The organism is Pseudomonas putida (assembly GCF_003228315.1).
Lineage (GTDB): Bacteria > Pseudomonadota > Gammaproteobacteria > Pseudomonadales > Pseudomonadaceae > Aquipseudomonas > Aquipseudomonas putida_S.
The window spans coordinates 3,435,473-3,548,289 of sequence record NZ_CP029693.1; the positions used below are offsets into that span (position 1 = coordinate 3,435,473).

At 61.1% G+C, this 112,817-nt stretch carries 108 protein-coding genes (2 of these 108 running past the window's edge); 49 read left to right on the top strand and 59 right to left on the bottom strand.

Translation table 11 applies throughout. From position 1 onward, the window contains the following. Window positions 1-912 carry the 3' portion of an MFS transporter gene (locus tag DKY63_RS15990; RefSeq protein ID WP_110964980.1) on the top strand. 330 nt of this gene lie to the left of the window's left edge, so 912 of the gene's 1,242 nt are visible here — the last part of the coding sequence; its start codon lies off the left edge, out of view; it ends in the stop codon at window positions 910-912. Between the two features lie 5 nt (window positions 913-917). Here DKY63_RS15990 and DKY63_RS15995 read toward each other — a convergent pair whose 3' ends face one another. Further along, complete coding sequence (locus DKY63_RS15995; RefSeq protein WP_110964981.1) at window positions 918-1,469, bottom strand: DJ-1 family glyoxalase III; 552 nt, start codon at window positions 1,467-1,469, stop codon at window positions 918-920. 67 nt (window positions 1,470-1,536) lie between these two features. Continuing rightward, window positions 1,537-1,974 carry a DUF4879 domain-containing protein gene (locus DKY63_RS16000; protein ID WP_110967933.1) on the bottom strand — a complete coding sequence of 146 codons (438 nt, stop codon included), beginning with the start codon at window positions 1,972-1,974 and terminating at the stop codon, window positions 1,537-1,539. Between the two features lie 221 nt (window positions 1,975-2,195). On the opposite strand from DKY63_RS16000, the gene DKY63_RS16005 reads away from it, so the two are divergent. Continuing rightward, window positions 2,196-3,491 (top strand): NCS2 family permease, encoded by a 1,296-nt coding sequence (locus tag DKY63_RS16005; protein WP_110964982.1) that lies wholly within the window; start codon window positions 2,196-2,198, stop codon window positions 3,489-3,491. Next, the gene (gene trmA, locus DKY63_RS16010) at window positions 3,488-4,567 is read left to right on the top strand and encodes a tRNA (uridine(54)-C5)-methyltransferase TrmA (protein WP_110964983.1); all 1,080 of its coding nucleotides are present in this window, start codon (window positions 3,488-3,490) and stop codon (window positions 4,565-4,567) included. The genes DKY63_RS16005 and trmA overlap by 4 nt, the downstream gene beginning before the upstream one ends. A gap of 54 nt (window positions 4,568-4,621) precedes the next feature. Here trmA and DKY63_RS16015 read toward each other — a convergent pair whose 3' ends face one another. The 3 genes from DKY63_RS16015 to DKY63_RS16025 form a co-directional block, all read right to left on the bottom strand. Beyond that, a complete protein-coding gene (locus DKY63_RS16015) occupies window positions 4,622-5,068 on the bottom strand; it encodes a DUF2442 domain-containing protein (protein ID WP_110964984.1) in 447 nt (148 codons plus the stop codon). Further along, window positions 5,065-5,493, bottom strand: coding sequence for a DUF4160 domain-containing protein (locus DKY63_RS16020; protein WP_110964985.1), 429 nt, complete (start codon window positions 5,491-5,493; stop codon window positions 5,065-5,067). Before DKY63_RS16020 ends, DKY63_RS16015 begins: the two co-directional genes overlap by 4 nt. 214 nt (window positions 5,494-5,707) lie before the next feature. Further along, the gene (locus tag DKY63_RS16025; protein WP_110964986.1) at window positions 5,708-5,914 is read right to left on the bottom strand and encodes a tautomerase family protein; all 207 of its coding nucleotides are present in this window, start codon (window positions 5,912-5,914) and stop codon (window positions 5,708-5,710) included. A gap of 118 nt (window positions 5,915-6,032) precedes the next feature. Between DKY63_RS16025 and DKY63_RS16030 the strand changes: the two genes are divergently transcribed. The 3 genes from DKY63_RS16030 (at window position 6,033) to DKY63_RS16040 (ending at window position 8,450) form a co-directional block, all read left to right on the top strand. Further along, window positions 6,033-6,944, top strand: a complete 912-nt coding sequence (locus DKY63_RS16030; RefSeq protein WP_110964987.1) for a LysR family transcriptional regulator — start codon at window positions 6,033-6,035, stop codon at window positions 6,942-6,944. Window positions 6,945-7,149: 205 nt separating this feature from the next. After that, complete coding sequence (gene aroQ, locus DKY63_RS16035; RefSeq protein WP_110964988.1) at window positions 7,150-7,590, top strand: type II 3-dehydroquinate dehydratase; 441 nt, start codon at window positions 7,150-7,152, stop codon at window positions 7,588-7,590. A gap of 5 nt (window positions 7,591-7,595) precedes the next feature. Further along, window positions 7,596-8,450: a shikimate dehydrogenase gene (locus DKY63_RS16040; protein ID WP_110967934.1), complete on the top strand. Its 855-nt coding sequence runs from the start codon at window positions 7,596-7,598 to the stop codon at window positions 8,448-8,450. Between the two features lie 73 nt (window positions 8,451-8,523). Here the strand turns inward: DKY63_RS16040 and DKY63_RS16045 are convergent, their stop codons facing one another. Together DKY63_RS16045 and quiC are read right to left on the bottom strand one after the other, a co-directional pair. Continuing rightward, a complete protein-coding gene (locus tag DKY63_RS16045; RefSeq protein WP_110964989.1) occupies window positions 8,524-9,201 on the bottom strand; it encodes a TetR/AcrR family transcriptional regulator in 678 nt (225 codons plus the stop codon). 101 nt (window positions 9,202-9,302) lie between these two features. Next, window positions 9,303-11,204: a 3-dehydroshikimate dehydratase QuiC gene (gene quiC, locus DKY63_RS16050; protein WP_110964990.1), complete on the bottom strand. Its 1,902-nt coding sequence runs from the start codon at window positions 11,202-11,204 to the stop codon at window positions 9,303-9,305. Window positions 11,205-11,782: 578 nt separating this feature from the next. On the opposite strand from quiC, the gene DKY63_RS16060 reads away from it, so the two are divergent. Next, entirely contained in the window at window positions 11,783-13,120 is a 1,338-nt protein-coding gene (locus tag DKY63_RS16060) for an MFS transporter (RefSeq protein WP_110964992.1), read from the top strand. A 129-nt stretch (window positions 13,121-13,249) separates the two neighbouring features. Here the strand turns inward: DKY63_RS16060 and DKY63_RS16065 are convergent, their stop codons facing one another. The 4 genes from DKY63_RS16065 to DKY63_RS16080 form a co-directional block, all read right to left on the bottom strand. Continuing rightward, window positions 13,250-14,128 carry a DMT family transporter gene (locus tag DKY63_RS16065; RefSeq protein ID WP_110964993.1) on the bottom strand — a complete coding sequence of 293 codons (879 nt, stop codon included), beginning with the start codon at window positions 14,126-14,128 and terminating at the stop codon, window positions 13,250-13,252. 150 nt (window positions 14,129-14,278) lie between these two features. Continuing rightward, entirely contained in the window at window positions 14,279-15,094 is an 816-nt protein-coding gene (locus DKY63_RS16070) for a sugar phosphate isomerase/epimerase family protein (RefSeq protein WP_110964994.1), read from the bottom strand. Between the two features lie 2 nt (window positions 15,095-15,096). Further along, the gene (locus DKY63_RS16075) at window positions 15,097-16,152 is read right to left on the bottom strand and encodes a Gfo/Idh/MocA family protein (protein ID WP_110964995.1); all 1,056 of its coding nucleotides are present in this window, start codon (window positions 16,150-16,152) and stop codon (window positions 15,097-15,099) included. 216 nt (window positions 16,153-16,368) lie between these two features. Beyond that, window positions 16,369-17,145 (bottom strand): IclR family transcriptional regulator, encoded by a 777-nt coding sequence (locus tag DKY63_RS16080; RefSeq protein ID WP_110964996.1) that lies wholly within the window; start codon window positions 17,143-17,145, stop codon window positions 16,369-16,371. Window positions 17,146-17,322: 177 nt separating this feature from the next. Between DKY63_RS16080 and DKY63_RS16085 the strand changes: the two genes are divergently transcribed. The 5 genes from DKY63_RS16085 (at window position 17,323) to DKY63_RS16105 (ending at window position 22,875) form a co-directional block, all read left to right on the top strand. Then, the gene (locus DKY63_RS16085; RefSeq protein ID WP_110964997.1) at window positions 17,323-19,071 is read left to right on the top strand and encodes an FAD-dependent oxidoreductase; all 1,749 of its coding nucleotides are present in this window, start codon (window positions 17,323-17,325) and stop codon (window positions 19,069-19,071) included. Beyond that, the gene (locus DKY63_RS16090; RefSeq protein WP_110964998.1) at window positions 19,055-19,888 is read left to right on the top strand and encodes an aldo/keto reductase; all 834 of its coding nucleotides are present in this window, start codon (window positions 19,055-19,057) and stop codon (window positions 19,886-19,888) included. Before DKY63_RS16085 ends, DKY63_RS16090 begins: the two co-directional genes overlap by 17 nt. A 139-nt stretch (window positions 19,889-20,027) precedes the next feature. Then, complete coding sequence (gene ypfJ, locus DKY63_RS16095) at window positions 20,028-20,864, top strand: KPN_02809 family neutral zinc metallopeptidase (protein ID WP_110964999.1); 837 nt, start codon at window positions 20,028-20,030, stop codon at window positions 20,862-20,864. A gap of 148 nt (window positions 20,865-21,012) precedes the next feature. After that, window positions 21,013-21,903, top strand: coding sequence for a KPN_02809 family neutral zinc metallopeptidase (gene ypfJ / locus DKY63_RS16100; RefSeq protein ID WP_110965000.1), 891 nt, complete (start codon window positions 21,013-21,015; stop codon window positions 21,901-21,903). Beyond that, window positions 21,904-22,875 carry an alpha/beta fold hydrolase gene (locus DKY63_RS16105; RefSeq protein WP_110965001.1) on the top strand — a complete coding sequence of 324 codons (972 nt, stop codon included), beginning with the start codon at window positions 21,904-21,906 and terminating at the stop codon, window positions 22,873-22,875. A 114-nt stretch (window positions 22,876-22,989) separates the two neighbouring features. On the opposite strand, the gene DKY63_RS16110 is transcribed toward DKY63_RS16105, so the two are convergent. The 3 genes from DKY63_RS16110 to DKY63_RS16120 form a co-directional block, all read right to left on the bottom strand. Further along, a complete protein-coding gene (locus DKY63_RS16110; protein WP_110965002.1) occupies window positions 22,990-23,583 on the bottom strand; it encodes an HAD family hydrolase in 594 nt (197 codons plus the stop codon). Further along, window positions 23,580-24,449, bottom strand: a complete 870-nt coding sequence (tesB, locus tag DKY63_RS16115) for an acyl-CoA thioesterase II (protein WP_110965003.1) — start codon at window positions 24,447-24,449, stop codon at window positions 23,580-23,582. The genes DKY63_RS16110 and tesB overlap by 4 nt, the downstream gene beginning before the upstream one ends. 106 nt (window positions 24,450-24,555) lie before the next feature. Then, window positions 24,556-25,125 carry a GNAT family N-acetyltransferase gene (locus DKY63_RS16120; protein WP_110965004.1) on the bottom strand — a complete coding sequence of 190 codons (570 nt, stop codon included), beginning with the start codon at window positions 25,123-25,125 and terminating at the stop codon, window positions 24,556-24,558. 92 nt (window positions 25,126-25,217) lie between these two features. Between DKY63_RS16120 and DKY63_RS16125 the strand changes: the two genes are divergently transcribed. Together DKY63_RS16125 and DKY63_RS16130 are read left to right on the top strand one after the other, a co-directional pair. Next, the gene (locus tag DKY63_RS16125) at window positions 25,218-26,138 is read left to right on the top strand and encodes a histone deacetylase family protein (RefSeq protein WP_110965005.1); all 921 of its coding nucleotides are present in this window, start codon (window positions 25,218-25,220) and stop codon (window positions 26,136-26,138) included. A 336-nt stretch (window positions 26,139-26,474) separates the two neighbouring features. Continuing rightward, window positions 26,475-27,716, top strand: a complete 1,242-nt coding sequence (locus DKY63_RS16130; RefSeq protein WP_110965006.1) for a TIGR03862 family flavoprotein — start codon at window positions 26,475-26,477, stop codon at window positions 27,714-27,716. 118 nt (window positions 27,717-27,834) lie between these two features. On the opposite strand, the gene DKY63_RS16135 is transcribed toward DKY63_RS16130, so the two are convergent. Further along, a complete protein-coding gene (locus DKY63_RS16135) occupies window positions 27,835-29,172 on the bottom strand; it encodes a DEAD/DEAH box helicase (RefSeq protein WP_110965007.1) in 1,338 nt (445 codons plus the stop codon). Window positions 29,173-29,235: 63 nt separating this feature from the next. Then, window positions 29,236-30,177 (bottom strand): drug/metabolite exporter YedA, encoded by a 942-nt coding sequence (gene yedA / locus DKY63_RS16140; RefSeq protein WP_110965008.1) that lies wholly within the window; start codon window positions 30,175-30,177, stop codon window positions 29,236-29,238. A 165-nt stretch (window positions 30,178-30,342) separates the two neighbouring features. On the opposite strand from yedA, the gene DKY63_RS16145 reads away from it, so the two are divergent. Beyond that, complete coding sequence (locus DKY63_RS16145; protein ID WP_110965009.1) at window positions 30,343-30,792, top strand: Lrp/AsnC family transcriptional regulator; 450 nt, start codon at window positions 30,343-30,345, stop codon at window positions 30,790-30,792. A 90-nt stretch (window positions 30,793-30,882) separates the two neighbouring features. On the opposite strand, the gene DKY63_RS16150 is transcribed toward DKY63_RS16145, so the two are convergent. From DKY63_RS16150 to DKY63_RS16160, 3 genes are all read right to left on the bottom strand, one after another. Next, window positions 30,883-31,497 carry a 3'-5' exonuclease gene (locus DKY63_RS16150; protein WP_110965010.1) on the bottom strand — a complete coding sequence of 205 codons (615 nt, stop codon included), beginning with the start codon at window positions 31,495-31,497 and terminating at the stop codon, window positions 30,883-30,885. Window positions 31,498-31,519: 22 nt separating this feature from the next. After that, on the bottom strand, window positions 31,520-31,999 hold the full coding sequence (locus tag DKY63_RS16155) for an NYN domain-containing protein (protein ID WP_110965011.1): 480 nt from the start codon (window positions 31,997-31,999) through the stop codon (window positions 31,520-31,522). A gap of 129 nt (window positions 32,000-32,128) precedes the next feature. Further along, window positions 32,129-32,899 (bottom strand): DUF2076 domain-containing protein, encoded by a 771-nt coding sequence (locus tag DKY63_RS16160; RefSeq protein ID WP_110965012.1) that lies wholly within the window; start codon window positions 32,897-32,899, stop codon window positions 32,129-32,131. Window positions 32,900-33,078: 179 nt separating this feature from the next. Between DKY63_RS16160 and DKY63_RS16165 the strand changes: the two genes are divergently transcribed. Continuing rightward, entirely contained in the window at window positions 33,079-33,753 is a 675-nt protein-coding gene (locus DKY63_RS16165; RefSeq protein ID WP_110965013.1) for a YciC family protein, read from the top strand. 66 nt (window positions 33,754-33,819) lie between these two features. Continuing rightward, complete coding sequence (locus DKY63_RS16170) at window positions 33,820-34,899, top strand: endonuclease/exonuclease/phosphatase family protein (protein ID WP_110965014.1); 1,080 nt, start codon at window positions 33,820-33,822, stop codon at window positions 34,897-34,899. 89 nt (window positions 34,900-34,988) lie between these two features. Here the strand turns inward: DKY63_RS16170 and DKY63_RS16175 are convergent, their stop codons facing one another. The 4 genes from DKY63_RS16175 to DKY63_RS16190 all read right to left on the bottom strand — a co-directional run bounded on the left by DKY63_RS16175 (window position 34,989) and on the right by DKY63_RS16190 (window position 39,962). Further along, a complete protein-coding gene (locus tag DKY63_RS16175) occupies window positions 34,989-35,423 on the bottom strand; it encodes a RidA family protein (RefSeq protein ID WP_110965015.1) in 435 nt (144 codons plus the stop codon). Between the two features lie 34 nt (window positions 35,424-35,457). Further along, window positions 35,458-36,723 (bottom strand): flavin-containing monooxygenase, encoded by a 1,266-nt coding sequence (locus DKY63_RS16180; protein WP_110965016.1) that lies wholly within the window; start codon window positions 36,721-36,723, stop codon window positions 35,458-35,460. A gap of 290 nt (window positions 36,724-37,013) precedes the next feature. Beyond that, complete coding sequence (locus DKY63_RS16185; RefSeq protein ID WP_110965017.1) at window positions 37,014-38,396, bottom strand: aspartate aminotransferase family protein; 1,383 nt, start codon at window positions 38,394-38,396, stop codon at window positions 37,014-37,016. Between the two features lie 75 nt (window positions 38,397-38,471). Continuing rightward, window positions 38,472-39,962 (bottom strand): aldehyde dehydrogenase, encoded by a 1,491-nt coding sequence (locus tag DKY63_RS16190; RefSeq protein ID WP_110965018.1) that lies wholly within the window; start codon window positions 39,960-39,962, stop codon window positions 38,472-38,474. Window positions 39,963-40,193: 231 nt separating this feature from the next. On the opposite strand from DKY63_RS16190, the gene DKY63_RS16195 reads away from it, so the two are divergent. After that, complete coding sequence (locus DKY63_RS16195) at window positions 40,194-41,123, top strand: LysR family transcriptional regulator (protein ID WP_110967935.1); 930 nt, start codon at window positions 40,194-40,196, stop codon at window positions 41,121-41,123. A 73-nt stretch (window positions 41,124-41,196) separates the two neighbouring features. Here the strand turns inward: DKY63_RS16195 and argE are convergent, their stop codons facing one another. From argE to hrpB, 3 genes are all read right to left on the bottom strand, one after another. Further along, on the bottom strand, window positions 41,197-42,369 hold the full coding sequence (gene argE, locus DKY63_RS16200) for an acetylornithine deacetylase (RefSeq protein ID WP_110965019.1): 1,173 nt from the start codon (window positions 42,367-42,369) through the stop codon (window positions 41,197-41,199). Then, a complete protein-coding gene (locus tag DKY63_RS16205) occupies window positions 42,362-43,039 on the bottom strand; it encodes a DUF1028 domain-containing protein (protein ID WP_110965020.1) in 678 nt (225 codons plus the stop codon). Before DKY63_RS16205 ends, argE begins: the two co-directional genes overlap by 8 nt. A gap of 215 nt (window positions 43,040-43,254) precedes the next feature. After that, entirely contained in the window at window positions 43,255-45,771 is a 2,517-nt protein-coding gene (gene hrpB, locus DKY63_RS16210) for an ATP-dependent helicase HrpB (RefSeq protein ID WP_110965021.1), read from the bottom strand. Window positions 45,772-45,881: 110 nt separating this feature from the next. Here hrpB and DKY63_RS16215 point away from each other — a divergent pair, with 110 nt between their 5' ends. Further along, the gene (locus DKY63_RS16215; RefSeq protein WP_110965022.1) at window positions 45,882-46,301 is read left to right on the top strand and encodes a polyribonucleotide nucleotidyltransferase; all 420 of its coding nucleotides are present in this window, start codon (window positions 45,882-45,884) and stop codon (window positions 46,299-46,301) included. Between the two features lie 29 nt (window positions 46,302-46,330). Beyond that, window positions 46,331-47,239, top strand: a complete 909-nt coding sequence (locus DKY63_RS16220; RefSeq protein ID WP_110965023.1) for a cation diffusion facilitator family transporter — start codon at window positions 46,331-46,333, stop codon at window positions 47,237-47,239. On the opposite strand, the gene DKY63_RS16225 is transcribed toward DKY63_RS16220, so the two are convergent. After that, the gene (locus DKY63_RS16225; protein WP_110965024.1) at window positions 47,221-48,339 is read right to left on the bottom strand and encodes a DUF6515 family protein; all 1,119 of its coding nucleotides are present in this window, start codon (window positions 48,337-48,339) and stop codon (window positions 47,221-47,223) included. The genes DKY63_RS16220 and DKY63_RS16225 overlap by 19 nt on opposite strands. A 568-nt stretch (window positions 48,340-48,907) precedes the next feature. On the opposite strand from DKY63_RS16225, the gene DKY63_RS16230 reads away from it, so the two are divergent. Further along, complete coding sequence (locus DKY63_RS16230) at window positions 48,908-49,387, top strand: Lrp/AsnC family transcriptional regulator (RefSeq protein ID WP_007937367.1); 480 nt, start codon at window positions 48,908-48,910, stop codon at window positions 49,385-49,387. Window positions 49,388-49,585: 198 nt separating this feature from the next. Next, on the top strand, window positions 49,586-49,795 hold the full coding sequence (locus tag DKY63_RS16235) for a DUF2788 domain-containing protein (protein WP_046815823.1): 210 nt from the start codon (window positions 49,586-49,588) through the stop codon (window positions 49,793-49,795). Here DKY63_RS16235 and DKY63_RS16240 read toward each other — a convergent pair. The 4 genes from DKY63_RS16240 to DKY63_RS16255 all read right to left on the bottom strand — a co-directional run bounded on the left by DKY63_RS16240 (window position 49,790) and on the right by DKY63_RS16255 (window position 56,288). Further along, complete coding sequence (locus DKY63_RS16240) at window positions 49,790-50,431, bottom strand: pseudouridine synthase (protein WP_110965025.1); 642 nt, start codon at window positions 50,429-50,431, stop codon at window positions 49,790-49,792. The genes DKY63_RS16235 and DKY63_RS16240 overlap by 6 nt on opposite strands. Before the next feature lie 70 nt (window positions 50,432-50,501). Further along, entirely contained in the window at window positions 50,502-52,001 is a 1,500-nt protein-coding gene (gene amn / locus DKY63_RS16245) for an AMP nucleosidase (RefSeq protein ID WP_204354245.1), read from the bottom strand. 177 nt (window positions 52,002-52,178) lie between these two features. Then, window positions 52,179-53,828 (bottom strand): acyl-CoA dehydrogenase family protein, encoded by a 1,650-nt coding sequence (locus DKY63_RS16250; protein WP_110965026.1) that lies wholly within the window; start codon window positions 53,826-53,828, stop codon window positions 52,179-52,181. Window positions 53,829-53,903: 75 nt separating this feature from the next. Then, window positions 53,904-56,288: a hybrid sensor histidine kinase/response regulator gene (locus DKY63_RS16255; protein ID WP_110965027.1), complete on the bottom strand. Its 2,385-nt coding sequence runs from the start codon at window positions 56,286-56,288 to the stop codon at window positions 53,904-53,906. 387 nt (window positions 56,289-56,675) lie between these two features. On the opposite strand from DKY63_RS16255, the gene DKY63_RS16260 reads away from it, so the two are divergent. From DKY63_RS16260 to DKY63_RS16275, 4 genes are all read left to right on the top strand, one after another. Continuing rightward, window positions 56,676-57,473: a hydroxymethylpyrimidine/phosphomethylpyrimidine kinase gene (locus tag DKY63_RS16260; RefSeq protein ID WP_110965028.1), complete on the top strand. Its 798-nt coding sequence runs from the start codon at window positions 56,676-56,678 to the stop codon at window positions 57,471-57,473. An 18-nt stretch (window positions 57,474-57,491) separates the two neighbouring features. Continuing rightward, window positions 57,492-58,115, top strand: a complete 624-nt coding sequence (thiE, locus tag DKY63_RS16265; protein ID WP_110965029.1) for a thiamine phosphate synthase — start codon at window positions 57,492-57,494, stop codon at window positions 58,113-58,115. A gap of 10 nt (window positions 58,116-58,125) precedes the next feature. Further along, on the top strand, window positions 58,126-59,409 hold the full coding sequence (gene hemL / locus DKY63_RS16270; RefSeq protein ID WP_110965030.1) for a glutamate-1-semialdehyde 2,1-aminomutase: 1,284 nt from the start codon (window positions 58,126-58,128) through the stop codon (window positions 59,407-59,409). Between the two features lie 225 nt (window positions 59,410-59,634). Continuing rightward, window positions 59,635-60,189, top strand: coding sequence for a tetratricopeptide repeat protein (locus tag DKY63_RS16275; RefSeq protein WP_110965031.1), 555 nt, complete (start codon window positions 59,635-59,637; stop codon window positions 60,187-60,189). A 113-nt stretch (window positions 60,190-60,302) separates the two neighbouring features. Here DKY63_RS16275 and DKY63_RS16280 read toward each other — a convergent pair whose 3' ends face one another. Next, window positions 60,303-60,632: a DUF1820 family protein gene (locus DKY63_RS16280; RefSeq protein ID WP_047736335.1), complete on the bottom strand. Its 330-nt coding sequence runs from the start codon at window positions 60,630-60,632 to the stop codon at window positions 60,303-60,305. A gap of 136 nt (window positions 60,633-60,768) precedes the next feature. On the opposite strand from DKY63_RS16280, the gene miaB reads away from it, so the two are divergent. The 5 genes from miaB to lnt all read left to right on the top strand — a co-directional run bounded on the left by miaB (window position 60,769) and on the right by lnt (window position 66,074). Further along, the gene (gene miaB, locus DKY63_RS16285; protein ID WP_110965032.1) at window positions 60,769-62,097 is read left to right on the top strand and encodes a tRNA (N6-isopentenyl adenosine(37)-C2)-methylthiotransferase MiaB; all 1,329 of its coding nucleotides are present in this window, start codon (window positions 60,769-60,771) and stop codon (window positions 62,095-62,097) included. 100 nt (window positions 62,098-62,197) lie between these two features. After that, window positions 62,198-63,205, top strand: a complete 1,008-nt coding sequence (locus DKY63_RS16290) for a PhoH family protein (protein ID WP_110965033.1) — start codon at window positions 62,198-62,200, stop codon at window positions 63,203-63,205. Then, window positions 63,198-63,671: an rRNA maturation RNase YbeY gene (ybeY, locus tag DKY63_RS16295; RefSeq protein ID WP_110965034.1), complete on the top strand. Its 474-nt coding sequence runs from the start codon at window positions 63,198-63,200 to the stop codon at window positions 63,669-63,671. Before DKY63_RS16290 ends, ybeY begins: the two co-directional genes overlap by 8 nt. Before the next feature lie 25 nt (window positions 63,672-63,696). Beyond that, window positions 63,697-64,536, top strand: a complete 840-nt coding sequence (locus DKY63_RS16300) for an HlyC/CorC family transporter (RefSeq protein WP_110965035.1) — start codon at window positions 63,697-63,699, stop codon at window positions 64,534-64,536. A gap of 14 nt (window positions 64,537-64,550) precedes the next feature. Next, window positions 64,551-66,074: an apolipoprotein N-acyltransferase gene (gene lnt / locus DKY63_RS16305; RefSeq protein ID WP_110965036.1), complete on the top strand. Its 1,524-nt coding sequence runs from the start codon at window positions 64,551-64,553 to the stop codon at window positions 66,072-66,074. A gap of 76 nt (window positions 66,075-66,150) precedes the next feature. On the opposite strand, the gene DKY63_RS16310 is transcribed toward lnt, so the two are convergent. Both DKY63_RS16310 and DKY63_RS16315 read right to left on the bottom strand, forming a co-directional pair. After that, on the bottom strand, window positions 66,151-66,912 hold the full coding sequence (locus tag DKY63_RS16310) for a YdcF family protein (protein WP_110965037.1): 762 nt from the start codon (window positions 66,910-66,912) through the stop codon (window positions 66,151-66,153). Window positions 66,913-67,017: 105 nt separating this feature from the next. After that, complete coding sequence (locus tag DKY63_RS16315) at window positions 67,018-67,338, bottom strand: hypothetical protein (RefSeq protein ID WP_110965038.1); 321 nt, start codon at window positions 67,336-67,338, stop codon at window positions 67,018-67,020. 282 nt (window positions 67,339-67,620) lie between these two features. Here DKY63_RS16315 and leuS point away from each other — a divergent pair, with 282 nt between their 5' ends. From leuS to DKY63_RS16340, 5 genes are all read left to right on the top strand, one after another. Then, window positions 67,621-70,227 carry a leucine--tRNA ligase gene (leuS, locus tag DKY63_RS16320; RefSeq protein WP_110965039.1) on the top strand — a complete coding sequence of 869 codons (2,607 nt, stop codon included), beginning with the start codon at window positions 67,621-67,623 and terminating at the stop codon, window positions 70,225-70,227. An 88-nt stretch (window positions 70,228-70,315) separates the two neighbouring features. Then, window positions 70,316-70,921: an LPS assembly lipoprotein LptE gene (lptE, locus tag DKY63_RS16325; protein ID WP_110965040.1), complete on the top strand. Its 606-nt coding sequence runs from the start codon at window positions 70,316-70,318 to the stop codon at window positions 70,919-70,921. A 39-nt stretch (window positions 70,922-70,960) separates the two neighbouring features. Further along, the gene (gene holA / locus DKY63_RS16330; protein ID WP_110965041.1) at window positions 70,961-71,998 is read left to right on the top strand and encodes a DNA polymerase III subunit delta; all 1,038 of its coding nucleotides are present in this window, start codon (window positions 70,961-70,963) and stop codon (window positions 71,996-71,998) included. 176 nt (window positions 71,999-72,174) lie between these two features. Further along, window positions 72,175-72,339, top strand: coding sequence for an alternative ribosome rescue factor ArfA (gene arfA, locus DKY63_RS16335; protein WP_110967937.1), 165 nt, complete (start codon window positions 72,175-72,177; stop codon window positions 72,337-72,339). A gap of 63 nt (window positions 72,340-72,402) precedes the next feature. Further along, a complete protein-coding gene (locus DKY63_RS16340) occupies window positions 72,403-73,725 on the top strand; it encodes a lytic murein transglycosylase (RefSeq protein ID WP_110965042.1) in 1,323 nt (440 codons plus the stop codon). A 93-nt stretch (window positions 73,726-73,818) separates the two neighbouring features. Here DKY63_RS16340 and DKY63_RS16345 read toward each other — a convergent pair whose 3' ends face one another. The 13 genes from DKY63_RS16345 to DKY63_RS16405 form a co-directional block, all read right to left on the bottom strand. After that, the gene (locus DKY63_RS16345) at window positions 73,819-74,769 is read right to left on the bottom strand and encodes a S66 peptidase family protein (RefSeq protein ID WP_110965043.1); all 951 of its coding nucleotides are present in this window, start codon (window positions 74,767-74,769) and stop codon (window positions 73,819-73,821) included. Window positions 74,770-74,921: 152 nt separating this feature from the next. Beyond that, window positions 74,922-75,944 carry a lipoyl synthase gene (lipA, locus tag DKY63_RS16350; protein ID WP_110965044.1) on the bottom strand — a complete coding sequence of 341 codons (1,023 nt, stop codon included), beginning with the start codon at window positions 75,942-75,944 and terminating at the stop codon, window positions 74,922-74,924. A 1-nt stretch (window position 75,945) separates the two neighbouring features. Next, entirely contained in the window at window positions 75,946-76,593 is a 648-nt protein-coding gene (lipB, locus tag DKY63_RS16355; protein ID WP_110965045.1) for a lipoyl(octanoyl) transferase LipB, read from the bottom strand. Continuing rightward, on the bottom strand, window positions 76,593-76,868 hold the full coding sequence (locus tag DKY63_RS16360; protein WP_085726035.1) for a DUF493 domain-containing protein: 276 nt from the start codon (window positions 76,866-76,868) through the stop codon (window positions 76,593-76,595). The genes lipB and DKY63_RS16360 overlap by 1 nt, the downstream gene beginning before the upstream one ends. 87 nt (window positions 76,869-76,955) lie before the next feature. After that, complete coding sequence (locus DKY63_RS16365; RefSeq protein ID WP_110965046.1) at window positions 76,956-78,113, bottom strand: D-alanyl-D-alanine carboxypeptidase family protein; 1,158 nt, start codon at window positions 78,111-78,113, stop codon at window positions 76,956-76,958. 184 nt (window positions 78,114-78,297) lie between these two features. Beyond that, a complete protein-coding gene (locus DKY63_RS16370) occupies window positions 78,298-79,308 on the bottom strand; it encodes a septal ring lytic transglycosylase RlpA family protein (protein WP_110965047.1) in 1,011 nt (336 codons plus the stop codon). Further along, a complete protein-coding gene (gene mltB / locus DKY63_RS16375) occupies window positions 79,308-80,318 on the bottom strand; it encodes a lytic murein transglycosylase B (RefSeq protein ID WP_110965048.1) in 1,011 nt (336 codons plus the stop codon). The genes DKY63_RS16370 and mltB overlap by 1 nt, the downstream gene beginning before the upstream one ends. Before the next feature lie 17 nt (window positions 80,319-80,335). After that, window positions 80,336-81,439 (bottom strand): rod shape-determining protein RodA, encoded by a 1,104-nt coding sequence (gene rodA, locus DKY63_RS16380; protein WP_110967938.1) that lies wholly within the window; start codon window positions 81,437-81,439, stop codon window positions 80,336-80,338. Window positions 81,440-81,470: 31 nt separating this feature from the next. Then, on the bottom strand, window positions 81,471-83,366 hold the full coding sequence (gene mrdA, locus DKY63_RS16385; protein ID WP_110965049.1) for a penicillin-binding protein 2: 1,896 nt from the start codon (window positions 83,364-83,366) through the stop codon (window positions 81,471-81,473). 12 nt (window positions 83,367-83,378) lie between these two features. Next, window positions 83,379-83,846 (bottom strand): 23S rRNA (pseudouridine(1915)-N(3))-methyltransferase RlmH, encoded by a 468-nt coding sequence (rlmH, locus tag DKY63_RS16390; RefSeq protein WP_110965050.1) that lies wholly within the window; start codon window positions 83,844-83,846, stop codon window positions 83,379-83,381. A gap of 10 nt (window positions 83,847-83,856) precedes the next feature. After that, window positions 83,857-84,351 carry a ribosome silencing factor gene (rsfS, locus tag DKY63_RS16395; protein ID WP_110965051.1) on the bottom strand — a complete coding sequence of 165 codons (495 nt, stop codon included), beginning with the start codon at window positions 84,349-84,351 and terminating at the stop codon, window positions 83,857-83,859. Window positions 84,352-84,423: 72 nt separating this feature from the next. Further along, on the bottom strand, window positions 84,424-85,146 hold the full coding sequence (gene nadD / locus DKY63_RS16400) for a nicotinate-nucleotide adenylyltransferase (RefSeq protein WP_110965052.1): 723 nt from the start codon (window positions 85,144-85,146) through the stop codon (window positions 84,424-84,426). Further along, complete coding sequence (locus tag DKY63_RS16405; RefSeq protein ID WP_110965053.1) at window positions 85,115-86,386, bottom strand: glutamate-5-semialdehyde dehydrogenase; 1,272 nt, start codon at window positions 86,384-86,386, stop codon at window positions 85,115-85,117. Before DKY63_RS16405 ends, nadD begins: the two co-directional genes overlap by 32 nt. Before the next feature lie 189 nt (window positions 86,387-86,575). On the opposite strand from DKY63_RS16405, the gene DKY63_RS16410 reads away from it, so the two are divergent. Both DKY63_RS16410 and DKY63_RS16415 read left to right on the top strand, forming a co-directional pair. Beyond that, window positions 86,576-87,274 (top strand): DNA-3-methyladenine glycosylase, encoded by a 699-nt coding sequence (locus DKY63_RS16410; RefSeq protein WP_110965054.1) that lies wholly within the window; start codon window positions 86,576-86,578, stop codon window positions 87,272-87,274. A gap of 148 nt (window positions 87,275-87,422) precedes the next feature. Next, window positions 87,423-88,739, top strand: a complete 1,317-nt coding sequence (locus DKY63_RS16415) for a bifunctional DedA family/phosphatase PAP2 family protein (RefSeq protein ID WP_110965055.1) — start codon at window positions 87,423-87,425, stop codon at window positions 88,737-88,739. Between the two features lie 84 nt (window positions 88,740-88,823). On the opposite strand, the gene DKY63_RS16420 is transcribed toward DKY63_RS16415, so the two are convergent. From DKY63_RS16420 to DKY63_RS16430, 3 genes are read right to left on the bottom strand one after another with little or no spacing between them, the layout of a single operon-like run. Next, window positions 88,824-89,414 (bottom strand): LON peptidase substrate-binding domain-containing protein, encoded by a 591-nt coding sequence (locus DKY63_RS16420; RefSeq protein WP_110965056.1) that lies wholly within the window; start codon window positions 89,412-89,414, stop codon window positions 88,824-88,826. A 10-nt stretch (window positions 89,415-89,424) separates the two neighbouring features. Continuing rightward, window positions 89,425-90,141 carry an LrgB family protein gene (locus tag DKY63_RS16425; protein ID WP_110965057.1) on the bottom strand — a complete coding sequence of 239 codons (717 nt, stop codon included), beginning with the start codon at window positions 90,139-90,141 and terminating at the stop codon, window positions 89,425-89,427. After that, window positions 90,138-90,503, bottom strand: a complete 366-nt coding sequence (locus DKY63_RS16430; protein WP_110965058.1) for a CidA/LrgA family protein — start codon at window positions 90,501-90,503, stop codon at window positions 90,138-90,140. Before DKY63_RS16430 ends, DKY63_RS16425 begins: the two co-directional genes overlap by 4 nt. Window positions 90,504-90,699: 196 nt before the next feature. On the opposite strand from DKY63_RS16430, the gene DKY63_RS16435 reads away from it, so the two are divergent. From DKY63_RS16435 to DKY63_RS16445, 3 genes are all read left to right on the top strand, one after another. After that, the gene (locus tag DKY63_RS16435; RefSeq protein WP_110965059.1) at window positions 90,700-91,155 is read left to right on the top strand and encodes a MaoC family dehydratase; all 456 of its coding nucleotides are present in this window, start codon (window positions 90,700-90,702) and stop codon (window positions 91,153-91,155) included. Between the two features lie 114 nt (window positions 91,156-91,269). After that, complete coding sequence (locus DKY63_RS16440) at window positions 91,270-92,988, top strand: C13 family peptidase (RefSeq protein ID WP_110965060.1); 1,719 nt, start codon at window positions 91,270-91,272, stop codon at window positions 92,986-92,988. Window positions 92,989-93,015: 27 nt separating this feature from the next. Further along, the gene (locus DKY63_RS16445; RefSeq protein WP_110965061.1) at window positions 93,016-93,657 is read left to right on the top strand and encodes an oxidoreductase; all 642 of its coding nucleotides are present in this window, start codon (window positions 93,016-93,018) and stop codon (window positions 93,655-93,657) included. Between the two features lie 40 nt (window positions 93,658-93,697). Here DKY63_RS16445 and DKY63_RS16450 read toward each other — a convergent pair whose 3' ends face one another. From DKY63_RS16450 to DKY63_RS16465, 4 genes are all read right to left on the bottom strand, one after another. Continuing rightward, window positions 93,698-93,982 (bottom strand): YceK/YidQ family lipoprotein, encoded by a 285-nt coding sequence (locus DKY63_RS16450; protein WP_110967939.1) that lies wholly within the window; start codon window positions 93,980-93,982, stop codon window positions 93,698-93,700. Further along, on the bottom strand, window positions 93,975-94,607 hold the full coding sequence (gene ubiX / locus DKY63_RS16455) for a flavin prenyltransferase UbiX (RefSeq protein ID WP_110965062.1): 633 nt from the start codon (window positions 94,605-94,607) through the stop codon (window positions 93,975-93,977). The genes DKY63_RS16450 and ubiX overlap by 8 nt, the downstream gene beginning before the upstream one ends. After that, entirely contained in the window at window positions 94,604-95,953 is a 1,350-nt protein-coding gene (gene mpl, locus DKY63_RS16460; RefSeq protein WP_110965063.1) for a UDP-N-acetylmuramate:L-alanyl-gamma-D-glutamyl-meso-diaminopimelate ligase, read from the bottom strand. The genes ubiX and mpl overlap by 4 nt, the downstream gene beginning before the upstream one ends. 163 nt (window positions 95,954-96,116) lie before the next feature. Then, entirely contained in the window at window positions 96,117-98,027 is a 1,911-nt protein-coding gene (locus tag DKY63_RS16465) for a sigma-54-dependent Fis family transcriptional regulator (RefSeq protein WP_110965064.1), read from the bottom strand. A 285-nt stretch (window positions 98,028-98,312) separates the two neighbouring features. Here DKY63_RS16465 and exaC point away from each other — a divergent pair, with 285 nt between their 5' ends. The 8 genes from exaC (at window position 98,313) to DKY63_RS16505 (ending at window position 106,247) form a co-directional block, all read left to right on the top strand. Next, window positions 98,313-99,833, top strand: coding sequence for an acetaldehyde dehydrogenase ExaC (gene exaC / locus DKY63_RS16470; protein WP_110965065.1), 1,521 nt, complete (start codon window positions 98,313-98,315; stop codon window positions 99,831-99,833). A gap of 226 nt (window positions 99,834-100,059) precedes the next feature. Then, the gene (locus DKY63_RS16475) at window positions 100,060-101,454 is read left to right on the top strand and encodes an ethanolamine ammonia-lyase subunit EutB (protein WP_110965066.1); all 1,395 of its coding nucleotides are present in this window, start codon (window positions 100,060-100,062) and stop codon (window positions 101,452-101,454) included. Window positions 101,455-101,462: 8 nt separating this feature from the next. Further along, on the top strand, window positions 101,463-102,287 hold the full coding sequence (eutC, locus tag DKY63_RS16480) for an ethanolamine ammonia-lyase subunit EutC (RefSeq protein WP_110965067.1): 825 nt from the start codon (window positions 101,463-101,465) through the stop codon (window positions 102,285-102,287). A 114-nt stretch (window positions 102,288-102,401) separates the two neighbouring features. After that, window positions 102,402-102,863 carry a GNAT family N-acetyltransferase gene (locus DKY63_RS16485; RefSeq protein ID WP_110965068.1) on the top strand — a complete coding sequence of 154 codons (462 nt, stop codon included), beginning with the start codon at window positions 102,402-102,404 and terminating at the stop codon, window positions 102,861-102,863. A 317-nt stretch (window positions 102,864-103,180) separates the two neighbouring features. Further along, a complete protein-coding gene (locus DKY63_RS16490; RefSeq protein WP_110965069.1) occupies window positions 103,181-103,837 on the top strand; it encodes a DedA family protein in 657 nt (218 codons plus the stop codon). A 6-nt stretch (window positions 103,838-103,843) separates the two neighbouring features. Continuing rightward, window positions 103,844-104,656, top strand: coding sequence for a zinc-dependent peptidase (locus tag DKY63_RS16495; RefSeq protein WP_110965070.1), 813 nt, complete (start codon window positions 103,844-103,846; stop codon window positions 104,654-104,656). Window positions 104,657-104,744: 88 nt separating this feature from the next. Continuing rightward, entirely contained in the window at window positions 104,745-105,272 is a 528-nt protein-coding gene (ppa, locus tag DKY63_RS16500; protein ID WP_085585933.1) for an inorganic diphosphatase, read from the top strand. A gap of 228 nt (window positions 105,273-105,500) precedes the next feature. Beyond that, window positions 105,501-106,247 carry a LexA family transcriptional regulator gene (locus DKY63_RS16505; RefSeq protein WP_110965071.1) on the top strand — a complete coding sequence of 249 codons (747 nt, stop codon included), beginning with the start codon at window positions 105,501-105,503 and terminating at the stop codon, window positions 106,245-106,247. A gap of 362 nt (window positions 106,248-106,609) precedes the next feature. Here DKY63_RS16505 and DKY63_RS16510 read toward each other — a convergent pair whose 3' ends face one another. The 5 genes from DKY63_RS16510 to DKY63_RS16530 all read right to left on the bottom strand — a co-directional run. Then, entirely contained in the window at window positions 106,610-107,407 is a 798-nt protein-coding gene (locus tag DKY63_RS16510) for a hypothetical protein (protein WP_239499410.1), read from the bottom strand. A 34-nt stretch (window positions 107,408-107,441) separates the two neighbouring features. Further along, a complete protein-coding gene (locus DKY63_RS16515; protein ID WP_110965073.1) occupies window positions 107,442-109,031 on the bottom strand; it encodes a hypothetical protein in 1,590 nt (529 codons plus the stop codon). A gap of 15 nt (window positions 109,032-109,046) precedes the next feature. After that, complete coding sequence (locus DKY63_RS16520; protein WP_110965074.1) at window positions 109,047-110,492, bottom strand: OmpA family protein; 1,446 nt, start codon at window positions 110,490-110,492, stop codon at window positions 109,047-109,049. Between the two features lie 156 nt (window positions 110,493-110,648). Next, a complete protein-coding gene (locus DKY63_RS16525; protein WP_110965075.1) occupies window positions 110,649-111,461 on the bottom strand; it encodes a YfaP family protein in 813 nt (270 codons plus the stop codon). Window positions 111,462-111,464: 3 nt separating this feature from the next. Next, a protein-coding gene (locus DKY63_RS16530; RefSeq protein WP_110965076.1) for a DUF2300 domain-containing protein crosses the window boundary here: on the bottom strand, window positions 111,465-112,817 show its 3' portion. 264 nt of this gene lie beyond the right edge of the window; only the last 1,353 of its 1,617 coding nucleotides appear in the window; its start codon lies beyond the right edge, outside the window; its stop codon occupies window positions 111,465-111,467.

The following is a 112,817-nucleotide window of genomic DNA, read 5'->3' on the forward strand; positions in this document are numbered from 1 at the left end:
ATCCTCGCCTTCCTGCTCGGCGCCGCCCGTTCCTTCGAGATGCCGACCACCCAGGCCCTGTTGCCGAGCATCGTGCCCAGCGGCCTGTTTCCCCGGGCCGTGGCCGCCGCGCAGTCGGCCCAGCAGTCAGCCACCATCGTCGCTCCGGCCCTGGGCGGCTTGCTGTATGCCTTTGGTAGCGTGTGGGTGTATGGCCCGACCGTCCTGCTGTATGTCATCGCCTGCTCGCTCATGCTCAACCTGCCGGCCCGGCAAACGCCGCTGAACAAGGGCAAGGCGACCCTGGATTCGCTGCTGGCGGGGATTCGTTTCATTCGCAGCCGTCCGGACATTCTCGGGGCGATTTCCCTGGATCTGTTCGCGGTCCTGCTTGGCGGCGCCACGGCGCTGTTGCCGGTATTCGCCAAGGACATTCTGCTCACCGGCCCTTGGGGTCTGGGCTTGCTGCGTTCGGCACCGGCGGTGGGCGCGCTGCTGATGTCGCTGTTCCTGGCCAGGTTCGCCGTGGAACGCAATGTCGGTCGGGTGATGTTCACAGCGGTAGGGATTTTCGGCGTGGCGACCATCGCCTTCGGCCTGTCGACCTCGTTCTGGTTCTCGCTGGCGGTGCTGGTGGTACTGGGCGCGGCCGACATGATCAGCATGGTGATCCGCGCGTCTTTCGTGCAACTGGAAACCCCGGATGAAATGCGCGGCCGGGTCAGCGCGGTGAACGGCCTGTTCATCGGTGCTTCAAACCAGTTGGGTGAGTTCGAGTCCGGCCTGACCGCCCACTGGTTCGGCACTGTGCCGGCGGTGGTCATGGGCGGGATCGGAACGCTGGTGGTGACCGGGACCTGGATCAAGCTGTTCCCGACATTGGCCCAACGCGACCGGATGCATGTACCGGCGGAAGAAAAAGCCAGCGCCTGAACGCTTTAAACGACCAACTCCCCCGCCACTGCCGCCCGGGTCGCTTTGCCACATAGTTGCTCCACCAGCGCCAGGGCAAAGGCCAGCGCGGCACCCGAGCCCTGGGCCGTGATGCAGTTGCCATCGACCACCACCGGCTGATCGACGAAGTTGCAGCCTGAAAGTTGATGACTGGCGGAAGGCAGGCAGGTCATGCGCCGCTGACGCAGCACGCCGAAGGTTTGCAGTGCCAGTGCCGGGGCTTCGGCGATGCCTGCGAACAGGCGACCGGCTGCGGCCTGGTCCTTGATCAATTGTTGCAGGGGTTGGTGGGCGGCCAGGTGTTGCGCCCCGACGGCACCGCCCGGCAGGACGATCAGGTCGAAGGGTTGTGCCAGCAGGTCGATCAGCATGGCGTCACTGGTCAGGCGAGTGCCCCGGGCGCAGGTGAGCATGCGCCGTCTTTCGATACTGGCCAACACCACTTCCACCTTGGCGCGGCGTAGCACGTCGACCAGGGTTACGGCTTGCAGGTCATCGATGCCCTCTGCAAGGGTAATCAAAGCTCTAAAGGTCATAGGTGCAATCCACGGAATGATCATTAAAGCTTAGTCAGGTTTCCCTACCCTTGTTCGAGGCTCACCCTCACTTGATATAAAGCTGCGTCGACATCGTGTTGCCCGGCGCATTGATCGAGGTGTTGCTGAAGGTGAAGGTGCCTTCCTGTTTCCCGGCCATATCGAAAATGTACAGATTGCCGACGGTTTTTCGACCGGCGACGCAATCGGTCAGGTTGCCGTTATCGAAGGCACAGACCGGCGTACGGGTGCCGTTCAGTTCGAAGCCGTCCAGCCCGACCTGGGGCTGGTTGCGGCCATAACCCACTTCCAGCACGTAGATCCTGATGTTCGGGCCACTGTGATTGCAGCGGGTCTGCGTCTGGCCTTCTTCAATGGTTTCAAAGCCACAGCCAGCGGATTCAACCTTCAGCACCTTTACCTGGGTCAATGGCGGTGCCGGGGCCGCCAGGGCGGTTTGTGCCCCCAGGAGCATGGCCAGCAGGATCAACAGACGCATTTTCATGAAATACACACCCCCAAAAATCAGGCGCGCAGTATGGCTGACTCAAGCCAAACGCAAAACATCGACGACGATCACTGCCATAGGCAGCCATAACCCTGTGCTACTGGTATGATGCGCGGCTTTTTCCGACCCACAGAAAAATCCCAGGCGCCTCGAGCGGTCTGTGCTTTGCTGTTGAGGTCGATACATTCACGGCGCCGGGCGCGCCACGGGGAGCAGACATGCTGGAAAGGCTGTTTCAACTCAAGGCACACAACACCAACGTACGCACCGAGATTCTGGCGGGCGTCACGACCTTTTTGGCCATGGCCTACATTCTGTTCGTCAATCCGAGCATCCTCGGCGAGACCGGCATGGACAAGGGCGCCGTCTTCGTCGCCACCTGTCTGGCAGCCGCTATCGGCTCGACGGTGATGGGCCTGATCGCCAACTATCCGATTGCCCTGGCACCGGGCATGGGTCTGAACGCCTTCTTCACCTACACCGTGGTCCTGCACATGGGTCACACCTGGCAAGTGGCACTGGGTGCGGTGTTCATCTCGGCCGTGTGCTTTTTCCTGCTGTCGATCTTCAAAATCCGTGAATGGATCATCAACAGCATCCCGCTGCCGCTGCGCTCGGCGATTGCTGCCGGTATCGGCCTGTTCCTGGCCCTGATCGCCCTGCACAACGCCGGCATCGTGGTCAGCAACCCGGCGACCATGGTCGGCCTTGGCGACCTGAAACAACCGGCGCCGATCCTCGCGACCCTCGGCTTCGCCCTGATCGTCGCCCTGGAGGCCCTCGCCGTGCGCGGTGCGGTGCTGATCGGCATTCTGGTGGTCACCATCGTTTCCATCGTCATGGGCTTCACCCCGTTCGGCGGCGTGATGTCGATGCCGCCTTCGCTGGCGCCGACCTTCCTGCAACTGGACATCAAGGGCGCGCTGGACATCGGTCTGGTCAGCGTGATCTTCGCCTTCCTGTTCGTCGACCTGTTCGACAACTCCGGCACCCTGATCGGCGTCGCCAAGCGCGCCGGCCTGATGGGCAAGGACGGCCACATGCCGAAAATGGGCCGCGCCCTGATCGCCGACAGTACGGCGGCGATGGCCGGTTCCCTGCTGGGCACTTCGACCACCACCAGCTACATCGAATCCGCCGCGGGCGTGAGTGCCGGTGGCCGTACCGGCCTGACGGCCATCGTCGTGGCGATCCTGTTCCTGCTGGCACTGTTCTTCTCGCCACTGGCCGCCAGCGTTCCAGCCTTCGCCACCGCCCCGGCGCTGCTGTTCGTCGCCGTGCTGATGACTTCCGGCCTGGCCGAAATAGACTGGGACGACATCACCGTGGCCGCGCCGGTTGTGATTACTTCACTCGCCATGCCGCTCACCTACTCCATCGCCAACGGTATCGCTTTCGGCTTCATTTCCTGGACCGCCATCAAGCTGATGTCCGGTCGCGGTCGTGAGCTGAACCCGGCCCTGGTGATTCTGTCGATTCTGTTCGTGATCAAGCTCGGTTGGTTCAACGCATGACATTTGATACCCAGGCCTACGCCGCTCAACTCGAAGACAAGGTCACGCGATTGCGTGACCTTCTGGCCCCGTTCGATGCGCCAGAGCCAACCGTCTTCGACTCGCCGCTGCAGAACTTCCGCCTGCGCGCCGAATTCCGCCTGTGGCGCGAGGCCGGCGAGCGCCATTACGCGATGTTTTCCCAGGAAGACAAGCGCACGCCGATCCTGATCGAAGAGTTCCCGATTGCCAGCCTGCGCATCAACCAGTTGATGCCGCAGCTCAAGGCCGCGTGGCAGGCCAGCTCGGCCCTGAGCCACAAGCTGTTCCAGGTGGAGTTCCTCACCACCCTGGCCGGCGATGCCATGATCACCCTGTGCTATCACCGCCCGCTGGACGAGCACTGGCACGCGGCGGCTTCGAAACTGGCAGCCGACCTGAATGTCAGCGTCATCGGTCGCTCAAAGGGCAAGCGTGAAGTCATCGGCCACGACTACGTGGTGGAAAAACTGCAAGTCGGTGGGCGCACCTTCAGCTACCGCCAGCCGGAAGGCGCATTCACCCAGCCCAACGGCACGGTGAACCAGAAGATGCTCAACTGGGCATTCGATGCACTGGGAGATCGCAAGGACGACTTGCTGGAGCTGTATTGCGGCAACGGCAACTTCACCCTGCCGCTGGCCACCCGCGTGCGCAAGGTACTGGCCACCGAAATCAGCAAGACCTCGGTTAACGCAGCCTTGAGCAACCTCAGCGAAAACGCTGTGGATAACGTCACGCTGGTGCGCCTGTCCGCCGAAGAACTGACCGAAGCGCTGAACGAGGTCCGCCCGTTCCGTCGCCTGCACGGCATCGACCTGAAGAGCTACGAATTCGGCAGCGTCTTCGTCGACCCGCCCCGCGCCGGCATGGACCCGGATACCTGCGAACTGACCCGGCGTTTCGACAACATCCTGTACATCTCCTGCAACCCGGAAACCCTGGCGGCCAACATCGCCCAACTGCACGACACCCACCGCATCACCCAATGCGCGATGTTCGACCAGTTCCCGTGGACGCATCACATGGAATCGGGCGTGTTGTTGACCCGGCGTTAATGCGTGCCTTCAGATACAAAATAGCCGTCGTGATGACGGCTTTTTTGTGGGCGTTTAAAGCACCACATCGGCCTTGCGTGGCCGCCCGCCTTTCTTGCCATTGGCCCTGGCGGCTTCAGCTTTCGCGGCGCTGCTCTGGCGGCCGTTGCGTGAAGCAATTACCGAGGCGGCCATGGCCATCAATGACTGGCTCGCCGAAATCATGCCTGCGAGGGAGACATCCACGTCCTTGCCTTCATGGCACAGTGCGGTACCGCCGAAACCGATGGTCAGCCCGGCAAAATCCTCGGCCTCGAAATCGTCGAACTCGGGATAATTCGCCACTGGCAGCAGGACACCGCTGCCATCTTCGAAGGTGACGGCCAGGCAAGGGTCAATAAAGTTGACGGCCGTCGCTTGCAGGCTGTTGTTTCTGCGCAACTGCCCACGCTTGATAGCTTCGTCCACACCACTTTCCGTGATCGGTGTGTCTGCCTGGGCCTTAGCCTTTATCGTTCTCATAACTCGATCTCCACACATTCCTGTGCACCTATCAGGGACAGCCGCGTTGTGTTCGTTTCAGGTTCGTAGCGAGCACATCCAATCATGTTGGTCGTGCTGACGACTCTTTTCACTGCGACGACCTCTTTGCTGTGCCAGTCCCACAATTGATTTTCCAGACAGACTGTCTGCAATTTTCGCCACCAGATCCCTCGAGCACGCAGCAAATGGACAGGCTGCTTGAGCGAATGACGCAAACCCTCAAGCACCGCCAAGGGCGGGTGGCGCGAAAGCGGGACCACGTCCCAGAGCTCGACACCGTTGTGCCAGAAGCTGAACCTGAATCTCGCACTCCACGTGCCGGCATCCACATGCGCATGAGGCGGACAATGCTCGTCACGCAACAGGATCACCACCCAAAGCCCTTTGTAGCTGCATACCTTCATGCTAACCCATCCGTTAGGTTAATGAGCCCATGGACTCGAAATTCCTTGGAAAAATCCGATCACCGGTGCTGAATTTCGCACCGAAAATACGCATCTGAGCCTAGCGTTCAGACTGCTGGGCGTTCGCGGGGCAACCTTGAAAAATCGTTAGCAATCCTTTCCCATCGCCCACAAAAAAGCCGTCACAAGGACGGCTGTCTTGCCTTTCTGCACATCACCCCGGCTGATTTTTCCGAAGCTCGGTCGTGGTAACGCCCATGTGCCCCCAGTTATCGGTGTCGATTTCCTCGATCACGATGTGGGTCAGTTCCGGTGGCTTGCCGAGGACGCGTTGCAGGGTCTCGGTGATTTCCGCGATGACCTGGGCTTTCTGTTCCCGTGTCACGCCGTCACGGGTAATACGAACGCTGACGAAAGGCATGCTGCATCTCCTGCTCGGTGGATAAGAAAGCTGACCTGTGGAGCGTCACTGTATCCGTGCGCAGGCATCTGATAAATACTGATTCCCACACTTCATTTGATCCCCGGTGTAATCAATCATGCAGCGACAATTCGACGATCTTCAGTTGGGCAGCATCGAGCTGTTCTGCCTGGCCGCCGAGGCCGGCAGTTTTACTGCCGCGGCGTTGGTGGCAGGGGTTACGCCGGCTGCGGTGAGTCGATCGGTGTCGCGCATGGAAGAACGCCTGGGCGTACGGCTGTTCGCGCGCACCACCCGCAGCGTCAAGTTGACCGACAGTGGTCGGCGCTACTACGAAGAATGCCGCCAGGCACTGGCGCAGCTGGTGGAAGCCCAGCGGGAAGTCATGGGCCAGCAACAGGTCCCGTCCGGCACCTTGCGCATCAGTATCCCGACTACCTACGCCCATCACCGGATCCTGCCGTTGATGCCGGCCTTTCGCGCGCGTTATCCGGCGGTGAAGGTCGAGTCGCACATCAGCAATCGCAACATCGATTTCGTCGGCGAAGGCTATGACATGGCGATTCGTGTGCGGGCGATTCCGGATTCCGGCCTGATTGCACGGCCACTGGAAGACGCCGCGCTGGTGATGATCGCCAGCCCCGAGTACCTCAAGCAGGCCGGCACCCCGCAAACCCTCGATGACTTGCAACGGCACGAATGCATTCAATACGAATTGCCCAGCAGTGGACGGCGCATCGCCTGGCTGTTCAATGACGAGGGTGTGGAGCGTGAGATTCTGGCCGAGGGCAACTTCTGTTGTTCCGACGATGTGCTGGGTGGCGTGACCCTGGCGAAAAACGGCGCGGGCCTGTTCCAGACCTATAAGTTCATCGTCGAAAAGGAACTGGCCGACGGCTCGTTGGTGGAAGTGCTCAAGCCTTACGGCGGACGTTCGCGGCCATTTACCCTGCTCTATCCGCAAAGCCGTCACATGCCGTTGAGGCTTCGGGCAATCATTGATTTTCTTGTCGAACATTTGCCCCGTTAAAAGATCGCAGCCTGCGGCAGCTCCTACATGGGAATTCGTACACCCTGTAGCGGCCGCAGGCTGCGATCTTTTCAAGTGTTCGATCACCGCACACAAATAGCTGACGGACCGCCTCTTCAATTGACCACATTAACTAGTTAGTACAATTTATCTCCACAGGCTGGAATTCTGGCCAATGCCAAAAATAATAAGTGGAGAAAATTCGATGTCCCCCATCATTCTGGTGCTCAACGGCCCCAATCTGAACCTGCTGGGCACCCGTGAACCGGCGACTTACGGCTATGAAACCCTGGCTGACATTTCCAGGCTGTGCGGTCGTGCAGCCGAAGAGTTCGGCCTGGCGGTGGAGTTTCGCCAGACCAACCATGAAGGCGAACTGATCGACTGGATTCACGGCGCTCGCGGCCGCTGCGCCGGGATCGTGATCAACCCGGCGGCCTGGACCCACACTTCGGTGGCCATTCGCGATGCACTGGTCGCCAGCGAATTGCCGGTGATCGAGGTGCACTTGTCCAACGTCCACGCCCGCGAGCCGTTTCGCCACCACTCCTTCGTGTCAGCCATCGCCATCGCGGTCATGGCCGGGTTCGGCAGCCACGGCTATCGCCTGGCGCTGGAGCATTTCAGCCAACGTCTGAAAGGGTGAACATCGTGAACCAGCATCCAACGGTATTGGCCGGCCTGATCGGCGCCGGTATCCAGGCCTCACGTACGCCTGCCCTGCACGAGCACGAAGGCGACGCCCAGGGCATGCGCTACCTGTATCGCCTGATCGACCTCGATCAGCTGCAACTGGACAGCAACGCCCTGCCAGACCTGCTGACAGCCGCCGAGCGCATGAACTTCACCGGCCTGAACATCACCTTCCCGTGCAAGCAGGCGATCATCCCGCTGCTGGACGAACTGTCGCCTGAAGCGCGCGGCATCGGCGCGGTGAACACCGTCGTGCTCAAGGACGGCAAACGCATCGGCCACAACACCGACTGCCTGGGATTTGCCGAGGGTTTTCGCCGTGGCTTGAAGGGCGTTGCCGTTGAACGTGTGGTCCAGATGGGGGCTGGTGGCGCCGGCGCGGCGGTTGCCCACGCGCTGCTGAGCGAAGGCGTACGGCAATTGAGTATTTTCGATGTGGACATCAGCCGCGCCCAGAGCCTGGCGGACAACCTCAACCAGCATTTCGGCAAGGGCCGCGCCGTGGCCGGGCATGACTTGGCTGGTACCTTGATCGAAGCTGACGGCCTGGTGAATACGACGCCGATGGGGATGAAAAAACTGCCGGGCATGCCAGTCCCGGTCGAGCTGCTGCGCACCGAGTTGTGGGTGGCCGAGATTGTCTATTTCCCATTGGAAACCGAGCTGTTGCGCAATGCCCGCGCCCTGGGTTGCCGCACACTGGATGGCGGCAACATGGCGGTGTTCCAGGCCGTGAAGGCGTTTGAATTGTTCAGCGGCGTGGTGCCGGATGCGCAGCGGATGCTGGCGCATTTTCAGAGCATGAATGGCTGAAAAAGCATCGCGGGCAAGCCTTGCTCCTACAAGTCATCATGGACCGTAGGAGCGAGGCTTGCCCGCGAAAGCGTCAGGCCTTCAGATATCGCAGCACAGACTCGCAAATCATCTCCCGATGACGCTGCTTGATGGCTTCATCCGGCAAGTCGATCTGAAAAATCTCACCGAAGGTGTGACGGTTCGATACGCGATAGAAGCAGAACGAACTGATCAGCAAATGCACATCCAGCGGATCAAGACCACCGCGGAACACACCCAGCTCGGCACCGCGACGCAGAATCTCGCCCAATGAATCGAGGATGGTGTTGTTCATCGCCTTGATGGCATCGGACTGTTTCACATACTCGGCGTTGTGAATGTTCTCGATGCTGACGATGCGCACGAAATCGACATTGCGGTCATGGTGATCGAAAGTGAACTCCACCAGCCGCCGAATCGCCTCCACCGGCGCCAGTTCGGTCAGGTGCAGACGGTTTTCGGTGCTGCGAATATCGCCGTAGAGTTTTTCCAGCACCTCGACGTAGAGCTGTTCCTTACTGCCGAAGTAGTAATAGATCATGCGCTTGGACGTATGGATGCGCTCGGCAATGGCATCGACGCGAGCACCGGACAACCCTTGCTGGACGAACTCGACAATCGCCTCTTGCAGGATGTTCTCGCGGGTTTTTTCCGGGTTGTTCTTGCGACTCTTGCGCGGTTCGGCAACGGGTTGCTCGGGCGCTGCGGAGAAGTCTGAAGTCATCGTCATTGCGGGCTCACGGCCATCATGCACAAGCTGGCGATTATGAGCCGCGCCGCACGGTGAAGGAAGCCGTGCGGCAGCGGTTTGTCGAAGCGATTACGATTTTCCTACAACTTTGCCTGACGGACGGCGCCACTTCGTGATTTGGCCATGGCCGCCAGGCGCACCGCCACGTTCGCCGCACCGTAACCGGCATAGCCGTTCTTGCGCTGGATGATCTCAAAGAAGAAGCGCCCTTCGAACGGCTCGGTGTACACGTGAAACAACTCGCCGCCTTGGGCATCACGGTCGTACAACACGTTGTAATAGGCCAGTTCGCTGAGAAACTCGTCGTCGAAATCGAAACGCGCCGCCAGGTCATCGTAGTAGTTGAGCGGGATATCCAGCAGCGGGACCCCCGCTTCTTTCGCCCGGCTGACCTGGGCAAAGATATCGTCGCAATCGAAAGCGATGTGATGCACGCCGGAGCCGCGATAACTCGACAAGGCATGTGAGATCGCGGTGTTGCGGTTCTCGGAAATGTTCAGCGGCAGGCGGATCGAACTGTCCCGGCTGCGCAGGGCCCGACTTTTCACCAGGCCATAGGGGTCGGGCAGCACCACTTCGTCATCGGCCTCGAAATCCAGCAGGCTCTTGTAGAACAGCACCCAGCTGTCGAGGCTGTCGGCGGGCAGCGCCATGGCCATGTGGTCGATACGCTTCAGTCCACCGTTGGTCTGTGCGTCCGGCAGCAGGTTGAAGTCGGTGCCGTAAACGTCGGCGTCCTGGTCCACCAGGTAAATCAGGCTGCCATCCGGCGCACGCACGGCGGCGAGTTCCAGTTCGTTCGGGCCGACCAGCCCGCGATAAGGCTGGCCCTTATAGGCCACGGCCCGGGCCAGGGCGCTGGCACTGTCCTTGACCCGCACGGCGGTGGCGCACAGTGATGGACCGTGGGCCTCGAAGAAACTGTGACCGAACGAATAAGGCTCGGAGTTGAGGATCAGGTTGATATCGCCTTGGCGCAGCAGACTGACGCTCTTGGAGCGATGCTGGCCGGCCTTGGCGAACCCCAGGCGTTCCAGCCAATGGGAGAGTTTGGCGCCCAGAGTTTCGTCCACGGCGAACTCAAGGAACTCGACGCCGTTGTATTCGCTGGCAGTGGGCGTTTCGAACAGGATTTCGCGATTGGCCGGCGGGTTGGCCTCTTGCTCCAGACGCTGGCGGGTTTTTTCCTCCAGGTACAGCAAGGAACGCAAACCGTCGGCGGCGTTGGCCCGTGGCGGCGCGGCGCGGAATCCGTCGTTGAAGATTTCCAGCGACAACGGCCCGGTGTAGCCACTCTTGATGATCGGCGCGAGGAAGCCCGGCAGGTCGAACTCGCCTTGCCCCGGGAAGCAGCGGAAATGCCGGCTCCACTCCAGCACGTCCATGGCCAGGATCGGCGCGTCGGCCATTTGCACGAAGAAGATTTTGTCGCCGGGGATCTCGGCGATGGCACTCGGGTCGCCCTTTAGCGACAGTGTATGAAAGCTGTCCAGCAACACACCCAGGCTCGGATGATCGGCCTGACGGACGATGTTCCACACCTGTTGATACGTGTTCACATGCCGGCCCCAGGCCAGTGCCTCATAGCCGATGCGCAAGCCGCGCGCGCCGGCACGTTCGGCCAGCAGACGCAGATCATCGACTAAAATTTGTTCATCACCCAGCGAGTCCGCCGAGGCGTTGCTGCACACCAGCACCAGGTCGGTGCCCAATTCCTGCATCAGGTCGAACTTGCGCTCGGCGCGCTCCAGATTGCGCGACAGACGGTCGCGACGGCAGCCTTCGAAATCCCGGAACGGTTGAAACAGGGTGATGGCGATCCCGAGATCGGCGCACATCTGTTTGATTTCCCGCGGGCTGCCGTCGTAGTAGAGAAGGTCGTTCTCGAAAATCTCGACGCCATCGAAGCCGGCGGCGGCAATGGCTTCGAGTTTTTCCGGCAGGGTACCGCTCAGGGATACGGTGGCAATGGAACGCTGCATGGTTCGGCTCCCGGTGGTGGAGGCAATCTTGTTAGGGGCATTGCATACAACCCCTGTAGGAGCACGGCTTGCCGGCGATGGCGATCTTGCTGACGCCATCGCCGGCAAGCCGTGCTCCTACAGGGATCGCGTTTATCTGGAATGAATTATTGGCTGCGCGATCGCACACAGCAATTTAAAGTGTACTACCCGGTTAGTTTTGTGTTCGATTATCGAACAAAATGACCCTTGGCGAATTGACGATTTTTTGTTCACTGCGCAACATCAACACCACATTGAGGCCGGTTTCAAACCGCCGACCTCAGGTAACCAGACCCAGAACACCACATAAAAATTTCAAAAAACGGGTAAACACTCATGTGCTCATTCAACGCCTTGTTCACTCGAACCACCGTCATTACGCCCTGCCTGGCGTCCATCCGAACCCTGCACGCCGCCGGCATCACCGTGCCGCTCGCTGAATAACCCGTCAGTCGACGAAACCAGCCGATCAGTCCTGTGCCCACCGCCATCGATTGATCACGTGCCCTTGAAGTCCCGACGAGCTTCGCTTGTCAGTCATTGAACGGATGGCCCAGATGAACCCTACTCAAAGCTCTCGCATGGCCCCGGCCATGAGCGTCGCCACTGGCGGCATCGGTGACAAAATCCGTGGCGCCATGGCCGTCGGCAAAACCCGTTGGGGCATGCTGGCGCTGGTGTTCTTCGCCACCACCCTGAACTACATCGACCGCGCCGCCCTCGGCGTCATGCAGCCGATCCTCGCCAAGGAAATGAGCTGGACGGCGATGGACTACGCCAACATCAATTTCTGGTTCCAGGTCGGCTACGCCATCGGTTTCGTGCTGCAAGGCCGGCTGATCGACCGCGTCGGCGTCAAGCGCGTGTTCTTCTGCGCGGTGCTGCTCTGGAGCCTGGCCACCGGCGCCCACGGTCTGGCCACCTCGGCGGCCGGCTTCATGGTCTGCCGTTTCATCCTCGGCCTGACCGAAGCCGCCAACTATCCGGCCTGTGTGAAAACCACGCGCCTGTGGTTCCCGGCCGGAGAACGCGCCGTGGCCACCGGCATCTTCAACGCCGGGACCAACGTCGGCGCGATGTTCACGCCAATGCTGCTGCCACTGATCCTGCATGCGTGGGGCTGGCAGGCCGCGTTCCTGTGCATGTCGGCACTGGGCGGTATCTGGCTGGTGTGCTGGGCACTGAAGTACTTCAACCCGGAAGACCACCCAAGCGTTAAAAAATCGGAGCTGGACTACATCCAGAACGAAGTCGAACCGGAGCAGGTTCGCGTACCCTTCTCGAAAATCCTGCGCATGCGCGGCACCTGGGCCTTCGCCCTCGCCTATTCGATGACCGCGCCGGTGTTCTGGTTCTACCTGTACTGGCTGCCACCGTTCCTCAATCAGCAATACAGCCTGGGCATCAACGTGACCCAGATGGGCATTCCGCTGATCATCATTTACCTCACCGCCGACTTCGGCAGTGTCGGCGGCGGGATCCTGTCTTCGTTCCTGATTGGCCGCGGCGTCAACCCGATCAAGGCGCGCCTGATGTCCATGCTGCTGTTCGCCTGCTGCATCATCGGCGTGATCATCGCGGCCGGTTCCAGCAACCTGTGGGTGGCGGTGTTCGCGATTTCCCTGGCGATCGGTGCGCACCAGGCCTGGACTGCCAACATCTGGAGCCTGGTGATGGACTACACGCCCAAGCACATGATGAGCACGGTGTTCGGTTTCGGCGGCATGTGCGCCGCGATTGGCGGGATGTTCATGACCCAGTTGGTCGGCCACATCCTGACCGTCACCAACAACAACTACACCGTGCTGTTCACACTGATTCCGGCGATGTACTTCATCGCACTGACCTGGCTGTACTTCATGGCACCGCGCAAGATCCCGAACGTCACCGAATAACGTTCAGCGCAATACCCACTGTAGGAGCGAGCCTGCTCGCGATAGCGGACTGTCATTCAACACTGGTGTTGTCTGACTGATCGCCATCGCGAGCAGGCTCGCTCCTACAGTTGTTTTGCTGGTGCCTCTTTATTTACGGCTCTGCTGCCACGCCGCCGCCAGCCCGCTGCAACAGATCACGGCGATACCGATCACGGTGGTCAGGGTCGGCGTATGGGAAAACAGTAACCAGCCCAGCAGCCCGGCAAACACGATCTGGCAATAACTGAACGGCGCCAGCAAGGCCGGCGCCGCATGGCGGAAGGCCTGGGTCAGGAACAGGTGCGCCGTCATCCCGCAGGCCCCCAGCGCCAGCATCATCGCGCCATGGCCCAGCGTCGGCACCTTCCAGAAGAACGGCACCAGCGCACTCATGACCAGGGTGTTGCACAACCCGGCGAAAAAATTACTGGTGGTCGGGCTGTCGATCTCGCTGAGCTTGCGCGTCAGCAGCTGATAGAAGCAGAAAAACAGCGCCGAGCAGAACGGAAGCAACACCGCCGGGGTGAACAACTCACCACCGGGGTGGACGATGATCAGCACCCCGCTGAAACCGCAAATCACCGCCAGCCATTGCCCCCGCGTCACCCGCTCCTTGAGCAGCGGCACCGATAGCGCGGTGACCAGCACCGGCGCCAGGAAGTTGACCGACGTGGCTTCGGCCAGCGGGATATACATCAGTCCCGTGGTGAAAAACAGGCTGGTACCCAGCAGGCACAGCGCCCGGATCACCTGCAGCAGCGGACGCTTGGTGCGCAGCACCCGCAGCCCGGATTGCGGCAGGAAAATCCCGGCCATCAACAGGGTGTGAACCACGTAGCGCGCCCACACCACCATGACAATCGGATAGAACCCGGACAGGTATTTGGAGAAGGCGTCATGGCTGGAGAACAGGAAGGTTGCGACAACGATCAGCAGAATCCCCTTGAAGGGCTGATTGACGCCGGAAAGCGGGGTGCTGACGGTCATTGGGGTTCCTTTATTTACATCTTGAATCTGTAGGAGCGAGCCTGCTCGCGATGGTCGTCAACGAAAACGCGGGGAATCTGGTTCCCCGCGGTGTTCTTGAGCCCATCGCGAGCAGGCTCGCTCCTACAGGTGAACAGTGCGCAGCACCGATTACAGCCGCGCCAACAAATCCCGGGTCTTGTCCAACGCCATCCGCGCCCGGTCCAACCCACTCACACCCTGCTCCAGCAGTTGCACCGTGGGAATTTCCAGGCTCAGTGGAATGTTAGCCGGCAAACAGCGCAGCAACCCCGGCAAATCACAATCGCCCTCGCCGGGAAAACGTCGCTCGTTGCGCGCCTGACGCAAGATCTCGGCCATGTCCGCAGGCCTTGGCCCCGCGACATCACACAACTGCGCATACCGTAACCGTGACGGGGCGACCCTGGCCAGATCTTCCAGCCGCGAACCTGAGCGGTCGAAGTGAAACGCATCCACCAGCACTGCACCATTTTCGCGCCCGGCGCCCTCGACGATGCGCACGGCTTGCGCAAGATCGCGCGCATCGGTCCAGGGCATGAACTCCAGATGCGGATGCAGTCCATAAGACGCCGCCAGATCACAAAGTTCGCCGAAGTTTTGCGTCATGCGTTGTTCGTCAGAATCGTTACCGGCCACCAGCAATTCACTCGCGCCGAATTCGGCACCGACCGCCAGCACTTTCTCGAAATCGGCGACGACGGTGTCCGGCTTCAGCCGCAGGATTTCCACGTCCAGCACACGGATGCCGGTGTCCCGCAAACGCGCCAGAGTCTGGCGCCGCAAGTCCGCGTCGGCCACCAATGCGAAGTGATGTTCTTCCGGTGTCGCCGGCACCAGTCGCAGGCCGACATGACTGTAACCGGCCCGGGCCGCCACCTCGACCATCTCAGGCGGTGACAACTCCAGCACCGTCAGGCTGGCCAGGGAAAAGATACGTTCGCTCATGCTCAGCCCTCGATCAGCGATGGCGCGCAAGCACGGCCGGTTTCGGCGGCTTCGCGAATGGCTTCGATGAGCGCCAGCGTGCGTGCCGCATCGGCGACGCTCACCAGCGGCTCGACCTCCCGACGCGCAACGCGCACGAAGTGCTGCAACTGCACACGCAGAGCTTCATCGGCAGTGAAGCTTTCCCGGGTCGCCAGCAACGGTTCGTGCCAGCCACCATCGGCTTCGGTGTAGTGCCAACGCTTGAGTTGCGGAATGCTCAGCGCCCCGCCGGTCCCGGCCAACAGATAGCACGGCTGGTCGGCCTGACGCGGATACACCGGGTTCTCCCCCGAATCCAGCTCCCAACTCCAGGGCGCTGCCACCGCATCAGAACCGGTCAGGCTACCCAGCGCGCCATTGTCGAACTGCAACAGCACCGCCGCGCAATCCTCATTGGCAAACCCACGAATCGCGTTGCTGGTGATGGCCTGCACCTGACGCACTTCACCGCACAAATGGCGCAACAGGTCGAGGTCGTGGATGAGGTTGGTCAGCAACATCCCTGCCCCGGTCTCACGACGCCACGGGGTTTCGAAATAACTATCGGGCTTGCGCAACTGCCAGAGCGCCGTGACCGTGGTCAAGCGACCGAGGGCACCGCTGTGCACCAGTTCATGGGCACGGACGATCAGCGGGTTATGCCGACGATGATGACCCACCAGCACAGGCACTCCGGTGTTCTTCACGGCGGCCACCAGTTCACGGACTTCGTCCATGTGTACGCCCACCGGTTTTTCCAGCAACACCGGTATCCCGGCCGCCTGGCAATCGAGCGCGGTGCTGACATGCAGATTGTTCGGATTGGCGACGATGACCGCGTCTGGCCTTGCCTGCTCCAGCATCTGACGGTGATCGGTGAAATGCGCTACACCCCATTGCGCTGCGATGTCCGCCGACTGCGGGCCGGGATCGGCCACCGCGCACAAGGTGGCGTCCTCCAGTGATTTCAGATGCCGATAGTGCTGCTGACCCATGTTGCCAGCGCCGATGAGGGCGATGCGAAGGGGCGAACTCATGAAATGGTCCTCTTGTGCTTGTTGTGGGAAGGATGAATTCCAACAATTTAGAACCGAGTTCCAGATTCTTACACAAGCCAGTCGCAAAAGTGTGCGAACAACGCACACCATCTGTAGGAGCAAAGCTTGCTCGCGATAGCGGCGTGACATTCAACATTGATTTCGACCGTTAAACCGCCATCGCGAGCAAGCTTTGCTCCTACAGGGGAATGAGGATCAGGCGAACAACTCCGACGCCACACTCGCCGCCGACAATTCATCGGTAAACTCCAACAACAACGGCGCCAGCTCATGCAATCGCGCCCCCGGCATCCGCGCACTCGGCCCGGCGATGCTCAGCACGCCGATCACCCGTCCATCTCCCGGATGACGCACCACCGCGGCAATCGCCGAAGTGCCCACCGCCGAACTTTCCTCGACACAGGCGTAGCCCTGCTCGCGCGCCAGGCGCAGGCGTTCGAGCAGTTCGATATTGGAGCGCGGTGCGTTCGGCCCCAGCTCCAGAGGCCGGTCCGTCCCCTGACGCTCCACCAGCGACAACGCCTCGGCATCGCTCATGCACGCCAGCCAAGCGTGGCCGGAAGCGGTATAGAACAGCGGTGCATCGCGCCCCATGTCCGGGTCGTAACGCAGACCGGAACGGGCGCCCTGAGACTTGGCGATCCAGGTCTGTCGCTCGCCCTCAATGACGCCCAGGCGCACCAGTTCCCCGGTTTCCTGGGCCAGACGGTCAAGCACCGGCTGCACGATATCGGCGCCACTGCTGGACAGGTAACGAAAGCCCATCGCCACCAGTTTGGTCGACAGGTGATAGCGCAGGTTCTCCGGATTCTGCCGCACATACCCCAGGCGAATCAGCTCGGCGAGCAGGCGGTGGGTGGCGCTTTTGGGGATGTCCAGTTGCTCGGCCAGGGTCTGCATCGGCAGACCGCGCGGGTCGCTGGTGAGGCTTTCGAGCACACTGAAAACACGTTCGATCTGACTGCCGGCCATGGGCGTCTCCAGGCAAAATTTGCTCGATTCTAGAAGACAACCGACAGAACGCGAAATCTGGAACTGAGCGTCCGATAACCGCCCGCTTTAGCGCTATTGCCCTTGCCCGCGTCAGCACCACTTTCTATATTTTCTGGAATCAAATTCCAAAATAATTAAATCGCTGGAGCCCGGACAATGCCTGCCGAACCGCACTTTCTGCCTGACGTAGACTGCGATGTACTGATCGTCGGCTCCGGCGCGGCCGGCTTGTCGGCGGCGGTGACGGCGGCGTGGCATGGCCTGAAAGTCATCGTCGTCGAGAAAGACCCGGTGTTCGGCGGCGCCACGGCCTGGTCCGGCGGTTGGGCCTGGGTGCCGTGCAATCCACTGGCCCGCCGCGCCGGGATCGTCGAAGACGTGGAGTTGCCACGCACTTACCTGCGGCACGAATTGGGCGAACGCTTCAACGAGCCGATGATCGACGCCTTTCTAGAGGCCGGGCCACGGATGGTGGCCTTCTTCGAACAGCACACCTCGCTGCAGTTCGCCGACGGCAACGCCATTGCCGATATCCATGGCGACACGCCCGGCGCCGGCACCGGTGGACGATCGGTGATCGCCGCGCCCTACGACGCCAGAAACGCCGGCAAGTTGCTCAAGCGCCTGCGCAAAACCATGCGCGAAACCTCGTTCATGGGCATGCCGATCATGGCCGGCGCGGACCTCGGCGCCTTTCTCAACCTGACCCGCTCGCTGTCCGCGGCCTGGCATGTCACCCGGCGCTTTACCCGTCATCTGTTCGACCTCGCCGTCCATCGCCGGGCGATGCAACTGGTCAACGGCGTGGCGCTGGTGGCACGCCTGGCCAAGTCCGCCGAGGATCTGGGCGTGTTGCTCTGGGAATCGGCCCCCGTCACCGATCTGCTGCGCGAAGACGACCGGGTGTGCGGCGCAGTCGTCAGTACCGCCAAGGGCTCGGTGCGGATCAACGCACGCAAGGCCGTAGTGCTGGCGGCCGGTGGCTTCGCCAATGACATCGAGCGGCGCAAGGCCTTGTTCCCGCGCACGCCCACCGGCCATGAACACCTTGCCCTGCCGCCATTGGGCGTGTCCGGCGATGGTCTGCGGCTGGGTGAACGCGTCGGCGCCAAAGTCGATTCCGACATGCAGTCTCCCGTCGCCTGGGCACCGGTTTCCCAAGTACCCCATAGCGACGGCAGCATCGGTCACTTTCCCCACATCATCGAGCGCGGCAAGCCCGGGATTATCGGCGTGTTGAGTAACGGCCAGCGCTTCGTCAATGAAGCCAACGGCTACTACGACTACGTCACCGCCATGGTCGCCGCCGCGCCGGAAGGCGAAGAGGTCGCCTCCTGGCTGATCTGCAACCACGACTTTCAACGGCGTTATGGCCTGGGCATCTCCCGGCCGTTTCCCGTACCGCTGTCATCCTTTATCCGCAGCGGCTATCTGAAAACCGGTAAAACCCTTGAGGAATTGGCGCAGGCGTGCGGTATCGATCCGCTGGGATTGCGCACCACCGTGACGGACTACAACCGCCATGCGCGCCATGGTGAAGATCCGCAATTCGGCCGGGGTTCGACGCCCTACAACCGCAAGCAGGGTGATGCGTTGCAGCAGCCGAACCCCTGCGTGGCCGCCCTCGAAAAAGGCCCGTTCTACGCCGTGAAGGTCCAGCCCGGCTGCTTTGGCACCTTTGCCGGGCTCAAGGTCAATCCACACGCCCAGGTCCTGGAAGACTCAGGCCAGGTCATTAATGGGCTGTACGCCGCCGGCGGCGACATGGCCAGCATCATGGGTGGGCACTACCCGGCCGGCGGCATCAACATCGGCCCGGCGCTGACCTTCGGCTACATCGCCGCCCGCCACATTGCCGGCATTACCGCTTACGAACAGGAGATCGAGCATGCAGCACATCGTTAATGCACAGGGATTGAACATGGCAAAACTCGGCCTCGGCACCTGGCCGATGCTGGGCGAGGAATGCACCCGCGCGGTGGAGCAGGCCCTGGCACTGGGTTATCGACACATCGATACGGCAGCGGCCTACAACAACGAGGACGCGGTCGGTCAGGCGCTGGCGAACAGTCCGACACCAAGGGACCAGATCCATGTGACGACCAAGGTCTGGTGGGACCAGTTGCAACCCGATGCCATGCGCCACTCCATGGATCGCAGCCTCAAGGCATTGCGCAGCGATTACGTCGACCTGTTCATGATCCATTGGCCGACCACCGATTGGGATCTGCCGCGCACGCTGGACACCCTGGTGTCGTTCAAGGAACAGGGTCTTGCGCGTAACATCGGCGTGGCGAATTTTCCGCTGCCGCTGTTGCGCAAAGTCGTCGAGGAATTCGGCATTCCCCTGTCAGCGATCCAGGTCGAGTACCACGTACTGCTCGGACAAAACGCCCTGCTGGACTACGCCCGCCGACACGACATGGCCCTGACGGCCTACACGCCACTGGCACGCAACAAGGTGTCCGAGGTGCCGGTCATTCAACAGATCGCCGCCAAACACGGCGTGCTGCCGGCACAGGTCGCGCTCAAATGGCTGCTGGATCAGGCGAATGTGGCTGCCATTCCCAAGGCGAGCAGTGAGGCCAATCAATTGGCCAATCTCGCGGCGCTCGATGTGCAACTCGATGATGAGGATCGGCGCTTGATCGCAGGAATCTCCAAGCGCGAACGCCAGGTCAGTCCTGATTTCGCGCCCGTGTGGGACGCGTTCGACGAGTAACGGGGAAAAGACCTCGGTCAGCGGCCATGGTGGCCGAGGTCTCACCACTTCTTACACATTTATCCCACCGTGCTTTTTCAGTGCGGTTATTCATGGACCGGGCGATACCCGCCCCATCAACCCATGAAGGACCGCAAACATGCTATGGAACAAAGCCAGACGCAGTAAAAACGTCAATGACAGACGCAAGGGCAAGGATGCCCGCACACTCACAGGGAAAACCTTCGGCGCCAGACTGGCTGCGCTTGCTCTGGCAGGTGCAGGACTTTACTCGACACTGAGTGACATGCCACTCGTCCCCCTCGAAATGCTTGCCCCACCGGCTTCCGAAGATCTGCAACTGAAGTTCGTCCAATCCGTATTGGGTGAGACCGAAGACACCTGGAAGATGCTGTTTCGCCGATTGGGACATGTCTATGCCCCGCCCACACTGACCCTGTTTGAAAACACCGTGAAGTCAGGATGTGGCTTCGCCGGATCCGTCAGCGGACCTTTCTTTTGCCCGGCCAACAAACAGGTTTATCTCGACCTGGAGTTCTTCGCGAGGATGGAGCAGCAGTACGCCGTGGTGGGCGACTTCGCGCGGGCGTACATCATCGCGCATGAGATCGGACATCACGTGCAGCTGGAACTGGGCCTTTCCGAGCTGCTCGAACAAGCCTTGCAGGACAACAAGCCCGTCACCGGTGATGGCGGACTGGAAGTGCGTGGGGAGTTGCAAGCCGATTGCCTGGCCGGCGTCTGGGCGCACCATGCGCAGCAACGCCTGGACTGGCTGGAACCGGGCGATATCGAAGCCGCACTGCATGCCGCCACCACCTTTGGTGACGACAACCTGCAACGTCTGCGAAACGGTTCCGTCAAGCCAGGGACCTTCGCCCACGGCACCTCGGAGCAACGCGTCAGCTGGTTCAAAACCGGTTTTGAGACTGGCCGAACGGATGCATGCGACACCTTCGCCGCCACCGACCTGTAGTACCCGCCCGTCATCGAAACAGCTCATCTCCCACACCCTGCCGAACCTGCGGCGCCCTGGACTGTCTGACGACCGGACTGGCGCCGCTCCTGCTTGGCAGCAACACTCATCGCACCAAGCTTTATCCAGAACAGAAGAGGATTCCCACATGCTATGGAGAAAAGGCCGGCGCAGTGACAACGTGGTCGATGCCCGTGGCGATGACACTGGCGGTGGCGGTGGCGGGATGCGCTTCGGTGGCGGCAAGGGCCTGAGCCTGACAGCCATTCTTCTGATTGTCGGCATCGGCTGGATCACCGGACAGGATCCCCTGCAGATTCTCGGCCAGCTCACCGGGCAAATGCAGCAGACGGCACCGGTCGGCAACCAGACCCGCAAGGCCCCGCCGGCCAACGATGAAGGCGCCGAATTCGTGCGTTCGATCCTGGGCGACACCGAAGACACCTGGCGCGAGATATTCCAGCAGGGCGGCCGGCAATACAAAGACCCGACCCTGGTGCTGTTCAGTAACCGGGTCAACTCGGCCTGTGGCCTGGCCACCTCGGCGACCGGTCCGTTCTATTGCCCGGCGGACCAGAAGGTCTACCTGGACATGGCGTTCTTCCAGGAGATGTCGCAACGCTTTGCCGCTGCCGGCGACTTCGCCCAGGCCTACGTGATCGCTCACGAAGTCGGACACCATGTGCAGACCTTGCTCGGCGTCTCGGCGAAGATTCAGACGGCGCGTCAACAGGGTCGGCAGATGGAGGGTGACGGTGGCTTGCTGGTCCGTCAGGAACTGCAGGCCGACTGTCTGGCCGGGGTCTGGGCCAACCATGCACAGAAGCGTTTGAACTGGATGGAACCGGGCGACATCGAAGAAGCACTGAACGCCGCCAATGCCATTGGCGACGATCGCTTGCAGCAACAGGGTCAGGGCCGCGTGGTGCCGGACTCGTTTACCCATGGTACGTCAGCGCAACGGGTGCGCTGGTTCAAAACCGGATTCGCCCAGGGCCAGGTTGGCCAGTGCGATACCTTTGCGACGAAAAATCTGTAGATGAAAAAATGGTTGTTGGTGTTGCTGTTGATCTGTGCAAACCCTTTCACAAATACCTGGGCTGCCGAGCAGGCGGTGAAGGAAATCAGTCCCGGACGCCTGTTGTTGAAATCGGGCGAGATCGCCGTGGGGATCAGCCCCGCTCCGAGCAAAATCGAACGCGTGCTGATCATCGTCCACGGTCGCCCGCGCAATGCGCAGACCTACCTGCAAAGCGCCGAACACGCGGCCGAACTGGCAGGACAGAGTGCAACCACGCTGGTGATTGCTCCGCAGTTTCTCAATGAAATGGATGTCGCCCAGCATCCCGTGGCCGACACGGTGTTGCGCTGGCAAGGCAACGAGTGGATGGCCGGCGGTGAATCCACTGCTCCGTTTCGTCTTAGCTCCTTTGATGCGCTGGATGAAATCATCGCCCGACTAAGTGATCGCCAGCAGTTTCCGGACGTGAAGCAAATCGTCATCGCCGGTCATTCCGGCGGCGCCCAGGTGGTCCAGCGCTACGCCCTGCTGGGCCATGAGCAACCCGCGCTGGAAGCCGCTGGCGTGCAACTGCGCTACGTGATCGCCAACCCGTCTTCCTACACGTATTTCGATGAACGCCGGCCAGTGGCGTTCAATCACGCCGCCTGCCCGGACTTCAATCGCTGGAAGTACGGCCTGACGGAACTACCCGCCTACGCCGCAGGACAAACCGCCGCACAGCTGCAGGAAAAATACTTCAAGCGCGACATCGTTTATCTACTGGGGCAGCAGGACATCGACCCCAATCACCCGGCGCTGGACAAGAGCTGTGAAGCGAAAGCCCAGGGTCCGTATCGACTCGCGCGCGGGCGTTTTTATTTCGATTACCTGAAGCGGCTGGCGCCGCAAGGGTTGAATCAGCAGCTGATTGAAGTGCCTGGGGTGGGGCATAACGGTGAGGGAATGTTGACCTCGCCTGAGGGGCAGAAGGCTTTATTTGGTCTGTGAGATTTGAGGTGTTTGATCTGACGTCATCGCGAGCAGGCTCGCTCCCACAATGGAATGCGATCAACTGTGGGAGCGAGCCTGCTCGCGAAAGCGGTTAACCAGACAACAATGCCCTCAAGTCGAGAGCATTTTGCGCAACTCAACACAATCCTGTGCATGCCAATCCGTCAATTCCGGCCACGGGTTATCCGGCAAATTGACCAACACCGTCCGCGTCCCCGCCGCCCGCCCGCAATCCAGGTCGAAGCGGTAATCCCCCACCATCACCATCTCGCGGGTTGGCACATTCCAGGCTTCGGCCAGTTTCAACAGACCACCAGGATGCGGCTTGGGCGGCGCTTCATCGCGACCGAGCACGTCCTCCACCGCGAAGCAGTCCGCCAGGCCAATGGCCTCCAGCGTGACATGCGCCAGCTCACGGGCATTGCGCGTGAGAATGCCCAGTCGGTAGCCGCGCGCGGCCAGATCACGCACCAGTTCCACGGCACCCGTCGCCGGTTTTGAGCCTAACGCCAGATCCCGCTCATGCTCCAGCAGCCATGCATGTTTGGCCGCGGCTTCTTCGGCCGGCAGCGCGGCCAGGTGCGTGAGTATGTCGTCTTCGGGCGGGATCGCCAGCGCGACACGAATCGCCGCGAAGTCATGCACGGCGACGGTCAGGGTGCCGTCCATGTCGAACACCCAGTGGCGTACGTCGGCCAGGCTCATGCCCAATCCTTGCGATGGCGAATCAGGCCTTCCTGAGTGACCGAGGCCACCAATTCCCCGGCGCGGTTGAACACGCTGCCACGGGAGAACCCGCGGGAGTTGCCCGCCCACGGGCTGTCCATCGCGTAGAGCAGCCAGTCATCGGCGCGCAGGTCCTTGTGGAACCACAGCGCATGGTCGAGGCTGGCGACCTGCATGTCCTTGTGCCAAACCGATTTGCCATGGGGCTGCATCGAGGTGGTCAGCAGACCGAAGTCCGAGGCATACGCCAGCAGGTATTTATGCAGGGCCGGCGAGTCGGCCAGGGCACCGTCGGCGCGAAACCAGACGTACTTGATCGGATCGGACGGCTGCGGGTTGTAGGGATCTTTCTCGGTGATCGGACGAAACTCGATCGGCTTCGGGCAGAGCAGTTTTTCGCGCATCTTCTCCGGGATCAGGTGCGCGCGTTGCTGGGTGATTTCCAGTTCCGACGGCAGGTTTTCCGGGCCGACCACTTGCGGCATTTGCGACTGGTGCTCAAAGCCCTGTTCGTCGTACTGGAAGGAGGCGCTGCAGGTAAAAATCGGGTGTCCCTTCTGGATCGCCGTCACCCGCCGCGTGCTGAAACTGCCGCCATCGCGAACCCGGTCAACCTGATACACCACCGGCAAGCCGGCATCGCCCGGACGCAGGAAGTAGCCATGCATCGAATGCACATGGCGCGTTTCTTCAACGGTCTGACTGGCCGCCGACAGCGACTGGCCGAGCACCTGACCGCCGAACAACTGACGAAACCCCAGGTCCTGGCTACGGCCACGGAACAGGTTTTCCTCGATCGATTCCAGGGTCAGCAAGTCCACCAGATCTTCCAACACTTGGCTCATTCAGACTCTCCTCACTCAACACAACGCCGCGCAGTCGTGGCTGCGTCGGTCGATTCAAATTCTGGCCCGGGCCAACATGAGGGCCATTGTAAACGTACGTGTCAGCTTATCCATGCAAGGTTTGCAGCCACTGCTCACGATTGATGCGATAGAGCACGTGATGACGCAGGGGATGGCCGACTTCGAGCCTGGGGTGTTCGAAGTCATCGCGCGGGTCGTGATGCATTCCGATGGCCTGCATGACTTTCTGCGACGGCAGGTTGTTGTCGGCGGTGAAGGAGACGATCTCGTTCAGGGGTAACCGGTCAAACCCGCAACGCAGAGCGGTCCAGGCGGCTTCACTGGCATACCCCAGCCCCCAGTGTTCCCGCGCCAGGCGCCAGCCGATCTCGGTGGCTGGAGTAAACGGCGCGTCGAATCCGACCACGGCCAGGCCGGTAAATCCGATGAACTGACCGGTGTCCTTGCGCTCCAGCGCCCAGAGGCCGAAGCCGTGCTCGGCAAAATGGCCCCTGATTCGCCCGATCAATGAAGCGCTTTCCAGCCGGCTCAAGGGCGCCGGGAAATAGCGCATGACCTGTGGGTCGGCACACATCTCGGCAAATTCCGGCAAATCCTGGTCACGCCACTGGCGCATCAGCAGACGCGCGCTTTCGAGTTCCAGTATCGGTTCCATCAGGCCCCTCCCCCATTTCCATGCCGCCAGTCTACAACGCTGGTAGGATCCTTCACTCGTTCCTATCCGCCTTACAGTCAGACATTTCAGCCATGCCCCTGCCGTTGATTTATCACGAAGACTACAGCCCCGAGTTCCCGGCGGATCACCGCTTCCCCATGGACAAGTTCCGCCTGCTGCGCGATCACCTGGTGGAGAGCGGGCTGACCCGTGACGCCGACCTGTTGCGTCCGCCACTGTGCCCGCCGGAGATTCTCGCGCTCGCCCATGACCCTTCGTATATCGAACGCTACATGGGCGGCGAGTTGTCCCGTGAAGATCAACGTCGCCTCGGCCTGCCCTGGAGCGAAGCCCTGGCCCGGCGCACGGTGCGAGCGGTCGGCGGTTCCATTCTGGCGGCCGAGCAAGCCCTGGAGCATGGCCTGGCCTGCCACCTGGCCGGCGGCACCCACCATGCCCATTACGACCATCCGGCCGGATTCTGCATCTTCAATGACCTGGCGGTGATCAGCCATTTCCTCCTGGAATGTGGCCGGGTCAACCGCGTGTTGATCTTTGACTGCGACGTGCACCAGGGCGATGGCACCGCGCGCATCCTGCACAACACCCCGGAGGCGATTACCGTTTCCCTGCATTGCGAAAAGAATTTTCCTGCACGCAAGGCCGAAAGCGATTGGGACATCCCGCTGCCCAATGGCATGGGCGACGAGGATTACCTGAAGGTGGTCAACGATGCGCTCAACTACCTGCTGCCCCTCTATCAGCCCGACCTGGTGCTGTATGACGCCGGTGTCGACGTGCACAAGGACGACGCCCTGGGTTACCTGAAGCTGACCGACCAGGGTGTGGCAGCCCGGGATGAAAGCGTCATGCGCCATTGCCTGGGTCGCGATATTCCGGTGGTCGGGGTGATCGGTGGCGGCTACAGCAAGGACCGCAAGGCCCTGGCACGACGCCATGGCATCCTCCATCACAGCGCGCAGCGGGTCTGGCAGTCATCAGGCTGTCACTGAGCTGTGGATGCTTTACCCACAGTGGCTGTGGAACCGCCTGTGGATAACCTGAGTGAAAGGGACTACAGCCCTTACCGTGCTTGGGTTAGAGGACGGCGATTATTTTTTGACCAGCCTTGGATCCCTGTAGGAGCGAGCCTGCTCGCGATGGTCGCCAACGATAACTCGGGAAACCTGACACCCCGTGCTGTTCTCGGGTCCATCGCGAGCAAGCTCGCTCCTACAGAAACCTGACACCCCGCGCTGTTCTCGGGTCCATCGCGAGCAGGCTCGCTCCTACAGAGGGCGGGGCTGGTAGAATGCCCGGCTTCATTCGCCGAAACCGCAGTGCACGCCATGACCCAGCCTTCAACACCCTCCTCTTCCCAAGTCGCCATCATCGGCGGCGGCCCCGCCGGGCTGATGGCGGCCGAAGTGTTGAGCCAGGCCGGAATCAAGGTCGACCTGTACGACGGCATGCCTTCGGTGGGGCGAAAATTCCTCCTGGCCGGTGTCGGTGGCATGAACATCACCCATTCCGAAAACTATCCGGCCTTTCTTTCCCGCTACGCCGAGCGCGCCCCGCAGATTGCCCCGTTGCTGCGCAGTTTCGGTGCCGATGCGCTGTGCCAGTGGATTCATGAACTGGGCATCGAAACCTTCGTCGGCAGCTCGGGCCGGGTGTTTCCCACCGACATGAAGGCCGCGCCCTTGCTGCGCGCCTGGCTCAAGCGCCTGCGCGACAGCGGCGTAGTTATCCACACCCGTCATCGCTGGCTCGGCTGGAATGAACAGGGCAACTTGCTTATCCACAGCCCCGACGGTGAAAAAACCGTACAAGCAGACGCCACCCTGCTCGCCCTCGGCGGCGGCAGTTGGGCGCGCCTGGGCTCGGATGGTGCGTGGATGTTGCCATTGGAGCAGTGCGGCGTAGGAATGACGCCCCTGCAACCTAGCAATTGCGGCTTCGAAGTGCAGGCCTGGAGCGAATTGATGGTCAGCAAATTCGCCGGCGCCCCGCTGAAAAACGTCGCCATCGGCCTCAACGACGACGTGCCACGGCTGGGTGAATGCGTGATCACCGCCACCGGCATCGAAGGCAGTCTGATCTATGCGCTGTCGGCGCCGATTCGTGAGGCGATCAACCAACACGGTAGCGCTACCGTGCATATCGATCTGCTGCCCGGCCGGCCTGTGGATAAAATCCTCGCCGCGCTGAGCAAGCCCCGTGGTTCACGTTCGATGTCCAAGCACCTGCACAGCCAACTTGGCATCGATGGCGTGAAGGCCGCGCTGTTGCGGGAACTGACCTCGGCTGAAACCTTTGCCGACCTGGCATTGCTGGCCCGGGCGATCAAGGCCCTGCCCCTGACACTGGTCAAGACCCGACCCTTGGACGAAGCCATCAGCAGTGCGGGCGGTGTGCTGTTCGAGTCGATGGATGAGCGCTTGATGCTCAAGCAGATGCCTGGCGTGTTTTGCGCGGGGGAAATGCTCGATTGGGAGGCGCCGACGGGGGGCTATCTGCTGACCGCGTGTTTCGCCAGTGGGCGTGCGGCGGGGTTGGGGATGGTGGAGTGGTTGCGGCGCAAGGGCTGAAGACCGCAGCGCGCCCTTCGCGAGCAGGCTCGCTCCTACAGGGGATTTTGTGAACGACACAGATCCAATGTGGGAGCGAGCCTGCTCGCGATGGCGGCTTAACAAACGCCGCCGATAATCAAGGCTTACGCTTGCGCGGCCCGGTATTGAACACCGGCACCTTGCGCACAGGCTTGACCGACGGTTCCGGCGCAGAAACCTCACCGCTATCAATCCACTTGCCCAGGTTGCGCTTGCCGCCACCCCCGGACGTTTTCGGCTTTTTCGGTTTCTTCGGCTTCTTGATCACCTGACCACTGGCATCAGTGTCCGGCACGCGGTGCTCGGGCTCGAAGTCCGGTTCGTTCTGACGCTTGAGGGTCTGGCGGGTCAGCATCTCGATGGCCGACAGCAGATTCACTTCATCGGCGCACACCAGGGAAATCGCCTCGCCCGTCGCGCCTGCGCGGCCGGTACGACCGATGCGGTGGATGTAGTCCTCGGCCACGATCGGCAGGTCGAAATTGACCACCAGCGGCAAGTCCTCGATGTCCAGGCCACGGGCCGCGACGTCGGTGGCCACGAGGATCTGCACTTCGCCCACCTTGAAGCGATCCAGTGCCCGCTGACGAGTCGCTTGCGGTTTGTCGCCATGGATGCCGTCGGCATTGACGCCCAGGCCCTGGAGTTTTTCCACCAGTGCATCCACGCCGTTACGGGTCTTGGCGAACACCAGCACCTGCTTCCACTTGCCCTTGCGCATCAAGTGCACGAACAGTTCCGGCTTGCGCTTCTTGTCCACCGTCACCACCCACTGCTTGACGGTATTGGCCGCCACATTGCGCGGGCTGACTTCGATGCTCAGCGGATCGTTGAGCATTTGCCTGGCCAGCAGGCGGATGTCATCGGAGAAGGTCGCAGAGAACAGCAGCGTCTGACGTTTCTTCGGCAGGGCGCGGTAAATGTTCGCCAGCTCTTCGGAAAAACCCAGGTCGAGCATGCGGTCGGCTTCGTCCAGTACCAGGGTTTGCAACTGGTTGAACTTCAGCGCGTTCTGGCGGAACAGGTCGAGCAAACGACCCGGGGTCGCGACCAGCAGGTCTACGCCGCCACGCAGCTTCATCATTTGCGGGTTGATGCTGACACCGCCGTACACCGCGTAGGTGCGCAACGGCAGGTTCTCGGCGTATTGGCGCACGGCTTCGTGAACCTGTTCGGCCAGTTCACGGGTCGGCACCAGGATCAGCGCACGCACCGAGTTGGCGGCGACTTTCGGCCCTTCCATGGCCAGCAGTTGGAGGAGCGGCAAGGCGAAGCCGGCGGTCTTGCCGGTGCCGGTCTGGGCGGCGGCCATCAGGTCGCGACCGGCCAGCACCGCCGGAATGGCTTGCGCCTGAACCGGTGTCGGCGTCTGGTAGCCGAGCTTCTCGAGGGAGCGCAGCAAGGGATCGATCAGGCCAAGGGTGGCGAAAGTCATGGGAGTACCGTAGGAAAAATTCAGCGCGGTTGTGCGAAACAATGCAATGCCGCGCAGTTTACCCTAATTCACGCGGGATTCCGCCGACACCACGGGCGGCACGACCTTCGCTACTGGCGACTGCGGCGTACGCCGCCATTGCGGCAGGCCAATCAGGACCACGGCGCTGATGATCACCAGCATGGCCAAGGCTTCCTCGATACCGATGGTCTCGCCGACAAACAAAATCCCCAGCAGCACCGCCACCGCCGGGTTGACGTAGGCATAGCTGGTAGCTGCCGCCGGACGAACGTGTTTCAACAGGTACATGTAGGCATTGAAGGCGATGATCGAGCCGAACACGGTCAGGTACGCCAGCGCGGCCCAGCCTTCGATCGGTGGCATTTTTTCCAGATGTTCGCCGCTGACCACGCTGCCGATCAGCAACACCACACCGCCCACCAGCATCTCCACGGCACTGGCCATGGCGCCCTGGGGCAGCGGCAAGTGTTTGCTCCAGACCGAACCGAAGGCCCAGGTGGCCGCGGCAAAGATCAACAGGGCAGCGCCCAACGGGCTCGATTGCAGGTTGGAGCCCAGATTGAGCATGACGATGCCGATCATGCCGAGCACGACGCCCGCCCATTCGAGACGGGTATTACGCGCGCCCCAGAAATAACCGCAGAGCAAGGTAAACAGTGGCACTGTCGCCACCGCCAACGCTGCGACCCCGGAAGCCACGCCCGTGTGTTCGGCCACGCTCACCGCGCCATTGCCGCACGCCAGCAGCAACACGCCGATGATCCCGGCGGCTTTCCATTGTGCCCAGGTCGGCGCCGGTGCCCCGCGCCAGCGCAGGAAGGCGTACATCAGGGAGCCGGCAATCACGAAACGAATACCCGCGAGCAACAGGGGTGGCCAGGACTCCACACCGATGCGGATCACCAGGTAAGTCGACCCCCAAATCACGTACAAGGCGAAAAAGGCAGCGATCAGGGGCAAGGGAAAGCGACGTAGGCCGGGCATGGGGGCAGCTCACAGGCGGGACAAGTGAACCGCTATTCTAAAAAGGCCGGCGGCGAATAATAAGTTACAAAACTTGTTTAAAGCGCCGGTACACTTTTCAAAACACGGTATTGAAGGCTACAAACCGTGGTTTCGAAAGTCGGTCATTTTTCAGGAGTCACCGCGATGGACAAATACGATCGCATGCTGCTCAGCGCCCTGCTGGAAAACGGTCGCGCGTCCTACGCGGACCTCGCGCGCAAGGTCAACCTGTCCGCCCCGGCTGTGGCCGAACGCGTGGCCAAACTCGAAGCCAGCGGCGTGATCACCGGCTACCAGGCGAAAGTCGACATGGCCAAGCTGGGGCTGCCGATCCAGTGCGTCATCGAATTGCGCTTGAACCAGCACGGCAACCAGAAAGCCTACGACGACCTGATCAAAATCCCGCAACTGACCGAATGCCACCGGGTCACCGGCGATCCGTGCGTGATCATGCAAGCGGCAGTGGGATCGATGCCGGAGCTGGAGGATTTGATCAACCGGATCGCCACGTTCGGGTTCAGCAAGACGTCGATTGTGTTGTCCAGCGCCATCGAGAAGCGGGTGCCGTTGGGGCACATAGAGACCAACCTGTAGGAGCGAGCCTGCTCGCGATGGTCGTGAACGGTAACGCGGGAAACCTGACACCCCGTGTTGTTCTCGGGTTCATCGCGAGCAGGCTCGCTCCTACAGAGGGTTGCAATAGCGCTTGAGATGCTCGCCGACTTTCGCCGCCGGCACTTTCTGCAATTTGCACAGCAGGTCATGGGACAGCTCGCGCACACCGTGTTTGTCCCGCAACTCCCCAGCCAGGTGCGCTGTCAGGTTAGCCGCCATTTCGGCATCGGCCATGGCCCGGTGGGCCTTGCCGGTGTGGGGCAGGTTGGCGAAGGTGGTGAGAGTGCCGAGTTTGTGGTTCGGCGCGGCGGGCATCAGGCGGCGGGCCAGCAGCAACGAGCAGGCGAAATTCTGCAGGCGGGTGCGCTTGATCCGTCCCAGTTCGAAATCCCAGAACTTCTGGTCGAACGCGGCGTTGTGCGCCAGCAGCGGCGTGGTGCCGACAAATTCGTTGACCTCGTTCATCACCTGCTCCGCCGAAGGCGCGGTGCGCAGCATGGCGTTGCTGATGCCGGTGAGTTGTTCGATGAAGGCCGGGACGCGCACGCCGGCATTCATCAGGCTCTGGTAACGCTCGACGATGCGCCCCTGTTCGAGAATGACCACGGCGATTTCCGTGGCCCGGCAGCTGCTGCTCGGGGAGATCCCGGTGGTTTCAAAGTCGATGACTGCAATGCGTTCCAAACCTGTTTCAACTCCGTAAAAATCAATTCTTGAGCAGCAATGCGCCTTCGATCGGCACGTAGCGGCTGGCGGCGCGGATCAACGAATTGGCGGTCAGGCCCGGCACGCCATAGGCCACCGCCTGCACGCCATGCTTGCTGATGATGCGTTCGAGCAGCATGTCGAAATCCCCGTCGCCGGACGCCAGCACGACTTCATCGACATGATCCGCCGCATCCATGACGTCGAGGGTGATGCCCACGTCCCAGTCGCCCTTGGCCGAGCCGTCGCTGCGCTGGATGTAGGGCTTGAGCTTCACGGTGAACCCGAGGTTGCGCAGGATCTGCTGGAACTGCTGCTGTTTGCTGTCGCCGCGATCGATGGCGTAGGCGTAGGCCTCGACGATCTGCCCCTGCTTGCTGATTTCAGCCCACAGGGCGGCATAGTTGAAGTGACACCCGTAAGCCTGACGCACGGTGTAATAGAGGTTCTGGACATCGGCGAACACTGCGATTTTTTTCACCGGACACCTTCATCAGAGCGCAGGCAGGATCAGGCCCCAGGCCCGAAAAGGCGCCCAGTATGCCAGTCTGAAGGAGATTTCCGCGAATAATCGGTCCGAAGCGCCGCAGCGCTCCGGACGAATGGTGTGTCAGACGAAGGAGTCGTCGTCGCCGCCAAAGAACGACGAGCTGTCATCGTTGTAGTCGGTGTCGGCAAAGCCGCCCTGGTCATTGCCCCAGGAATCGTTACCGGCCATGCGCTGGTCGTCGCCCCAGCCGTTGTTGCCGTGGTCGTTCACCTGGGCGGGTTCTTCCTTGATGACTTCGACGATTTCCTGCGGTTGCTGATTGTGGCTGAACAGGCTGCTGATGCCTTGCGCCAGCATCACGCCACCGGCCACGCCGGCTGCGGTTTTCAATGCGCCGCCGAGGAAACTGCTGCCCGCCGACGGAGCCTGTTGTTGCGGTACGTAGTTCTGTTGCGGTGGCGCAGCGTAGTTCTGCTGCGGTGGTTGCGAACCGAACGAGGAACGCCCTGGCTCACGCCAGCCGCCACCGCTCGAAACCGGCGCACTCTGAGTCGGCGCAGGCTGCGAATCGCGGGAACTGCCGCCAAAAATACTCGACAGGAAACCGCCGCTGCTCGGCGCCGGTGCCGCTGTCTGCGCCCGGGCCTGTTGCAGGTCGGCCTGCAACTGCTGGATTTGCTGGTTCAGTTGCTTGTTTTGTTCATCGAGGCGCTTGATCGCCGCCTCTTGCACCAGAATCGCCTGGGTCATGAAATAACCTGCCGCCGGCTGGCGGTTCAGGTGTTCCTTGATCCGCGCCTCAGCCTGGGCGTCGCGCGGGGCTGCCTCCGTTTCGGCCTGTTGCAACCGGGAAAACAGTCCATCGATCAGGGTTTGTTCTTCGCTGTTCATGGCGACCTCGCAGATTGCCGGAGAAATCGTTGACCTTTTCCCCTTGAGGATAAGGTGCCCGACCTTAATGGAGGCTGAAACAAGTTGTTTCAATGGCCTTTACCGAACGTTTACGTTTGCGCCTTCGCGCACATCATCGGTTACAGTGAGTGACTGTTTATGACCTGCGATGTCTACCGATGAACCCGTTCGACGTACTGCGTGACTCCCTGTATTTCTTCAAGCGCAATCTGGGCCAGATCGTGCAGCTGTGCCTGCCGCTGGTGATCATCGAAGCCCTGTTGCAACAAGTGGTCGACCACTCCACCGAGCCGGACAGTTTCCCCGGCATCAGTGTGATCGTCGGCCTGCTGGTGTATCCGCTGTACACCGCCGCGCTGATTCTGTTCCTCGACGCCCGCAGTCGTGGCGAATCGCCGAGCAACCGTGAGTTGCTGTCGCGATCGGCCTACCTGTGGCCGCGCTTCGCCCTGCTGACCGCCCTCAATACCCTGCTGATCCTGCTGGGCCTGTCCCTGTATTTCCTGCCGGGCATCTATCTGATGGTGACCCTGGCCTTCGGCGAATACCTGCTGGTGCTGCGCGGCCTGTCGCCACTGGCGGCGATGAAGGAAAGCCTGCGCCTGACCCGTGGGCACTTCATCCGCATCCTGGTGTGCATTTTGTGTGTGATGGGGCCGTTGTGGCTGCTCAAGGGCGCGACCATGGCGGTCTATCCCGAGCCGCAGAACCCGGTGTTCTCCCTGCTGATCGACAGCGCCCACAGCTTCCTGCAACTGTTCACCAGCGTGGTGCTGTTCCGCCTGTTCATGCTGATTGGCGAAGTACCGGAAAAAATCGACGGGCCACGCTGACCTTGGGCGACCGCTCGTCCGTCAGGTATGCTCGCAAACCATTTTCGTAACGCGATAAGCCGAGCCATGACCCGACTGCTGCGCTACACCTTGCCGGGATTGTTGATTGCGATTGTCCTGATTGGCCTTTCGATTTACAGCCTGACCTGGCGCCCCGGCGCCCGGGAGGTGCTGCCAGTCAGTTGCAGCACCCGGGCACCGACCCTGGCACCCGGCCAGGCGCTGAAGGTCATGACCTGGAACGTCCAGTACCTGGCGGGCAAGCGCTACGTGTTCTGGAATGACCTGGCCAACGGCACCGACGAATCCCCCACACCCGAAGACATGGCCTTCAGCTTCGATGAAGTGGCGCGGGTGATTCGCGACGAGCAGCCAGACATCGTGCTGCTGCAGGAACTCGACGATGGCGCCAAGGCCACCGATTACCAGAACCAGCTCAAACTGCTGCATGAACGGGTCGCCGATCTGTACCCGTGCAGCGTCGCCGCCTATGACTGGAAGGCCGATTTTGTCCCTGACCCGCATATCTTCGGCAGCGTCGGCCGGCAACTGGCGACCCTGAGCCGCTTCCAGATCGATCACGCCCAGCGCCTGCAATTGCCGGTGGCGAAGGCCAACCTGATCAGTCGCCAGTTCCAGCCGAAAAATGCCTTGCTGGCGGCTTACCTGCCGTTGAACGACGGTGGCCAGGTGGCCGTGCTCAACACCCACCTGGACCGCGTGACGCAACCCGACGAAAACTTGCAGGCGCAGGTTTCGGCGGTGGCCAAGGTCCTCGATAAGTTTGAAAGCCGTGGTACCCCGTGGCTGATCGGTGGCGATTTCAACCTGTTGCCGCTGGGGCAGTACCAGCGCCTGCCCGATGAGCAGCGCACGCTCTACTCCGCCGACAGCGCCCTGCATGTGCTGTGGGACAGATACCCGATGATCCCCACCAACAACGAAGCCAGCGGCATCGACCGTGCGCGCTGGCTGACTCACTACCCCAACGATCCTGGCCTGAGCGGGCCGGACCGCACCGTCGATTACCTGTTTTACAGCCCGCGTATCAAGCGGGTCGAAGCGACGGTGAGGCAGGACGACACCTTGCGGATTTCCGATCATTTGCCGGTGATTGCGCGATTCCTCCTGCCGGCTTCACCTTGACCTGTAGGAGCAATGCTTGCTCGCGATGACGGTGTACCTGTTTACCCTAATGTTGGATGTGCCGACGTAATCGCGAGCAAGCTTTGCTCCTACAGGAGTTGCATCGAATTCCAGTCATCGGGAATCACCGCAATCACATCGATCTCCATCAGCCATTGCGGCTGGCCCAGCCCGGAAATCACCAGCCCGGTGGAGATCGGGAACACGCCCTTGAGCCACTTGCCGATCACCTGGTAGACCGGCTCGCGGTAGCGCGGGTCGATGATGTAGGTGGTGGTTTTGACGATGTGCGACAGATCGCTGCCCGCCTCTTCCAGCAGTTGCTTGACGTTCTTCATCGCCTGTTCGGCCTGGGCCGCCGGATCCCCGAGCCCCACCAGGTTGCCTTCGAAATCGGTACCGATCTGGCCGCGAACATACACGGTGTTGCCCGCCCGTACGGCCTGGCAAAGGTCGTTGTCCAGCGCCTGGTTGGGATAGGTGTCTTTGGTGTTGAACATGCGAATTCGAGTGTGAGTAGGCATCAACGGTCTCCCCTGAAAATGAATGGTGATGGCTTTAGCGCTGCGAAGGATCGCGGTACTCAAGATACTGGCGCTGCGTGGCAATGTGACCGGCGACGTGCTTGGCGTCGTGCCAGACACCCCAGATGAAGCTCGACCCGCGACGCGACAGCCACGGCAGCCCGACAAAGTAAACGCCCGGTTCACTCGACACGCCGCGCTGGTGGCGAGGCTTGCCCTTGTCGTCGAAGGCATCAACTTGCAGCCAGTTGTAATCGACGGCGTAGCCGGTCGCCCAGATGATCGAGGTGATACCCGCCTCGGCCAGATCCAGCTCCAGGATCGGGTTCGTAATGCAATCAGGGTCGGGCAGCATGAACCGGGCTTCGGGTTCTTCCGGCAGGTCGAGGCCGTTGCGCGCAACATAGGCATCTGCAGCGTCCAGCAACGACAGGTAGTTCTCATCGCCGGCCGCGATGTTGCGCACCAGATCCTGCTGGAAGGTCACCACGCCGTCGTTGAAGGATCGGGTCAGTCCCACCAGCATGACGCCCTGCCGGGCCAGCGCGCGGAAATCCACGGTGTGGCCGCCCCGCGCGCCGCTGACCGCGATGGTCACGTGCTCGCGACCCGGCTGCATGACCTCGGCATCCCACAGCCCCAGCACCCCCAGCCACCAGCAGAAATCGCGGTTGCGATAGGCACGAGGCGGACGGTCGTGCTGGCCGACCGACAGGTAGACCTGCTTGCCCGCGCGTTGCAGTTCATCGGCGATCTGCACACCGGAAGAGCCGGCACCCACCACCAGCACGCCACCCTCGGGCAACTGCTGCGGATTGAAATACTCGGCCGAGTGAATTTGCTTGATCGAGCCGTCTTTCGGGGCAATCGGCGGGATCACCGGGCGCTGGAACGGGCCGGTTGCCGCCACTACTCGCTGGGCCTCGATCACCCCTTCGGAGGTTTCGATGGTGAAGCCCGGCCGATCGGCGTTGCGTACCACTTTTTTGACTTCGACACCGGTACGGATCGGCGCTTCGAACTTCTCGGCATAGGCTTCGAAATAAGCCGCCACGCGATCCTTGGAGGCGAAGGCATCGGGGCCGAGGTCTTCGAAGGCCAGGCCCGGGAAGCGGTCATGCCAGACCGGACCGTTGGCCACCAGGGAGTCCCAGCGCCCGGTGCGCCAGGCTTCAGCGATGCGGTTGCGCTCCAGTACCAGGTGCGGAACGCCCAGTTTGCTCAAGTGTTCGCTCATGGCGACGCCAGCCTGGCCGGCCCCGACAACAAGCGTATCTATTTCGATCTTATTAGTTGTCATGCTTGTGCCCTTAAGAGAGACGACTATGGCGCGCCAAGTCGCGACGGTTCCGCCGTTTAAATAAACAAGTTCAGAAGTTTTAACTTTGCTGGCGGGTGTTTTTTATTCTGTGCGGTAACTGCAAATAGCGAAATTATGATTTTTGTAGTTGTAACTTATGAAAAAACTACGCAACAACCTGTAGGAGCGAGCCTGCTCGCGATGTTCTCAAGAACACCGCGTTAAACCTGCAAGTACGCGTTATCGTTAACGACCATCGCGAGCAGGCTCGCTCCTACAGTTTTGGCGCTTTAAAGCACGCCAATTTCCTGGGCCGTTCTATCCACGGCAATCTTCGTCTTGGACACCAGCTCGTCGATTTCACCGCGCGTCGCGATCAGTGCCGGGGCCATGATCATGCGGCCCAGGGTCGAGCGAATGATCACGCCCTCCTCGAAACCGATGGTGCGGCAGCGCCAGGCGATATCGCCTTCGTTGTCGAAGCGCTTGCGGGTCGCCTTGTCCTGGGCAAACTGCAACGCCGCCACCAGCCCCGTGCCCTGGATTTCACCCACCAGCGGGTGATTGCCGAACACCTCGCGCAGGCAGTTCTGCAGGTACGGACCGGTGTCGGTTTTCACCTGGGTGACCACGCCCTCATCGCGCAACGCCGTGAGGTTGGCGATCGCGACCGCGGCGGCCACCGGGTGGCCGGAATAGGTCAGGCCGTGGGCAAAGACACCGCCCTGCTCGACCAATACCTCGGCCATGCGCCGGCTCAGGATCAGGCCACCCATGGGGATGTAGCCCGAGGTCAGGCCCTTGGCGATGGACAGGGTGTCCGGCTGGAAATCGAAGTGCTGGTGGGCGAACCACTCGCCGGTACGCCCGAAGCCACCGATCACCTCGTCGGCACACAGCAGCACGTCGTACTGGCGGCAAATGCGCTGGATCTCCGGCCAGTAGCTTTCCGGCGGGAAGATCATGCCGCCGGCGCCCTGGAACGGCTCGGCGACGAACGCCGCCACGTTCTCGGCGCCCAGTTCGAGAATCTTCTCTTCCAGCTGCCGGGCCGCACGCAGGCCGAACTCCGCCGGGGTCAGATTCCCCTCGTGGGCGAACCAGTAAGGCTCATCAATGTGCGCGACATCGGGAATCACCCCGCCCATGTCGTGCATGAACTTCATACCACCCAGCGCCGTGGCCCCCAGTGTCGAGCCGTGATAGCCGTTCCAGCGACCGATCATGATCTTCTTCTGCGGCTTGCCGAGAATCTGCCAGTAACGGCGTACCGTACGGATCAACACCTCGTTGGCTTCGGAGCCGGAGTTGGTGTAGATCGCGTGGCTGTAGTGCTTGGGCAGCAGGCTGAACAGCAACTCGGACAGCTCGACCACCGCCGGGTGGGTGGTGTGGAAGAACATGTTGTAGTACGGCAACTGCTCCAGCTGACGGGTCGCCGCGGCGGCAAGATCCTTGCGCCCGTAGCCGAGGTTGGTGCACCACAGCCCGGACATGCCATCGAGGTAGCGATTGCCGTCGTTGTCCCACAGGTGCAAACGCTCGCCACCGACGATGACGCGCGGGCCTTCGGCGTTCAGCGCTTTCTGGTCGAGGAAGGCGTGAATGTGGTGGGCGGCGTCGCCGGCCTGATAGTCACTGGTTTCGCGCTGGGGTTTGTATTCTGTTGTCATTGTTATTCTCCGTTGCCGATTCGCACACACTTCAAGTGCACGGAAAGTTACTTGAAAAGTTACTTAAGAAGAAACTTAACGCAGCTGAAACCAGGTTGTTTTCAACTGGGTGTATTTATCGAAAGAGTGCAAGGAAAGATCCCGTCCAAAACCCGATTGTTTACCCCCACCGAACGGCACGGTGACATCCAGGGCATCCACGGTATTGACCGAAACAGTACCCGCCTTCAATGCCTTCGCAACTCGGTGGGCGCGATTCAGATCATCACTCCATACCGAGGCGGCCAAACCATAGACGCTGTCGTTGGCCAATTTCACGGCTTGCTCTTCGGTGTCGAAGCTGGAAATCGCCAGCACCGGGCCGAAGACTTCTTCGCGGGACAGGTGCGAGTCCTGGGCAACATTGGCGAAAACAGTCGGTTCGATGAAGTTGTCGGAGCCGTTGAAGCTCAAGCGACGACCGCCGGTGAGCAGCCTGGCGCCGTCTTCATGGGCGCGCTCGATAAAATTCATCACCGAGGCAGCCTGCCTGGAGTCGACGATGGCCCCCGCTCGGCTGGCCGGATCCAGTGGATCGCCCGGCATCCAGCCCTTGGCTTTTTCCAGCACTCGCTCGATGAACTCATCCTGGATCGAACGCTGCACATACAGGCGAGAGTTGGCCGAGCAGACCTCGCCCTGGTTGAAGAAGATGCCGAACGCCGCTTTCTCTGCTGCCAGATCCAGATCACGGCAGTCGTCGAACACCAGGCTCGGGCTCTTGCCGCCGCATTCCAGCCAGACCTGCTTGAGGTTCGACTGAGCGGAGTACTGCATGAAGTATTTGCCGACCTGGGTCGAACCGGTAAACACCAGGCAATCGACATCGGGGTGCAGGCCCAGGGCCTTGCCGGCGGATTCGCCCAGCCCCGGCACCACGTTCAGCACACCCGGTGGCAAACCGGCTTCCAGCGCCAGCTCTGCCAGACGCAGTGCCGAGAACGGTGATTGCTCGGCGGGCTTGAGCACCACGCTGTTGCCGGCCGCCAAGGCGGGCGCGAGTTTCCAGGCCGCCATGTCCAGCGGGAAATTCCACGGCACCACCGCCGAGACGACACCCAAGGCTTCGCGGGTGATGGTCGCCAGTGCTGATGGCGCGGTGGGCGCGACCTGATCGTAGAGTTTGTCCAGCGCCTCGCCATACCAGGCAAACACGTGGGCGGCGCCGGGAACATCGATGTTGAAGGCATCCATCACGGGCTTGCCCATGTCGAGGGAGTCGAGCAAGGCCAGCTCTTCGCGATGGGTCAGCATCAGCTCGGACAGTCGCAGCAGCACGCGCTTGCGCTCAATCGGCGCCATGCGCGCCCAAGGGCCCTCGTCGAAAGCGCGGCGCGCACTGCGCACCGCCAAGTCCACTTCGACATCACCGCAGGCGGCGACCCGGGCCAGCAACTGGTTGGTGGCCGGGTTGATGGAGTCGAACGTCGCGCCCGACACGGCAGAGACCTGTCGGCCATCGATCAAGGCTTTATCGCAGAAGGTTTGCCGGGCAGCTCTTTGCTGCCAGTAGTCGAGGTTGAACACGCTACGCTCCCTTTAAGACCGCCTGGGTGGTCAGTTTGTGATCAGAGGTGGGAGAGATAGTGCGTCAGCGGCGCGTCCACGAAAATTATTAAAAATATGCTCGGGACATAAGAAAAAACTTGGCAAGGCTTTGGCCAGCCCGGACCCGGCTTGAGGTAAGGTTCAGCCAAGCATTCGCGGGACATGGGCCATCCAGGCTTTCACCGCAAACCCGAGAAAAAAGAGGTGCGTGTGGCTTCCTATACCTTGCGACAACTCAAGTACTTCGTCACCACGGTGGAAGCCGGCAGCGTGGCGGAGGCGTCGAGGCAGCTCTATATCGCTCAGCCGTCGGTTTCCACGGCGATCAAGAGCCTGGAGGAGTCGTTCAACGTCCAGCTGTTCATCCGCCACCATGCCCAGGGCGTGTCCCTGACCCCCACCGGCACGCGCTTCTACCACAAGGCCCAGGAGCTGCTGCGCATGGCCCGGGAGTTCGAGCAGAACGCACTGGCGGATAACGACACGGTGTCCGGGCAGATCGACATCGGCTGCTTCGAGACGGTCGCCCCGCTGTACCTGCCACGACTGATCGCCGACTTCCGCAAGCTGTATCCGGGCGTGGACATCCGCATTCGCGACGGCGAGCAGCAGGATCTGGTGCAAGGCCTGACCGCCGGCACCTTCGACGTGGCCTTTCTCTACGATCACGGCCTGGACAGCACCATCGAAACCACGCCTTTGATGCCTCCGCAAAAGCCCTACGTGCTGCTGCCGGAAGGGCACCGTTTTGCCGGCCAGAAAGAGGTGTCGCTGCGGGACCTGTGCGGCGAGCCGATGATTCTGCTCGATGTGCAACCGAGCCGGACCTACTTCGTCAGCCTGTTCCACGAACTGGAACTGACACCGAACATCGTCTTCAGCTCGCCGTCGATCGAGATGGTGCGGGGCATGGTCGGCCAGGGTTTCGGCTTCTCGATCCTGGTGACCCGCCCCCATTCGGAATGCACTTACGATGGGAAAAAGGTGGTCACGGTCGATATCAAGGAACCGGTGACGACCTCTGGCCTGGCGTCCGCGCGTCTAAAGCGCAATCAACTGACCAAGCCTGCGCAGTTGTTCGTGGACTTCTGCCGGGAGCAGTTGAGTTGTAGGAGCGAGCCTGCTCGCGATGGTCGTTAACGATAATGCGGGCTACCTGACTACGCGCGGCGCCTGAACGTCCATCGCGAGCAGGCTCGCTCCTACAGGGGGACTACATCTTTGAGGGATCGGTACACAGGTAGTCAGCCAATCGGAGCAGTATCGCGTCACAGCCCTGCAACTGCGCAAGCTCAATGAACTCATCCGGTTTATGCCCCTGTTCCATGCTGCCGGGGCCGCAGACCACCGTGGGGATACCAGCCTCATCGAACAAACCGCCTTCGGTGCCAAAGGCCACTGTGCCAAAGGCTGAAGACTGGCTCAGGATCGCCAGCAAGCGCGCCGCTTCGCTCTCGGGGGAAGTCGCCAAACCGGGATATGCACTGAGCGGGCGCAACTTGATGTCCGTGTCCGCCTGCACCGCACGCATTTTCGGCAACAGCTGTTCTTCGGCGTAGGCCTGCAACTGGCTGGCCACGTCCTGGGCATCGAAGTTCGGCAACGCCCGCACTTCAAAATCGAACTCGCATTCGGCGGGGACGATGTTCAGCGCCCGGCCACCTTTGATGACGCCCGTTTGCACCGTGGAATACGGCGGATCGAAACGTTCGTCATGGTGATCCGGATGCGCGAGTTGCTCACCGATAGCGCCCAGCCGGCCAATCAGTTTCGCCGCATATTCGATCGCATTGACCCCGTAAGGCGCATACGCTGAATGGCAGGCGGCGCCACGCACTTCACAGCGCATCGCCAGCTTGCCCTTGTGACCAAGCACGGGTTTGAGTTCGGTCGGCTCGCCGATCAGACAGAGCGCGGGTTTGTACGGCCGCTTCTGCAACTCGACGAGCATCGGCCTGACGCCCAGGCACCCCACTTCTTCATCGTAGGAAAACGCCAGGTGCACCGGGACTCGCAATGGACGCTGGACAAAGTTCGGCACCGCCGCGAGCACCGAGGCGATGAAGCCTTTCATGTCCGCCGTGCCGCGCCCGTATAGGCGTCCGTCCTTTTCGCTCAAGTGAAACGGATCGACCGTCCAGGCCTGCCCGTCGACCGGCACCACATCGGTATGCCCTGACAGCACCACCCCGCCTGACTGGAGCGGGCCAATGGTGGCGAACAGATTGGCCTTGGTGCCTTCGTCGTTGAAGAACAACTCACTCTGCACACCGTGTCCGGCCAGATAGGCCTCGATGAAGCGAATCAGTTCAAGGTTGGAATCGCGACTGACGGTGGCGAAGGCAATCAGACGCTCCAGCAGGTCGCGACTGGAGACCTCACTCATCCCCCGGCACTCCATAGCTGGGTGCCGCCGTCGGGTTGAGCGCACGGGTCAGGTAATCCTGCATCTGCGGTCGATAGGCCTGCCAGAGACCGTGCAGTTGGCCGATCGGATCTTCCTCGGCCCAATCGACCCGCAAGTCGATGATCGGCCAGGTGTAGTCGCCCACCACTTTCAGCGCGGCGGAGTGAACCGGCCCGGCCTCGCCACCGGCAGCCATGGCCGCCTGCATCGCCGCCAGCAGGCGATCCGCCAGTTGACCCGGCTCGGCCTCGAACGCCGCGACCATGGCCCCGATCACCCGCACATCGCTGAGCAGATTGCCCGCCGCGACACACTGCTCGCCCTTGACCGCGTTATGCACACCCAGCGACTCCTTGCCGCTGAAACAGGCAATCCGTCCTGACGCATCGATCACCGTGACCTGCCGGTACTGGCTCCAGCCATTGGACGTCAACGCCTTGTCGAGCGCCGCCTCAGGCTCCAGGTGCTGATGCTCCAGAAGGTCCAGAATCTGCGGCCCCAGCGCCGGCAACGTAATGTTCTGCGTGGACACCGCCCCGACCCCCGCCCGCGCCCACGGGCAACGCGCGCCCACCGCAATGCTCGAAGAACTGATGGCAATACCGAGCTGCCCGGTTTCAGGGCAGCGCCCGATAATTGAGAACGTCATGGCTCACTCCTTGGGTTTTCTGTGCAGGTCATTCTGTTCATGCACAGGAAAGGGAGAAAGCAGGTTTTTTGTGGCTTTGGGGTAGGAAAAAACTGGGTATGGATACTGTAGGAGCGAGCATGCTCGCGATGAACCTGAGAACGACGAGGGGTGCCAGGTTTCCAGCGTCATCGTTGACGTCCATCGCGAGCATGCTCGCTCCTACAGGGCCGGCGTTATTTGCGTGGTTTGGCGCGAGCGGTGGCTTCGGCCACCAACGGATCATCCGGCCAATAATGTTTCGGATACCGCCCCTTCAAATCCTTCTTCACCTCGGCATAGGTACTGCGCCAGAAGTTCGCCAGATCCTGGGTCACCTGCACCGGGCGCCGTGCCGGGGACAGCAGGTGCAGCTTGACCACTTGCCGGCCCCCGGCGATGCGCGGGGTGTCGGACAGGCCGAACAGCTCCTGCAAGCGCACCGCCAGAATCGGCGGTTGCTCGCTGTAGTCCAGGCGAATGGACGAGCCCGAGGGCACGCTCAGGTGATGCGGGGCCTGTTCGTCGAGCCGTTGCGGCAGCGGCCAAGGCAACAGGTTGTGGACGATGCTCGAAAGATCGAGGTTGGCGAAGTGACTGAGCCGCGAGACCTTGCCCAGGTACGGCATCAGCCAGTGTTCGAGGCTTTTGAGCAGTGCGGCATCGCTGACGTCCGGCCATTCGCTGTCGCCCTTGCCGTCCAGATCCAGTTGGCGCAACAGCGCGACCCGTGCCTGCCACTGACGCAACTCGGGCGTCCACGGCAGCAGCTCCAGACCCTTGCGCCGCACCAGATTGACCAGTGCCTGGCTGCGGGCGGTTTCGTCGAGGCCGGTCAGCGGTTCGCGACTGAGGATCAGTTCGCCAACCTTGCGCTGGCGCTCGGCACGCAATACGCCTTCGCGCTCGTCCCAATCCAGTTGGTCGACGCAGCGCACCTGTTCGGCGAGGACGGAGTCGAACAACGTCGGATCGAAATCCGTTGCCAGGTAAATGCGCTCTTCGCGCTGGCCCTGACGGCTGCCGAGATCAGCGATCACGATCCACGGTTGTTTCATCAGGCTGTCGGCTTCGGCGAACAGCGCGGCACGGCCATTGGCCAGGCGATATTCAGCGCCGCCGGCACGACGCTGCTGGGCGACACGATCGGGATAGGCCAGCGCCAACAGTGCACCAAGCCAACGCGGATGGTCGGGGTCGCTCACCGGTTCCGAGGCCTTGCCACGCAGATAACCTCGATACTGCCGCGCCAGTTGCCGCGCGCGCTGAACCCCGCCCTGGGCACCACGAGCGGCCCGTTCTTCGCCGGACAACAGCACCAACCGGCTGTGCAGGTCGGCACCGGCACCGCGCAAAATATCGCGCTCGCCGAGCAGCGCCGCGACGTCGCAGGCCATGTCCGCCAGCCCCAGCGCCTGGCCGCGTAACAGCAGATGGGCGATACGCGGATGCGCCGGCAATTCGGCCATGGCCTGCCCGTGGCGAGTCAGGGTTTCGCCCTCCAATGCGCCCAGGCGTTCGAGCAGATCCTGTGCCTGTGCATAAGCGGCGGCCGGTGGCACATCGAGCCAGACCAGTTGCCCGGGCGCCACGCCCCAGCGACCGAGTTGCAAGGCCAGTCCCGCGAGATCCGCCGAAAGAATCTCCGCACTGCCGTAGGCCGCCAGTTGCTCGTGCTGGTCCTGGGACCACAGGCGATAACACACGCCCGGCTCCAGGCGCCCGGCCCGGCCGGCGCGTTGCGTGGCGCTGGCTTTGGAAATGCGCTGGGTGTCGAGGCGGGTCATGCCGCTGCCGGGGTCGAAGCGCGGCACCCGCGCCAGCCCGGCATCGACCACCACGCGCACGCCGTTGATGGTCAGGCTGGTCTCGGCGATGTTGGTGGCCAGCACTACTTTGCGTTTGCCTTCCGGCGCCGGATCGATCGCCGCCCGTTGCGCGGCCAGGTCCAGTTCACCGTGCAGCGGGCAAAGCAGCACTTGAGGGTTATCGCGCAAAGCATCTGCCAGTTGCTGATGCACACGACGGATTTCCGCCTGCCCCGGCAGGAACACCAGCACGCTGCCGGTTTCATCGTTCAGGGCTTCGAGGATGGTTTGCACCAGCCGTGGCTCGATGAATTCACCGGCCTGGAACGGCCGGCCCCAGCGCATCGCCACCGGGTACATGCGGCCTTCGCTGCGCAGGATCGGCGCATCGTCGAGCAAGCCGGCCAGGCGCTCGCCTTCCAGAGTGGCGGACATCAACAGGATTTTCAGCGGCTGATCATCGCGCAACAGCTCCCGGCCATTGAGGCTCAGGGCCAGTGCCAGATCGGCGTCTAGGCTGCGCTCGTGGAATTCATCGAAAATCAGCAGGCCCACGCCTTCCAGCGCCGGGTCGTCCTGCAAGCGCCGGGTGAGAATGCCTTCGGTGACCACTTCGATTCGAGTGTTGGGGCCGACCTTGCTGTCCAGGCGAATGCGATAACCCACGGTTTCGCCGACCTTCTCGCCCAACTCGCTGGCCAGCCGCTCCGCCGCCGCCCGCGCTGCCAGGCGACGCGGTTCGAGCATGAGGATGGTCTGCCCGGCCAGCCATGGCTCATTGAGCAAGGCCAGGGGCACGCGGGTGGTTTTACCGGCACCGGGCGGCGCTTCGAGCACGGCTTCGTGGCGTGTCGCGAGGGCTTCACGCAGGGCGGGTAAAACTTCATCGATCGGCAGAGAAATCATGCTGGCTCCAAAACAGAGGCGCGAGTATAACGGCGAACTGCGGGGCATTCGTCAGGGTCTTAATGCATACCGACGACGTTTCGTTTTGAGATTACCCAAGGAGATTTCATATGCGTGCTCCCTTTCGCCTGATGGGCGGTGTATTGATCGCGACCCTGCTGACCCAGATCACCGCCTGCGGTTCGATCTTCTACCCCGATCGCCGTGGCCAGATCGACGGCAAGATCGACCCGGCCATCGCCGTGCTCGATGCCGTGGGCCTGCTGTTCTACATCATTCCCGGCCTGATCGCGTTTGGCGTGGACTTCGCCACCGGCGCGATTTACTTCGCACCGGGCGAGACCGCCTACGTGGCGCCGGAAAAACTCAAGGAAGCCATCGGCGCCGACGGCAAGGTCGATAACCTCAAGTTGCAGACTATTCTGGAACGTGAAACGGGTCGCAGCGTCCCGCTGGATGACCCTCGCCTGATCCAGCACAAGGGCAGCACCCAGCAACTGGCCATGCTCGGCCTGCAACCTGCCGCGTAATCGGTGCACCTGAAGGAATAACCGCACTCATGATCTCCAGCTCCGAACACGCCCGCCTGCTGCGGCTGGCGACCCGTGCCTCGGTGGCGGTGGCGTGCACACTGGTCATCGCCAAGGCCATCGCCTGGTGGCTGAGCGGCTCGGTGAGCATGCTCGCCGGGCTCACCGACTCGGCCCTCGACGGCGTGACATCGCTGCTCAACCTGCTGGCGGTGCATTACGCCTTGCGGCCGGCCGATGACGATCACCGTTACGGGCATGGCAAGGCCGAATCACTGGCCGGGATGGCGCAGGCGCTTTTCATTGGCGGCAGTGCGGTGCTGATTGCATTGCAGGCGTTCGAGCGGATCAAGCACCCGGAGCCGGTGGGCGCGCCGTGGATCAGCATCGGAGTCATCGTGTTTTCGCTGGCGCTGACTTTGGCGCTGCTGATGTTGCAGCACCGAGTGGTCAAGGCCACCGGCTCCAACGCGGTGCGCGCCGACTCCCTGCATTACCGTTCGGACATGCTGCTCAACGGCAGCATTCTGCTGGCGCTGGTGCTGGCCGGGTTTGGCTGGGATCAGGTGGATGCGTGGTTCGGTCTGGGGATTGCCGCGTACATTCTCTGGAGTGCAATCACCATCGCCCGGGAAAGCTTTGCGGTGCTGATGGATGAAGAACTGCCACCGGATGTCAGCCAGCACATGCTTGAACTGGCGTGCAGCGTGCCGGGCGTTCTGGGCGCGCATGACCTGCGCACGCGGATTTCTGGCAACCAGTGGTTTGTGCAATTGCATCTGGAACTGCCCGGTGAGTTGACCTTGTCAGTCGCCCACGGCATCAGCGACCAGGCCGCCGATGCCATTCACGCCGCCTACCCGCGGGCCGAGGTGCTGGTGCACGCCGACCCGCAGGAAGTAGTCAAGGCCGCCAGGGCTCAGAACGTCACGCGATAACCCCGAGAGCCCAGGCAATTGCCCTGGGCCTGGCGGTAGGTTTGCACCACCTGTGGGTCCGGTTGATAGGTGTCCACCCGTGGGTCGAAACCACTTTGCTCGACCGCATAGCGATAGCAGTCGTAGCCGTCCTGATTGATCTGTTCAGGCGTCTGACCGTTGGCCGGATAAGCCTCCACGTCAATACCGTTGGCGCTCGCCATTGGCTGACCGGGCGGCTCGACCACCTCGTAGTCCTGAGTGCTTTCCTGGTAGGCGTAATAGGAGCCCGCCGCCAGGAACAACACCGAACCGCCGATCAACACCTGCTGGGCATAATCAGGCAGGTATTGAACACGGATCCCGCGCGGTGGTTGCACCACAACATAGCGCTGGCCCTGCGGGCGATACCAGTAGCCACCGGAGTAGAAATAATCACGACCGCCATAGGGCACGCGGTAGTCGCGATCCGGGAAGCGATCAGTCACATACCCTGGCTGATAGCGCGGACCGGGGCCCCAGCCATTGCCGTGACCGCTTGGGCGACCTTGCCAATGGTTGTCGTTGGACGGCGCGCCGATGTAGCCACCCCATTGCTGGTTGGGATAGTTGCGCTGCGGTTGGTCCTGGTAGTAACCACGCCGTGGCGGCTGGGTCTGTTGCACGGCGTCGGGACGTGGCTGGATCGGCAGGTCATTGGCCGGCAATTGCGGCGGAGGCGGCGGTGAGCGAACCGGGTTGTTGAAGTTGGGCTGCTGACGGTTCTGCCATTGGCCATTGTTTGGATTCTGGCCGTTGTTCTGCCATTGGCCATTGTTTGGATTCTGGCCGTTGTTCTGCCATTGGCCATTGTTTGGATTCTGGCCGTTGTTTTGCCATTGGCCGTTGTTTTGATGACCGTCGCGCTGGAACTGTTGGCTGTTGTCCCCGCGAATGATGTCGTTGTTCTGCGGGCGCGACTGGTTGTTGCCGCCACGGCCCTGATTGTTGCCCTGATGGCCGCCGTCGCCGTGCTGCCCGCCATCGGGGCCACGGTTCTGCGGCTCATCTGCGAGCGTTGGTGCAGTGACACTGATACATAACAAACCAACACCGGCCAAACGCCAGATGCGCGACTTCATGCTGTTCCTCGCTGAGGGTATGGATTCTGTAGGAGCGAGCCTGCTCGCGATGGACTCAAGCGCGACGCGTTTATTCAGGCAGCACGCGTTATCGTTTACGACCATCGCGAGCAGGCTCGCTTCTACAATGAAGCGAACCGCGTTTGTATTTAAGACTGGAAATGTACGGGCCGGTTCTGCAACAGGTTATCAGTCGCGCAACTTATTTATTGAGGGATGCTCTTTAATTCACGGCACCAAATTGCGCGCAAGAAAAAGGGGAGACCCGTCGGCCTCCCCTTGGAGAACTTCGTCCGTGCTCGACGCTTGTGGCGCCGGCTCACCTCACGCCGTCTTCTGGACAGTGTGTAGCTCGGGGGCCGGCACATCCCCTGTGGGGGTGGCGACCGCAGCTGGCCTGTTTGGGCGAGCCGCACTGGACTGTTTGTCCGAGCAGTGATTCTGGTGATAAGAATAGGCCCGGAGCGCCGGCAGAGGATTGCGAAGATTGCTCAAATAAACATTACTTGCGCAATTTTTAACCCTGGATAGATAATCTGCCGCAATAGTTACAACAAGGAACTGTTTGATGAGCAAACTCGACCGATACGACCTGAGTATTTTGGCTGAATTGCAGCGTGACGCGCGCATTTCCAATCAGGAGCTGGCCGAACGCATCGGTCTGTCGCCCTCCCCCTGCTCGCGTCGGGTCAAGCAACTGGAAGACGACGGCTACATCTCCCGCCAGGTCGCCCTGCTCGACCGCAAGATGCTCGGTTTGAGCCTGACCGCCTACGTGCTGATCGGCATGGACCGACACACCCCGGAGCGTTTCGAGAACTTCGAAGCGGCCATCCGCACCTTGCCGCAGGTGCTCGAATGCAGCCTGGTCACGGGGATGGATGCCGACTATCAGCTCAAGGTGGTGGTGCCGGACATGGACCATTATCAGAAACTGCTGCTCGGTCACCTGACGCGGATTGAAGGGGTGACCAGTGTGCGCTCGAGTTTTGTGTTGAACCAGGTGCTTAACAGTACCGAACTGCCGTTGACTCATCTGCGCAGCTAATGACGCCATCGCGAGCAGGCTCGCTCCCACAGAGATCTCACATGCACTGAAGATCCACTGTAGGAGCGAGCCTGCTCGCGATGGGGACCAGACAAGCGACGAATAGCTGCGACACACCGCCGCAGCCCCGCACCGCACGCAACCTCGATGCCTTATACTCCAGCGCCCTTTTAGCCCCGCCCACGCTGGAGTTGTCCTATGGATCCTGCAGTATTCGAAGAGTGGATGATGACTGGCCTTGTCAGCATCCTGATCATTTTCATGGGTTTTATCGTCTGGGATCTGGCGAAGAAGTCCAAGGCCGGACGCTTCGGCTCGTTCATCCTGTTCTTCGTGCTCGGCCTGGGTGTCGCGGCATTCGTGATCAAAAGCGTGGTCATCGGCCTGATCGAAACCGGCACGTTATAAGCGCGCCGGTACTTCTTTCCACTGGCCCTGATCGAGCCCTTCGATCGTCCAGTCGCCGATCCTGACCCGCACCAGCCGCAATGTCGGCAAGCCGACCGCTGCGGTCATGCGTCGTACCTGCCGGTTACGCCCTTCGCGAATCACCAGTTCCAGCCAACTGGTCGGCACGCTCTTGCGAAAACGCACCGGCGGATTGCGCGGCCACAGCTCGGGCTCATCCAATTGCCGCGCCTCGGCGGGCAAGGTCATGCCGTCGTTCAATTCCACGCCATCACGCAAGCGCTGCAACTGCTCGGCGCTCGGCTCGCCTTCGACCTGCACCCAATAAGTCTTGGCCAATTTGTGTTTCGGATCGGCAATGCGTGCCTGAAGCTGGCCGTCGTTGGTCAGCAGCAACAGGCCTTCGCTGTCACGGTCCAGTCGACCCGCCGGGTAGATTCCGGGCACATCGATAAAATCCTTGAGCGTCGCCCGCCCTTCTCCATCGCTGAATTGCGTCAGCACATCGAACGGCTTGTTGAACAGGATCAGCTTCGGCTCGGCCGGTGGTGCCTTGGCGACACGGCGCGGGGCTGAAGACGGTGATGAAGGCTTCGCACCGGGACGGCGGGAAACAGGACGTTGGGGACGGGACATGGGAAAAGGAACATCTAACGGTCAGGGCTGCTAATGCTAGTAGCCCGACCGTCAAATGACCATCGGCAAATCAGCGGAACGGCGGTTCGTCGAAGCTGCGCAGTTTGCGCGAGTGCAGCGAGTTGAGTTCGGTACGCAGCAGATCCACCGCCTCTAGGCCGATCTTCAAGTGCTGGCTGACCGCGCGTTCATAGAAGGCGTTGGCCGAACCCGGCAACTTGATTTCGCTGTGCAGCGGCTTGTCCGAGACGCAGAGCAGCGTGCCGTACGGCACCCGCAGGCGATAACCCTGGGCGGCGATGGTGCCGCTTTCCATGTCCACCGCCACGGCGCGGGACAGGTTGATCAGCGGACGCTCCTGGGCCCAGCGCAGCTCCCAGTTGCGGTCGTCGTAGGTCAGCACGGTGCCGGTGCGCAGGCGCTTCTTCAGCTCGTCGCCCTTTTCACCGGTGATGTTCGCCGCCGCCTGCTGCAAGGCCATCTGCACTTCGGCAAGAGCCGGAATCGGGATGTTCGGCGGCACCACGCGGTCGAGAATCCCGTCGCGGCGCATGTAAGCGTGCGCCAGCACGTAGTCACCGATGGTCTGCGACTGACGCAAGCCGCCGCAGTGACCGATCATCAGCCAGCAATGCGGACGCAACACGGCCAGGTGGTCAGTGATGTTCTTGGCGTTGGACGGGCCGACGCCGATGTTCACCAGCGTCACGCCGTGGCCATCATTGGCGATCAGGTGATAGGCCGGCATCTGGTAGCGGTGCCAGACCACACCCGCGGCAATCGCCGAGGCTTCGCCATGGTCCATGCTTTTTTCAATGATCACGTTGCCCGGCAACACCATGCGTACGAAACGCGGATCGCTGCGCAACCGCTCCAGGCCATGGACGATGAACTGGTCGACGTAACGGTGGTAGTTGGTCAGCAGGATCCACGGCTGTACATGGCGCCAGTCGCTGCCGGTGTAATGCACCAGGCGGCGCAGGGAGAAATCCACCCGCGCCGCGTCGAACAGGGCCAGGGGCAGCGGATCGGTGTTTTCCCAATCGTACAGGCCATCGGCAATGCCATCGCTCGCCGCCGACAGGTCGGTACTCGGGAACACCCGCGCCAGCACCGCCGCAGTAACGCCGGAGCCGGCCAGTTCATCGCCCTGCTCCACCACATACGGATAAGGAATGTTCTGCTCGCTGATCCCGACTTCCACGGTCACGGTGAAGTCGTGCATCAGCGGCACCAGCTGTTCCAGCAGGTACTTACGGAACGCGGTGGGATGAGTGACGGTGACCCGGTAGGTGCCAGGTAACTGGACCTTGGCGTAGGCGCGAGTGGTCTGCGGGACTTCGCCCTGGCAGTGGTAGGTCAGGCGCAGCTCGGGATAACGAAACATCGCCCGTTGTTCGGCGTCCGGCTCGATACGGTCCTTGAGGTAGCGCTTGAGCGCCTGGCTCAGCGCATCGGTTGCGCGATGGTGCAAATACGCAAGCTGATCCACGGCTTGCTCGGCGGTTTGAACGACAATAAAAGCTTCGGTCACGATCAGCATCCTGTGTTCTGACTTGCAGAGCTTCATCTTGCCTGCATCGTCGCTTCACGGGAACAGTGGTGTGTTGTTAATACATTATTGCTGTGTACATGGAACAGCTGTGGGAGCGAGCTTGCTCGCGATGACGGATTGCCATTCAACATTGATGTTGGCTGATACACCGCCATCGCGAGCAAGCTCGCTCCCACAGGGACTTTGTGCAGATCAGAAACCTTGCGGCGTCGACCGGGCGACAATCGCCTCTACATCCAATCCACGAGGCAGCGCACCATAAACCCGCCCACCGCCATTCAGACGACTGGCAATGAACGCATCACTCACCGCCGCATTCCCCGCCTCCAGCAACAGCTTGGCCTGAAGCCCCAGGGCAATGTCTTCGGTCAGCTGCCGGGCGCGATACTGAATGTCGCTGGTGTCCTTGAACGCCGCCTGCAACTGGCTGATGTGCGCCGCGAGCCGTTTGTCGCCATGACCATCGCCCATCTCGTTAAACAGTGCATCCAATACGCCCGGCTCTTTCGACAGAGCGCGCAGCACATCCAGGCATTGCACGTTGCCTGAACCTTCCCAGGTCGAATTGACCGGCGCTTCGCGATACAGCCTTGGCAGGATGCTGTCTTCGACATAACCCGCGCCGCCCATGCATTCAGCGGCTTCGTTGATCATGGCCGGCGCCCGCTTGCAGATCCAGTACTTGCCCACCGCCGTCACCAGCCGGGCGAATTTCGCCTCTTGGGAATCATCCAGATGATCCAGCGCCCGGCCCATGCGCAGGCTCAAGGCCAGTGCCGCTTCGCTTTCCAGCGCCAGATCGGCCAGCACGTTCTGCATCAATGGCTGTTCGCTGAGCAACTTGCCACCAACCGAACGGTGCGCGCAGTGATGGCTGGCCTGGGTCAATGCCTGGCGCATCAAGGCACTCGAGCCGACCATGCAATCGAAACGGGTCATGGCGACCATCTCGATGATGGTCGGCACACCGCGCCCTTCTTCACCGACCATCCACGCCAAAGCACCGCGGAACTCCACCTCGCTGGAAGCGTTGGAGCAGTTGCCGAGCTTGTTTTTCAAACGCTGGATATAGAACTGGTTGCGCGTGTCATCCGGGCGATGACGTGGCAGCAGGAAGCAGGTCAGGCCTTTGTCGGTCTGGGCCAGGGTCAGGAAGGCGTCACACATCGGCGCCGAGCAGAACCACTTGTGCCCCACCAGTTCATAGGCCTGGCCGGGACCACTGGCGCCCACCGGGAACGCCTTGGTGGTGTTGGCCCGCACGTCGGTGCCGCCCTGCTTTTCGGTCATCGCCATGCCGATGGTCACGCCGGCCTTGTGTGCCATGCCGACGTTACGCGGGTCGTATTCGGTGGCAAGAATCTTCGGCAGCCATTTTTCGGCCAGATCCGGTTGCAGGCGCATCGCCGGGACGCTGGCGAAGGTCATGGTCAACGGACAGCCGCTGCCAGCCTCGGCCTGACTGTGCAGATAGGTCATGGAGGCACGGGCGACATGGGCGCCGTCCTGCGGATGCGCCCAGGGCAGCGAGGTCAAGCCATGTTCGATCGCTGTGCGCATCAACTGGTGATAGGCGGGGTGAAACTCCACCAGGTCGATCCGATGACCATAGCGGTCGTGGCTGTTGAACACCGGCTTGTTCTGATTGGCCGCAAATCCCGCTTCCATCAACGGCCCGCCCGCCAGAGCGCCATACGCCTCGATCCGCGACTGGGCCCAACCGGCTCCGAAGCGCCGCGACCACTCCTGCAATGGCAGATCAATGCGATACAGGTTGGCGCCATCCAGTGACGGTGGCTGATTGGTCACGTCGTGGGTTTCGGCGAACTGATGCAGGTTCATGACAAGGCTCCTTTGGTCGGCCAAGGGAGTTCAGTTAAGCACCGCCCCTTGGCCGAAACAAAGTGTCATATCTGCCTAACTGCCGGCGCTTTCGCCCTGCTGGGCACAGAGCACACGGCGATAGAGCGCCGCCTGCAAATCTTCGAATTTCACCGGTTTGCTCAAATGATCGATCAACGCACCGGTCGGGCAGCGCTCACGATCGGCACTCAAGGCAATCATGAACACCGGCAACTCGGCGCAACCGGGCAATGCACGGATCCGGCAACACAGCGACTCGCCTTCCTGCGCCGGCAACTGACAATCGAGCAGCACGGCATCAAAGGTTTCCCGTTGCAGGATGTCCAGGGCGGCACTGCTGTTGTCGGCTGTTCTGACCCGGAATCCCAGCTTGAGCAACATGCCACGCATCACCAGTTGATTGATGCTGTTGTCATCCACCAGCAACACCTTGCAATCCTGCGGCAGTCGCAAGCGCGGGAACTCACGGGCCATGAAGGGCAGTGCGGGGGATTCAGTGGCCGGGATATCAAGCTCGACATCCAGTTGGAAACGGCTGCCACGCCCGGGTTCGGAACGGTGTGTCAGACGACCGCCGAGCAATTCGATCAGTTGCCGGCAGATCGCCAGGCCGATGCCCAGACCGCCATATTCGCGGGTCATCGAACCGTCGAGCTGGAAGAACCGCTGATAGAGCGTTGCCTCACCCAGATCGGTGAAGCCGATACCGGTGTCGATCACGGCAAAGGTCAACGCCAGTCGATCCGGTTTTACCGTTTTTGCGCTCACTCGCAGCGCCACGCCACCGACCCGGGTGAACTTGATGGCGTTATCCAGCAGGCATTCCAGGCATTGCGCCAACTTGGCACTGTCGCCGTGCAGGCGGTCCGGCACGTTCGGCGCAACATCGACCTTGAAGTCCAGCGACTTGCCGGACGCAGGGCCATCGAACTGCAGGCGCAATGCATCGACCACGCCACGCAGGCTGAAGGTCGAGGCGCAAGCCGTGAGCTTGCCGGCCTGCAACTCGGTCAGCGTCAGGATGCCGTTGACCATGCGCATCATTTCCCGCGCCGACCCGGCGGCCGTCTGCTGGTATTGCTCCAGCTCCACGTCCATCTCAACGGTTTGCATCAGCTCCAGCGAGCCGATCACACCGTTCATGGGCGTGCGCAATTCGTGGGTCAGGGTCGCAAGGAATTCGTCCTTCAACTGGTTACTGCGCGCCAGTTGCTGGTTGAGCACTTCCAGCTTTTGCCCGGCATCGAGCAGGGTCTGTGCCTGCTGCTCGCGCATGGCATTGATGCGGTCGGCCAGGGCCAGGGACAGCAGCGCGACTTCGATGGCCGAGCCGATCTGGCTGGAGTACATGGTCAGGAACACGTTCGGCAGGTAGCCCAGCACCATCAGGGTATTGATGATGCCGCCGAGCAAAAACGCCGACCAGGCGATGATGAAATAACGGGCAACCCGCAACCCGCGCAGCCAGGCGAATATCCCCGCGGAAAAAATCACCACCGTAAAGGTCAGGGCCAGGGCCGTCGCCAGGCGCAAGGCCAGGGCGTAGCTGGTCATCAACGACAACCCGACCACCAGGGCGCTGAACATCACCAGCCCCAACAGCAGGCGATCCAGCCAGCGACTGAAGGAGGCTGTCTGCAGGAAGCTGCGGGCGAACTGGCTGCCGAACAGCCCGGCGCAACCAATGAAAAACGGCGTTGCCGCATTCGCCCACCAGGGGCTGTCCGGCCAGAAATACTGGACCGCCGCACCGTTCACCGACAGCTGATAAAAGCCGAACGAGGCGATATAGAAGATGTAATAGAGGTAGCTGGTGTCGCGCACGCTGAGGTAGATGAACAGGTTGTAGACCAGCATCCCCAGCAATACGCCATAGATCAGCCCCAACACATAGAGTCGCACGGGCTGGTCTTCGAGATACGCAGTGCTCGACCACAGCGTGACCGGTGCCTGGATCGATCCCTCGCTCTGCAGGCGCAGATAGACGGTTTGCGTTTGGTCGGGGGTGAAATTGAGATTGAACAGGTAGTTGTTCTGGCGAATCTCGCGACTGGCGAATGGCAAGGCATCGCCGGTCTGGCGTACCAATTGATAGTGGCCGGCCGCATCGGGCGCGTACAGGTCGAGGTGATCCAGCGGCGGATAGGCCAGTTCCAGCAGCCAGGTCCGTTGCGCCGACGGATTGGCCGGACGGTAAAGCAGGTCGATCTTCAGCCAGAACACTGAACGCGAATACCCGGCATTGAGGGTGGCTTTGTCATGTTGCTTGAAGTGGCCGGCAGCGGCCTGGTTGCGCACTTCATCGATGGTCGCCTGGCCATCGACGTCCTCGAACACTTGCAGGGTCCGGCCCAAGGGGAGGCTTTGTGTGAGTTCATCGAACTCGACAGCGTTCGCCAGGAGGGGCAAACACAACAGCAACATCAGCAAATAGCGCATTTATGCCCCAGCGTGGCTCTTTCCGGTTTTGTCAGGAAGCCCCCCATTCCTTTTGAGCAGACACGAAACCGGTATTTCCTGTTATTGGTTTGGATCCACTCTAGCATAGCGATTGATGGCCATTGAACACTACAGAAATTTTTCCTGCAAAGGCTCTAGAACGGGCGTTCCAGCGAAGATTGTTGAGATAGAGCTGTTGGCTCGATCAAACGGTATAAATGTCAAAGCGCTTATACCTGACTGTAGAAGTGAGCCTGCTCGCGATCCACTAAAAGTCGCCGCGTTTTTCCTCCCATCCCGCGTCACCGTTAACGACTATCGCGAGCAAGCTCGCCCCTGCAGGGACCTTCATGACTCGCTGGTCGACTGGTGGTAAGCTCGCGCACCATGAATATCTACAGCTCTCGCCCCGTTGTCCTCTGTCTCTCCGGCCACGACCCAAGTGGTGGCGCCGGCTTGCAGGCAGATATCGAAGCCCTGCTCGCCCAGGGTTGCCATGCGGCTCCGGCCGTCACCGCCCTGACCGTGCAAGACACGGTCAACGTCACTGACTTCCGCGTCCTCGACCGTGAGTGGGTGCTGGCCCAGGCCAATGCCGTGCTCAACGATTCCGAAGTCGCGGCGGTCAAGCTGGGCATGCTCGGTTCCCTGGAAATGGTCGACACCGTTGTCGAACTGCTTTCGGCGAACCCGCATCTGCCAGTGGTCTGCGACCCGGTGCTGCGCGCCGGCGGTGGCGGACGACTGGGCAAGGACGAAGTCGGCTACGCCATGCGCGAACGCCTGCTGCCCCTGTCGATCATCGCCACCCCCAACCTTCCCGAAGCCCGAATCCTCGCCGAACTGCCCGAAGGCACCGCGGACGAGTGCGCCGAAAAACTCCTGCCGTTCGTCAAACACCTGCTGATCACCGGCGGTCACGGCGACGAAACCGAAATCCACAATCGCCTGTACAGCCGCGACGGCCTGCGCGAAACCTTTAAATGCCAGCGCCTGCCCGGCAGCTATCACGGTTCCGGTTGCACCCTGGCCAGCGCCCTGGCCGGTCGTCTGGCCCAGGGTGAAAACCTCGCCAGCGCCGTACAGACTGCACTGGACTACACATGGCGGACCCTGCGCGATGCCGAGCAACTGGGCAAAGGCCAGTTCGTGCCGCGCCGCCTGCCACTGGACTTCTGCTCGTAACGCCAAGAGGCCTGCCTGATGAAACTACGTGGCCTGTACGCCATTACCGACAGCCAGTTGCTGGCCGGCAAATTCCTGTCGTATGTGGAGGCCGCGCTGGAAGGCGGCGTCGCCCTGCTGCAATACCGTGACAAGAGCAGCGACGCCGCCCGCCGTCTGCGCGAAGCCGAAGCCTTGCGTGATTTGTGCGAGCGTTACAAAACGCAGTTGATCATCAACGATGACGCCGAACTGGCGGCTCGCCTGAACGTCGGCGTGCATCTGGGCCAGACCGATGGCCCGCTGTCGCCCACCCGTGCGCTGCTCGGGTCCAGGGCCATCATCGGCTCGACCTGCCACGCGCAACTCGAGCTCGCCGAGCAGGCTGCCAAAGAAGGCGCCAGCTATGTCGCCTTCGGTCGTTTCTTCAATTCCAATACCAAGCCGGGTGCGCCGACCTGCAGCCTCGACCTGCTCGACCAGGCGCGCCAGCAACTGCATCTGCCGATCTGCGCGATTGGCGGCATCACCCTCGACAACGCGGCCCCGCTGGTGGCCCACGGGGTTGATCTGCTGGCTGTGGTGCATGGCCTGTTTGGCGCCGAGAGCACGGCTGAAGTCACCCGCCGCGCCCGCGCATTCAATGAATTACTAAAAGTCTGAGAGCCCGATCATGTCTCGTTCCGAAACCCTGTTTGCCAATGCCCAGAAACACATCCCAGGCGGCGTGAACTCGCCCGTTCGTGCGTTCAAGAGCGTTGGCGGCACGCCGTTGTTCTTCAAGCATGCCGAGGGCGCCTACGTCACCGACGAAGACGACAAGCGTTATGTGGATTACGTCGGCTCCTGGGGTCCGATGATCCTCGGCCATAGCCATCCCGACGTGCTGGACGCGGTGCGCAAGCAACTGGAACACGGTTTGTCCTACGGTGCGCCGACCGAGATGGAAACGCAGATGGCAGACCTGGTCTGCTCGCTGGTGCCGTCGATGGAAATGGTACGCATGGTCAGCTCCGGCACCGAAGCGACCATGAGCGCAATCCGTCTGGCCCGTGGTTTTACCGGCCGCGACAGCATCATCAAGTTCGAAGGCTGCTACCACGGTCACTCCGACAGCCTGCTGGTGAAAGCCGGTTCCGGTGCCTTGACCCAGGGCGTGCCAAGCTCGGCCGGTGTACCGGCGGCATTCGCCAAACACACTCTGACCCTGCCGTTCAACGATATCGATGCGGTTGAAAGCATGCTCGCCGAAGTCGGCCAGGACGTGGCCTGCATCATCGTCGAGCCGGTGGCTGGCAACATGAACTGCGTACCACCGGCCCCAGGCTTCCTCGAAGGCCTGCGCAGCCTGTGCGACAAGCACGGCGTGGTGCTGATTTTCGACGAAGTGATGACCGGTTTCCGTGTCGCCCTCGGTGGTGCCCAGGCTCATTACGGCGTAACGCCGGACCTGACCACTTTCGGCAAGATTATCGGCGGCGGCATGCCCGTGGGCTGCTTCGGCGGCAAACGCGAAATCATGTCGCGCATCGCTCCGCTCGGCCCGGTTTACCAGGCGGGCACCTTGTCGGGTAACCCGCTGGCCATGGCCGCCGGTCTCACCACCCTGCGCCTGATCAGCCGCCCGGGCTTCCACGCCGAACTGACCGACTACACCACTCGCCTGCTCGATGGCCTGCAAGTGCGTGCCGATGCCGCCGGCATTCCGTTCGTGACCACTCAAGCCGGTGGCATGTTCGGTCTGTACTTCAGCGGTGCCGATGACATCGTGACCTTCGATGACGTCATGGCCAGCGATGCCGCCCTGTTCGGCCGCTTCTTCCATCTGATGCTCGAAGGCGGTGTGTACCTGGCACCGAGTGCCTTCGAAGCCGGCTTCACCTCGATCGCCCACGGCGAAGCCGAGCTGAAACTGACCCTGGACGCCGCCGAGCACGCCTTCGCTGCATTGAAATAACGCCGTACCGCTGACGTTGGCCATTGCCAGCGTCAGCTTTCACCTACACTCCCGCACTTTTTCCTACGTATCTGCCAAAAATCCCCGGCAAACCGGGCGATATATTCCCCGTGCAGCAGAAAAACGAGTAAAGACTTTGTAAGGTTGGCCCTGCTTATTTCATAATGCGCGCTTATTGGATCCCCTCGTTGGGTCCGCGCGCCCTTCAGAGGTAAGTCGATTCCCATGAACCGCACCGGCCGCGCCCTTTCAATGGGCTGCCTGTTGCTCCTTCAGCCCCTGCTCGCGCTCGCACAAGCAGGCGGTAACTCGTTGTTGATTCCAGCGATGGGTCGCTGCACCCTCAATACCCAGCCGCAAGACCTGGCACAGGCCATCGCCGCCTGCCAGAAAGCGTCGGATGAAGGGGATGCACAGGCGCAATACGAGTTGGGTGAGTTCTACTACGAAGGCAAAAGCGCGCCGCGCGACCTCAATCAAGCCCTGAGCTATTTCGAAAAGGCCTCGCTGCAAGGCCACGCCCAGGCGCAATTCAAACTCGGCACCATGTTCTTCCACGGCGAAGGCGTACCGGCCAACAATGTTCAGGCTTACATCCTGCTGAAAATGGCAGCGGTCAACGGCGCTGAAGATGCACTGGACACGGCCGACGAAGTCACCGAGAAAATGCCCCGCGAAGAATTGGAAGTCGCCACTCAGGTACTCGGGCAGATTTTCCGCAAATACCTGATGGAACTGCAGAGTGCCGATGGGCGGACGCCCTTTTCGCCACTGCCCTGATTTTTACCCGCCTTTCTGACGCCATCGCGAGCAAGCTTTGCTCCTACAGGGTTCTGACACAGTGCTGTAGGAGCAAAGCTTGCTCGCGATTGGTAGCAACTCCGTCTTGAGGCTTACTTCTCAGGCATCGGCATCGGAAACGGCATCACGTTGCCCACCCCGGCACGGGCTTCGCTGATTTTCGGAGTGCCCAGACGCTCAACCTCATCGATGCGCACGATCGAATGCATCGGCACAAAGCTGCGCACCACGCCTTCGAATTGCGCCTTGAGTTTTTCTTCGCTCGGGTCGACGACCACTTGCGTGCGCTCGCCAAAGACGAATTCTTCCACTTCCAGGAAGCCCCACAGATCGCTCTGATAGATCTGCTTGGCGTACATTTCGAACACCTGGCCCTGGTTGAGGAAAATCACCTTGTAGATTGGAGCTTCACGTTTGGTCATGGTGGGCGGGCAACACATCGGGGGATAAAAATGAGGGCGCGAACTATAGCATAACCACCGGACGCGCAACGGTAGGAACCTGGGAGCATGTTCCCTATAATGCGCGGTTCTTCGAATCACGTGATGACCCTTTTCCATGGCCAAGAAGCTCTATATCGAAACCCACGGTTGCCAGATGAACGAGTACGACAGCTCGCGCATGGTCGATCTGCTGGGCGAACACCAGGCCCTGGAAGTCACCGCTCGTGCTGAAGACGCCGACGTGATTCTGCTCAACACCTGCTCGATTCGCGAACGTGCCCAGGACCGCGTCTACTCGCAACTGGGTCGCTGGCGCGAACTGAAGCTGGCCAATCCGGACATGGTGATCGCCGTCGGCGGTTGCGTGGCCAGCCAGGAAGGCGCTGCCATTCGCGATCGCGCCCCCTATGTCGACGTGGTATTCGGCCCGCAGACCTTGCACCGCCTGCCGGAAATGATCGACGCCGCGCGCATCAGCAAGCTGCCGCAAGTCGATGTCTCCTTCCCGGAAATCGAAAAATTCGACCACCTGCCCGAGCCGCGCATCGACGGCCCTAGCGCTTATGTGTCGGTGATGGAAGGCTGCAGCAAGTACTGCACCTTCTGCGTGGTGCCCTACACCCGCGGCGAAGAAGTCAGCCGTCCGTTCGACGACGTGATCGCCGAGATCATTCACCTGGCCGAAAACGGCGTGCGTGAAGTGACGCTGCTGGGGCAGAACGTCAACGGATATCGCGGCGCCACCCATGACGGTCGCCTGGCCGATCTGGCCGAGCTGATTCGCGTGGTGGCCGCCGTCGACGGCATCGACCGTATCCGCTACACCACCTCGCACCCGCTGGAGTTCTCCGACAGCCTGATCCAGGCCCATGCCGAGGTGCCTGAGCTGGTGAAGCACCTGCACTTGCCGGTGCAGTCGGGTTCGGACCGCATCCTGGCGGCGATGAAGCGCAATCACACTGCCCTGGAATACAAGTCCAAACTGCGCAAGCTGCGAGCCGCCGTGCCGGGCATCTGCATCAGCTCGGACTTTATCGTCGGCTTCCCCGGCGAGACCGAAAAAGACTTCGAACAGACCATGAAGCTGATTCAGGACGTTGGTTTCGACTTCTCCTACTCGTTCGTCTACAGCCAGCGCCCCGGCACTCCGGCCGCCGATCTGGCCGATGACACGCCCGAGGAGCTGAAAAAAGAGCGCCTCAATGCCCTGCAACATCGCCTGAACCAGCAAGGTTTCGAGATCAGCCGACAAATGGTGGGGTCGATCCAGCGCATTCTGGTCACCGATTATTCGAAAAAGGACCCTGGCGAGCTGCAAGGCCGGACCGAGAATAACCGTATCGTCAATTTCCGCTGCGACAATCCGACCCTGATCGGTCAGTTCGCCGACGTGCACATCGATGCGGCCCAGCCGCATTCGCTGCGGGGTTCGCTGGTCCAATAACAAAGTTGCTCCCACAGGATTATTTAAGAGCTTTCGCACCCACGCCACTGGCGTTATCCTCTATTTCATCACTATTGCCCCAGGGCGGCTAAATACGACCTTGAACGCACCCATAGAACCGCATCGTTTCATCCTCGAGCCCTTCGAGGCTCGTCGCTTCGCCAATCTGTGCGGGCAGTTCGACGAGCATCTGCGCTTGATCGAAAAACGCCTGACCATCGAGATCCGCAACCGCGGGAACCAATTCGAGCTGATCGGCGAGCGCAAGCACACCACCTCCGCGGAAAACCTCCTGCGACGCCTCTATCGGGAAACCAAGGGCACCGAGCTGTCGCCGGACATGGTTCACCTGTTCCTGCAGGAATCCGCCGTCGAGGAGCTGGACAACCACTCCCCCGCCGAAGCCGCTGTCGCCCTGCGCACCAAGAAAGGCATGATTCGCCCTCGTGGCTTGAATCAGCAGCGCTACGTGAAGGAAATCCTCGGTAACGACATCAACTTCGGCATCGGCCCGGCCGGTACCGGCAAGACCTACCTGGCCGTTGCCTGCGCGGTGGATGCCCTGGAACGCGAGCAGATCCGTCGCATCCTGCTGGTGCGTCCGGCAGTCGAAGCCGGTGAAAAACTCGGTTTCCTGCCCGGCGACCTCAGCCAGAAAATCGACCCGTACCTGCGCCCGCTCTACGATGCGCTTTATGAAATGCTCGGCTTCGAATACGTCGCCAAGCTGATCGAACGTCAGGTCATTGAAGTCGCGCCACTGGCCTACATGCGTGGTCGGACGCTCAACAACAGTTTCATCATCCTCGACGAAAGCCAGAACACCACCGTCGAGCAGATGAAAATGTTCCTGACCCGGATCGGCTTCGGTTCCACGGCAGTCATCACCGGTGATATCACCCAGGTCGACCTGCCACGCGGCACCAAGTCCGGGCTGCACCACGTGATCGAAGTGTTGAAAGACGTGCCCGGGATCAGCTTCACCCACTTCCAGCCCAAGGACGTGGTGCGCCACCCGTTGGTACAGCGCATCGTCGAAGCCTACGAGCGTTTCGAAACCCGTGCAGCCGATGATGCCGCCGCCAAGGAAAGCCGCCGCGATGCTTGAGCTTGACCTGCAAATCGCGACGCAAGCCAGCGCCCCCAGCGAAGCCGAATTCCGTCAATGGTGCGAGCTGGCGCTGCGCCAGCGCACCGCCGACTCGGAGATGACCATTCGCCTGGTTGACGAAGCCGAAGGTCGCGAGCTGAACCACACCTGGCGGCAAAAGGATTACGCAACTAACGTCTTGTCATTCCCGGCCGATGTGCCGGACGAGTTTCTCGACATTCCACTGCTGGGCGACCTGGTGATCTGCGTTGCCGTGGTGGAGCGCGAGGCTGCCGAACAAGGCAAGGCACTCAAGGCCCACTGGGCGCACCTGGTGATTCACGGCTGCTTGCATCTGCTCGGTTACGACCATATAGAGGACGACGAAGCAGAAGAAATGGAAGCACTGGAACGCACCTTGCTTGCAGAACTGGGCTACCCCGATCCGTACGCGGACGACGAAAACCAATTTTCCGAACAGTGACAACAAAGGATTCAGAGTAATCGCTATGAGCGAAGATCGATCGAGCAACGGGCAGAAGTCCTGGCTGGGTAAACTGACCCAGGCTTTTGCCCACGAGCCGAAGAACCGCCAGGAGCTGCTGGAGCTGCTGCGCGATGCACACCAGAACAAACTGTTGGACAGCGAAGCGCTGGCCATCGTCGAAGGCGCCATCCAGGTTGCAGACCTGCAGGTACGGGACATCATGGTCCCGCGCTCGCAGATGATCAGCATCAAGGCGACCCATACCCCTCGCGAGTTCCTGCCTGCCGTGCTCGACTCGGCCCACTCCCGTTACCCTGTGATCGGCGAAAGCCACGATGACGTGATGGGCGTGTTGCTGGCCAAGGACTTGCTGCCGTTGATCCTCAAAGAGAACGGCGACAGCTTCAACATCAAGGATCTGCTACGCCCGGCCACGTTCGTGCCGGAGTCCAAGCGCCTGAACGTGTTGCTGCGCGAATTCCGCGCCAACCACAACCACATGGCCATCGTCATCGACGAGTACGGCGGCGTGGCGGGCCTGGTGACCATCGAGGACGTGCTGGAACAGATCGTCGGCGACATCGAGGATGAGCACGATGTCGAAGAAGACAGCTACATCAAGCCGCTGCCCAGCGGTGATTTCCTGATCAAGGCCCTGACGCCGATCGAGAACTTCAACGAGTTCTTCGACAGCGAATTCTCCGACGACGAATTCGATACCGTGGGCGGCCTGGTGATGAGTGCATTCGGGCACTTGCCAAAACGCAACGAAATCACTGAAATCGGCACCTACCGTTTCCGCATCCTGAACGCCGACAGCCGTCGGATTCACTTGCTGCGACTCACGCCTATCGCCCGCTGAATCTAAGGACTGAAATGCGCTGGACAACCCGCCCCGGCTGGCCCGGTAACCTGCTGGCCGTGGCGGCCGGTGCAATCACCACCCTGGCCCTGGCGCCTTTCGACATCTGGCCACTGGCATTGCTGGCGGTCGGTTTGTTCTATGCCGGCCTGCGCGAGCTGAGCCCTCGCCAGGCCCTTGGCCGTGGCTGGTGCTTCGGTTTCGGCCTGTTCGGCGCCGGAACCAGCTGGATCTACTACAGCATCCACCACTTCGGTGGCGCATCGGTGCTTCTGGCCGGTTTCCTGATGCTGTTGTTCACCGCAGCGATTGCCTGGTTCTTCGCTCTGCCCGCCTGGGTCTGGGCACGTTGGTTGCGACGCAACGAAGCGCCGCTGGCCGATGCCCTGGCCTTTGCCGCGCTGTGGGTAGGCCAGGAGGCATTCCGCGGCTGGTTCCTCACCGGCTTCCCGTGGCTCTATTCCGGTTACAGCCAACTCGACGGCCCATTGACCGGCCTCGCGCCAGTCGGCGGCATGTGGCTGATTTCCTTTACCCTCGCCCTGACCGCCGCACTGATCTACAACGGCATGCGTCTGGTTCGTACCGGTCGCAAGGGCTTCATCGCGATTGGCGTCCTGTTGCTGGTCGGTCCATGGATCGCCGGAATGGCGCTCAAACACCATGCCTGGACCAGCCCATCGGGCGCGCCGTTGAGCGTTGCAGCGATCCAGGGCAACGTCGAACAGAGCATGAAATGGGACCCGGCGCAGCTCAATGCGCAGCTGATGCTGTACCGCGACATGAGCTTCACCTCAAAGCCGGTCGACCTGCTGATCTGGCCGGAAACCGCGGTCCCGGTACTCAAGGAGTCCGCCCAGGGTTACCTGGACATGATGGGTAAATTTGCGGCGGAACGTAATTCGGCGCTGATTACCGGCGTTCCGATCCGTGAAGTCGTCCGTCACGAAAAACGCTTCTTCAACGGCATTACCGTGGTCGGCGAAGGCGACGGCACCTATCTCAAGCAGAAACTGGTGCCGTTCGGCGAATACGTCCCCTTGCAGGACGTTCTGCGCGGCTTGATCGCGTTCTTCGATCTGCCGATGTCGGACTTTGCCCGTGGCCCGGCCGATCAGGCCATGCTGCAAGCCAAGGGCTACCAGATCGCGCCCTTCATCTGCTACGAAGTGGTGTACCCGGAGTTTGCCGCGGGCCTCGCCGCGCAAAGCGATCTGTTGCTGACGATCAGTAACGACACCTGGTTCGGTACGTCCATCGGCCCGCTGCAACACTTGCAGATGGCGCAGATGCGCGCACTGGAGGCCGGTCGCTGGATGATCCGCGCCACCAACAACGGCGTGACCGGCCTGATCAACCCGTTCGGCCAGATCACCGCGCAAATCCCGCAGTTCGAGCGCGGCATCCTGTATGGCGAAGTGGTGCCGATGCACAACCTCACGCCTTACCTGCAATGGCGCTCGTGGCCGTTGATCATCATTTGTGTGGTTCTGTTTGGCTGGGCGTTGATTGCCAGCCGGATGGCCAAGACCGTTTGATCGGGGTGCCTTTAAAAGATCGCAGCCTGCGGCAACTGCTGAATGGGTTGTGCCGCAGGCTGCGATCTTTTGCTCTTCAACGGTAAAACAGCGAATACCCGACCTGCCCCACCGCCTCATTGATCAGCTGCCCGCTGCGCCAGATCGCCTTGAATTCCGGCATCCAGCCGCCGAACGCCTCGCCATTGTCCTGGCCCAGAAACCCGACCGGTGCCGGCACTACCTCAAACCCGGCCTTGCTGAAACTCCACACCGCTCGCGGCATATGCGCGGCCGACGTCACGACGACTACGCGCTTGATGCCTTCTGGCTGCAGCACCTGCGCGGTCATTTGCGCGTTTTCCCAAGTGGTACGGCTGCGCCCTTCCTGCCAACGCACCGTCACGCCGAAATCGTCACGCAGGGAGTCCGCCATGATCTGTGCTTCGTTGGGTGGCGTGCCGTAATGCAGCCCCCCGCTGGTCAGTACCGGCAGTCCAGACGCCTTGGCCAATCGCGCCGCGTAACGCTGGCGCTCCAGGCCGACACCGGTGGGCTGGTCGGTATCCCAGGCCACATCACCCCGCTCACGCCCCGACCCCAGCACCACGATGGCCTCGGCACGCTGCCCCAGGGTTGCCCATTCGTCACGAGCCAGCGGTGGCTCACGCTCCAGCAGCGCGGCACTCCACTGCACCACCACCGGCAGACTCATCAGCCAGAATCCGCCCAGCCCCAGAGCAAAGCACAAGCCTGCAAGTCGCGGCCTTGAGCGGCGCAACCACCAGGCCAGGATCAGTAACAGGATAAGAATGCCGGGCGGCATCAGCAGGTGTTTCACGAAATAACGAAAAGGCATCGAGCATCTCCATGAAGATGCCCGAAGCCTAAGTGGGTTGACGCAATGCGACAATAAATACGGAAGGACTGTGCTGCAAAAAACCCTTGAGCATGGCTCTGTGCCTTACTTGAACTGCAGAGACCGGACCTTTACCGCGTCTCTGCCGGGTACTTTGTCCTTGAGCCAGATGACCTTGGCAGAACGTGGTGCGTCGAGTTGTTTCACGGCTTCGGACAAGCATCCGTGCGTCTCACGCTCGCTGCGATCCAGGTACGCCTTGACCAGAGCGAACTCAGCGGGGCTCAGGCCACGCAGCTCCAGTTCCAGCGGACGTTCATCACGCAGCCGGCTGGCGGTTTTAGCCGCTTCCAGCGCCATGCCCAGACGATCGATCAGTCTTTCGTACAGCTCCGGTTTTGTAGCTTTTTGCTGTGACTCAACCATCCCTCACCTCATTGGAAGATAAGACCTACTCCCCAAATAAGAGCTTAGCTTCCATGCACAAACCGGCTGAACGCCGCGACCAACGGCCCTCGCAGCGGTTTTGGCAAGACGCGCGGCAGCAATCAGGGTTTCCCTCGGCAGAGTGCGGTCATGTATGCTACGGCGCTTCCTGTAAATCCAATTCCAGCTCGGCTGGACATCGAAAACGCCGAATCGGCGCCTTCACCGTCCAGCGTTGCATTGAAGAGGATTGGGCCACCCCTATTCAGTTCAAAAGTAGCCATGCACGAACAATATCAGCCCCGTGAAATCGAAGCCGCCGCCCAGTCGTTCTGGGACGAGCAAAAGTCCTTTGAAGTCAGCGAACAGCCAGGCAAGGAAACCTACTACTGCCTGTCGATGTTCCCTTACCCCAGCGGCAAGCTACACATGGGGCACGTGCGCAACTACACCATCGGCGACGTGATCTCCCGCTATCAGCGCATGCAAGGCAAGAACGTCCTGCAACCCATGGGTTGGGACGCCTTCGGCATGCCGGCGGAAAACGCCGCGATGAAGAACAACGTGGCGCCCGCCAAGTGGACCTACGAAAACATCGCCTACATGAAATCCCAGCTGCGCAGCCTGGGCCTGGCGGTGGACTGGTCCCGTGAAGTGACCACCTGCAAGCCCGATTACTACCGCTGGGAACAATGGCTGTTCACCCGCCTGTTCGAAAAAGGTGTGATCTACAAGAAAAGCGGCACCGTGAACTGGGACCCGATCGACCAGACCGTTCTGGCCAACGAGCAGGTGATCGACGGTCGCGGCTGGCGTTCCGGCGCGCTGATCGAGAAGCGCGAAATCCCGATGTACTACTTCAAGATTACCGCCTACGCGGATGAGTTGCTGGAAAGCCTCGACGAACTGACTGGCTGGCCTGAACAGGTCAAGACCATGCAGCGCAACTGGATCGGCAAGTCCCGCGGCATGGAAGTGCAGTTCCCGTACAACGTCGACTCCATCGGCGAAAGCGGCACCCTGAAAGTCTTCACCACCCGTCCGGACACCCTGATGGGCGCGACTTACGTCGCCGTGGCCGCCGAGCACCACCTGGCCACCCTGGCTGCACAGAATAATCCTGAGCTGCAAGCGTTCATCGCCGAATGCAAGAGCGGCAGCGTCGCCGAAGCCGACGTCGCCACCCAGGAGAAAAAAGGCTTGCCGACCGGTCTGTTCGTCGAACACCCGCTGACCGGCGAAAAACTGCCGGTATGGGTCGCCAACTACGTGCTGATGCACTACGGCGACGGCGCAGTCATGGCGGTGCCAGCCCACGACGAGCGCGACTTCGAATTCGCCCACAAGTACAACCTGCCGGTCAAATCCGTGGTGCGCACCAGCTCTGGCGAAACCAATCCTGCCCCGTGGCAAGAGGCCTACGGCGAGCACGGCACGCTGATCAACTCCGGTGAGTTCGACGGCCTGGACTTCGCCGGCGCCTTCGACGCCATGGAAGTGGCCCTGATCAAGAAAAACCTCGGTACCTCGCGCACTCAGTTCCGCCTGCGCGACTGGGGCATCAGCCGCCAGCGCTACTGGGGCTGCCCGATCCCGATCATCCACTGCAACAGCTGCGGTGACGTGCCGGTACCGGAAGACCAGTTGCCGGTCGTGCTGCCGGAAGACGTGGTGCCGGACGGCGCCGGTTCGCCGCTGGCGCGCATGCCCGAGTTCTACGAGTGCAGCTGCCCGAAATGCGGCCAGCCTGCCAAGCGTGAAACCGACACCATGGACACGTTTGTCGAGTCGTCGTGGTACTACGCCCGCTATGCCTCGCCGCACTTCGAGGGTGGCCTGGTGGAAAAATCCGCGGCTGACCACTGGTTGCCGGTGGATCAGTACATCGGTGGTATCGAACACGCCATTCTCCACCTGCTCTACGCGCGCTTCTTCCACAAGCTGATGCGCGACGAAGGCCTGGTGAGCTCCAACGAGCCGTTCAAGAACCTGCTGACCCAGGGCATGGTGGTCGCCGAGACTTACTACCGTCGTGAAGCCAACGGTGCCTACACCTGGTACAACCCGGCGGACGTCGAACTCGAGCGCGACAGCAAGGCCAAGGTCATCAGCGCCAAGCTGATCGCAGACGGCCTGCCGGTGGAAATCGGCGGTACCGAAAAAATGGCCAAGTCGAAGAACAACGGCGTCGACCCTCAGTCGATGATCGATCAGTTCGGCGCCGACACCTGCCGCCTGTTCATGATGTTCGCTTCGCCACCGGACATGAGCGCCGAATGGTCCGACTCCGGCGTGGAAGGCTCGCACCGTTTCCTCAAGCGCGTCTGGCGCCTGGCCCAGGCACACGTCACCCAGGGCCTGCCGGGCAAACTGGACGTTGCCAGCCTGAACGACGAGCAGACAGCCATTCGCCGTTCGATCCACCTGGCCATCAAGCAGGCCAGCCACGACGTTGGCCAGAACCACAAATTCAACACCGCCATCGCCCAGGTGATGACGCTGATGAACGTACTGGAAAAAGCTCCGCAAGCGACCGAACAAGATCGTGCACTGGTTCAGGAAGGCCTCGAAGCCGTGACCCTGCTGCTCGCTCCGATCACGCCGCACATCAGCCACGAGCTGTGGCATCGACTGGGCCATGCCGACCCGGTGATCGACGCCAGCTGGCCGGTCGTGGATGACAGCGCCCTGGTACAGGACAGCCTGCAACTGGTCATTCAAGTGAATGGCAAGCTGCGCGGCCAGATCGACATGCCGGCCAGCGCGACCCGCGAAGAAATCGAAGCGGCCGCCCGCGCCAACGAAAACGTATTGCGCTTCGTTGACGGTCTGACCATCCGTAAAGTGATCGTGGTGCCCGGGAAACTGGTCAACATCGTCGCCAGCTAATTGGATCGGGCGCCAGACCGGGTCTGGCGCCGAGTAAAACCTTTCGGGCCGCTTGAACGGCCCACATGGTTTCAAGGGGAGCAACACAATGATCAAACGCAACTTGCTGGTGATGGGCCTCGCGGTCCTGTTGAGCGCCTGTGGTTTCCAGCTGCGCGGCACCGGCACCACCGAACTGGCGATCAAGGAACTCGACGTCAGCGCCCGCAATGCCTATGGCGAAACGGTGACGCAACTGCGCCAGGTGGTCGAACGTAGTGGCGTCAAAGTCTATAAAGGCGCGCCCTACAAGCTGGTGCTCACCGATGAACAGGAAACCCAGCGCATCCTCAGCTACGCCGGCGCGGGTCGTACTGGCGAATATCAGCTGACCACCACGCTCAACTACAGCATCCTCAGCCAGGGCAACCTGTCGTTGATCAATGACAAGCTCGAAGTGGAAAAGGTCTTCATCCACGACGGCAACAACCTGGTGGGCTCCGACCAGGAAGCTGCTGACGCCCGCAAGGACATGCGTCGTGACCTGGTACAACGCATGATGCTGCGCCTGCAGCAAATCACGCCGACTCAGCTCGCCCAGCTGCAGCAGACCGCCGAAGCTCGTGCCAAGGCAGAAGCCGCGGCTCTGGAAGCGGCACAGAAGGCTGAAGCGGAAACCCCGCGTCAGTCGCCTGTCGAAATCCCGCAGCAGTAAGACTTACGGGGCGCTCAGGCGCCCCGTTCGCCCTCTCTTATGAAGCTCGCCCCCGCCCAACTCGCCAAGCACCTGCAAGGTTCCCTCGCGCCGGTCTACGTCATCAGTGGCGATGATCCTTTGCTGTGCCAGGAGGCTGCCGACGCCATTCGCTCTGCCGCCCGTCAGCAGGGCTTCGACGAGCGCCAGGTGTTTGCCGCCGATGCCAATTTCGACTGGGGCACCTTGCTGCTGGCCGGGGCCAGCATGTCACTGTTCGCCGAAAAGCGCCTTCTGGAACTGCGCCTGCCCTCCGGCAAGCCTGGCGACAAAGGTGCTGCCGCGCTCATCGAATATTGCTCCCGACCAGCCGAGGACACGCTACTGCTGATCAGCCTGCCGAAACTCGATGGCAGTGCCCAGAAAACCAAATGGGGCAAGGCGCTGGTCGAAGGCCAGCAGACCCAATTCGTGCAGATATGGCCAGTGGATGCCAGCCAGTTGCCGAGCTGGATCCGCCAGCGCTTGTCCCAGGCCGGCCTTTCCGCCAGCCAGGACGCTGTCGAGCTGATCGCCGCACGGGTCGAAGGCAACCTGCTGGCCGCCGCCCAGGAGATCGAGAAGCTCAAGCTGATGGCCGAAGGCGGTCAGATCACCATCGAAACCGTGCAGGCGGCCGTCGCCGACAGTGCGCGCTTCGATGTCTTCGGGCTGACCGATGCGATTCTCAATGGTGAGGCGGCCCACGCCCTGCGCATGCTCGAAGGCTTGCGGGGTGAAGGCGTCGAGCCTCCGGTGATTCTCTGGGCGCTGTCCCGGGAACTGCGCCTGCTGGCCAACATTTCCCTGCAATACAGTCAGGGCACACCGCTGGACAAGGCTTTCAGCCAGGCCAAGCCCCCGGTCTGGGACAAGCGCAAGCCACTGATGAGCAAAGCCCTGCAACGCTATTCAGCGCCACGCTGGGCCCAGTTGCTGCTCGAAGCACAGCGCATTGATGCGCAGATCAAGGGTCAGGCAGCGGGCTCGCCGTGGATGAGCTTGAGTCGTTTGACGTTGTTGATGGCCGGTCAGCGGTTAGCCTTGCCTGCCGAGTAAACCTATCGACTGCAATCGCGAGCAAGCTCGCTCCCTCAGGAATAGCGCTGATCTTGTGGGAGCGAGTTTGCTCGCGATTGCGATCGAAAGGTCCTACGCAATGTAAGCACTAGACACAAGCCCCACTTGAGCAGATGATCTGCCCCGCAAAAACCACTTACCTGCGAGCGTCCATCATGAGCAAAAAGCCGTCCAAACACGGCCCCAACAAGGCCAAATCCATCGTCGCCCAGCCACTGTTCCGCAGCCGTCAGGAACGCCCAGGCAAGGGCAAAGGCAGCTACCGCCGCGAAGCCTTCCAGTCTCAAAACTGGGAGGCTTCTTACTTTCTGGCGGCCTGAAAAGGCAAGCACCCGCTCAACATGTTAAGGTCAGCACCTGATTCGAATTCCCTGGACCCGTGCATGCCCTTCAGTCTTTCCCGTCGTTGGCACCTGCGCCAATTGATCGCTGCCTCCAGCCTCATTTTGCTAGTCGCCTGCGCGGAAAAACCTACCGCCGCCGACGCACAGCAGCTTCAGACACTCCCGGTCGCCACCGCCCCGGCCATTGTTGCCCCCGTGGTACCGAGTGGTGAAAACCTCGATATCCAGCCGACCCAGACCTTCGCCGAATGGCAGGCGGGTTTTCGCAAGGAAGCCCTGGCCGCCGGTATTCGCGCCGACGTGTTCGACCGCGCTTTTGCCAATGTCAGTTTCGACCCCAGTGTGATCCGTGCCGATCGCAGCCAGCCGGAATTCACCCGTCCGGTGTGGGAATACCTCGATGGCGCCCTGTCACCGTTGCGGGTTCGCAAAGGTCAGTCGTTGCTCAGTCAATACGACGGCATCTTGCAAAGCATCGAACAGCGCTATGGCGTCGACCGCGAGGCATTGGTCGCCGTTTGGGGCATGGAAAGTAATTTCGGCCAATTCCAGGGCAGCAAATCCGTGATCAATTCGCTGGCGACCCTGGCCTATGAAGGACGCCGCCCGGCCTTTGCCCAGGCGCAATTGATCGCCGCGCTGCAGATTCTGCAGCAGGGTGATATCGAACCGGAGAAAATGCTCGGCTCCTGGGCCGGCGCCATGGGCCAGACCCAGTTCATTCCAACCACCTACAACACCCACGCCGTCGACTTCGATGGAGATGGCCGTCGCGATATCTGGGGCAGCTCCACCGATGCCCTGGCCTCGACCGCGCACTACCTGCAAAGCTCCGGATGGCAGAAAGGCCAGCCTTGGGGCTTTGAAGTGCAACTGCCCGGCGGTTTCAACTACATGCTGGCTGACGGCACGATTCGTAAAAGTGTCGCCGAATGGCGCCAGCTGGGTATAACCCTGCCCAATGGCGCCCAGGTCCCGCCAGGTTCGGAACAGCTGTCCGCCGCCTTGCTGCTGCCGGCCGGTTATCGTGGCCCGGCGTTCCTGGTACTGGATAATTTCCGTGCGATCCTCAAGTACAACAACTCGTCGTCCTATGCGCTGGGCGTGGGCTTGCTGTCTCAGCGCTTCCATGGCGCGGGCCTGATCAGCGGCACCTGGCCCAAGGATGACCTGCCATTGAGCCGTACCGAGCGGATCGAGCTGCAAAGCCTGCTGAGTGCCCGGAATTACGACGCGGGCACCGCAGACGGGATTATCGGCGCCAATACCCGCAAGGCGATCCGTAGCGCGCAGCAGTCGTTTGGCTGGCCGGCGGATGGGTATCCGACGCACAAGCTGCTTGAAAGCTTGCGTAACCGCTAAAAAGCATCGCGAGCAGGCTCGCTCCCACAAGGTTTACACGTTACCTGTGAGAGCGAGCCTGCTCGCGATGACTGGCTATCAGGCGCCAACGATCTACCGCTTGATCACCACATCCTGCTCCAACACCAACTCTTTGTTCCCCGCATCCAGCCTCACCAGTGCCCCCATGGGTAATGTCAGGTTCGGGTCGCAATGCCCGCTGCGCCATCCGGACAGCACCGGAATTCGCAACGGCTCGAATGTCTGCTTGAGCAAGCGCTCCAATGCAGGCACCTCCACACCCGCCACATCACCCACCAACACCCCGCGCAGCTTGCCCAGGGTGCCGGCCAGACGCAGATGGGTCAGGAGCCGGTCGATACGGTACAGCGGCTCATTGATGTCCTCGATGAACAGGATGACGCCCTCGGCATCGATCTCGTAAGGCGTGCCCATGGTCGCAGCGATCATCGACAGGTTGCCTCCCAGCAAGCGCCCGTGGGCGATCCCTGGCTCGATGGTCGTCAACGGGTAGGCCACTGGATGTGCCAATGCGCTGCCGGCCTTCATCTGCCCGCGCAGCATGCTGAAAAACGAAGGCTCGGTAGGCTTTTGCCTGTCACCGAGTAAATCAGCATTGAGCAACGGGCCATGGAACGTCACGAAGCCTGCATGGCGACTGATCGCCAGATGCAGCGCCGTGATGTCGCTATAGCCGATGAATGGCTTGGCGTTGTTGCGCAGTAGTTCGAAATCAAGGCGATCGAGCAGTCTCGGTGTGCCGTAGCCACCACGCAGGCAGATGATGGCGTCGACCTCGCTGTCGGCAAACGCCGCATGCAGGTCATTCAGGCGTACGTTGTCACTGCCGGCCAGGTAGCCATCCTTCTGGTAGACCCCCGGAAAAATCTTCAGCGAATAGCCTCGGGCGCGCATCCATTGCACGGCTTTGTCGGTGTCCAGCGGGGCCGGGCCGGCGGGCGCGATAACGCCAATCAGCCCCTCCGACGGCAAGGCTGGAACCGGGGCGTGAGGACGAAGGGTGTGAATGGGTCTAGCGGTCACCTTTAATCTCCCTGGGTGAAGTCATCACACAGTAGTCAGGAACGAAGACAAACAGAAGAGGCTTTGTCATTGCGCCGTCATCGCTTTGGGCCAGACAAAAAAACGCCCGCAAGACTCAAAGCCTTGCGGGCGCATTCATTACTGCCCGGGTATCAGGACGAAATCAGCTCGGCCTTGACCAGCTTCGCTTGTTCGTCTGCGTGGTACGAGGAACGCACCAGCGGACCGGAAGCGACGTTCTTGAAGCCCATCTTGTAACCTTCCTCGGCGAACCAGGCGAAGGTATCCGGGTGCACGAAGCGCTGGACCGGCAAGTGGCTGCGGGACGGTTGCAGGTATTGGCCGAGGGTCAGCATGTCGATGTCATGTTCGCGCATGCGCTTCATGACTTCGATGACTTCGTCGTCGGTCTCGCCCAGACCCAGCATCAGACCGGATTTGGTCGGAATGTGCGGCATCATCTGCTTGAAGCGTTGCAGCAGGGTCAGCGACCACTGGTAGTCCGAACCCGGGCGCGCGGCCTTGTACAGGCGCGGCACGGTTTCCAGGTTGTGGTTGAACACATCCGGCGGCTCGGCGGCGGTGATTTCCAGCGCGATGTCCATGCGGCCACGGTAGTCCGGCACCAGGGTTTCGAGCTGCACGTTCGGCGACAGCTTGCGGATTTCACGGATGCAGTCGGCGAAGTGCTGGGCGCCGCCGTCGCGCAGGTCGTCGCGGTCTACCGAGGTGATGACCACGTACTTCAGGCGCAGGTCGGCGATGGCGATGGCCAGGCTTTCCGGCTCGTTGACGTCCAGTGGCTTCGGACGACCGTGGCCTACGTCACAGAACGGGCAGCGACGGGTGCAGATGTCACCCATGATCATGAACGTCGCGGTACCGCCGGAGAAGCACTCGCCCAGGTTTGGGCAGGACGCTTCTTCGCACACGCTGTGCAGCTTATGTTTGCGCAGCAGCGACTTGATGCGGTCGACTTCCGGGGACACCGGAATGCGTACGCGAATCCAGTCGGGCTTCTTCGGCAGTTCAGTGGTGGGAATGATCTTTACCGGGATGCGTGCAACCTTTTCGGCGCCGCGCAGCTTGACGCCGGCTTCAACCTTGGGACGCGGGGCCGGGCGCTCGGAGACATCGAGCGTCGGGATTACGGTTTGCACAGCATCAGTAGTCATATCAGTCGATTCCGCCCGTGAGGGTCGTCTGCTCAGCGTAGTCGAGGTGTTTGACGAGCTGCGCACGCAGCCGGGCACTTACCTCGGCAAATTCAATCGATCCTGCGTGATCGCTCAGCTGGGTCATCGCCAGCCCGGCATAGCCGCAGGGATTAATCCGTCGAAACGGTTCAAGGTTCATGTCCACGTTCAGGGCCAGGCCGTGAAAGGAACAACCATGGCGGATCCGCAGACCCAGAGATGCGATTTTCGCTCCGTCGACATAGACACCCGGCGCATCGGGCTTGGCCGCCGCCGTCACGCCATAACTGGCGAGCAGCTCGATCAGGCACGACTCCATGCGGGTCACCAGATCACGCACGCCGAAACCCAGCTTGCGCACGTCCAACAACAGGTAAGCCACCAGTTGCCCGGGGCCGTGATACGTCACCTGGCCGCCGCGGTCGACCTGCACCACCGGGATATCTCCCGGTAGCAGCAAATGCTCGGCCTTGCCGGCCTGGCCCTGGGTGAAGACCGGCGGGTGCTCGACCAGCCAGATCTCGTCGGCGGCATCGCTGCCGCGTTCGTTGGTAAAGCGTTGCATGGCATGCCAGACCGGCTCGTAAGCCATCTGGCCGAGCTCGCGAAATCCCAGCGTGCCGGACATCACAGCACCATGTGCACGAAACCGGTCGCCCGCAGATAGCTGTTGATGTTGTACAGCTGGTCCTGGTCGGTCGCGACGATGTGCAACTGAATGGTGGTGTATTTGCCGTTGCTGCTTTGACGCTCATCGACACGCTCATCGTTGATCGTCGCGTACTTCTTGACGATTTCAATGATCCTGTCTTTGTTGCCGACGCCCGTATCGCAGATCACCTTAACCGGATAATCAGTCTGGGGAAATTCGATCTTTGGCGCCTTTACTTCGGTATCGGTCATGGCGTAACGGCCTCGTAAGCGTAAGCCGTGGCGACGGGCATGGCTGCGCGCCAGATCAGCGCGAAGCCATGCAGGTGCACACTAGATTCAGTTGAACAGGCTGTAGAAGAATAGACGGATGCTATCCCACATGCGGCGGAAGATACCACCCTCTTCGACGCCGTCCAGAGCGATCAGGTCGGCGCTGTGCACCACCTTGTCTTCCAGCTTGACTTCGACCTTGCCGATCACGTCGCCCTTGGCGATTGGCGCGACCAGTTGCGGGTTCATGGTCATGCTCGCGGCGAGCTTTTTCAGCTGGCCTTTTGGCAGGGTCATGGTCAGGTCTTCAGCCAGACCGGCCTTGACCTGGTTGGTGGCGCCTTTCCAGACAGGTGCCTGAGCCAGCTCGGTGCCTTTCTGATAGAAGGTCTGGGTTTCGAAGAAACGGAAGCCATAAGTCAGCAGCTTCTGGGTTTCAGCGGCGCGAGCCACTTCGCTGTTGGTGCCGAATACCACGGCGATCAGGCGCATGCCATCACGTACGGCGGAGGACACCATGCAGTAGCCGGCTTCATCGGTGTGACCGGTTTTCAGACCGTCGACGGTCTTGTCACGCCACAGCAGCAGGTTGCGGTTTGGTTGCTTGATGCCGTTCCAGAAGAACTCTTTCTGCGAGTAGATCGCGTAGTGAGCCGGGTCTTCGTGGATGATCGCGCGAGCCAGCACAGCCATGTCATGAGCCGACGAATAGTGCTCAGGGTTTGGCAGACCGGTCGGGTTCATGAAGTGGGTATTGGTCATGCCCAGATCGGCGACGGTCTTGTTCATCAGATCGGCGAACGCGTCTTCGCTGCCGGCAATGTGCTCGGACAGTGCAACACTGGCGTCGTTACCCGACTGGATGATGATGCCGTGCAGCAGGTCGCTCACGGTCACCTGAGAGCCGACCTTGATGAACATCCGCGAACCGCCGGTACGCCAGGCATTTTCGCTGACGGTCACCGGATCGTTTTCGCCGATCTGGCCACGACGGATTTCCAGCGTCGCGATGTACGCGGTCATCAGCTTGGTCAGGCTGGCCGGCGGCAGACGCTGGTCACCATTGTTTTCAACCAGCACATTGCCGCTGCTGGCGTCCATGAGCACATAGGCCTTGGCGGCCAGTTGCGGTGGCGATGGCATCATCTCGGCCGCGAACGCGGCAGGTGAGAGGAGCAGCGGGACTAGAAGGCACAGGCGTTTGGCAAAGGTGGTGATGTTCATCCGTCTCTCGAAATCGCTAATGGAAACTTGCCCGAGGGCAAAAACTAATCAAATAACCTTCTAACGGGTTATCGCGTATTCAGTTGCTCACTCTGTAACCCTTGCCGGGTTTTTGTTCTTCATCGAGCCAACAACCTGGTTCACCCCCCAAAACCGCAGATGAACCGTCAATCAAGTCCTACGTTTACTCTGCGACCACACTTGGCGAACCAAGATTGGCCAGGCGCACGCTGTTTTGCACTTGCTGGATTTCACCCGGCGAACCGATCGGCCCCAGGCGCACCCGATGCAGCGTCTGTTGATTGCGCACGATCGAGCTGATGAACACCGGAGCGCTCACCATCCCGCTGAGCTTCGACCTCAGGAGCTCTGCAGCGTCCGGGTTGGCGAACGCGCCCACCTGCAGATACTGGCCAGAGGCTGGTGCAGAAGCGTTTTTTTTTGCGTCCGCAAGTTGTACAGGGACAACGGCGGCGGCATGTTGCTGTGGTGGCGGCGTCCATTGCTCGACGGTACCGGCCGAAGCCGTGATCGCCGGGGCGCTATTCTGCGCGACTTGCGGCTCATTGAGCATTAAAGGCGCCGGACGGCCTTTCGCCGCCCAATAGGCCTGCGGGTCTATGCCTTCGACCTTGACCCTGGCAGTGCCGATCTCGGCATAACCGAGCTTCTTGGCGGCGGCATAGGACAGGTCAATGATCCGGTCGGAGTAAAACGGCCCGCGGTCATTGACCCGCAGGATCACGCTGCGATTGTTGTCCAGGTTGGTCACACGGACATAGCTCGGCAGCGGCAGGGTCTTGTGGGCGGCACTCATGCCGTACAGGTCATAGACCTCACCATTGGCGGTGTTCTGCCCATGGAACTTGGTGCCGTACCAGGACGCCGTGCCCGAAGCCACGTAGGTCTTGGATTCCTGCAGCGGGAAATAGGTCTTGCCCAGCACGGTGTAGGGGTTGGCCTTGTATGGGCCGGTGTGCAGGGTTGGCGTGGCGTCCGGAATGCGCGAAACATCGACGTCCCACCAGGGAGCGCCATCCTTGTGGGCACGGTTGATATCCAGACCCGGCGCCGAACGCACGGCAGTGGAAGACTTCTGCGTCGGCGAGCGGCTGGTCGAACAACTGGCGACCAGCACTGCCAACGCGGCAAATGCCATCAGCTTCAGGGGTTTACTCATAGGCAATGCCCGCATTACTTGACGCCCCGTGCTTGGACCAGCTGTTCAGACAGTTGATGTACGGCCATGGCGTACATCACGCTGCGGTTATAACGCGTAATTGCGTAAAAATTCTTCAGGCCCATCCAGTATTCGGGGCCATTGTCGCCCTCAAGGCGAAAAGCGGTAACCGGCATATCATCGCGCAGCGCATCATGACTTGACCAGCCCAGGGCCCGCAACTCTCCAACGGTCTTGGTCGGCTCGATACCGGTGGTCAAACCTTCATCCACCTGCTCGCCCCGCACATCGGCGCGACTGACCACCGGCTCGCCGGCGACCCAGCCGTGACGCTTGAAATAGCTGGCGACGCTACCGATCGCATCATCCGGGTTGTTCCAGATATTGATGTGGCCGTCCCCGTCGAAATCCACCGCATAAGCGCGAAAGCTGCTGGGCATGAACTGCGGCAGGCCCATGGCACCGGCGTAGGAGCCCTTGAGGGTCAACGGATCAACCTGTTCTTCCCGGGCCAGCAACAGGAATTCGCGCAATTCCTTGCGGAAAAATTCGGCTCGGGGAGGATAGTCGAAACCCAGGGTCGACAAGGCATCGATGACGCGGAAGTTGCCGGTATTGCGGCCGAAAAAGGTCTCAACGCCTATGATCGAGACAATCACCTGCGCCGGCACACCGTATTCCTGCTCGGCACGGGCCAGCACCGCTTCGTGCTGACGCCAGAAATCCACACCACGGGCGATACGCGCGTCGGTAATGAACATCGGGCGATATTCGTTCCACTGCTTGACCCGTTCGGCGGGCTTGGAAATCGCGTCCAGAATTGACTGTTTGCGCTCGGCTTCGCGGAACACGCCCATCAACTGTTCGCCGGCAAACCCGTAGTCGCGGGTCATTTCACCGACGAATTCGGCCACCTGGGGCGAACCTTCGTAATCGCCGGCCAGCGCTTCCTGCGCGCTGCCAAGGATGCTTACCAGGCCGACCCACGGCGCGTATCGAGTCGCCCAGCCACGCATTACCTGCATTGAACTCTTCACCTTATTCAAACCTGCGCGATCCACTTGCGATGGGTATGGATCGACATCAAAACCCCAAACGCTGACAGCAGCGTCACCAGCGAAGTTCCTCCGTAGCTAATGAACGGCAACGGCACCCCCACCACCGGCAACAGGCCACTGACCATACCGATGTTGACGAAAACATACACAAAGAACGTCATGGTCAAGCTGCCGGCCAATAGCTTGCCGAACAGCGTTTGCGCCTGGGCGGTAATCACCAGTCCGCGACCGATCAGCAACAGATAAATCAGCAACAGCGCACAGATACCGACCAGACCAAACTCCTCACCCATGACCGCAATGATGAAGTCGGTATGGCTTTCCGGAAGGAAGTCCAGGTGCGACTGGGTACCCAGCAGCCAGCCTTTGCCGAATACGCCGCCCGAACCAATGGCCGCCTTGGACTGGATGATGTTCCAGCCGGTGCCCAGAGGATCGCTCTCCGGATCGAGGAAGGTGAGGATCCGCTGCTTCTGGTAGTCGTGCATGATGAAGAACCACATGGCGATGGCCACGGGCACGGCGGCGGCGAGCACGCTGAGGATCCAGCGCCAGCGCAGCCCGCCCATGAACAGCACGAACGCACCACCGGCCAGGATCAGCAGCGAGGTGCCAAGGTCCGGCTGGCGCACAATCAGAATGAACGGGATGCCGATCAGCAGCAGACTGATGCCCACATGCTTGAGTTGCGGCGGCAAGGTGCGCTTGGACAGGTACCAGGCGATGGTCGCCGGCATCAGAATCTTCATGAACTCCGAGGGCTGGAAGCGAATGACGCCAGGGATGTTGATCCAGCGCGTGGCGCCCATGGCGTTGTGGCCCATGACATCCACCACCACCAGCAACAGCACACCGATCACATACCCGACCGGCACCCAACGGGCCATGAAACGCGGTTCGAACTGAGCGATGACAATCATCGACACCAGGCCGATGCCAAACGAAGTCGCCTGTTTGGCCAGCAGATCCCAACTCTTGCCGCTGGCCGAATACAGTACGAACAGGCTGCCGGCAGCCAGGGTCAGCAGCAGGATCAGCAAAACGCCATCGATATGCATGCGTTGCAGCAGCGTCGCGCGACGACGCATCACATCCTCGCTGGAGAGCATGCGATCAAAATTATTCATCACGGGCGGTAGCCTCCGCGCTGGTAGGGCCGGCGTATTCGGCTTTGAGGCGACCGTTCTCATCCAGCAGCCAGGCATCCATCACCTGACGCACGACGGGGGCCGCGACGCCGGAGCCGGACTCACCGTTCTCGACCATCACCGACACCACGATCGCCGGATCGTCGGCCGGCGCGAAGCCCACGAACAAGGCGTGGTCACGATGGCGTTCCTGGACTTTCGAACGGTCGTACTTCTCGCCCTGCTTGATTGCGACCACCTGGGCGGTACCGGACTTGCCGGCGATGCGGTATTGCGCGCCAATCGAAGCCTTGCGCGCCGTACCGCGGGCACCGTGCATTACCTGCTGCATGCCGTGGTTGACCTTGGTCCAGTCGGACGGATCACGCAGGACGATGTCCGGCATCGGATTGTGGTCCACCGGCTTCTCGCCTTCGATGGTCTTGGCCAGGTGCGGACGATTCCAGATACCTCTGTTTGCCACCAGCGCCGTGGCCTGGGCCAGTTGCAACGGGGTTGACTGCATGTAGCCCTGACCGATCCCGAGAATCAGCGTTTCACCCGGGAACCACGCCTGGCGGCGGGTCGCGCGCTTCCATTCACGGGTCGGCATCAGGCCGGGCGACTCTTCGAACATGTCCAGGGAAACCTTCTGGCCGATACCGAACTTGGACAGATACGACGACAACCGGTCGATCCCCAGTTTGTGGGCCAGGTCGTAGAAGTAGGTGTCGTTGGAGCGCATGATCGCGGTGTCGAGGTCGACGAAGCCATCACCGGTACGGTTCCAGTTGCGGTACTTGTGATCGTAGTTGGGCAGCATGTAGTAGCCGGGGTCGAACACCCGGGTCGAGGCTGTCACCACGCCCGCGTCCAGGCCGGCAATCGCCACCGCCGGCTTGATCGTCGAACCCGGCGGGTACAGGCCGCGCAGTACCCGGTTGAACAGCGGTCGGTCGATGGAGTCACGCAATTCGGCGTAAGCCTTGGAGCTGATACCGGTGACAAACAGGTTCGGATCGAAGCTCGGCTGGCTGACCATCGCCAGCACTTCGCCGGTTTTCGGATTCAGTGCCACCACCGCACCACGACGACCACCGAGTGCGGCCTCGGCAGCTTCCTGCAATTTGATATCCAGGCTCAGGACGATGTCCTTGCCGGAAACCGGCTCGGTACGCTTGAGCACCCGCAATACACGGCCTCGGGCGTTGGTCTCGACTTCCTCGTAACCCACCTGGCCATGCAGCTCCGACTCGTAGAAACGCTCGATGCCGGTTTTGCCGATTTGATGGGTGCCGCTATAACTGACCGGGTCCAGAGACTTGAGCTCTTTCTCGTTGATCCGCCCCATGTAGCCCACTGAGTGCGCAAAATGCGCGCCTTGGGGGTAGTGACGAACCAGTTGCGCGACGACTTCCACGCCCGGCAGGCGGAACTGGTTCACGGCTATGCGCGCGATCTGCTCTTCGGTCAACTCGAACAGGATCGGCACCGGTTCGAATGGCCGGCGCCCTTGACGCATGCGCTTCTCGAAGACCACCCGGTCTTCGGGCGTCAGCTCCAGCACCTCGACAATCACGTCGAGCACCTGCTGCCAGTCGCCGGAGCGTTCACGGGTCATGCTGAGGCTGAAGCTCGGCCGGTTATCGGCAATCACGACGCCATTGCGGTCGTAAATCAAACCGCGAGTCGGCGGGATCGGCTGCACATGGACGCGATTGTTTTCCGACAGGGTCGAGTGGTACTCGTACTGGATCACCTGCAGGAAATACAGGCGCGCAATCAGCACACCAATCAGGGTCACCACCGCAATGGCCCCGAACACGACGCGGCCACGCACCAGACGGGCGTCTTTTTCGTGGTCCTTGATGCGGATCGGCTGGGTCATGAGGAGGCAGAACTACTTGTGATAAGGGTGGCCGGACAGCACGGTCCAGGCACGATACAGCTGTTCACCGATCAAGATGCGCACCAGCGGGTGCGGCAACGTCAGTGGCGAGAGCGACCAGCGCTGATCGGCGCGGGCACAGACTTCAGGCGCCAGCCCTTCGGGGCCGCCGACCATGAAGTTCACCGTACGCGAGTCCAGCCGCCAGCGGTCGAGTTCGACCGCCAGTTGCTCGGTACTCCAGGGCTTGCCATGGACTTCGAGGGTGACAACGCGCTCGTTCTGCCCGACCTTGGCCAGCATGGCTTCGCCTTCCTGACGGATGAAGCGCGCCACGTCGGCGTTCTTGCCACGGGTATTGAGCGGTATTTCCACCAGTTCCAGCGCCAGCTCGGACGGAAGACGCTTGGCATACTCGTGCCAGCCTTCTTCCACCCATTTGGGCATGCGGGAACCGACGGCGATCAGTCGCAGTCGCACAGCGCTACCCTTACAGCTGGTCTTTGTTGAGCTTGGTGAAGTGCTCGTGGGTGTTTTCCGGGCTGTGGTGCTTGGCGTCTGCCGCACGGCTCTGCTCGGCACCGGCCCACAGGCGCTCCAGGTCGTAGAACTGGCGAGCCGAGGCGGTCATCATGTGCACGATCACCAGATCCAGGTCCAGCAGCACCCAGTCGCTGTCACCCTTGCCTTCTTCACCCAGCGGACGGGCGCCTTTCTTTTTGACCTCTTCGCGAACCTTGTCCAGCATCGCGTTGATCTGGCGATTGGAGGTACCGGTGGCGATGATCATGTAGTCGGTGATGCTCTGCTTGTCGCGAACATCGATGATCTGAATGTCCTGCGCCTTCACATCTTCCAGGGCTGCAACGGCAACCTTGACCAGCTCGTCACCGTTGAGGGGCTCGTTGGTGGCAACCGGCTCAGGCAGCGGGGCACTCTTGAATGTGCCTTTGCGCTTAACTTTGTTTACGTCGTTGTTGGTCATATAAAACTCGTTTTGCTCATGTATTCGGCGGCTTGGCGACACGTTGATCCGTATCAGTGAAGCACGCCTTGTTCAGTTCGACGCACGGTAAAGACCATGCGCATCGATGTAGGCCAGGACCGCGTCGGGCACCAGGAAACGTACCGACTTACCGCTGGCCAGCAGTTGACGGATCTGGGTGGCGGATACCGCGAGCGGTGTCTGCCAGACGAATGCAATCTGTCCGCTCGGCCCCTTCAGGGCCAGCGGGTCGCTCACCGAGCGCGCCGCCAGCAGGTTGCGCAAGGCATCCGGCGGTTCGCTGTCGGCATCCGGGCGTTGCAACACCAGGATGTGGCAATGCTGGAGCAACTCTTCCCAGCGGTGCCAAGTGGGCAGGCCGCAAAATGCGTCCCAGCCCAAAAGTAGAAAAACCTGGGTCTGCTCGGCCATTTCGGCACGCATCGACTCCAGGGTATCGATGGTGTAGGACGGTTTGTCCCGCTGCAATTCGCGGTCGTCCACCACCAGCGGCGCCACACCGGCCACCGCGCACTTGACCATTGCCAGACGGTCCTTCGCCGACACTTGCGGCAGGTCCCGATGAGGTGGCCTGGCACTGGGTATCAGGCGCAGCTCATCAAGTGCCAGCGATTCGGCCACTTCCAGTGCACCGCGCAAATGGCCGATGTGCACCGGATCAAACGTTCCGCCCAGTACGCCGATGCGTCTGGGGCGAGGCGCGCTGGCAGTGACCGGGACTGACGGGTCGAGGTCGCCCAAGTCAGACCGACTCCTGTCCGCGCAACTGGCCATCACCGACCACGATGTACTTCTCGCAGGTCAGACCTTCCAGGCCCACCGGGCCGCGGGCGTGCAGCTTATCAGTAGAAATGCCGATCTCGGCACCCAATCCGTATTCGAAGCCGTCGGCGAAGCAGGTCGGAGTGTTGATCATCACCGACGACGAATCGACTTCAGCCACGAAACGCCGGGTTTCGCCCTGATGTTCACTGACAATCGAATCGGTGTGGTGAGAGCCGTAATGGTTGATGTGCTCGATGGCCTGCTCCAGCCCTTCGACCACACGGATCGACAGGATCGGCGCCAGATACTCGGTATTCCAGTCTTCCTCGGTGGCCGGCAGCGCATCGATGATTACCCGCGTGCGTTCGCAGCCACGCAGTTCGACGCCTTTTTCGCGGAACTGGGCCGCCATCGGCGGCAGGAAATCTTTGGCAACGATTTGGTCGACCAACAACGTTTCCATCGCGCCGCAGATGCCATAGCGGTAGGTCTTGGCGTTGAACGCGATTCGCTGGGCCTTTGCCAGATCAGCGTGGGCACTGACATAAACGTGGCAGATACCGTCCAGATGCTTGATCACCGGAACGCGGGCATCGCGGCTGATGCGCTCGATAAGACCGCGACCGCCACGGGGCACGATGACGTCGACGTAGTCAGGCATCGCAATCAGGGCGCCAACGGCGGCCCGATCCGTGGTTTCGACCACTTGTACCACTGCTGCCGGCAGATCGGCTTCCGCCAGGCCACGCTGAATACAGGCCGCGATCGCACGGTTGGAGTGAATGGCTTCGGAGCCGCCACGCAGGATGGTCGCGTTGCCGGACTTCAGGCACAGGCTGGCGGCGTCGATGGTCACGTTCGGCCGGGACTCGTAAATGATCCCGATCACGCCCAGGGGCACACGCATCTTGCCGACCTGAATCCCCGACGGCCGGTAGCTCATGTCACGGATCGCGCCGACCGGGTCCGGCAATGCCGCGACCTGGCGCAAACCGACGATCATGCCGTCGATGCGGGCCGGGGTCAGCGCCAGGCGTTCGAGCAGCGCAGGTTCCAGACCATTGGCGCGGCCGGCTGCCAGATCCTGCTCATTGGCAGCGGTCAGTTCGGCGCGAGCAGCATCCAGCGCGTTGGCGGCAGCCTGCAACGCACGGTTCTTCTGCGCAGTGCTGGCACGGCCGATGACGCGGGAAGCCTCACGGGCAGCGCGACCCAGGCGGGTCATGTAGTCAAGAACGGACTCAGTCATGGTCTGGCGTGGTCTTTGAAAAGGGCTTGGTAAAGAATAAAGCGGCAGATTATAGCTGTCGCGACTCCCGACTAACAGCGGTGACGGGCGGATGGTCGAAATGGAGGTCGATTTGCCGACGTTCAGCCGGGATTAAGGCGCAAATTGGTATCATCGGCGCACTATCAGCCCTGATAAACCCTGCTCATCATGACCGACCTGACCGTTCGAGCCCCCGCAACGAGCCTGCCACTGGGCCTTCCCGACGCGTTTTTCGACCGCGATCCGCAAATTCTGGCCCGTGATCTACTGGGCAAGGTCATTCGTCACCGCGTCGGTGATTTGTGGCTCAGCGCCCGAATCATCGAGACCGAAGCCTATTACCTGGCTGAAAAAGGCAGTCACGCCTCCCTGGGTTACACGGAAAAGCGTAAGGCTTTGTTTCTGGATGGCGGGCACATCTATATGTACTACTCCCGCGGCGGCGATTCCCTGAACTTCAGCGCTCAAGGTCCGGGCAACGCCGTGCTGATCAAATCCGCCTATCCGTGGGTTGACGAATTGAGCGGCCCGGCGAGTCTGGCGCAAATGCTGCTCAACAATCCAGACGCCCAGGGCCGCCCTCGCCCGTCGCAGAAGCTCTGCGCGGGGCAAACCCTGCTGTGCAAATCCCTGGGCCTGAAGGTGCCGGTCTGGGACGCCAAGCGTTTCGATCACGAGGTGCTGCTGGTGGAGGACGTAGGCCAGACACCCGCCCATGTCATCCAGACCACCCGCCTGGGCATTCCCCACGGACGCGACGAACACCTGATGTACCGATTCGTCGACGCAGCCTACGCGGCCTGGTGCACGCGCAACCCGCTGCGACGGGGGCAGGTCGAAGATCGCGATTATTTTGTGCTGTCCTGACCGGACTGGAAGCAAAAGGAATTCCCTGTAGGAGCGAGCCTGCTCGCGATGACGTCAGCACATCGGGCATCAATGCGACTGAAAGACTGCAATCGCGAGCAGGCTCGCTCCCACAAGATGCAATTGAACATTCAATGGAGTTGTTTTTATGGGCCCATGGCTCGATAGCGTGACCGGCTGGTTGACGGTCAACCCGCAATGGCTGGCGGCGGCGGTATTCATCGTGGCCTTCATCGAATGCCTGGCGATAGCCGGCTTGATCGTACCTGGCACCGTGTTGCTGTTCGCTGTGGCGGTTTTGGCCGGCAGCGGAGCGCTGTCGTTGAGTGAAACGCTGCTGCTGGGTTTCGTGGCCGGCGTGCTCGGCGATGTGGTGTCGTATTTCCTCGGGCGCCACTTCCACCAGAACATCCGGCGCCTGCCAGGTTTGCGCCATCACCCGGAATGGATCGCCGGGGCCGAGGCCTATTTCCAGCGCTATGGCATCGCCAGCCTGCTGGTCGGCCGTTTTATCGGCCCCCTGCGCCCCATGCTCCCCATGGTCGCCGGCATGTTCGATATGCCCTTCCCTCGTTTCTTCGCCGTGAGCCTGCTGGCCGGTGCGGGCTGGTCTGTTGCCTACCTGCTGCCGGGCTGGGCCACCGGCGCGGCGATTCGCTTGCCGCTGCCTGAAGGCTTCTGGCCCCAGGCCGGTGTTGTCGCCGCCGGCATTGCCCTGATGGTGGGATTAAGCGCAGCCAGCAGCCTGCGCAAGCATCGCAAGGCCACCCTGTTCATTACCGGGATGAGCTTTCTGATACTGGGCGCCGTCTTTATTGGCTACCCGCATCTGAGCGCCCTCGACAAGGGAGTGATGACTCTGGTGCAGGAACACCGCAGCCCGATACTCGATGAAGTGGCCGTGGTGTTCACGCTGATCGGTGAGTTTCGCAACATGCTCATGTTCAGCGTCTTGCTGGTCGCGCTGCTGCTGGTCACTCGTCAATGGCGTCACGCAATATTCGCCTGCAGCACCCTGCTGTTCACGGCGCTGGGCAACACCGTAACCAAACAATTCTTCGCCCGACTGCGCCCGGAGGTGTTGAGTGACCCATTGAGCAGCTACAGCATGCCCAGCGGCCACGCGTCGGGGTCGTTCGCGCTGTTCCTCACTCTCGCCGTCCTCGCCGGACGAGGGCAGCCACCACGGATGCGCCTGACCTGGTTGCTGGTGGGCTGCCTGCCGGCACTGGCGATTGCATTGTCGCGGGTGTACCTCGGCGCGCACTGGCCAACGGATGTGCTGGCGGGCGCGATGCTGGCGGCCTGTATCTGTGCGGCAAGTCTTGGGTTGATTCAGCGTCGCACGCCCCTCACCGCCATGCCGCCCAAGGTCTGGTGGCTGGTACTGCCGGCATTGGTGGCGCTGTTCGGATTCTTCGTGTTGCGGCATTTGCCGCATATGATGTTGAGATACGCCTACTAAAAAGCAAAAGATCGCAGCCTTCGGCAGCTCCTACAATCACACATCCTGTAGGAGCTGCCGAAGGCTGCGATCTTTTAACGAACGTCAGGCAAACAACTCACCCTGCAACTCATCAAGCAGTGCCTGAATCGCATCCAGTCGCTGCTGTGGGTCGTCGAGTTGCAGCAGGTCGATCTTGTCCAGCTCGGCGAACGGCAGCAAATAGGCCAGCTGATTGGCCAGTGACTGTTGTCCCACGGCTTCGGTGCCCATGTTCAGCGCCTCGACCATCGGGTGCTCCGCCAGCGCCTTGAGCAGTGCGACCAGATCGGCATCTTCATCCTGCAACGGTTGCTCCGGCTCATCTTCGAGCCACTCGACGTCGGCGACGATCAACTGATCGCGCTGCACTTCGGTACGCAGTACGTGGAAACGTCGACCGCCCTGCACGCGAATCCCCAGCAGACCGTTTTCCTGGGTCTTGAAGTCGGTGATCAGCGCTTCACAGCCAACCAGTGCGTAACCCGCCGGCGCGATGCCGACCTCTTCGCCATCGAGGATGCATACCACGCCGAAGCCGCCGCCCTGCTTCATGCAGCGCCCGATCATGTCCAGGTAGCGTGCCTCGAAAATCTGCAAGTCGAGGATGCAACCCGGAAACAGCACCGTGTTCAGCGGAAAAAGCGGCAGACTCATAGACATTTCCTTAAACCACCATCGACACCGCCAACGGCAGCAACACCGCCGTGGCCACGCCCATCAGACTCATCGCCAGCGCCGCGAAGGCACCGCATTCTTCATTTTCCTGCATCGCCACGGCCGTACCGACCGCATGCGCCGTCATGCCCAGCGCCATGCCGCGCGCCTCGGGGCTGTGAACGCCGAGCCGGGTCAACAGGCTTGGACCGAAGATCGCGCCGATCACGCCCGTGATCAGCACGAACACCGCCGCCAACGCCGCGACACCGCCAATCTGTTCGGCCACCAGCATGGCAATCGGTGAAGTCACCGATTTGGGCGCCATGGTCATCAAAATCATGTGTTCGGCGCCGAACCACCAGCCCAGCAGCACGCCCATGCTGGTGGCGACGACACCGCCTATCACCAGCGTAGTAAATATCGGCCAGAACAACTGCCGAATCCGCCGCAGGTTCAGGTACAGCGGCACGGCCAGCGCGACCGTGGCCGGCCCCAGCAGGATGCTGAGGATCTCGGTGCTCTTGCGATACTCGGCATAGGTCAGCCCGCAGCCCACCAGCACACCGATTACCAGCAACATGGAGACCAGCACCGGCTGCAAAAAGATCCAGCGGGTTTTCTCGTACGCCGCCAACACAAGCTGATAGGCACCCAAAGTAATACCGATGCCGAACAACGGATGATGGATGACCGACGTCCAGGCGCCGTTCCAGTCGAGGGTCATGAGTGGTCCTCGGAGGGGTGAGCGTGGCGCTTGATCAAGCGCTGCATCAATACGCCTGCGAAAGCCATGGACAACAGCAGCGACAACACCAGCGCGCCCGCAATGGCCCAGAAATCCGCCGCAATGTCCTTGGCGTAGACCATTACACCCACGGCTGGCGGCACCAGCAGCAGAGGCAGGTAGCGCAGCAGGCTGCCGGCCGCCACGTTCAGCGGCTCACCGACCTGACCGCGACTGATCAAAAACACCAGCAACAACAGCAGGCCGACAATCGGCCCCGGCAGAATCGGCAAAAACAAATGGTTGATCGCGGTGCCGAGCAATTGAAACAGCACCAGCCATGTCAGGCCACGTAACAACATCCTTCATCTCCCGCAGAACCCGTTACCCGCCATCACGGGCCGGGCATTATAAACATGCCTGCCGTATACACCGGCATTCGCCAAAAGCATGGTCGGTTGACCGCAGGAATTAACAATGTTGATCTACAGTGGTAAACCGGGGGCCCAGATCCCCGGCTCAAAACCATAAAAACCGATGAACCCAAGGAGAGTCTCAATGCCCTTTGTTCCAGTTGCAGAGCTCAAAGATTATGTCGGCAAGGAACTTGGACGTTCCGAATGGCTCACGATCGATCAGGAGCGCATCAACCTGTTCGCCGAAGCCACAGGGGACTATCAGTTCATCCACGTCGATCCGGTCAAGGCCGCGCAAACGCCTTTCGGCAGCACCATCGCCCATGGTTTCCTGTCGCTGTCGCTGATCCCGAAACTGATGGAAGACATCCTCGTCGTGCCTGAAGGCCTGAAGATGGTGGTCAATTACGGCCTGGACAGCGTGCGCTTCATTCAGCCGGTCAAGGTCAACTCCAAAGTGCGCCTGAAGGTCGACCTGACTGAAGTGACCGAGAAAAAGCCTGGTCAATGGCTGCTCAAAGCCACCACCACCCTGGAAATCGAAGGCTCGGACAAACCCGCGTACATCGCCGAACCTTTGTCACTCTGCTTCGTGTAAACCTTCCCGGATGCGAAGCAGCGCCTGCTGTTTCGCGCCCGCCGCTTTATATACCGGCTGTATAAGGACCCATAGCTGCGGCATACTCGGTCGCCTAATTGCCCGGAACCCGCTATGCGCTCACTTGCACTCCTTGCCTTGACCCTGATGCTCACCGCATGCGGTGACGGTGAATCGCCGTTACCCCCTGATGCCCGTCTGCCGGACGGCGGTCGCTATCGGGGTGATCTGGTCGATGGATTGCTGCAAGGCCAGGGCCGCATCGATTACCCCAATGGCAGCTGGTACGCCGGCGAGTTCGACAAAGGCCAATGGCACGGCCAAGGCGAATGGCACGGCAGCAATGGCGAGGTCTATCGCGGGAAGTTCAATCAGGGCCTGTTCGACGGCCAGGGCAGCCTCACCACCAATGGCAGTAGCTACAACGGTGGCTTCAAGCTCGGTCGACGCGACGGTGAAGGTACCCTCAAAGAAAACGGCATGACCTACCGGGGCGAGTTCAAGGCCGACCAGTACTCAGGCCTCGGGCGCCTGGAACTCGAAGACGGCAGCTCCTACCAGGGCCAGTTCGCCCACGGCAAACCCAATGGCGAAGGCCAGCGCGGCGACGGCAATGGCAATCAGTTCACCGGGCACTTCGTTGACGGCCAGCTGGAAGGCAACGGGACATTCAATAGCGCCGACGGCGACATCTATGTCGGCAGCTTCAAGAACAACCAACTGAACGGCAAGGGCCGCTACGAAAACGCTGACGGCGATGTCTGGCTGGGTCAATTCAAGGAAGGTTCGCTCAACGGCAAGGGTGAGCTGATCGGTGCCGATGGCAGTCATTACATCGGCCAATTCAACGATTGGCGCTTCAGTGGCCAGGGCCGCCTGAACCTGGCCGACGGCAGCTTCTACATCGGCCAGTTCGACAGCGACACCTATTCCGGTCGCGGCACCCTGGTGCTGACCGATGGCTCGGTGCTCAGCGGCCTGTGGGTCAATGGGCAGCGTGTGCGTGACGCCGATGGCAAGTTGTTGCCCGACACCCTCGAACTCGGCCTGCTGGCCCAGGGACGCCTGCTGGAAGACGCGCTGGGCAACGTGCCCGCCTCGACCCCGGCCGTCGAGTTGTACACCCTGACCCTCGGCGGCGACGGCAAGCAGAGCGTGTTCCTGCGCGAATCCGACTACGTCGCCAACATGCTCACCAGCCGCTTTGGTGCCTTTGGCCAGATCCGCCTGGTGAACCATCGCGACCATATCGGCGACCGGCCGATGGCCACCCGGGAAAACCTGCGACGCGCGGCACTGACGCTGGCCGAACGCAGCGGCCCGGAAGATTTGATTTTCATTTACCTGTCCAGCCACGGCACCAGTGAACATGAACTGGTGCTCGACCAGCCGCGCATGGAACTGGCCGACCTGCCGGCCGACGAACTGGCCGCGGTGCTCGCCCCACTGAAAAACCGCGACAAGATCATTGTGATTTCGGCCTGCTATTCCGGCGGTTTCATACCCGCCCTGAAAGACGAACGCACACTGATCATGACCGCCTCGCGAGCCGACCGCGTGTCGTTCGGTTGCTCCGAGGAAGCCAATTTCACCTACTTCGGTGACGCCCTGTTCAACCAGGCCCTGAACCAGACCGACGACTTGGAACAAGCCTTCAAACTGGCCAAGGCGACAGTTGCCGAGCGTGAGCTGGCCGATGGCTACGAAGCCTCTGAACCGCAGATCTGGGCGCCTAAAACCGTGCTCTCGCACTGGCAGTTGCTACGCAAGCAGCAAGCCCGTAAGGCCCTGCAAAGTGCGTCGATCGAGAGCAAGGACGCAAAGACCAACTAAGCTGAAGAGTATCAAGGGAGAAACACTATGTACTTGACGCCTCAGCACGTATTGCTTGCCGGAGCTACCGGCTTGACCGGTGAACACCTGCTTGATCGCTTGCTCAATGAGCCCACGATCACCCGGGTACTGGCGCCCTCGCGCCGGCCACTGGCCCGGCATCCGCACCTGGAAAACCCCGTGGGCGACCCGGCGATGTTCCTGCCGCAGCTGAGCGGCCGCGTCGATATCGCCTATTGCTGCCTGGGCACCACCATCAAGCAGGCGGGCTCGGAACAGGCGTTCCGCGCGGTGGATCTGGACATGGTGGTGGCGTTCGCCAAGCGTGCCAGGGAGATGGGCGCACGGCATCTGATCGTGATCAGTGCATTGGGTGCTGATCGCCGATCGTCGAATTTCTACAACCGGGTCAAAGGCGAGATGGAATACGCGTTGCGGGCACAGGACTGGCCGCAGCTGACCATTTGCCGGCCCTCGCTGCTGCTGGGAGAGCGAGTTGAACCACGGCGGGCGGAGCAAATGGCTGGCCCCTTGTCACGACTGATCCCCGGCAAGTTCCACGGCATCGAGGCCTGCCAGCTGGCCCGCGCGATGTGGCGCCTGGCGCTGGAAGAGCAGGATGGGGTGCGGATTGTCGAGTCGGATGAGTTGCGCAAGCTAGGCAAATAAATCTGTGTCGAGGGAGCTTGCTCCCTCGACACAAAAAACCTTACAGCCCACCCGTCGCCTGAAAGTTCACGCCCAGCACGGTCAGCAACGACAACGGCAACAACAACGTGTCAAGCAATGCACTGGCCGGCAGATCAACTCCCGGATAACCCGGGGCCTCAGCGCCGAAACGATCCTTCGCGCAGCAGCCGCCGTTCATCGCATACAGATCCAGCCGCGTCCCGGCGTAGACAACCGGCGCTCCCGGCTTGGCGGCATCCAGCGTGCGCGCCGTGGCGCACCCCGTCAGCTGCAAGGCCAGCACCACCACCCACAGCTTATTCATCACTGGACAAATGGTGTTCGCCCCAACGCGGCAGCATGTCCTGGGGAATGTTCAGCAGGTTGAGGATTCGCGCCACGACAAAATCGATCAGGTCATCGATGGTTTGCGGCTGATGGTAGAAGCCCGGCGATGCCGGCAGGATCGTTACTCCCATGTTCGACAGCTTGAGCATGTGCTCGAGATGGATGCTCGAATACGGTGCCTCGCGGGGCACCACAATCAACTGGCGGCGCTCCTTGAGCGTGACGTCGGCGGCCCGTTCGATCAGGTTGTTGCAGGCACCGGTCGCGATGGCCGACAAGGTCCCCGTGGAACAGGGCACCACCACCATCGCCGCCGGCGCACCGGAGCCCGAGGCCACCGGCGACATCCAGTCTTCCTTGCCATATACCCGAATCTGCCCGGCGGCGGCACCGGTGTATTCGGTGAGGAACGCCTGCATCATTTGCGGCTTGGCCGGCAGCGTGACATCGGTTTCGGTGGCCATCACCAGTTGCGCGGCCTTGGAAATCAGGAAGTGCACCTCGCGGTCGTCGCGCACCAGGCAATCGAGCAGGCGCAAGCCATACTGGGCACCGGAAGCGCCGGTCATCGCCAGCGTGATGCGGTCCGGACCGTTGTTCATTTCAGCGCCTCGGCAAGTTTGCCGTGCAGGCCACCGAAGCCGCCGTTGCTCATGATCACCACGTGCGTACCGGGTTGCGCCTGGCTTTTCACCCGCTCGATGATGCCTTCCAGCGAATCGCTGACTATCGACGGCACGGTGCACAGTGCCGCCGTGCCCGCCAGGTCCCAGCCAAGATTGGCCGGCGCATACCAGATCACCTGATCGGCATCGACCACGCTTTCCGGCAAACCGTCACGGTGCGCGCCGAGCTTCATGGAGTTGGAGCGTGGCTCGATGATCGCGATCAACGGCGCATCACCAATGCGTTTGCGCAGACCGTCGAGGGTGGTGGCGATGGCGGTCGGGTGGTGAGCGAAATCGTCATAGATGGTGATGCCATGCACCTCCGCGACTTTCTCCATGCGGCGCTTCACGCTTTTGAAGGCACTCAAGGCCGCGATGCCCATGGACGGCACCACACCAACGTGACGCGCCGCGGCCAGTGTGGCCAAGGCGTTGGCGACGTTGTGCTGACCGGTCATGTCCCACTCGACCACGCCCTGGGATACCCCCTCGAACATCACTTCGAAGGCCGAGCCGTCTTCACTGAGCAGCTTGACCTGCCACTGACCGCCGGCACCGGTGGTTTGTACCGGGGTCCAGCAGCCCATTTCGATGACGCGCTGCAGCGCAGGTTCAGTGGTCGGGTGGATCACCAGGCCTTCGCTCGGGATGGTTCGCACCAGATGGTGGAATTGCCGCTCGATAGCCGGCAGATCGGGGAAGATGTCGGCATGATCGAATTCCAGGTTGTTCAAAATTGCCGTGCGTGGACGGTAGTGAACGAACTTGGAGCGCTTGTCGAAAAAGGCGCTGTCGTATTCGTCGGCTTCGATCACGAAAAACGGCGTACCGCCCAGCCGTGCCGATACCGAGAAGTTCTGCGGCACGCCGCCGATCAGGAAGCCCGGGCTCATGCCGGCATGCTCCAGCACCCAGGCCAGCATGCTGCTGGTAGTGGTCTTGCCGTGGGTACCCGCCACGGCCAACACCCATCGACCTTGCAGGACATGATCGGCCAGCCATTGCGGGCCGGAAACGTAAGGCAGGCCTTTGTTCAGTACATATTCCACCGCCGGATTGCCGCGGGACATGGCGTTGCCGATCACCACCAGGTCGGGGGCCGGATCGAGCTGCGCCGGGTCGTAGCCCTGGGTCAGTTCAATGCCCTGGGCTTCGAGCTGAGTGCTCATTGGCGGGTAGACGTTGGCATCGGAGCCCGTCACGTGATGACCCAGTTCCTTGGCCAGAACGGCCATCGAACCCATGAAAGTGCCGCAGATACCGAGAATATGAATGTGCATAGTCGACCTCGTAAAACATGGCCGCAGGTTAGCTTAGGGAGGGGAAAATCGCACTCAGTGTTTCAAGATCACCACCGAACCTGTAGGAGCAAGGCTTGCCCGCGATGGCGCCACTGAAATCGCCATCGCGGGCAAGCCTTGCTCCTTCAGGTTTCTGCGGTGCTTAACGGGCTATCCCGTGCTTACGCAGCTTTCTATAAAGGGTATTGCGACTAACCCCAAGCTGTTCAGCCGTATGCGTCATGTGCCAGCGCGTGTGCTCCAGCGCATTCAACAACGCCAGACGCTCGGCATCGTCCAGCGGACGCTCCGACTCTTCGACGGGCTGCACCACCGGTGGCCGCACCTGACGGATCATCGCCGGCAAATCCTCCAGACCGATCCGTCCGCCGTCGCACAGTGCCGCCAGGGTGCGCAACACATTGCGCAACTGGCGAACGTTGCCCGGCCAGGCGAAGGCCAGCAGGGCCTGACGCGCCGGTTCGTCGATCAGCACGGTTTCTCCCCGCGCTTCTTCGGCCAGCAAAAAATCCAGCAGCTGCGATTTGTCGCTGCGCTCACGCAACGCCGGTAGCGCGACCTCCAGGCCATTGAGCCGGTAATACAGGTCTTCGCGAAAACTGCCCTCTTCGACCCGCTCCAGCAAATTGCGGTGCGTGGCACTGATAATCCGCACATTGATCACCTGCGGCTCACCACCGATAGGCACCACCTGACGATCCTCCAGCACCCTCAACAGCCGCGTCTGCAAGGCCAGGGGCATGTCGCCGATCTCATCGAGGAACAGGGTCCCGCCATCGGCCTGCTGCAACTTGCCGCGCATGCCTTCCTTGCGCGCGCCGGTGAAACTGCCGCCGCGATAGCCGAACAATTCACTCTCGATCAGGCTTTCAGGGATGGCCGCACAGTTCAGGGCGACGAAGGCTTTATCGGCGCGCAGGCTGGCTTGATGCACAGCCTTGGCGAAAGCCTCCTTGCCCGACCCGGTTTCGCCGTTGATCAGCAGCGGTACGTCCCGCTCGTACACCCGCAAGGCCTTGCGGAAATCCGTCTGCAAGCCCGTGTCGCCCAGGCAGATACCCGATAATGGCGAGCGCTCCTCGATGACCGGCCCAGGCACCAAAGGCGCCGGCACGCGTCGCGGCTGCCCGCGCAACACCGCGAACAAACGTCGCCCGTCACGGGTACGCAGTGGCCAGCTGGCACTGGCGTCGAGGCTGGCGCGACCGAGCAACTCATCCAGCCCGCAATCGAAAAACGCTTCCACCGGCTGGCCCTGCAAGCCACCGCGGACATGCCCCAAGAGGTTCAATGCACTCTGATTGACCGCACAAATGCGCCCTTCGCCGTCGAACGCCAGCAATCCTTCGCTGAACAGCCCGACTGACTCGGCCTGCAGATGAAAACGCAACAGCCATTGGTTTTCGAAATGACGCAGGAAGTAGCAGCTCTCGATCATCTTCGCCGACAGATTGACCAGGGCCATGGTATGGAACTGGCTCTGGCGCGACACGTCCTGTCGTGCCGAAGACACATCAAGCACCGCCAGCAGTTCGCCATGGGGATCGAACACCGGGCTCGCCGAGCAGGTCAGGCCGGTATGACGCCCACGGAAATGTTCGTCTCGATGAATGGTCAGTGCCTGGCGCTCCACCAGGCAGGTGCCGATGCCATTGGTGCCTTCGCAGGCTTCACTCCAGTCGGCACCGAGCCACAGCCCGGCGCGCTCGAAAATTTTCCGCTCGGTGGGTGCCGTCACGCAGTTGAGGATCACGCCCCGGGCGTCGGTCAACAGCACCGCATGCCCGGAACCGGAAAGCTGCTGATGCAGGCTGGTCATTTCGCCGCCAGCGATGTGCAGCACCTGCTGCAGGCGCTCGCGGCTTTCGAGCACGCGGCCATGCTCCAGCACGGTGGGGGCCATGGTCAGGGCCGGATCGAGGTGATAGTCCTCAAGACAACGCAACCACGAGCGGGCGATGGAGGGGTCGCTGCCGGGGCCGTGCAGATGGGACTTGCCCTGGGCAACGGTCAAGACCTGACGGGCATGGCGGCTCAAATGGTTGTCGTGCATTTCTTATTGTTTCCCCGCGGCGTTGGGTAGGCCTGAGCATCCTCCAGCCCGGAGCGCATTGCAACACTGGCACGACCGCCCGGTCACAGCCTGTGCCATAAACGGTACAAAGTGTCACGCCAGCTGTACCGAAAGCGTCACGGACGCCGCCCGCCGGTCTGACAAAAACCACGCAAAGCCTTGATTTGCCTGACCTGCAAGGCAGTGGCCCGACCTTTGCTCTACGCTTAATGCAGCGCACATGCGCGTCCTCCCTATAAGCACAAAAGCAAGGAGAGATACATCATGCGTTACACTCACCCCGGTACTGAAGGCGCTATCGTTTCGTTCAAGGCCAAATACGGTAACTACATCGGCGGCGAGTTCGTCGCGCCTGTCAAAGGTCAGTACTTCACCAATACCTCGCCAGTGAATGGCCAACCGATTGCCGAATTCCCCCGTTCCACGGCCGAAGACATCGACAAGGCCCTGGATGCTGCCCACGCGGCGGCCGATGCCTGGGGCGCCACGTCCGTCCAGGCGCGCTCCCTGATCCTGCTGAAAATCGCCGACCGCATCGAACAGAATCTGGAAACCCTGGCGCTCACCGAAAGCTGGGACAACGGCAAGGCCGTTCGCGAAACCCTCAACGCCGACATTCCGCTGGCTGCCGACCATTTCCGCTACTTCGCCGGCTGCCTGCGTGCGCAGGAAGGCAGCGCCGCCGAAATCGACGGCAACACCGTGGCCTATCACATCCATGAACCACTGGGGGTGGTGGGGCAGATCATTCCGTGGAACTTCCCGATCCTGATGGCCGCGTGGAAACTCGCACCGGCCCTGGCTGCCGGTAACTGCGTGGTGCTCAAGCCAGCCGAACAGACCCCGCTGGGCATCAGCGTGCTGGTCGAACTGATCGGCGATCTGCTGCCACCGGGCGTGCTGAACGTGGTGCAAGGCTTCGGCAAAGAAGCCGGTGAAGCCCTGGCCACCAGCAAGCGCATCGCCAAAATCGCCTTTACCGGCTCGACCCCGGTCGGCTCGCACATCATGAAATGCGCGGCGGAAAACATCATTCCGTCCACCGTGGAGCTGGGTGGCAAATCGCCGAACATCTTCTTCGAAGACATCATGCAAGCCGAACCGACCTTCATCGAGAAGGCGGCCGAAGGCCTGGTGTTGGCGTTCTTCAACCAGGGCGAAGTCTGCACCTGCCCATCCCGTGCCCTGGTACAGGAATCGATCTACGACGAATTCATGCAGGTGGTGATGAAGAAGGTCCTGCAAATCAAACGCGGCGACCCGTTCGACACCGACACCATGGTCGGCGCCCAGGCGTCCGAGCAGCAATTCGACAAGATCCTGTCGTACCTGGAAATCGCCAAGGGTGAAGGCGCCGAGCTGCTGACCGGTGGCAAGGTGGAGAAACTCGACGGCAACCTGGCAACCGGCTATTACATCCAGCCGACCCTGCTCAAGGGCACCAACAAAATGCGGGTGTTCCAGGAAGAAATCTTTGGCCCGGTGGTGAGTATCACCACCTTCAAGGACGAAGCCGAAGCCCTGGCCATCGCCAACGACACCGAGTTCGGCCTGGGCGCCGGCCTTTGGACCCGCGACATCAACCGCGCCTATCGCATGGGCCGCGCCATCAAGGCCGGTCGTGTATGGACCAACTGCTACCACCTCTACCCGGCGCACGCCGCGTTCGGCGGTTACAAGAAGTCCGGCGTCGGCCGTGAAACCCACAAAATGATGCTCGATCACTATCAGCAGACCAAAAACCTGCTGGTGAGCTACGACATCAATCCATTGGGCTTCTTCTAAAAGTCGGGGGCGATGCAGTCATTACTGTGTCGCCCTTCAACTTGCCATCGCGAGCAGGCTCGCTCCCACAGGGTTATTGGACCAGTCCATTTTAGATGGCTGACCCAAAACCTTGTGGGAGCGGGCTTGCCCGCGATAGCGTCCTGACTGACACACTGCCTGAACGCCCTGGCTCAGGCCTTGCATCTACTTGGTCACCATTCAAACCCCAGGAGGACCCCACCCCATGGCCGTATTCGCCCATTCCGTCGGCGCCCAGACCTATCGCTTCGAAAGCCTCAAGGAAGTGATGGCCAAGGCAAGTCCGGCGCGTTCCGGGGACTTCCTGGCCGGTGTGGCCGCCCTCAATGATGGCGAACGCGTGGCCGCCCAGATGGCGCTGGCCGACATTCCACTGAGCCACTTCCTACAGGAAGTACTGATTCCCTATGAAGCCGATGAAGTCACCCGGCTGATCATTGACACCCACGACAAGCAGGCGTTTGCCATCGTCAGTCACCTAACCGTCGGTGGTTTCCGCGACTGGCTGCTCAGCGATGCCGCCGATGAACAGACCCTGCGTGCGCTCGCCCCCGGCCTGACCCCGGAAATGGCGGCCGCCGTCTCGAAAATCATGCGCGTGCAGGATCTGGTCCTGGTGGCGCAGAAAATCCGCGTGGTCACCCAATTTCGCGGCACCCTCGGCTTGCGCGGGCGCCTGTCCACTCGCCTGCAGCCCAATCACCCGACCGACGAGCCGGCCGGTATCGCCGCGAGCATTCTCGACGGACTGCTGCACGGCAATGGCGATGCCATGATCGGTATCAACCCGGCCACCGACAGCATCGCCTCGATCTGCGCCATGCTGGAAATGCTCGACGCCATCATTCAGCGTTACGAGATTCCCACCCAAGCCTGCGTACTGACCCACGTTACTACCTCGATCGAAGCGGTGAACCGCGGCGTACCCCTGGATCTGGTATTCCAGTCGATTGCCGGCACCGAGGCGGCCAACGCCAGCTTCGGTATCAATCTGAACGTATTGAAGGAAGGTTACGACGCGGGTCTAAGCCTCAATCGCGGCACGCTGGGGCAGAACCTGATGTATTTCGAAACTGGCCAGGGCAGTGCCCTGTCGGCCAACGCCCACCACGGCATCGATCAGCAGACCTGTGAAACCCGAGCCTACGCCGTAGCGCGACATTTCAACCCGTTTCTGGTGAACACCGTCGTAGGATTCATCGGTCCCGAATACCTCTACAACGGCAAGCAGATCATCCGCGCCGGCCTCGAAGACCACTTCTGCGGCAAACTGCTTGGCGTGCCGATGGGCTGTGACATCTGCTACACCAACCATGCCGAGGCCGACCAGGATGACATGGACACCCTGCTGACCCTGCTGGGCGTGGCCGGGATCAACTTCATCATGGGCATCCCCGGCTCTGACGACATCATGCTCAACTACCAGACCACGTCCTTCCACGATGCGCTCTATGCCCGGCAGACTCTGGGACTCAAGCCGGCGCCGGAATTCGAGGCGTGGCTGGCGAAAATGGGCATTTTTACCCAGGCGGACGGCAAGGTGCTGTTCGGCAACAGCCTGCCTCCGGCCTTTCGCCATGCTTTGGCGCAATTGGGATGAGTGTTGATATGGAAAAACTACCCTTCGACCCGCACAACCCCTGGCAGGAATTGCGGCGCCTGACCCCGGCGAGAATCGCCCTGGGCCGCACCGGCACCAGCATGCCGACCCGCGCCCAGCTGGACTTTCAGTACGCCCATGCCCAGGCGCGGGATGCGGTGCATCTGCCGTTCGACCATGCCAGCCTGCGCTCGCAGCTGGCTGAACGCGGACAGGACAGCCTGTTGCTGCATAGCGCAGCACCAGACCGAAACAGCTATTTGCAGCGCCCCGATCTGGGGCGCAAGTTGAGTGCCGACTCCGCACAGGTGCTGCGCGATTACGCTTCGGCCCACCCAGGCGGCGTCGATCTGGTCATCGTGGTTGCCGATGGTTTGTCAGCCTTGGCGGTTCACCGGCATACCCTGCCATTTCTGGCGCGCATGGAAGAACACATCCGCGCTGAGAACTGGACCGTTGCTCCGATTGCCCTGGTGGAACAGGGTCGCGTCGCCGTCGCCGACGAAATCGGCGAACTGCTGGGGGCCAGAATGACGGTGATCCTGATTGGCGAACGCCCTGGCCTGAGCTCTCCGGACAGCCTGGGGTTGTATTTCACCTACAACCCCAAGGTCGGCCTGACGGACGCCTACCGCAATTGCATCTCCAATGTGCGCCTGGAAGGCTTGAGTTACGGCATGGCGGCACACCGCTTGCTTTATCTGATGCGCGAAGCCTGTCGACGGCAGCTGTCGGGGGTCAATCTGAAGGACGAAGCGCAAATTCACACGCTGGAGGAAGATTCGGGTTCGGACATGAAAGGCAATTTCCTGCTCAGCTCGCCGCAGGCCTGAACGGCTGCGCGTTGCACTTTCGTTCCAGTTTGAGGCAGGATCGGATCCACGGCCTCCCGAGTTTCCCGTCGCCGTCCAAGCACGCAAGACAGCCACTTGAAGACGAGACCTACCATGCGGATTATTCAAGCGACCCTCGAACACCTGGATCTGCTGACCCCGTTGTTCGTCAAATATCGCGAGTTTTATGGCTCCCTGCCGTATCCGGACTCGTCCCGGGCTTTCCTCGAGAAACGCCTGCGCCGTAAGGAATCGGTCATCTACCTGGCTCTGTCCGATGAGGACGACAACAAACTGATGGGTTTCTGTCAGTTGTATCCAAGCTTCTCTTCGCTTTCCCTCAAGCGCGTCTGGATCCTCAATGACATTTACGTCGCCGAGGATGCCCGTCGCCAGTTGGTGGCGGATCATCTGATTCGTACCGCGAAGAAAATGGCCAAGGAAACCAATGCCGTGCGCATGCGAGTTTCCACCAGCAGCAACAATGCCGTGGCGCAGAAAACCTATGAATCCATCGGATTCAGGGAAGACACCGAGTTCAAGAACTACGTGCTGCCGATCAGCGACGAGCTTTAACACCCACCTTCTTCTGTAGGAGCGAGCATGCTCGCGATGGTCTCGAGAACACCACTGGGTGTCAGGCACTCAGCGTTATCGTTGGCGACCATCGCGAGCAGGCTCGCTCCTACAGAGGGTTTCGGGGTTATTAATTGTCATCAGACTGCCAACTCCCCACCGACATCCCCCGCTACAATCTCGACGCGATTTTCACTTCTCAGATCGTATAATGCCGACCTTTCCGACTTGTAAGAAAAACTACACTCGTTTGTAGGCCTTACACGACGTTATCCGCACAGGCCTGCCGAGTCGGGCCGTCATCACAGGTGCTTTGCATGGATTTCAACCCGATCGATATTGTCCTGCATCTCGACGTCTACCTCGACATGCTCGTAACCAATTACGGGGCATGGATCTACGCCATCCTGTTTATGGTGATCTTCTGTGAAACCGGCCTGGTGGTCATGCCCTTCCTGCCGGGCGACTCCCTGCTGTTCATCGCCGGTGCCGTGGCGGCCGGTGGCGGCATGGACCCGGTATTGCTGGGTGGCCTGCTGATGCTGGCGGCGATCTTGGGTGACAGTACCAACTACATCATCGGACGAACGGCGGGTGAAAAACTGTTCAGCAATCCGGACTCGAAGATCTTCCGTCGCGACTACCTGCAACAAACCCACGATTTCTATGACAAGCATGGCGGCAAAACCGTGACCCTGGCGCGCTTTCTGCCGATCATTCGCACCTTTGCACCGTTCGTCGCCGGCGTGGGGAAAATGCCTTATCCGCGCTTCTTCGCCTTCAGCGTACTGGGCACCATCCTCTGGGTCGGTGGTCTGGTTACCCTCGGCTACTTCTTCGGCGCCGTGCCGTTCATCAAGTCCAATCTGTCCCTGCTGGTGGTTGGCATCATCCTGTTGTCGCTGGTGCCGATGATCATCGGCGTGGTGCGCAGCCGTTTCGGCGGATCGAACTCCAAAGCCGAAACGCACTGACACGACATGTGGTCGCTTAGCACCTGGCGACGCCGGCGCACCCTGGCCAAGCACCCGATTGCCGATGACATGTGGCAACGGGTGCGCCAACACCTGAGCTTTCTCGACGGCATCAGCGCCGCCGAAGACCGATGGCTGCGCGAAGCCTGCGTGCTGTTTCTGGAAGATAAACACCTGACCGCCCTGCCCGGTGTCGAACTGCATCAGGAACAACGCCTGCTTCTCGCCGCCCAGGCGCAATTGCCCTTGCTGCACCTGGGTGACCTGAACTGGTATCAGGGCTTCCACGAAATCATTCTCTACCCCGACGATTTCCTCAGCCCCCAGCGCCATCGTGACGCCAGCGGTGTCGAACACGAATGGGATGGCGAGCACAGTGGCGAGGCCTGGCAACAGGGCCCGATCATCCTCGCCTGGCCCGGCGTGATGGCCAGTGGTGGCTGGGAAGGCTACAACCTGGTGATCCACGAACTGGCGCACAAACTCGACATGCTCAATGGCAATGCCAACGGTTTGCCGCCGCTGCACGCCGATATGCGGGTCAGCGACTGGGCCAGGGTCATGCAGGAGGCTTACGACGATCTCGACCGGCAACTGGAACGCAATCCCGACGCCGAAACCGCCATCGATCCTTATGCCGCGGAAAACCCCGCCGAGTTCTTCGCCGTCACCAGCGAATACTTCTTCAGCGCCCCGGATCTGCTGCACGAGGCGTATCCGCAGGTGTATGAACAGCTGAAACTGTTCTATCGCCAGGACCCGCTGGCCAGGCTCAGGCAACTTCTCGCCGACGACCCTGTCTATCGGGCGCACGACTGAGGTTCTACGACTTCTGGTACATGGCGCAGGCGTAGGAATATGCCTATAATCGCCGCCACTTTTTGGTCAACTACGGGGGCATCGCCCAATGAGCTACAGCAAGATTCCGGCTGGCAAAGACCTGCCGAACGACATCTACGTCGCGATCGAGATTCCGGCCAACCACGCGCCGATCAAATACGAAATCGACAAAGACAGCGATTGCCTGTTCGTTGACCGTTTCATGGCCACCCCAATGTTCTACCCGGCCAACTACGGTTACATCCCGAACACGCTGGCTGACGACGGTGACCCCCTCGACGTGCTGGTTGTGACCCCTTACCCGGTTGCTCCAGGCTCCGTGATCCGCGCGCGTCCAGTCGGCATCCTGAACATGACCGACGATGGCGGCGGCGATGCCAAAGTGGTTGCTGTTCCACACGACAAGCTGTCCCAGCTGTACGTCGATGTGAAGGAATACACCGACCTGCCACCGCTGCTGATCCAGCAGATCGAGCACTTCTTCGCGAACTACAAGGATCTCGAAAAAGGCAAGTGGGTGAAGATCGAAGGTTGGGACGGCGCAGACGCCGCCCGTGCTGCGATCACCAAGTCGGTTGCGGCCTATAAAGGCTAATTGCAGCTGCCAACCTTGAGCTGCAAGCTTCAAGAAAAACCCCGGTAATTCGGGGTTTTTTGTGGGCGTAGGAAAAACCTCGTTAAACACCTTGTTTAATATGATCTGAATCAGTGCTTTTCTGTTTAAAATTCCTCAAACACGTCTTACATCCAGTCTTAAAATTCCCGCAAAATTTGAACGCCGCGTTTATTCAAAGGCCTTTGCCTCGCCAGTAGACTCGCGCTCATGAAAAAGAACACTAGCGGCCCCCGCTTCAAAGCCCTCCTTGGGATGGCGAACATCACGACAACAGGGTTTGCCGAGTTCCTGAACACGGCCCCGCAAAATGTCCATAACTGGTACACCCGTGGTGTGCCCGCCCACTACATGGAAGAAGTCGCCCGCAAGCTGTCCATCAACAGTGAATGGCTGAAAACCGGCGAAGGTCCCAAGGACGCCCGGCACCTGCGCCTGCACGACGAAGCCGGCAATACCTTCGATGCCCAGGCCATTCGCGGCGTCTACACGGTCATCGAACCCACCGACATCGATCTCCCTGTCTACAAGGAAACCGCCACAGCCCCCGGCTCCGGTAAAACCCACGTCATCGAAGACCCCGGCCAATCCGTCCGACTGCCCCGCAACCACCTCGACTCGCTGGAAATCAACCACGCCGATGCCATCTGCACCCACATGATCGGCAACAGCATGGCCGAACGCATCGAAGACGGATCGATCCTGGCCATCGACCGCGGCCTGACCCAGATCGTCGATGGCGAGATCTACGCCATCGAGCATGACGGCATGCTGCGAATCAAATACCTGCATCGAATGCCGGGAAATGCGCTGCGATTGCGCAGCCATAATCGCGAGCAATACCCGGACGAGATCTTCCGGGCCGCTCAGATCGAGGAGCAGAACATCAGGGTATTGGGTTGGGTGTTCTGGTGGTCGACGCTGAACAGACGCAGACCGGAAGTGCCGTTCCTGTAGTTCCTGGCTACAGCGATCCAATCTGCACACCAAACTGGGAATTTCCCCAAAAAATCAGTATGATGCGCCCCACATTTGCGCATCGACCCGCCAGGCGGCTCTGATCGCACCGACAAGGCAGATGACTTTCTCGCCGAGTCCCACAGCCGGACGCAAGATCCGGATGTACGTTTTAAAGGCTGGCGAGGTTTACCAAAAATGAACCAAGCCAGTCCCCAAGAAGCCGGCCACAAGCCGGCTTTTTAATGCCTGGAATAAACCCATGCCATCCGAGAAACCACCTGAGAGCATGGCTATCTGTCGGATTTCAGGCAATGGAGGCGAATACCCCAGCTCACACCAGGGCACTCACCAAGGGGGTATCACTGCAAATCCACATTCAGCATTGGCTTGCCGAAATCAGCCAGAGTGGCGTCGGATTTCTCAAAGTAACCCCGCCAGAAGCTCTCCAGGTTATCCATGGTTTTGCCCGAGCGGTAATTCTGCTTGATGGCGTCAGTGATCAGGCCTGCTCCGGCAACATACACTCGCGCACCGTGAAGATCGCCTATGGCTCCGTTCTTCTGCGCCTTACTCAACTCCTGTGCAGGGTTGAGCTCACGAATCTTGTTGGCGGCATAGAAGCTGGTGTAGTCACTGTGTTCGAGCATGTCACTTATGACGAACAGAATCCTTTGATCGGCCGGGATTTTTGCCTGATCGCCCGCTACTTCGCGCAACGCGAACATGATTTCGCTTTTGGGCAGGTCGGCAGTAGCACCGCGCAGGGCAGCCACGAACTGGCGGCCAAAACTGCCTTCAAACTGAGCCTTCTGCTGCGCCATGCAAGCATCGAAGCTGCGCAGTTTGTTCATGTCGATATCGTCGCGTTGTGCCGGACTGATGGGAGCATCCAGTGTACCGGCGAACAGCAATCGTACGTATTGGCCCGGTACCAGCGCCGAAAAGCTATACAGCCGTACTTGATCTCCGGGGCCGACGTAACGGCTGATGTTGCCCCAGGCAGCACGCTGGATGTCCTCGGGCATCGGTATGGTCTGGTCGACCACGACATTGAGCAGACGCCCGGATGTGGGCGCTCGTTGATCATTTAGATGCGCCTTGCCATAGCAACTGGGCAAGTCGTTACGTTCGGCAGCATTAGCACTGACAGCGATCATCAGCGCCAACACGGGGATCAGTGACTTGAGCATTTCAGGCAGGCTCCTGCGCACCGAACATGCCCAACTGCTTGAGCACTGCTTGCTGGGCACGGATGTCCAGCAGAGTTTCATAGGGCATTTTCAACGCTTTGGCGGCGAGGTTCAGTTGGGCGTCATCGAAAGGTGTAAGGTCCTTGAAACTGGCCGCATCCACTTCGACGGCTTGCGCATTGACGGCGCTCACAGGCACGGCCGCAGGCTCAGCCTGCACTGCAGGCGTCACAACTGCTGGCGTCACAGGCGCACGCGCTTCGGCTGCAACCTGACGGGTGTTGGCCATTTTCTCCGCATGACGGTCGCTGTCCTGGCGGCTCAGCAACACAAAGCTGAGAAAGTTGCGGCTCCCCACCTGCTCGGTAGCCAAGGCATCCTGTTCCTCAGCGATGGCGGTGTGTTTGCTCGAGCGTTTCTGCTGCAGCAGGCGCAACTTGTGGTCGGCATGCCCGGCGATACGCGCGCGCTGATTGGCGTGCCAGCGTTCGAATTCGTCTGCGCTGTTGAAACGATGGGTATTCTTCCAGGCCTCCTTGGAGTGCACGCCGCTGAAGCCATAGACCACTGACAGCCACAGCATCAGACACTGGATGGCGATGTACACCACCGAGAGCACGATGTAGGTCACCAGCGAGGCATGACGGATGGCGTCCATCTTGTCTTGAACGGCCTGGTTGTCGGACTGTTCGTTGACCGACTTTGATTCGTCCGGCAGATCGAACGGCGAAGCTGGTGCCGACGCAGGTGCCGCGCTGCTGCTGAGCTGGGCGACCATATCGGTTTCGATGGATTCGAGGGTGTAGGCACGAATCCAGAACGCGGCAATGGCCAGCACGATGATGACGGCGAAGAAGCCGTAGATGACTTTCTTCTTTTGCGTCACATCGTGGTCGGCGTGAATTCGCGCCATGATTTGCTGGTAGTCGGGCTGGTCGTCATCACTGAATGAATCTTCCAGATGCAACGATTTCAGCTGCTTCAGCGAGCTGGGACGCTGCGGCCCCTTGCCGTCGCGAGACCACCAGGCATGGGCCTTCTTGACCAGTGAGTTGTAGTGCATGTCATGGCCGGCGAAGTGAGCGAAGCCACCGGAAATCAATGCCAGCAGGAAGGCTACAGACCAGGCAAGCATGGCCATCTGATTGGCGCTGGCCGAGCTGTTGACGAACGGACCGAGGACGAAACCAAAGCCCACGGCCTCGACGATCAGCAGGATCACCGCCAGGCCCAGGACCCAGGAGGGAATCGGCCGACGTCCGGCTTCACCTACTTTGGCCAGGTAGTCCTTGCTCTTGCGATAGAGCGAGGAGTCACGATCGTACTTGTCGTAATAGGACTTGTAGTCGCTGCAGATGTCCGACTCGACGCTTGGCCAGCCATCTTTCATATAACCGGGTGTGGCGGACAGCCGCGAGACCGTGCCGATCACCGGCAGGCCATGCCAGGCACGCATGGTGAAATAGCAAACGTGCTCCCAAAGGTAGGCAATCAGTGCGATTGCCAGCAGGGTAGCGATGATCGCAACGGTCAGCAGAGTGTGGGTACGCAGCAGCGTTTCCAGGCCCTGCAGGGTGAAAATGTTTTCCAAGGGTGATCCTCCTGATCAACTGCGGATAGGGACGAAACGAGCGGTATAGCTTTGGCCGTTGTCGGGGTAGTAGAGCGCGCCCTGGGTGGCCTGGGCATTGCCTTTACTGAAGACAATGTCCATGCAACTGACCGCAGCGTTGTCCTCGGTGACGAACACGCGGTAGAGCACTTCATCCTGGCCTTCATAGGTGTTGGCGACGGCGTTGAGCTTGTCCAGATTCTTTTTCTTCGCGGTCTGATAGCCACTCACGATCTGAATGAAGGGCTGCGTCCCCACTGCTGCGCCTTCGCGCAGGATGGATACTGGGGAAATGGTCACCAGATTTCCGTTGACCGTATTGGCCCAGACGCGATTGTTGTAACCCGGCAAATATTCACGGGTGGCGTGCTGGCTCAGCGGCTGATCGGTTGCCAGATTGAGCGCGGTACCGCTGTCGCGGGGCTTGTCCGCCTGGCAGGTACGCATCGGCGGTTCGGCCGCCCGGGCGGAGGAAATCAGGCTGATACCGTCAGCCATGGGTTTGAGGCTATAACCGAGTTGGTCGCTGGTGGCCGGGCTGCCACCGAAATCCACCAGTGCGGATGAACCTTTGCTCACCGCGTCGGGTGTTGCGGTGCTGGCTTTTACCGGGCTGGCGGGTTTGGGCTTGGCTTGTGTCGAGCTGGTGACAGGTGCCGGCTTGCGCTCGCTGGTCGTGCCATAGGCCAGGTAGCGAGCGTTGTTCTGCTCGGAGACGATGCGTTTGATCAGCACGTCTTCGCTGGTGGTCTCAACGATTTCGACACGGCGATTGCGGCCGCGCTGCAAGGGATCGGTGTTGTCGGCGATAGGTCGAGCCGCCCCGGCACCCTGATAATAGATAGCACTGGCGGGGATACCCGCGTCACGCAACAAACGGCCCACAGTGCGTGCGCGGCGTTCGGACAGGCTCTGGTTGACCTGAGCGGTTCCAGTGGCATCGGTATGGCCGACTACCAGGAAGCGGCGTTGGGCGCTGGTCGCACTGCCGTCACTCTTCGAGTATTCGGTCGCCAACTTGCTCACGGCACGTACACCAGCAGCAGTGAGCTGATCGGAACCGGTGTCGAACATGCTTTCGCTCTCGACCTGGGTTACCAATCCGGCTTCGATGGGTTTGACCCCGGGCGCACCATTGGCAACTTGCAGTGGTGTAGAGGTCAACTTCAGGCCTTCTTCCTTGGCAATGCGATCAAGTGCTTGCATGCGTGATTGCCAGACCGATCCGGCATAGCAGCCTGCGGCAGTGCCCAAGGCTGCGCCGGCCAGGGCACCATTTTTGCCATTGATGGCGGCGCCCAGCAGGGCCCCGCCGAGCAGGCCGACGCCGCAGAGCACAGCGGTGCCATGCTCACGACCGAGGGTATCCATCTGGGTACTGGAGCAACTGGTGAGGGCAATCGTCGACGCGAGCAGAGACAACGAGATGGCTCGGCGCATAGGGCTTCCTTGCATGGAGATGAATGGGTATCAAAATAGCGGCAAAATGATATCAGCAATATTAAGAAATGTTGCCGACGAATCCGAGAAAGGAACTATTAAGTACAAATTCCATGGCACATCGATTTTTCCCAATGCTCCCCCGCCCACTGAGCCTCACGGATAACTAAACCCCTTAACCAACGTCAACTCCCCCACCGCCCGCATCGGCACCACGAACGTTTCCATCTTCTCGCTCGGCGTCCCCTCTTCCGTTATCACCGTCACCTGTGCCGTAGTCAGCGGCTGAACCGCCTCCTCCTGCCCCTCTTCATCACTGCGATACCCACCTCCGAAATAATTCACATACACCAGATACTGCCCCTTGATCGGCGCGGGCATAGCGAAGATTTCCGGGCCGTAGCCGGTGGTGACGTCGACGTCGAGGGCCGCGCCGTTGGGTGCTACGCGGTCGCCGTACCAGATGTGGGCACCGTCTGGAGTGATGAGGTGCAGGTCCAGGTCGGTGCCGTCGCTGTCCCAGGCCAGTAGTACCCGGAGCTTGGCGGGGGTGGCGCCGCCGCTGGCATTGAGAAATTGCGTGCGACGCCGTTGCTGGCCGTCGGGGCTGCGGACTTCGACGCTGTTGCTGCCATTGGGGAAGGAGAACGGGCGATCGAAGCGGCCGGCGGGGTCGATTTTCAGGGGCATGCTGACGCCGTTGACGATCAGTCGGCCGGGCTCGTTCGATTTGGGAGTGGCCTTGATTTGCCCGGCAATCCGCGCGGTGTTGGCCTGTCCCGCCGGGGTGTTCACCGAGGAGGCCGGGTAGTTGACGGCCTGACGAAAGTTTTCGCCCTCGCCTTCGGGCATACCGGTGCGCCAGCCACCGACGGGCGTGTCGAGTTTGACGCTGTCGGCAGCCATCACCGGCGAAAGTGCGGCGAACGCGCAAAGCAACAGCAAGACCCGTGGATCAGAGAATGTCATGGGCTATTCCAGCAATAGATGGCGTGCGAGGCCTTCGATGTAGGTTTCATCCTGGCCGTTGGGGTGGGCTTCAAACGCCAGGTGCAGGTATTCGTGGGTCAGGTCGAGGCGGTCCTGCAACGACAGCACGCCACGCACATAGATGCGCTGGCGTTCGCGGTCGACATAGGGCCGGCCAAACGCCAGGCGGCAGACGGCGAAAGTGCTGACTTCGTTGTAGCCGGTTTCGCTTTCCAGTGTCGGACGCCAGCTACGACGTTGCTTCTGCAGCCAGTCCTGTGCGGCGGGCAATGTTTCGCAGGAGGCCACCGGATTGTCCCAGCGGCTCAGGCTGGCACGTGGGTAGGCGTGCAGCAGGATGGCGTCGTAGCGTTGACCGGCACTGGCCTGCTCGACGGCTTGCTGCCAGGACAGCTTGTCCGGGCCGGGTTGATCTGAGTGGTAGGTGACGTTGCTGCCGGCCAGTACCAGATCACTGGTCCATGCGGCGATGTTTCGCGCTTCCTCAGAGGCCGGACGCGGGGCGACACGCTGGCGCAGGCTGCTGTCGTCGATGCTCAGGCAATCACCGTTGCGCGTGGCGTTTTGCAGCAGATAGGTACGGATCGCCACGGCCAGGGCCTTGGCGGCTTCGGCGGGCTCAGGTGTGGCTTCGCGTTGCAGTACACGGGCGACGTACTCTTCACGATCCAGGCGGGCGACGAGCTTGTCCTTGTCTAAAAACAACTCGCCGTCACTGTGGATATCGAGCTGATTACCGTTGGTGAACTCCACGCGATAGTCACCGCGCAACGGCCCCGAAGCCACTTCGCTACTGCCCGACAGCACACGCTTGAGCGGATAGCGGGAGAACAGACCGACCTCGACACAACGCCCCGCATCGACTGGCCATTGAACAGGCACGACCGTCGCCAGCGCCGCCGCGTAATCACGCAAAACCCGCTGACTGGTCCCGCGCCCACCGGCCCAGATCGGCGTGCCATCCACCGTCCACCCGGCGAATCCACCCTGACGCGATGCAGCGTCCCGCTCGTCCAGCCAGCTCCAGGTTTTCACCCGCAACCGGCTGCCGAGTTCACCCACGACATTGCCGTCAGCCGCATTCAACACCACATCGAGCAGCACGCGCCGGGCCTGATCCTGCGCCGGCAGCACCGCCAACATGCGCATCAATTCAGCGACGGGGACACGAGTCGCTGGCTGCAACGAAGGCAAGTTCAGCAACCACGGCGGCGCCTCTCGCGCTTGCCAATAAGCTCGCCAGTCAACAGCGGATATCCCCAAACGCGCCGGTTCGAAATACAGTCCGCAAGACTTCACCAACGCCTGTTCGCGCTCGACCTTGCCACCCGCAGT

What these genes read in the sequence shown, in the direction of transcription:
- DKY63_RS15995 (WP_110964981.1), bottom strand. Translation starts at nt 1,469, where the DNA reads ATGACCTTTAGAGCTTTGATTACCCTTGCAGAGGGCATCGATGACCTG.
- DKY63_RS16000 (WP_110967933.1), bottom strand. Translation starts at nt 1,974, where the DNA reads ATGAAAATGCGTCTGTTGATCCTGCTGGCCATGCTCCTGGGGGCACAA.
- DKY63_RS16005 (WP_110964982.1), top strand. Translation starts at nt 2,196, where the DNA reads ATGCTGGAAAGGCTGTTTCAACTCAAGGCACACAACACCAACGTACGC.
- trmA (WP_110964983.1), top strand. Translation starts at nt 3,488, where the DNA reads ATGACATTTGATACCCAGGCCTACGCCGCTCAACTCGAAGACAAGGTC.
- DKY63_RS16015 (WP_110964984.1), bottom strand. Translation starts at nt 5,068, where the DNA reads ATGAGAACGATAAAGGCTAAGGCCCAGGCAGACACACCGATCACGGAA.
- DKY63_RS16020 (WP_110964985.1), bottom strand. Translation starts at nt 5,493, where the DNA reads ATGAAGGTATGCAGCTACAAAGGGCTTTGGGTGGTGATCCTGTTGCGT.
- DKY63_RS16025 (WP_110964986.1), bottom strand. Translation starts at nt 5,914, where the DNA reads ATGCCTTTCGTCAGCGTTCGTATTACCCGTGACGGCGTGACACGGGAA.
- DKY63_RS16030 (WP_110964987.1), top strand. Translation starts at nt 6,033, where the DNA reads ATGCAGCGACAATTCGACGATCTTCAGTTGGGCAGCATCGAGCTGTTC.
- aroQ (WP_110964988.1), top strand. Translation starts at nt 7,150, where the DNA reads ATGTCCCCCATCATTCTGGTGCTCAACGGCCCCAATCTGAACCTGCTG.
- DKY63_RS16045 (WP_110964989.1), bottom strand. Translation starts at nt 9,201, where the DNA reads ATGACGATGACTTCAGACTTCTCCGCAGCGCCCGAGCAACCCGTTGCC.
- quiC (WP_110964990.1), bottom strand. Translation starts at nt 11,204, where the DNA reads ATGCAGCGTTCCATTGCCACCGTATCCCTGAGCGGTACCCTGCCGGAA.
- DKY63_RS16060 (WP_110964992.1), top strand. Translation starts at nt 11,783, where the DNA reads ATGAACCCTACTCAAAGCTCTCGCATGGCCCCGGCCATGAGCGTCGCC.
- DKY63_RS16065 (WP_110964993.1), bottom strand. Translation starts at nt 14,128, where the DNA reads ATGACCGTCAGCACCCCGCTTTCCGGCGTCAATCAGCCCTTCAAGGGG.
- DKY63_RS16070 (WP_110964994.1), bottom strand. Translation starts at nt 15,094, where the DNA reads ATGAGCGAACGTATCTTTTCCCTGGCCAGCCTGACGGTGCTGGAGTTG.
- DKY63_RS16075 (WP_110964995.1), bottom strand. Translation starts at nt 16,152, where the DNA reads ATGAGTTCGCCCCTTCGCATCGCCCTCATCGGCGCTGGCAACATGGGT.
- DKY63_RS16080 (WP_110964996.1), bottom strand. Translation starts at nt 17,145, where the DNA reads ATGGCCGGCAGTCAGATCGAACGTGTTTTCAGTGTGCTCGAAAGCCTC.
- DKY63_RS16085 (WP_110964997.1), top strand. Translation starts at nt 17,323, where the DNA reads ATGCCTGCCGAACCGCACTTTCTGCCTGACGTAGACTGCGATGTACTG.
- DKY63_RS16090 (WP_110964998.1), top strand. Translation starts at nt 19,055, where the DNA reads ATGCAGCACATCGTTAATGCACAGGGATTGAACATGGCAAAACTCGGC.
- ypfJ (WP_110964999.1), top strand. Translation starts at nt 20,028, where the DNA reads ATGCTATGGAACAAAGCCAGACGCAGTAAAAACGTCAATGACAGACGC.
- ypfJ (WP_110965000.1), top strand. Translation starts at nt 21,013, where the DNA reads ATGCTATGGAGAAAAGGCCGGCGCAGTGACAACGTGGTCGATGCCCGT.
- DKY63_RS16105 (WP_110965001.1), top strand. Translation starts at nt 21,904, where the DNA reads ATGAAAAAATGGTTGTTGGTGTTGCTGTTGATCTGTGCAAACCCTTTC.
- DKY63_RS16110 (WP_110965002.1), bottom strand. Translation starts at nt 23,583, where the DNA reads ATGAGCCTGGCCGACGTACGCCACTGGGTGTTCGACATGGACGGCACC.
- tesB (WP_110965003.1), bottom strand. Translation starts at nt 24,449, where the DNA reads ATGAGCCAAGTGTTGGAAGATCTGGTGGACTTGCTGACCCTGGAATCG.
- DKY63_RS16120 (WP_110965004.1), bottom strand. Translation starts at nt 25,125, where the DNA reads ATGGAACCGATACTGGAACTCGAAAGCGCGCGTCTGCTGATGCGCCAG.
- DKY63_RS16125 (WP_110965005.1), top strand. Translation starts at nt 25,218, where the DNA reads ATGCCCCTGCCGTTGATTTATCACGAAGACTACAGCCCCGAGTTCCCG.
- DKY63_RS16130 (WP_110965006.1), top strand. Translation starts at nt 26,475, where the DNA reads ATGACCCAGCCTTCAACACCCTCCTCTTCCCAAGTCGCCATCATCGGC.
- DKY63_RS16135 (WP_110965007.1), bottom strand. Translation starts at nt 29,172, where the DNA reads ATGACTTTCGCCACCCTTGGCCTGATCGATCCCTTGCTGCGCTCCCTC.
- yedA (WP_110965008.1), bottom strand. Translation starts at nt 30,177, where the DNA reads ATGCCCGGCCTACGTCGCTTTCCCTTGCCCCTGATCGCTGCCTTTTTC.
- DKY63_RS16145 (WP_110965009.1), top strand. Translation starts at nt 30,343, where the DNA reads ATGGACAAATACGATCGCATGCTGCTCAGCGCCCTGCTGGAAAACGGT.
- DKY63_RS16160 (WP_110965012.1), bottom strand. Translation starts at nt 32,899, where the DNA reads ATGAACAGCGAAGAACAAACCCTGATCGATGGACTGTTTTCCCGGTTG.
- DKY63_RS16165 (WP_110965013.1), top strand. Translation starts at nt 33,079, where the DNA reads ATGAACCCGTTCGACGTACTGCGTGACTCCCTGTATTTCTTCAAGCGC.
- DKY63_RS16170 (WP_110965014.1), top strand. Translation starts at nt 33,820, where the DNA reads ATGACCCGACTGCTGCGCTACACCTTGCCGGGATTGTTGATTGCGATT.
- DKY63_RS16175 (WP_110965015.1), bottom strand. Translation starts at nt 35,423, where the DNA reads ATGCCTACTCACACTCGAATTCGCATGTTCAACACCAAAGACACCTAT.
- DKY63_RS16180 (WP_110965016.1), bottom strand. Translation starts at nt 36,723, where the DNA reads ATGACAACTAATAAGATCGAAATAGATACGCTTGTTGTCGGGGCCGGC.
- DKY63_RS16185 (WP_110965017.1), bottom strand. Translation starts at nt 38,396, where the DNA reads ATGACAACAGAATACAAACCCCAGCGCGAAACCAGTGACTATCAGGCC.
- argE (WP_110965019.1), bottom strand. Translation starts at nt 42,369, where the DNA reads ATGAGTGAGGTCTCCAGTCGCGACCTGCTGGAGCGTCTGATTGCCTTC.
- DKY63_RS16205 (WP_110965020.1), bottom strand. Translation starts at nt 43,039, where the DNA reads ATGACGTTCTCAATTATCGGGCGCTGCCCTGAAACCGGGCAGCTCGGT.
- hrpB (WP_110965021.1), bottom strand. Translation starts at nt 45,771, where the DNA reads ATGATTTCTCTGCCGATCGATGAAGTTTTACCCGCCCTGCGTGAAGCC.
- DKY63_RS16215 (WP_110965022.1), top strand. Translation starts at nt 45,882, where the DNA reads ATGCGTGCTCCCTTTCGCCTGATGGGCGGTGTATTGATCGCGACCCTG.
- DKY63_RS16220 (WP_110965023.1), top strand. Translation starts at nt 46,331, where the DNA reads ATGATCTCCAGCTCCGAACACGCCCGCCTGCTGCGGCTGGCGACCCGT.
- DKY63_RS16225 (WP_110965024.1), bottom strand. Translation starts at nt 48,339, where the DNA reads ATGAAGTCGCGCATCTGGCGTTTGGCCGGTGTTGGTTTGTTATGTATC.
- DKY63_RS16230 (WP_007937367.1), top strand. Translation starts at nt 48,908, where the DNA reads ATGAGCAAACTCGACCGATACGACCTGAGTATTTTGGCTGAATTGCAG.
- DKY63_RS16235 (WP_046815823.1), top strand. Translation starts at nt 49,586, where the DNA reads ATGGATCCTGCAGTATTCGAAGAGTGGATGATGACTGGCCTTGTCAGC.
- DKY63_RS16240 (WP_110965025.1), bottom strand. Translation starts at nt 50,431, where the DNA reads ATGTCCCGTCCCCAACGTCCTGTTTCCCGCCGTCCCGGTGCGAAGCCT.
- amn (WP_204354245.1), bottom strand. Translation starts at nt 52,001, where the DNA reads ATGAAGCTCTGCAAGTCAGAACACAGGATGCTGATCGTGACCGAAGCT.
- DKY63_RS16250 (WP_110965026.1), bottom strand. Translation starts at nt 53,828, where the DNA reads ATGAACCTGCATCAGTTCGCCGAAACCCACGACGTGACCAATCAGCCA.
- DKY63_RS16255 (WP_110965027.1), bottom strand. Translation starts at nt 56,288, where the DNA reads ATGCGCTATTTGCTGATGTTGCTGTTGTGTTTGCCCCTCCTGGCGAAC.
- DKY63_RS16260 (WP_110965028.1), top strand. Translation starts at nt 56,676, where the DNA reads ATGAATATCTACAGCTCTCGCCCCGTTGTCCTCTGTCTCTCCGGCCAC.
- thiE (WP_110965029.1), top strand. Translation starts at nt 57,492, where the DNA reads ATGAAACTACGTGGCCTGTACGCCATTACCGACAGCCAGTTGCTGGCC.
- hemL (WP_110965030.1), top strand. Translation starts at nt 58,126, where the DNA reads ATGTCTCGTTCCGAAACCCTGTTTGCCAATGCCCAGAAACACATCCCA.
- DKY63_RS16275 (WP_110965031.1), top strand. Translation starts at nt 59,635, where the DNA reads ATGAACCGCACCGGCCGCGCCCTTTCAATGGGCTGCCTGTTGCTCCTT.
- DKY63_RS16280 (WP_047736335.1), bottom strand. Translation starts at nt 60,632, where the DNA reads ATGACCAAACGTGAAGCTCCAATCTACAAGGTGATTTTCCTCAACCAG.
- miaB (WP_110965032.1), top strand. Translation starts at nt 60,769, where the DNA reads ATGGCCAAGAAGCTCTATATCGAAACCCACGGTTGCCAGATGAACGAG.
- ybeY (WP_110965034.1), top strand. Translation starts at nt 63,198, where the DNA reads ATGCTTGAGCTTGACCTGCAAATCGCGACGCAAGCCAGCGCCCCCAGC.
- DKY63_RS16300 (WP_110965035.1), top strand. Translation starts at nt 63,697, where the DNA reads ATGAGCGAAGATCGATCGAGCAACGGGCAGAAGTCCTGGCTGGGTAAA.
- lnt (WP_110965036.1), top strand. Translation starts at nt 64,551, where the DNA reads ATGCGCTGGACAACCCGCCCCGGCTGGCCCGGTAACCTGCTGGCCGTG.
- DKY63_RS16310 (WP_110965037.1), bottom strand. Translation starts at nt 66,912, where the DNA reads ATGCCTTTTCGTTATTTCGTGAAACACCTGCTGATGCCGCCCGGCATT.
- DKY63_RS16315 (WP_110965038.1), bottom strand. Translation starts at nt 67,338, where the DNA reads ATGGTTGAGTCACAGCAAAAAGCTACAAAACCGGAGCTGTACGAAAGA.
- leuS (WP_110965039.1), top strand. Translation starts at nt 67,621, where the DNA reads ATGCACGAACAATATCAGCCCCGTGAAATCGAAGCCGCCGCCCAGTCG.
- lptE (WP_110965040.1), top strand. Translation starts at nt 70,316, where the DNA reads ATGATCAAACGCAACTTGCTGGTGATGGGCCTCGCGGTCCTGTTGAGC.
- holA (WP_110965041.1), top strand. Translation starts at nt 70,961, where the DNA reads ATGAAGCTCGCCCCCGCCCAACTCGCCAAGCACCTGCAAGGTTCCCTC.
- arfA (WP_110967937.1), top strand. Translation starts at nt 72,175, where the DNA reads ATGAGCAAAAAGCCGTCCAAACACGGCCCCAACAAGGCCAAATCCATC.
- DKY63_RS16340 (WP_110965042.1), top strand. Translation starts at nt 72,403, where the DNA reads ATGCCCTTCAGTCTTTCCCGTCGTTGGCACCTGCGCCAATTGATCGCT.
- lipA (WP_110965044.1), bottom strand. Translation starts at nt 75,944, where the DNA reads ATGACTACTGATGCTGTGCAAACCGTAATCCCGACGCTCGATGTCTCC.
- lipB (WP_110965045.1), bottom strand. Translation starts at nt 76,593, where the DNA reads ATGTCCGGCACGCTGGGATTTCGCGAGCTCGGCCAGATGGCTTACGAG.
- DKY63_RS16360 (WP_085726035.1), bottom strand. Translation starts at nt 76,868, where the DNA reads ATGACCGATACCGAAGTAAAGGCGCCAAAGATCGAATTTCCCCAGACT.
- DKY63_RS16365 (WP_110965046.1), bottom strand. Translation starts at nt 78,113, where the DNA reads ATGAACATCACCACCTTTGCCAAACGCCTGTGCCTTCTAGTCCCGCTG.
- DKY63_RS16370 (WP_110965047.1), bottom strand. Translation starts at nt 79,308, where the DNA reads ATGCGGGCATTGCCTATGAGTAAACCCCTGAAGCTGATGGCATTTGCC.
- mltB (WP_110965048.1), bottom strand. Translation starts at nt 80,318, where the DNA reads ATGCAGGTAATGCGTGGCTGGGCGACTCGATACGCGCCGTGGGTCGGC.
- rodA (WP_110967938.1), bottom strand. Translation starts at nt 81,439, where the DNA reads ATGCGTCGTCGCGCGACGCTGCTGCAACGCATGCATATCGATGGCGTT.
- mrdA (WP_110965049.1), bottom strand. Translation starts at nt 83,366, where the DNA reads ATGACCCAGCCGATCCGCATCAAGGACCACGAAAAAGACGCCCGTCTG.
- rsfS (WP_110965051.1), bottom strand. Translation starts at nt 84,351, where the DNA reads ATGACCAACAACGACGTAAACAAAGTTAAGCGCAAAGGCACATTCAAG.
- nadD (WP_110965052.1), bottom strand. Translation starts at nt 85,146, where the DNA reads ATGGCCAGTTGCGCGGACAGGAGTCGGTCTGACTTGGGCGACCTCGAC.
- DKY63_RS16405 (WP_110965053.1), bottom strand. Translation starts at nt 86,386, where the DNA reads ATGACTGAGTCCGTTCTTGACTACATGACCCGCCTGGGTCGCGCTGCC.
- DKY63_RS16410 (WP_110965054.1), top strand. Translation starts at nt 86,576, where the DNA reads ATGACCGACCTGACCGTTCGAGCCCCCGCAACGAGCCTGCCACTGGGC.
- DKY63_RS16415 (WP_110965055.1), top strand. Translation starts at nt 87,423, where the DNA reads ATGGGCCCATGGCTCGATAGCGTGACCGGCTGGTTGACGGTCAACCCG.
- DKY63_RS16420 (WP_110965056.1), bottom strand. Translation starts at nt 89,414, where the DNA reads ATGAGTCTGCCGCTTTTTCCGCTGAACACGGTGCTGTTTCCGGGTTGC.
- DKY63_RS16425 (WP_110965057.1), bottom strand. Translation starts at nt 90,141, where the DNA reads ATGACCCTCGACTGGAACGGCGCCTGGACGTCGGTCATCCATCATCCG.
- DKY63_RS16430 (WP_110965058.1), bottom strand. Translation starts at nt 90,503, where the DNA reads ATGTTGTTACGTGGCCTGACATGGCTGGTGCTGTTTCAATTGCTCGGC.
- DKY63_RS16435 (WP_110965059.1), top strand. Translation starts at nt 90,700, where the DNA reads ATGCCCTTTGTTCCAGTTGCAGAGCTCAAAGATTATGTCGGCAAGGAA.
- DKY63_RS16440 (WP_110965060.1), top strand. Translation starts at nt 91,270, where the DNA reads ATGCGCTCACTTGCACTCCTTGCCTTGACCCTGATGCTCACCGCATGC.
- DKY63_RS16445 (WP_110965061.1), top strand. Translation starts at nt 93,016, where the DNA reads ATGTACTTGACGCCTCAGCACGTATTGCTTGCCGGAGCTACCGGCTTG.
- DKY63_RS16450 (WP_110967939.1), bottom strand. Translation starts at nt 93,982, where the DNA reads ATGAATAAGCTGTGGGTGGTGGTGCTGGCCTTGCAGCTGACGGGGTGC.
- ubiX (WP_110965062.1), bottom strand. Translation starts at nt 94,607, where the DNA reads ATGAACAACGGTCCGGACCGCATCACGCTGGCGATGACCGGCGCTTCC.
- mpl (WP_110965063.1), bottom strand. Translation starts at nt 95,953, where the DNA reads ATGCACATTCATATTCTCGGTATCTGCGGCACTTTCATGGGTTCGATG.
- DKY63_RS16465 (WP_110965064.1), bottom strand. Translation starts at nt 98,027, where the DNA reads ATGCACGACAACCATTTGAGCCGCCATGCCCGTCAGGTCTTGACCGTT.
- exaC (WP_110965065.1), top strand. Translation starts at nt 98,313, where the DNA reads ATGCGTTACACTCACCCCGGTACTGAAGGCGCTATCGTTTCGTTCAAG.
- DKY63_RS16475 (WP_110965066.1), top strand. Translation starts at nt 100,060, where the DNA reads ATGGCCGTATTCGCCCATTCCGTCGGCGCCCAGACCTATCGCTTCGAA.
- eutC (WP_110965067.1), top strand. Translation starts at nt 101,463, where the DNA reads ATGGAAAAACTACCCTTCGACCCGCACAACCCCTGGCAGGAATTGCGG.
- DKY63_RS16485 (WP_110965068.1), top strand. Translation starts at nt 102,402, where the DNA reads ATGCGGATTATTCAAGCGACCCTCGAACACCTGGATCTGCTGACCCCG.
- DKY63_RS16490 (WP_110965069.1), top strand. Translation starts at nt 103,181, where the DNA reads ATGGATTTCAACCCGATCGATATTGTCCTGCATCTCGACGTCTACCTC.
- DKY63_RS16495 (WP_110965070.1), top strand. Translation starts at nt 103,844, where the DNA reads ATGTGGTCGCTTAGCACCTGGCGACGCCGGCGCACCCTGGCCAAGCAC.
- ppa (WP_085585933.1), top strand. Translation starts at nt 104,745, where the DNA reads ATGAGCTACAGCAAGATTCCGGCTGGCAAAGACCTGCCGAACGACATC.
- DKY63_RS16505 (WP_110965071.1), top strand. Translation starts at nt 105,501, where the DNA reads ATGAAAAAGAACACTAGCGGCCCCCGCTTCAAAGCCCTCCTTGGGATG.
- DKY63_RS16510 (WP_239499410.1), bottom strand. Translation starts at nt 107,407, where the DNA reads ATGATCGCTGTCAGTGCTAATGCTGCCGAACGTAACGACTTGCCCAGT.
- DKY63_RS16520 (WP_110965074.1), bottom strand. Translation starts at nt 110,492, where the DNA reads ATGCGCCGAGCCATCTCGTTGTCTCTGCTCGCGTCGACGATTGCCCTC.
- DKY63_RS16525 (WP_110965075.1), bottom strand. Translation starts at nt 111,461, where the DNA reads ATGACATTCTCTGATCCACGGGTCTTGCTGTTGCTTTGCGCGTTCGCC.